This is a genomic window from Ruminiclostridium papyrosolvens DSM 2782 (assembly GCF_029318685.1).
GTDB lineage: Bacteria > Bacillota > Clostridia > Acetivibrionales > DSM-1351 > Ruminiclostridium > Ruminiclostridium papyrosolvens.
The window spans coordinates 519,043-634,385 of sequence record NZ_CP119677.1; the positions used below are offsets into that span (position 1 = coordinate 519,043).

A 115,343-nucleotide genomic window follows, 5' to 3' on the forward strand; every position below is an offset into this window, starting at 1 on the left:
AAGCAAGGAGTACTTAGGGTTAACCTGAAGTACGCCAATAATAAGCAAAACGTTATAACTGGAATAAAGAGAATTAGTAAGCCTGGTTTGAGAGTATATGCAGGAAAAGACGAACTGCCAAAGGTTTTAGGCGGACTCGGTATAGCAATTATCTCAACATCAAAGGGAATAATGACTGACAGGAAGGCCAGAGTAGAAGGTATAGGCGGAGAAGTTCTGGCATTTGTTTGGTAAGTTATAAATCCTCAGGTAAAGTATTTTCAAATTCTTATCTAAGAATTTGAAAATACTCTAAGGTCTGAAAAGGGCATTAAATAGCCCATAATTTTAAGAACTGGAGGTATATGACATGTCAAGAATAGGAAAGTTGCCAATAGCTCTTCCAAAGGGAGTAACAGTTAAACTAGACGGCGACAATTTATTGACTGTAAAAGGTACAAAAGGAACTCTTATAAAGCAGTTCCACAAGGATATGATTATTAAGGTTGAGGCTGATCAGATAGTGGTTGAAAGACCATCTGATTTAAAAATGCACAAATCACTCCATGGTTTAACAAGAACACTTATCAACAATATGGTTGAAGGTGTTACCAATGGATATCAAAAAGCTCTTGATATCAACGGTGTTGGTTACAGAGCACAAAAGCAGGGTAAAAAGTTGGTTTTAACCCTGGGTTATTCACATCCTGTTGAGATGGAAGATCCTGAAGGTATTGCAACTGAAGTTCCTGCACCTAACAAGATAATTGTTAGAGGAATAGACAAGCAGGTAGTTGGTGAAGTTGCTGCTAAGATTCGTGAAAAGAGACCTCCTGAGCCTTATAAGGGTAAGGGTATCAAATACGAAACTGAAGTTATAAGACGTAAAGAAGGTAAGACTGGTGGCAAGGGCAAAAAGTAGAAAGGAGATGAGAGTAAATGATAAATAAAGCAAATAGAAACGATGTAAGACTCAGAAAGCATCTGAGAGTACGCAAAAAGATTACTGGAACTGTTGAGCGTCCAAGAATGAACGTTTTTAGAAGTTTAAACAACATTTATGTTCAGATAATCGATGATACAACCGGTAATACTCTTGTATCCGCTTCAACACTTGATGCCGCGTTAAAAGGAAAAGTTGCTAACGGCGGAAACAAAGAAGCAGCTAAAGAGGTTGGAAAATTAATAGCTTCTAAAGCTATTGACAAGGGTATAAAGAAGGTTGTATTTGATAGAGGCGGATATATCTATCATGGAAGAGTTAAAGAGCTTGCTGACGCTGCTAGAGAAGCAGGCTTGGATTTTTAAGGAGAAGGAGGGGAATACATGCAACGAATTGATGCCAGCACTTTAGGTGAGCTTAAAGAAAAAGTTGTTAATATAGGACGTGTAACAAAGGTTGTTAAAGGTGGTAGAAATTTTCGTTTCAGTGCGTTAGTAGTAGTAGGAGACGAAAACGGATATGTTGGAACTGGAATGGGTAAAGCTGCTGAAATACCAGAAGCTATTCGTAAAGGTATTGAAGATGCTAAGAAGAACCTGATTAAAGTTCCGCTTGTTGAAACAACAATTCCACACGAAGCAATCGGAGTGTTTGGAGCAGGTAAAGTATTACTTAAGCCTGCCGGACAAGGTACCGGAGTTATTGCCGGAGGACCTGTAAGAGCTGTACTTGAACTTGCAGGAATCCGTGATATAAGAACGAAGTCATTGGGCTCAAACAACCCAATTAATATGGTTAATGCAACTATTGAAGGTCTTGCTCAGTTAAAGACAGCTGAAGAAGTTGCTAGACTTCGCGGAAAAACAGCAGAAGAGATTCTGGGCTAGGGGGGACATTAAATGGCTAAGTTAAAGATAACTCTAAAGAAGAGCACAAATAAGGCTGTTAAGAGTCAGACTGCAACTGTAAAAGCTCTTGGTTTAGGTAAAATCGGAACTGCAGTTGAACACAATGACAACCCTCAAATTAGAGGAATGATTAGAAAAGTTTCACATCTTGTTTGTGTAGAAGAAATATAAGGGAGGTGTAGTCAATGAAATTATTTGAATTACAGCCTGCTCCTGGATCAAAAAAGCTACCTAATAGAAAAGGTAGAGGTATAGGCAGTGGTAACGGTAAAACCGGTGGTAGGGGTCACAAAGGACAAAATGCCCGTGCCGGCGGAGGTGTTAGACCAGGTTTTGAAGGTGGTCAGATGCCTTTATATATGAGATTACCAAAAAGGGGATTTAACAACTACGAGTTTTCTAAAAAGTATACTGAAGTTAACGTATCTGATTTGAATATATTTGATGAAGGTACAGTTGTAACTGAAGAACTTCTTAAATCTTCGGGCCTTGCTAAAAAGATTATAGATGGAGTAGCAATTTTAGGTAACGGAGAGTTAACTAAAAAGTTAACAGTACAAGCGGCTAAATTTACAAAAACAGCTACTGAAAAGATAGAAGCTGTGGGAGGAAAGGTCGAGGTGGTATAACGTGAGTGGAATGATGGATACACTTAAGAATTCCTGGAAAATTCCTGATTTAAAGAAAAAGATATTAATAACTATTGGCCTTCTCCTAATTTTTAGATTAGGATCTAGAATCCCTGTTCCTGGATTGAACCCTGATTGGTTTGCACAACTTATTTCAAAGGGTGGACAGTTGTTTAACTTTATTGATATCATTGGTGGTGGATCTTTTAAGAATGCAACTATATTCGCAATGAGTATAACACCATACATCAATGCATCAATTATTATGCAGTTGTTAACGATTGCTATTCCAAAGCTGGAACAGTTATCAAAGGAAGGCGAAGAGGGCAGGAAAAAGATAGGTCAATGGATAAGATATGCAACAGTAATTTTGGCATTCTTGCAGGCTACTGCCATTACTATCGGTCTAAGAGGTGCTCTTATTTCAGGACTTAACGTTATAACCTTCATTACAGTAACACTTACACTTACTGCCGGAACAGCATTTTTGATGTGGCTTGGTGAACAAATCACCGAGTACGGTATTGGAAACGGTATTTCAATGTTGATTTTCGCAGGTATATTGTCAGCTGGTCCTACAGGGGCTAACTATATTATAAAGAACTACACTTTGGGTAACTTAGGAAATGGTGCAGTAGGTATTTTAGCAATACTTGGAATACTTCTTGTATTCGTTGGTGTTATCACTTGTGTTGTTTGGGTTAATCAAGCTGAACGTCGTATACCTGTACAATATGCTAAGAGAGTTGTTGGTAGAAAGGTTTATGGAGGACAAAGTACTCACTTACCTATAAAGGTAAACTGGGCAGGAGTTATTCCTATAATCTTTGCAATGTCTATCATGATGCTTCCTTCAACAATCGTAGGATTTGCAAGACCAAATGCAACTAGCGGTGTTGCCGGATTTATAAAGAATTGGTCAGGCCATTGGTCATATGCAATACTTTATGCTTTATTAATTATCGGATTTACATTCTTCTATACTTATGTTCAGTTTAATCCAATTGAACTTGCTAATAACATGAAGAAGAATGGTGGGTTTATACCTGGTATAAGACCTGGTAAGCCAACTTCCGAGTATATCGCAAAGGTATTGAACAGGATAACATGGTTTGGTGCATTGTTCCTTGCTCTTATAACTATATTCCCATATATTATTGGTTGGATTACAGGAGTACAGGGAGTATGGTTTGCCGGAACAAGCGTTCTGATCTTGGTTGGTGTTGCAATTGATACTGTAAGACAAATCGAATCACAAATGCTTATGAGACACTATAAAGGATTCTTGGAATAAGGTCCTTTCAAATTAGATTAGTTAGCAAATGGTTTGGGGTTTATGATACGTCATAAGCCCTAAACTTAATGTTATAAGTAATTGTAAAGAGGTGAAAATAATGAGGATCATATTATTAGGAGCTCCCGGAGCTGGAAAGGGAACTCAAGCAAAGATTATTTCTGAAAAACTTAGTATTCCGCATATTTCAACCGGTGATATTTTCAGAGCGAACATAAAGGGAAATACTCCTCTTGGACTAAAGGCAAAGGCATTTATGGATAAGGGAGAGTTGGTACCAGACGAACTGACTGTGGAAATAGTAAAGGACAGATTGGGAAATGCTGACTGTGCAAATGGATTTATTTTGGATGGTTTCCCAAGAACAATTCCTCAGGCTGAATACCTTGATAAGGTTTTGCTGCAAATGAACATTAATCTGGATGTTGCTCTTTTAATAAATGTAAAAGACGAAGATATTATTGAAAGAATGTCCGGAAGACGTGTATGTACAAACTGCGGTGCAACATACAATGTTGTATTCAATCCTACAAAAGAAGAAGGAATATGCGACGTTTGCAAATCCGCTGTTATTCAAAGAGCTGACGATGCTGCTGAAACAGTATTGAACAGACTTGAAACATATCATAAGCAAACACAACCACTTATCAATTATTACGAAAAAGCCGGCAAACTCAAAGTAGCTGAAGGCGCCGGAGAAGTTGAAGAAACATCAAGACGTGTAATGAAAGTTTTAGGTATTTAAGATGTTTACTATAAAATCACAATCTGAAATTGAAAAGATGAAAAAATCTGGAGAGATTCTATATGGAGCTCTTCAACTAATAAAGAAAAATACTGTACCGGGTGTTACCACTAAGGAATTGGACAGAATTGCTGAAGAGTATATTAAAAAGAATCACGCAACACCTTCTTTTAAAGGATACGATGTTGGTGTTCCTGGAATGGTTCCTTTCCCCGGTAGTATATGTGCATCTGTCAATGAGGAAGTGGTTCATGGGATACCGAGTTTAAAGCCTTTAAAAGATGGCGATATTATCAGTATAGATGTTGGTGTTCATTTAAACGGATATCATGCAGATGCAGCAAGGACCTTTGCAGTGGGAAATATTAATGCTGAGGCACAAAGACTTATTGATGAAACGCGTCAGAGTTTCTTTGAAGGATTAAAACAAATGGTAATAGGCAATCACATAAGAGATATATCAGAAGCTATTCAAAATCATGTTGAGAGTAAGGGCTTTTCTGTGGTAAGAGATTTTGTAGGGCACGGTATTGGAAGAGATTTACATGAGATGCCGGATATACCGAATTATGTAACAAAGAGAAGAGGCCCGCGGCTTGAAAACGGAATGACAATAGCTGTCGAGCCAATGGTTAATGCAGGTAGCTATAGTGTAAAAGTTTTAGAAAACAGATGGACTGTTGTAACAACTGACAAATCGCTTTCTGCGCACTATGAAAATTCAGTAGCAATTACTAACGACGGACCGGTTATATTAACAAGGTTCTAATAAATATTTTTAGTTTTTTTATAAATTGTATTGTTATAATTATAGTTTTCCTGTATAATTTATATTTGGTTTGACTGTGTAAATTTTATGCTTAGAGGTGAATTACATTGAATGTAGTCCTGGGACAGGTCGTACTTTCTAAAGCAGGGCGGGACGCAGGAAAAATATTTGTAGTGACAGGTTTGAGTGAGGGCAGTTATGTACTCATTAGTGACGGAAGCACCAGAAGGCTGGAGAATCCTAAGAAAAAGAAGTTGAGACACCTGATTGCTACAAACAATGTTATAGAAGCTATTGCACAGAAAATTTCTTCAGGAGAAAGATGCACAAATGCCGAGATAAGGAAGGCACTTGTTGAATATAATGTACCTGTTGACAGTAAAGTTTAGTTAAGAGCAATGAATTTATAAATGAATTATTTATCCTTTGGAGGAGGTGTTAGTTTGGCAAAAGATGATGTTATAGAGGTTGAAGGTACTGTTATTGAGGCATTGCCTAATGCTATGTTTCAGGTAGAGCTTGAGAATGGGCATAAGGTATTGGCACATATATCAGGTAAGCTCAGAATGAATTTTATAAGGATTCTTCCGGGTGATAAGGTAACCCTTGAATTGTCACCATACGACCTTACCAGAGGAAGAATAACTTGGAGAGCAAAATAATATATACCTAAAGGTATTATTTATTAATATAAAAGTATTACCCAATTAACTAATTAAGCAGATTTTTTTCTTATTATAAGGAGGATATAGCGATGAAAGTAAAACCATCAGTTAAGACTATATGCGAAAAGTGCAAGATTATTAAAAGAAAAGGCAGAGTAATGGTTATCTGCGAAAACCCAAAGCATAAGCAAAAACAGGGTTAATATTGGACCCACATCAATGTTTTATTTAATTTCGTAAAATCTCGGCAAGAAGCGGCTGAACAAAAGAATTTCCCGATTCATTGTTTTCTTGTTGATATTTTAAATATTTGACGATATCGTTTGGACATGAGCCTATGGGAATGGCATCGTACAATTTCATGAACCAACCGGTGGAGAATTAGTTCGAGTGTCGTAAGTATGGCGACACGAATTTTAATGGAGGTGTAAGTAAAAATGGCACGTATTGCCGGAGTAGATTTGCCCAGAGAGAAAAGGGTAGAAATTGGTCTCACTTATATTTACGGTATTGGAAGACCTAAGTCTAACGAGATTCTTGTTAAGACTGGTGTTAGCCCTGATACTCGTGTTAGAGATCTGACTGATGATGAAATAAACAAAATCAGAGAAGTAATCGACAAAGAATACAAGGTTGAAGGTGACCTCAGAAGAGAAATCGCTTTAAACATCAAGCGTCTTATTGAAATCGGATGCTATAGAGGAAGAAGACATAGAATGGGTCTTCCTGTAAGAGGACAACGTACAAAGACAAATGCAAGGACTAGAAAAGGCCCTTCAAAGCCCGTTAGCGGCAAAAAGAAATAGTTAAAGGAGGTTTGCGAACAAATGGCAACGAAGACTGCTGGTGCTAAAAGAACTACCAGAAAAAGAAGAGAACGTAAAAACATTGAACGTGGAGCTGCTCATATCCGTTCATCTTTTAATAATACAATTGTTACCTTGACAGACACTGCCGGAAATGCACTATCATGGGCTAGTGCAGGCGGACTTGGTTTCAGAGGGTCAAGAAAGAGCACACCATTTGCTGCTCAAATGGCTGCTGAAACTGCTGCAAAAGCTGCAATGGAGCACGGACTTAAGACAGTTGAAGTATACGTAAAGGGACCTGGAGCAGGTAGAGAAGCAGCTATTAGAGCTTTGCAAGCTGCTGGACTTGAAGTAAGTCTTATAAAAGACGTTACACCAATTCCGCACAACGGCTGCAGACCACCTAAGCGCAGGAGAGTATAATTGATAATTATTATGGAGGTGTAAACTTAGATGGCAAGATATACTGATGCATCTTGCAGACTCTGCAGAAGAGAAGGCGAAAAGCTTTTTCTAAAGGGCGAGAGATGCTATACTGATAAATGTTCTGTAGCAAGAAGACCTTATGCACCTGGACAACACGGACAGGCTAAGAAGAAGATGTCGGAATACGGCATACAGCTTCGTGAAAAGGCAAAGGTTAGAAGATTTTATGGCGTTTTGGAAGGCCAATTCAGTCAATACTTTGAAATGGCATCAAGACGTAAGGGTATAACAGGTGAAAACCTGCTTCAAATCCTTGAAACAAGACTTGACAATGTAGTATACAGACTTGGACTGGGTACTTCAAGACCTGAATCAAGACAGTTAGTTACACATGGTCATTTCACAATAAATGGAAAGCGTGTTAATATACCTTCTTACCTTATAAAGGTTGGGGATGTTATAGCAGTAGCTGACAAGAGCAAGAGTTCACCAAAAGTTAAGTCAATTAGAGAGATTGCCGGTGGAAAAGTTGTTCCTAAATGGTTGGAATTTAATGAAGAAAATCTGGTAGGAAAAGTTGTTGCTCTTCCTGCAAGAGAAGATATTGATTTACCAATCAGAGAACACTTGATCGTAGAGTTGTACTCCAAGTAATATATATTAGATGGATTTATAACTTGGAAGCAACTGAAAGAATTATTTATAATTCTCTATGAAAAGTACGTTTAGAATCAGTTGCCCTCAAAAAATAAAAAGTTGTTAAGGGAGGGTTCTTGGTGATAGAAATAGAAAAGCCTAGAATTGAATGTGTATCAAATAGCGATGATAACACTTATGGCAAGTTTATAGTTGAGCCTTTGGAAAGAGGCTATGGTATTACCCTCGGTAATTCTTTGAGAAGAATATTACTTTCTTCTTTACCCGGTGCTGCTGTCAATTCAATAAAGATTGATGGAGTTTTGCATGAATTCTCCACAGTTCCAGGAGTAGTTGAAGACGTAACTGAGATAATACTGAATATCAAATCTCTTTCATTATTAATTCATGGCGAAGGATCAAAGGTTATTTACATTGATGCAAATGGAGAAGGGCCAATAACAGCCGGTGATATTATCACTGACCAGGACGTAGAAATACTTAATCCTGACCTTCATATTGCAACATTGAATGGCGATCATAGATTCTACATGGAGATGGTAATCAGTAAAGGCAGAGGATATGTTTCTGCTGATAAGAATAAACAGGCTGGTCAACCTATAGGTGTCGTTCCTGTTGATTCAATATATACTCCCGTCAAGAAAGTTAATTACACTGTTGAAAATACACGTGTTGGTCAGATTACTGATTATGATAAGCTGACTCTTGAAGTGTGGACTGACGGAAGTATTAATCCTGATGAGGCTATTAGTCTCGGAGCTAAAATACTTAGTGAGCATTTAAATCTATTTGTAGATTTGTCTGATCAAGCTAAGCATACTGAGATTATGGTTGAAAAAGAAGAAACCAAAAAAGAGAAAGTTCTTGAAATGACTATTGAAGAGCTTGATTTATCAGTTAGATCATATAACTGTTTAAAGAGAGCCGGAATCAATACTGTAGAGGATCTTACCAACAGAACCGAAGAGGATATGATGAAGGTAAGAAACCTTGGAAGAAAGTCTCTTGAAGAGGTTCTTCAAAAACTTCAGGCACTTGGATTGTTCTTAGCACCAAGTGAAGAATAATTGTTATAAAAATTAGACGCTAATTATATAGTAGTGTAAAATACGAGGCAAGGAGGGATAGGTAATGCCAGGTCAAAGAAAGTTGGGGCGTGCAACAGACCAAAGAAAGGCAATTTTAAAGAATCTTACTACAGCTTTATTTGTAAGTGGTAGAATTGAAACTACTGAGGCGAGAGCCAAGGAAGTTAAAAGTATAGCAGAAAAACTTATCACTTTAGCAATCAAGGAAGCAGATAACTTTACTTCAAAGCAAATTAAGGTTAGTGCTGCAAAAGTTGATGCCAAAGGAAAGAAGCTTACCGACACTAAAACATCAAAGAACGGTAAGAAGTATTTTGTAGTAGACAGAGAGCAAAAGACAGATATGGTATCTGTTGATAGTGCTTCAAGACTACATGCTAGAAGACTTATAATGAACTGGGTATATAGACCGTCAACTGCTGATGGAGCGAATATCAACATCACAGATAAACTTTTTGAAGAAATTGCTCCTAAATACAAGGACAAAAAGGGCGGTTATACCAGAATCTACAAGCTCGGACCTAGAAGAGGCGATGCTGCAGAGATGGTAATACTTGAGTTGGTATAACATACTTAAATATTTGTATCAACATATATCTAAGTGATAATTATGTGGGGATTAAACAGCAAAATGTTTAATCCCCATATTTATATACTTTGATAGATTTAAAATAACTGTATAAAATATAAGAGGGTTACTTTTTTGGGAGGCTTTCAATGAGTAATAATATGTTTAAAATTGAAAACGTCAGTTTTTCATATAAATCATATGGAGAAGTAAATATTGATATTCCTGCACTGGAACATGTGAGTACTACAATAGAAAAGGGAGATTTTGTAGTAATTTTGGGAAGAAACGGCTCGGGAAAGTCGACATTTGCAAGGCTTCTTAATGCGCTTTTGATGCCCATTGAAGGTAAGGTTATTGTTTTAGGTAAAAATACTGCTGATGAAAGCAATATGTGGGATATCAGAAGTACTGCAGGAATGGTATTTCAAAACCCTGATAATCAGATAATTGCAACAACTGTTGAAGAGGATGTAGCATTTGGACCGGAAAATCTGGGTATTGAACCCTCTGAAATAAGAAAAAGGGTTGATGAAGCACTACAGACAGTCGGGATTGCTGATTATAAAAAAAATGCACCCCATATGCTGTCAGGAGGACAGAAGCAGAGAGTTGCCATAGCGGGTATTCTTGCTATGAAGCCGGAATGTATTATTCTTGATGAAGCTACCTCAATGCTTGATCCTTTAGGGCGAAAAGAAGTTATAAATGTTTTAAAAAAACTTAATAAAGATGAGGGTATTACTATAATACACATAACCCACCATATGGACGAAGCAGCACTTGCTAACAGACTTATAATTATAGATAAAGGCAATGTGGTTCTGGATGGTACTCCTAAAGAAGTATTTAGTAATGTTGATACAGTAAAAAACCTGGGACTTGACGTTCCTCAGGTTACTGAACTGACTTATCTACTTAAAGAGTACGGTATTAATGTTGATAGCTTACCGTTGACAGTTGAAGAAGCTTTTGAAATTTTGAAGGATATATAACTTATTTCCTGATTGATTTATATACTCTTATTCCACCGCTTTTGTCTACATCAGTTACATTGCCGAAAATTGTTTCCATAATCTTTTTTAATGTGGAACCACCCTTATTATGGAAAGCTACAAGCCAAAGTGCACCATTATTTGAAAGATGGTCATAGGATTCGGTTATCAATCTGGTGTTCAATTCTTTACCGGCGGCTATTGGTGGGTTTGATATAATATCGTCAAAGGTTCTTTCATTAAGAGAACTAAATAGATTACTGTTTAAGGCTTCTATGGAAAGGTTGTTACTTGCTGCATTTTTTTTGGTATATTCCAAGGCTCTGTTATTAACATCTATCATTGTGATGGTTTGCTGTGGGAATATGCTCTTAATAAAAAGTCCGATGGCTCCGTAGCCGCAGCCGATATCAAGTACTGATAATCCGCTGGGAGTAAAATTTTTAATTAAATTTTCTGAGGCTCTGTCTACTTTGGTTTCAAAGGAAAAAACACCGCTTACGGAGGTAAAAGTAAGGGTAGAACCGCATATACTCTCTGTAAAGGCTTTTTCTTTTATTTCGGATTCCGGGTTTTCAGTAAAATAGTGCTGATTCATTTGGTTTAATAACCTCCGTAAATTATAATAATAAATATTATAATATATAATTGGAGATATTTCATTCATCAAGATGAATATTAAATATATAGTTTAAGGGGTAAAGCATTGAAATGCTTTACTCTTCACTAATATAACTCATTTATGGTATTATAGTTTGTAATGTTATAAGATAATTTAACCATAGGAGTAAGACATGCCAATAAAAGTTGAAGATTTATATTATACGTATATGGGCGGGGGACCTTTCGAGAAAAATGCCCTCCATGACGTAAATATTGAAATAGATGATGGAGCATTTATAGGGATTATTGGTCACACAGGTTCAGGAAAGTCTACATTAATACAGCATTTGAACGGGATTTTAAAGCCAACAAAGGGACGTGTTGTAATTAACGGGATTGACACCAAGCAAAAGAACCTTAAGGAATTAAGACAACAGGTGGGCATTGTATTTCAGTACCCTGAGCATCAGCTTTTTGAAGAGACAGTAAAGAAGGATATATCCTTTGGTTTACTGAAACAAGGGCTTTCACAGAAGGAAATTGATGAAAGAGTAATTTCCTCAATCCAATCGGTGGGCCTTGATGAAACTGTTCTCGAGAAATCGCCTTTTGAACTTTCGGGAGGCCAGAAAAGAAGGGTTGCAATTGCAGGGGTTGTAGCAATGGCGCCTCACATTCTGGTATTGGATGAGCCTACGGCAGGTCTTGACCCAAAGGGAAGGGATGAAATATTCGGTTATATAACCAAACTGCATAAAGATTCAAACATGACTATTATTCTTGTCTCACACAGCATGGAGGATATTGCAAGATTGTCAGAGAGGGTAATTGTCATGAATGAAGGTACTGTATTTATGGACAAACCTTCAAAAGAGATATACTCACAGCCTGAAGAATTAGAGAAAATAGGACTTTCAGCACCTCAGATAACATATCTGATGAAAAAGCTTAAAGCTGTGTATCCCGGAATAAATGAGAATATATTTACGGTAGAAGATGCAGCAAAAGAATTGGCAAAGTATTTGAAGCATTAAAAGGCTAGTGGAAGGGGAAGGGCAAATTGATAAGAGACATAACCATAGGGCAGTATGTGCCGGGAGATTCGCTTCTGCATAAGGCTGACCCTCGAACGAAGATAATTTTGACATTTATAATGATGATATTCATTTTTTTAATAAGTACCTACTGGGGATATTTGTTGCTGACGTTGTTTACTGCTATTACGGTAGTATCCTCAAACATACCTGTTAAATTTGTACTTAAAGGCTTGAAACCGGTATTATTTATTGTTATTTTTGCGGGAATTATTAATATTTTCACAATAAAGGGAACCTCAATTTGGAGCTGGGGTTTTCTAAGCATAACATATGAGGGGATTAATGTAGCTATTAAGATGGCTATAAGGCTTTTTCTGCTTATAATTACTGCAAGTCTGTTAACCTATACTACTACGCCAATTGCCCTTACGGATGCAATTGAAAAGCTTTTAGGGCCACTAAAACGCGTAAAAGTGCCTGTTCACGAAATTGCAATGATGATGACCATCGCTTTAAGGTTCATTCCTACACTACTGGATGAGACAGATAAGATTATAAAAGCACAGTCTTCCAGAGGGGCTGATTTTGATTCGGGGAACATGGTTGAGCGTGCAAAAAGTTTTATACCTGTGCTGATTCCCCTATTTATCAGTGCATTCAGAAGAGCTGATGAGTTAGCTACTGCAATGGAGGCAAGATGTTATCGTGGCAGTGAGGGCAGGACAAGGATGAAACAGCTTCGTTTTTCGGGAAGTGATGCGGTTGTAACGGTTATAACTGCAGCATTTATGACCTGGGTATTGCTAATGGAATATGTGCTATTTTAGAAAAGGAATAATCAGATAAATTTATGAGGAAAATTAAGATTATTATTGAATATGACGGTACAAATTATCATGGCTGGCAGGTTCAGAAAAATGCTAAAACAGTACAGGAAACAGTTCAAAAAGCAATTTCTAAACTACTGGGTGAAGGAGTTGGGGTTACTGGGTGCAGTCGAACGGATGTGGGAGTTCATGCATACGGACAGGTTGCACATTTTCTTACAGATTCTCAGATACCCGGAGACAAGTTCTCTTATGCCATAAATAATTTATTGCCTGACGATATAGTTATTAAACATTCTGAAGAGGTTTCGGAAGAGTTTCATGCAAGGTATTCTACAAAAGGTAAAAAATACAGGTACTTGATTTATAATGCTCCACATCCTTCAGCTATTATGAGAAACAGGTCTTGTCATGTAAGACCTGTGCTTGACATTGAGCAAATGAAAAAAGCCGCCCGATATTTCATAGGTGAACACGATTTCGCAGCATTTCAGGCCACAGGAGGACAAGTAAGAAGTACTGTAAGAGAGATTTATAGTATGGAGGTATCTGGTAAAGAAGATAATATGATTTACATAGAGGTTTCCGGAAACGGATTTCTATATAATATGGTAAGAATTATAGCAGGAACACTAATATACGTGGGGATGGGAAAGCTGCAGGAGTCTGAAATCCCCGGCATTATAGCAGGTCTTGACAGGACAAAATCAGGCAAGACCGCCCCTGCACAAGGGCTTTATTTAATGGAGATTTACTATTAGAGCTATAATGAAAAAAGTGAAATGGCGAACGATTATATGAGAGATATGGAGATATATTAAGAAAAATAGAGAGATAATGAGAGGTAAATTAAATTTATCGCATTTTCTACTTGACAGACAAATATCTGTATATTAAAATGTTGTAGTGTCCTAAACGGTTACTTTTGGTGAATAGTCTGAAACTATCTGAAACTAACTGCTAACATAAATAGGTTATAGATTTTTAAGGAGGTTGTATTAAGAAATGAAAACTTTCATGGCAAAGCCACAAGAAGTTGAAAGAAAATGGTACATTGTTGATGCAGAAGGTAAGCCCCTTGGAAGATTGGCAAGCGAAATTGCCAGCATTTTAAGAGGAAAAAATAAGCCAATTTTCACTCCACACGTTGATACTGGCGATCATGTAATAGTACTAAATGCAGATAAAGTACTTTTAACTGGTAAGAAACTGGATCAGAAGCTTTACAGATATCATACTCTTCATCCAGGCGGATTAAAGGAAATCAAGTACAAGCACTTGATGGAAAAACACCCAGAGAAAGCTATTGAATTAGCTGTAAAGGGAATGCTTCCAAAGAACAGTCTTGGAAGACAAATGTACAGAAAACTCAAGGTATACAGAGGATCTGAACATAACCATCAAGCACAAAAACCAGAAGTACTTGATTTGAACATTTAATGGAGGGAGGAAAAAATAATGGCTAAGGTATATTACTATGGTACAGGACGTAGAAAAAAATCAGTTGCAAGAGTAAGACTTGTTCCTGGAGAAGGAAAAATTCTTATAAACGATAGATCATTGGATGATTACTTTGGATTGGAAACTTTGAAGGTTATAGTTAAACAACCATTAACCCTCACTGACACTGTCGCAAAGTTTGATGTTATATGCAAAGTTATCGGCGGAGGATTTACAGGTCAAGCCGGTGCTATCAGACACGGTATTTCAAGAGCTCTTTTAAAGGCTGACGAAGAATTAAGACCAGCATTGAAGAAAGCTGGATTCTTGACAAGAGACCCAAGAATGAAGGAAAGAAAGAAATACGGTCTCAAAAAAGCAAGAAGAGCGCCACAGTTCTCAAAGAGATAATATTTACAACATACAAAAACCCTCAAATGGTTATCGTTTGGGGGTTTTGCTTTTGTATAAAAGCATATGGTGTATAAATGTAGTAAAACCGGAGAAAACAGAGAAATTGAAATTGATTTTGAAAAGATACTAGGAGGAGTACTTATGCATTTTGTAGATGTCAAAGGAATATTATCAGCAAAAAACGGTATGAATGTGTATCGTGGCTGTACTCATGGTTGCATTTATTGTGACAGTAGAAGCAAATGCTATAATTTTACCCATGATTTTGAAGATATAGAGGTAAAGCAAAATGCACTAGAACTTTTAGAGAAAGCCCTTAGTTCTAAGAGAAAGAAATGTATGATTGGAACTGGTGCTATGAGTGATCCTTATATGCACTGCGAAGAAAAGTTAGGTATAACAAGAAGATGCCTAGAACTTATTAATAAATATGAATTTGGACTTGCGATACAGACAAAATCAGATCTGATATTGCGAGATTTAGAATTATTGAAAAGTATAAATGAAAAGACGAAGTGCGTAGTTCAAATGACATTAACTACTTATGATGAAGAACTGTGTAAGGTACTGGAACCCAATGTGTGCACCACTAAGAGGAGATTTGAAGTTCTTAATATATGTAGAGACAATGGAATACCGACTATTGTGTGGCTTGGTCCAATATTACCATTTATTAATGATACAAAGGAGAATATTGAAGGTATTTTAGGATACTGTATAAAAGCTAATGTTAAAGGCATTATCTGCTTTGGAATGGGACTTACACTGAGAGAGGGGAATAGAGAATACTTTTATGAAAGACTTGATGGACATTTTCCAGGACTTCGCATGAAATATCATCAGAAGTATGGATATGCATATGGGATAAATAGTGATAATAATAAGGAACTTATGCAGTTGCTTAGAAGCATTTGTAAGCAACACAATATTTTATGTAATCCAGAGGAAGTGTTTTCTTATCTACATAAATTTCCGGAAACTAAAAAATATAATCAAATGTCATTATTTGAATAATAAGTTGGAGAATGCATACATAGCAAAGTACTCAAGATGTGGTGTTAACGTAGAATGTTGAGAAAGAACGATACCTTTATGGTACGATAATGTACATTCATAGTCATACGGCAGCAGAAGTTATTATGAATATGGCTGATGTAACAGGAACAAATGGGCTCAATACTTGGATTAATACTCCAGATGACAACAAAATAGAATATCTTTCGTTTTATTTATAAAACAATAACCTTTTTGAATAAGCATTTCGGTACTGTGTAGGTGTTAGTCCTACTGTTTTCTTGAACACCTTCATGAAATTATGGTTATCATTAATTCCAAGGCTGTAAGCTATGTCGCTGATATTGTCATTGGTTTCGCACAGCAAATATTTGGCCAAATCGATTTTTTCCTGAATTATATACTGTTTAAGAGAATAGCCTGAAAAGGTTTTAAAAAATTCTGATAGATACCGCCTGTTATATCCAAAATATTCTGCTATTTCAGATACTTTTATATCAGTATTTCGATACCATTTAATATAATCCTGTATATCATTGAACAGCTGCTTTTTCTTCATATTCGAATCCAAAGACGCATTTCTTTTTGTAAACTGGCAGAATAACTCGCACAAAACCGCAGTACTCAGATAATTGTTCTGAAGACTGTTGTGATAGCTTCTAACACTATCCTGAAGATGTTTCATAAGAACTATAATTTTTTCAAGATTTGTTGCCTTACCATATCTGGGAATATATATTTTCTCAGCGGGAAGTTCCGAAGGAATTTCATCAGAAGATACTGTCCGGAATGAATTTTCACATGTAAAGTGCAGCCAATAAAAAGCACAACTGCTGCTTTTATAGCCTGATTGTTTGGAAAGCGGCGGAAATAGTATAAATTCACCCTTACCTATATCGAAAAACTGTTCATCTATCTGTAAGTAAGCAGTACCTTCCGTAACTACTATAAGCTCAAAATTCTGCATATACCTTGAAAAATGCAACCATTCAGAAGAGGGAGCTTGGAATTTGCCTGTTAAATCGTATTTCAATGGGGTTTCAAGTGAAAATTCATAGTACGTCATATGACTTTTTACCACCAATTCTGCAGAAAATACATTTAATTTATAATTATTAATTGATACACTTAAATAGAGATACCAATTAATTCATAAATATGCATCTGCTGGAATAAAACTCATATCATCCTATAGGGTAAATGCATTCTGAAAGAAAATTGAGTATCTTGAGTCTTTGAATTCAACAACTTAGTATCTGCTTTATATATAGAGAGATCTACACCTAAAGCAGAAAACACCCGGGTGATAGGATGCTGGCATCATAGACTTCACAATGAGTAGCTAATTAACATATTTAGTTAAGAGTTACCCGTTTATTAAATTATATCAAAAATTTATATTCTAAATCAAATATTTGAATTAATTCGTTGAATTATACCGTCAATATATTCTCACTTAATCAAGGCAAGTAAAAAAATATGACTAAAACTCCACCATTATTAAAAAAGAAGGAGAGATTTACTATGTTTAAAAATCCTAAAAAGTCCATAGGTTCGTCAGTACTTTGTGTGTTTGCACTACTGTTATTGACTCTTTTGACACCTTCAATTGTGTCGGCGGAAAGTGTTGATAAACTACAGCCCTTTGATATGGAGCAGGTTAATATAACTGATACGTATTTAGCAAATGCATTTAACAAAGAGATTTCATACCTGCAATCTATTGATCCTAACCGTTTATTGGTCGGTTATAGACAAACAGCAGGTTTATCTACAAGCTACAGTAAGTATGGCGGTTGGGAAAACACACCTCTTAAAGGGCATACATTGGGGCATTACATGTCAGCCTTGGCACAGGCCTATAAAAACACCAAATCAAATGCTACAGTAAATGCAGATATGAAAAAGAGGATTGATTTAATTATATCTGAACTACAGCAGTGTCAGAACAAAAGGGGTGACGGCTATATATATGCCGAGACACCGGAACAATTCAATGTTGTCGAGGGAAAGGCAACAGGTACTCTCTGGGCACCTTGGTACACTATGCACAAAATAATGTCGGGGCTTATTTCAATTTACGAATTAGAAGGTAATCCAACGGCGTTAACTGTGGCAAGCAAATTAGGAGATTGGATTTATAACCGTGTAAATGCGTGGGATTCTGCTACGCAGGCTAAGGTATTGGGTGTAGAGTATGGGGGGATGAATGATTGTCTCATTGAATTATACAAGCTGACTGGCAAAAGCAATCATTTAGCTGCAGCCAAGAAATTTGAAGAACCATCTTTGCTTAATACAATTGCTTCTGGAAATAATGTGTTAGCAGGTAAACATGCCAATACAACAATACCGAAATTTATCGGCGCAATTAATCGTTATCGCACATTAGGTACATCGGAAGCTTCATATCTTACAGCTGCACAACAATTTTGGAATATGGTAATTAGAGATCATACATATGTTACAGGCGGTAACAGTCAATGGGAAGCTTTCAGAGCAGCAGGAAAGCTAGATCAATACCGAGATGAAGTAAATAACGAAACCTGTAACTCCTATAATATGCTAAAACTAACCCGTGAGTTATTTCAGGTAACAGGGGATGTCAAATATGCCGATTTTTACGAAAGATCATTTATAAACGAAATTTTGGCATCTCAAAATCCTGAAACAGGCATGACAACATATTTTAAGCCAATGGGAACAGGATATTTTAAAGTATTCAGTAAACCATTTGATAACTTCTGGTGTTGTACGGGAACCGGCATGGAGAATTTTACAAAGCTAAATGACAGCATATATTTTAATAACGGCTCGGACCTATATGTAAATATGTATATCAGTTCTACCTTGAACTGGAGCGAAAAAGGCCTTTCATTAACTCAAAAGGCAGATGTACCTTTATCAGACACTGTAACCTTTACAATTGACAGTGCTCCTTCTTCTGAGGTTAAAATTAAATTCAGATCGCCTTATTGGGTTGCTGCTGATAAAAAGGTAACTGTAAAAGTAAATGGTTCTTCAGTCAATGCTTCCGTAGTCAACGGATATCTGGATGTAAGCAGGGTATGGAAGGTCGGAGATAAGCTTGAGTTGACCATTCCCGCCGAGGTACAGATTTCAAGGTGTACCGACAACCAGAATGTAGCAGCATTCACATATGGCCCTGTAGTTTTATGCGCAGGACTGGGAAATGAAAGTATGACTACATCTTCTGTTGGATGGAATGTAACAACGGCTACCAAAACTGTTACTGTGAAAGATACAATAAACATAAATTCCACTACCTCTGCAAGTTTAGATGACTGGCTGGGTAACATTAGTAAATATTTGGTTCAGACACCCGGAAAGTTGGAATTTACTTTTAAAGAAACTGACAGCGATAATAATTTAGTATTTGCGCCTTATTACAAAAAGTATACCGGACGATATGGAATTTACTTTACATTAAAAGGCTCATTTACAGGTTCAAGAAATCCTTTTGACAGAATTGAAGCAGAAAGCTACAATACTCAGTCAGGTATCCAAGGTGTAACCTGTGATGAGGGAACAAGTGCAATAGGATATATAGAAAACGGAGACTATGCAGTTTATAACAATATGGATTTTGACAGTGGTGCAGTGGGATTTGTGGCAAGAGCGTCCAGTGCAGAAAAGGCCGGTAAAATCGAGATTAGACTTGACAGTATCACAGGGCCTTTGGTAGGAACGTGTCAGATTTCCAGTACAGGCGGATGGCAGACTTTTAGTGACTCAAAATGCAGTGTCAGTGGAATAAGTGGTAAACATAATGTATATTTGAAATTCACAGGGGAAAGCGGATACTTATTCAATCTTAACTGGTTTAAATTTATCAAAGAAGAGGTCCCTTCCGTACTTATAGGGGATTTAAATGGAGATAATGCTGTTGATGCAACTGACCTTGCAATGATGAAAATGTATCTCCTTGGAATAATTAACGATTTTCCTGTACAAAACGATATCGAGGCAGGAGACTTAAACAAGGATGGCGTAATAGATGCACTTGACTTTGTCGTGTTCAAGAAATACTTACTTGGTAGTATAGAAAAATTGCCTTATACAAATTAAGCAGGTAGAGTTCAGTTAAAAGACCGGGGTATTAGTGTAACAACTTAGACCCCGGTTTTTACAATTTATACTCCTCCGCTAAATGTCAGCACCACAAGTACTGCATTTGCTACAAGTATTATAGAAGTAACAATCCAGCCTACCACATTTGTAGCCGGCTTATTTACCAGAGAACCCATAAGATCCTTTCGCTTTGTAATGAGCAGCATGGGGATGATTGCAACAGGAAGAATGAAACTGAGAACTACCTGACTTAGAACAAGAGCCTGCATGGGATTAATTCCTAATATTATTATCAGCATAGCAGGAAGCATTGTCACAATCCTTGTAACATTATCATTTATTTTTAAGCCTACAAAACCCTGCATAATGGTAGTACCTGCCATGGTACCTACCACAGACGAGGAAAGTCCCGAGGCAACGAGAGCCAGCCCGAAGGCACCGCTAGAAGCAGCCCCCAAAAGAGGTGAAAGTGATTGGTGTGCCTGTTCTATAGTATTAACAACCATACCGTTTCTGTAGAACACGGCAGCTGAAACTACCACCATTGCCGCATTTATAACAAAGGCAATATTCATTGCGATGGTAATATCCAATCTTTCCAGTTTGAAGTGCTTTTTCTTCTGGGCTTCGGTTAAATCCTTATTTCTTTGCTGTACCAGCTGCGAGTGCAGAAATATTACATGTGGCATTACAGTTGCACCTAACATACCAACAGCAATCATTACTGCTTCACCATTGGGAAGTGAAGGCATTAAAACGTGAAGTCCTGCTGATGCCCAATCTGGTTTTGCGAGAAACAGTTCCATTGTATATGATATACAAATTACGGCTACCAATATAGAAATAATGCCTTCCAAAAACCTCTGACCGTATCGTCCCATATATACAATAAAAAAAGTAAGTACGGCAGTAATCAAGCCCGCAAAAGCCATGGGAATACGGAACAAGAGATATAAACCAAGAGTACATCCAAGGAATTCTGCCAGATTTGTTGCAATGGCAGCAAGTTCAGCCACAATCCAGAAAAACCAGTTTACCCTTCTTGAAAAAACCTTTCCGCACATTTGAGGAAGATTGTATCCTGTAGCGATGCCAAGCTTTGCTGACAAGGACTGAAGGAAAATGGCCATCAAATTACTCCAAAGAATGACCCACAACAGATTATAATTAAACTTGGAGCCACCGCTGATATTTGTCGCAAAATTACCCGGATCAATATATGCCACACTTACTATAAATGCAGGCCCTAAAAATTTAAGTACGGTTCTTATTCTACCAATTGAATTTCTTTTATGTGGTATAACCCTTCCAACATTTAAGGATTCGGTTTGTGAACCCAATGTCGGTGAAAAGCTCTCATCCAACAAAATTAACACCTCTAGACATTTTTTGTACTTAACTAATAACTTTAGCTGAGTCTAATTTCGTTTACCTAATCTAAAATATGTATCATTATATAAAAGTGTTACAGATGAGTATAAAACTAAAAAGCTGCTTTGCAGTTAAATCGCAAAGCAGCTGAATTAAGAAAACTATTTATCCGGCATCTTGTTTGCAGAAATCCCGAAATTTTTGAACCAAATCCGGATTTAATAAAAGAAATTTGTTAAACATATTTAATGTTGATAAGGTTCCGGCAGAAATACTGTGTTCCACCAATTCTGTTTCAACAAGAACATCGTCATCTGCCCCAAGATTTTTTAGAAAACTTTCTATAATATTATGTCTATCCAGCAAAAACTTACCAAGCTCACGTCCGTTGTCAGTCAGAAAAATAACCCCATATTTTTTATATTGCAGTAATCCAAGCTTGCTTAGCTTTTGAACCATTTTAGTAGCAGAGGGAGCTGCTACATTAAGAAGCTCAGAAATGGTATTGATTCTCATATAGCCCTCTGTCAGGCTGTTTCTGTATATCATTTCAAGATAATCTTCCATTGAGGAGGTGAGGAGATTTTTATTCTGCATTAAAAGCTGATATCCTCTTACAGTATGAAATTTTGATAACTCTTCCATTAAAGTCACTTCCTTCTTTGAAACTGCCTGAAAGTATCTATAGACATTTATATTCATTTAAAAAAAATATATCACATAAAATTCCCTGTATGGTGCATAAACCAACCATTTATTATATTGTTTTTGGTGGCATAATATAATAAAATTAGGATGTTAAAAAAATAAAGAGTATTGATTTGTACAAATATGGAGGTATAAATGCTTTTAATATATAACGGCAATATAGTAACAATGTCAGATACGGATTATGAAAATGGATACGTGCTTATTGATAATGATAAAATAACAGCTGTAGGCAAGGATATCGCAGAGGTCAAGGAACAACTGATGGCGGATACAAAGAGGATAGATGCAAACGGAGGCTATGTACTACCGGGCTTTATAGACCCTCACAGTCATATAGGAATGTGGGAGGATGCAGTTGGCTTTGAAGGCGACGACGGAAACGAGTCTACCGACCCGGTAACACCTCAATTGAGAGCAATAGATGCTATTTACCACGCTGACAGGTCTTTTGCAGAAGCATATGAAAGCGGTGTGACAACTGTTGTCACAGGCCCGGGCAGTGCTAATGTAATAGGAGGACAGTTTGCTGCCATAAAAACCTTCGGACGGTGTGTGGATGAGATGGTTATAAAGCAGCCTGTAGCAATGAAGGTGGCATTCGGAGAGAATCCCAAAACAGTATATAATGAAAAACATCAGGCACCTATGACCAGAATGGCTACTGCTGCAATACTTCGTGAAAGTTTGTTCAAGGCAAAAGAATATCAGGAACTTTGGGAAGAATATAAAAAAGACCCTGAAGAATATGATAAGCCTGAGTTTGACTTTAAGATGGAAGCATTGCTACTGGTATTAAACAGGCAGATACCACTAAAAGCTCATGCGCATAGAGCCGATGATATAATAACTGCTATCAGGATAGCTAAAGAATTTGATGTAGATATAACCCTTGACCACTGTACAGAAGGTTATCTCATAAAAGATATTCTTGCAGAAGCAGGACTTCCTGTAATTATAGGGCCGATGCTTACTGACAGGTCAAAAATAGAATTGAGAAACCAAAACCTTAAAACGCCGGGGATTCTTTCAAAAGCTGGGCTGAAGGTTGCTATAATGACGGATCACCCTTGTGTTCCGGAACATCATTTGTGTCTGTGTGCCGCAATTGCAGCCCGTGAAGGCATGGACGAAAAAGAAGCCTTAAAGGCAATAACAATAAATGCTGCAGAAATAACAGGCATCAGTGACAGAGTAGGTTCTATAGAAAAAGGAAAGGATGCCGACATCGTTATATTTAACGGAAATCCGTTGGAATTGAAAACCACGGTACAGAAGACTATAATAGACGGTGTTGTAATTTATGAAAGGAAACAGGATGAATAAACTTGAAACACATTCCTTTGAAGAGACAGTCGAAGTGGGACTAAAGCTTGGCAAGGTTCTTAAAGCAGGAGATGTTATATGGCTGTCAGGGGACTTGGGAACGGGAAAAACCGCTTTGACCAATGGAATAGCAAAAGCCTTGGGAATAGACGCCTATATAACCAGCCCTACATTCAATCTGGTAAATGAATATGAAGGAAGGCTGCCCTTATATCACTTCGATGTGTACAGGATTGCTGATTCCGAGGAGATGTTTGATATTGGTTTTGACGAATACTTAAATAATGGCGGAGTGACAGTAATTGAGTGGGGAGAACAGATATCAGAAATTCTTCCGGCAGATATAATACGTGTTACTATAGAGAAAAATCTTCAAAAGGGATTGGATGTAAGGGAAATAACAATAGAATTTATCGGCAGTCGGTATTCCGACTACAGGATTTAAGCGGAGGCTAATATGAGAATACTTGCTGTGGACACTTCAACAAATGTTGCGTCAGCTGCAATATTAGAAGACCAGACAATAATAGGAGAATATAACTGTAACAGAGGGAAAACACATTCACAAAGGCTTATGCCTATGGTACAGCACCTTATGGAAACAACGGGGCTTACTGTAAATGATATAGATGCCTTTTCTGCATCAATAGGGCCGGGTTCCTTTACAGGACTTCGTATAGGAGTTACAACAATAAAGGCAATGGCATTTGCAGCAGAAAAGCCTGTAATAAGCGTACACACCCTTGATGCACTGGCGTATAATCTCCCGTTTGCAGAAAATCTTATTTGTCCCATGATAGATGCACGTAACAATCAGGTCTTTACCGCCATATATAGATTTATAGGGGATAAACTTGAAAGGCTTACCGACTACATGGGAATACCCGTTACAGAATTGGCCGATATATTAAGGAAAATGGAAGGGGATACAGTCTTCTTGGGAGATGCCTGCAATATGCACAGGGACTACTTTGTGAGTGAACTGGGTAACAGAGTAAAAATTGCACCTCCGGGTACAGCACTGGCAAAAGCATCATCAGTAGCCATACTGGCGGGAAAGGCCTATAGTGAAGGAAAACTGGAAAGCTGCTACGATATGGTACCTTTTTATTTGAGGAAATCACAAGCTGAAAGAGAAAGAGAGAATCAAAAGGTAAAATCAGATGATTAACAAATTTGAAATAAAGGAAATGACAACTGACTATATTGACGGCGTGATGGTTGTAGAAAATCTCAGCTTTAAAATACCCTGGTCAAGACAGGCTTTTGTGGATGAGATAACTACCAATGATATGGCCATATATTTTGTAGCATTGTGTAATGAACAGGTTATCGGGTATGGAGGTATGTGGAAAATATTCGATGAGGGGCACATAACAAATATTGCCGTGCACCCTGAATTTCGTCGCTGTGGGGCGGCCTCGGGTATAATAGAAAGAATACTTGAAATTTCTGAAACAAAAGGAGTAAAAAGTCTTACCCTTGAAGTTCGTAAAAGCAATGCTGCAGCCCAAAATCTCTACGGCAAATATGGTTTTAAATCTGAGGGTATCCGCAAAGGTTACTATTCCGATACGGGAGAGGATGCATTAATAATGTGGAAACACGGCATCTAGAAATATCAGCTTCAAACATAAAAAATGCAAAGCGGAGGTTAAACATGTCAAAGCTAAAAGAGCTTTCATATCAGGAACTTGACAACAGATGTAAACTTGAAGCATTACCATTTAAGAATACATCACAGTTAGAAACCTATGAAGGCATTATAGGTCAGGAAAGAGCTTCAAAGGCTATGGAATTTGGTCTCAAGATGAAAATGAGAGGCTACAATATATATATGTCGGGGCCTACGGGTACAGGAAAAACAAGTTTTGCCAGACAAATATTGAGTGAAACTGCCGCAAACCAGAAGATACCTGATGATTGGTGCTATATATACAATTTCAGTCAGCCTAATCAGCCCTTGGCCATAAACCTTCCTGCCGGAACCGGAAAGCAGTTTCAACATGATATGGAAGAATTTACAAAAATAATAAAGCAGGAAATAGTCAATGCCTTTGACAATGACCAGTACGAAAAAGAAAAATCGGAAATAATGGATGAGTACGAGGACAAGAAAGACGAGCTCCTTGATAAACTCAGCAAAGATGCCGAAGAGCATGGCTTCAAGGTTAATACAGGCAGCTCAGGAATATACTTTTTGCCCATAATAGAAGGCAGAACCATCAGTGAAGAAGAATTCAGTACTTTGGATGATGAAACAAAAGATGAAATAAACCAAAAAACAAATATACTACAGCAGGAAACTCTGGATATAATAAGAAAACTGAAAAACAATGACAAGGAAACAGAGAAGAAGGTGTCGGAATGGGAAAATAAAATCGCGTTACTGGCACTGGGCGTACATATAGATGATTTAAAGGAAAAATATATAAAATTTGAAGTAATACAAAAGTATCTGGAAGAGGTACAGAAGGATATTCTTGATAATCTGGACGACTTCAAGGAAGAAGAAGTTTCTGAAGAACAGCAGCAGCTGCTTATACCATGGATGCAAAAACCGGAAACAGCCGTTACAAAATATAAGGTAAATGTATTGGTTGATAATAGCGCTCTGAAGGGAGCTCCGGTAATTCTGGATTCCAATCCGACATATTCCAACCTCATAGGAAAAATTGAATATGAAAATGAGTTTGGCTCTGTATCAACTGACTATACTAAAATAAAACCCGGACTATTTCATGTTGCAAACGGAGGGTATCTCATATTACAGGCGAAGGATGTTCTTAGCAATCCCCAGGCATATGAGGCTATAAACAGGGTTCTTAAAACTAAGAAAATAATGATTGAAAATATGAAGGACCAGACAGGCATAGTGGCTGTTACAGCAATAAAGCCCCAACCCATACCTGTAGATCTCAAGGTAATATTGGTGGGCAGTACCACCATTTATGAGCTGTTGTATGAGTACGAGGAGGACTTCAGAAAGCTATTTAAGGTCAAAGTTGATTTTGATGAGGAAATGGATAGAAATGACGAAAACATATTAAAGCTGGCACAATTCATAAGCGGCTTTTGCAAAAAAGAAAAAACACTTCATTTTGATAAATCAGGTGTAGCCAAGGTAGTTGAATATGCTTCAGGTCTGGTAGAGGATAAAAACAAGCTGTCTACAAGGTTTAATGAAATAGTTGAAATACTTTGCGAAGCTTGTATGTGGGCAGAGGATGACGGAGCAAAGCTGGTAAAAGCAAAGCATGTTCAGCAGGCTATTTCAGAGAAAGCTTACAGATGTGACCGTTTGGATAAAAAGCTTTTGGAAATGCTCAATGAGGGAACAATAATGGTAGATACCGAAGGCAGTGAAATTGGTCAGATTAACGGGCTTACAGTAATGGATATGGGGGATTATTCCTTTGGAAAGCCTTCCAGAATAACTGCATCAACCTACATTGGAGAAAGTGGGATAGTCAACGTTGAAAGGGAAGTTGATTTAAGTGGAACTTCACACAGTAAGGGTGTTCTTATATTAAGCGGATATATCGGTCAAAAATATGCTCAGGAATTTCCACTTTCACTTACTGCAAGCCTTTGTTTCGAACAAATGTATGGAGGTGTTGACGGAGACAGTGCATCAAGTGCTGAGCTATACGCAATACTATCCAGTTTGGCGGAAGTTCCCATAAAGCAATCAATAGCAGTAACAGGATCAGTTAATCAGAAAGGGGAAATACAGCCTGTAGGTGGTGTAAGATATAAAATAGAAGGGTTTTTTGAACTTTGTAAACTAAGAGGCTTGACAGGTGAGCAGGGAGTAATTATACCTTGTCAGAATGTAAAGAATCTTGTGCTAAAAGACGAAGTAATAGATGCAGTAAAGAAAAAACTATTTCATATATACCCTGTTGAAACCATTGATCAGGGAATTGAAATATTAACCGGCAAAAAAGCAGGTGAAAAAGGAAAGAATGAAGAATATAAAAGTGATACCATAAATTACCTTGTAAGTGAAAAATTGAGAAGATTCGCTGCTACAGTATCATCAGCAGGGGGAAATAAAAAAATAAAGAGATAAATATAAATCAGACATATTTTGATTTCTTCACGTAACTATTGTATTAACTCTTTTAGGGAAAGATAAATTAAACCTATAAGATGATATTTACTAGGGGGTGAATCAACTCTTGGCACTTACGGATGCAGAGCTGGTGTCTCAGTGCGTGAATGGTGATAGCAGTGCGTTTGAGGAAATAGTTACCCGATATAAGAAGCTGGTTTACAGCGTAGTATATAAAATGATATCAGACAAGGAAGAGGTACATGATGTATGTCAGGAGGTCTTTATCAGACTTTACCGTTCCCTTGATAAATACAATCCGGAGTTTAAGATGTCTACTTGGATTGTAAAAATCACCTCCAATTTATGTCTTGATACCCTCAGAAAGAAAAAACAGGACACTGTTACGCTGGACGATGCAATCGGAGTTTCAAGTGAGATTGATACACCTGAAGAAGCAGTAATAAAGCATCAAAGATCTCAATTGATAAAAAAGGCTATAGATGAACTGCCGGAAAAGTATAAAATATTAATAGTACTATTTCATAACCGAGGAATGTCATACGAAGAAATGACAAAGATATTAAACGAACCCATGTCAATTATAAAGAACCGCCTTTACAGAGCGAGGCTCATGTTGAAGGAAAAGCTTGAAAGTGCAAGAAAGGAGGAGGTATTATGAACTGTAACGAATCACAAAATTATATAATGAGATATTTTGACAAAGATTTAAATGACATTGAGCAGGCAAAGCTAAAACAACATCTGAAAAACTGTGAAAAATGTTCGGAAGAGTTTACTAGCATGCAGCAGATATTTACCGAAATCGAACAGGATACAGAGTTTCTGGAACCTCCCGAAGATTTTGAACTTCAAGTTCTCAGCAGGATTGAAAAAGAAGCATATATGTACCAAAAACAAAAAAACGATAATGCTTTTGTATACAATATATTAGTAATGGCTGTTTCCCTTATATTTGTAATTGTTTTTGGAAGTATAATGTGGGAAGTATTAAACAAGCCTATCGGATTAATACAGCAGACTCATCTGACGATGGAAATGGTCAAGGCCTTTTTATCAGCTGCATTAAGTATGGTCAAAGGCTTAACAATAGCTGTTGTGGGTATTACGGCGTCGATTTACCAAACGTACTATTATGCATATTTGGTATTGGGTGTTTTACTGCTCGTAACACAAGGGCTTTTTATCCGAATGATAAAATCGGGTAATGGAGGAACACAATGAACAAAAAGGTCAAGGCAATTTTAGTTTCACTGTTGTTCATACTATTATTACCGTGTATAGCATCGGCATCGCAGTTTGACTTTTCAAATAAGTTGGTTTTTTTTGAGGATAAGTTAATAACACAGAACAACATGGGAAATATTACCATAGTTATCGGGGATGCGGATATTAAGACCAGTATAAACGGAAGTGTAATAGTTATCTTCGGGAAAGCTGCTATAAACGGTATGGTAGGCGGAGATATTGTTTCGGTTTTCGGTGATGTTTACATCAAGGATAAATCTTTGGTACAGGGAAATGTTGTGTCTCTGGGAAAACTAAGATATGATAATGATGTAATAATAAATGGTACAAAAGTTAATATAGACGTTGATATTATATCGCTGTTTAAATCAAACGGAATAATTATAAACGGACTTATTGTATTGTCTGTAATAACACTTATTGCGGGACTCATATTAATAAGTATCTTTCCCGGAAGATACCGTGTTATGTCCTACAAGATGAGTAAAGGAATACCCAGACGTATGGCGATGGGTGGTTTGGTAGTTGTTGGATTTACGATTGTCGTAATATTTCTTTTATTCTCGATTATTGCGCCAATATTTTACCTACTGTTCCTTATGTTCGCTGATATAGTTGGCAGTATTTTTGTGGGGACACTAATTTTTAAAGAAAATTATGAAAGAACTACGATATATATTCAGTTTTTAGTAGGTCAATTACTTGTAAGTATACTAAAAATAGTTCCCTTAATACTGATACCAAACGGCTCCTACACTGCAATGTTAATATATGGAATATGTTTAATATTACTGCAATACTCAATGGCGTTTTTAGGAATAGGTACAATTATTGATACCGGTTTTGGAAAGAAAACCAGTTCTTACAAATAAAAAATGACTTATTTGATTTTGTGGGTTGTTTTTTGTATAATAGAAGGTATATTGGCGAGTTTAAAAAAAATGGGGGAACACAAGGATGATATCTACTAAAGTTACGATAAACTGCCCTTCAGGATTGGATTCCAAAGCTGCGGCATTGCTTGTTCAGAAAGTATCCGGTTATAGTTCCAGCATATGGTTGGAAAAAGGTGAGAGAAGAGCAAATGCTAAAAGCCTTTTAGGATTGCTTTCACTGGGAGTTGAAAGAAACGCGGCTATTACAATAATTACTGACGGAGAAGATGAAAAAAAAGCAGCAGATGAAATATCAGAATATTTTACTGTTGGTTTTTAGAGACAAACCATAAATTTAATTTATTTGATATTGATTTACAGCTGTGACTTAGGTTATTAAGGTCACAGCTTTTTGTCCTATATGCCGCTTCTGCTCCCGCTTAAAATGCGTGATACAGGCGGCATTGTGTTTAATTAAAGAAAAAGAAGCATAATGAAGAGGTGAGACAATTGTTTGACATTCAGGAAGAACTGAAAAAGTTACCCGATAAATCAGGTGTATATATAATGAAAGACGCCAACGGAGTGGTTATATATGTAGGTAAGGCTGTTGTACTCAAAAACCGGGTAAGACAGTACTTCCAACAATCTGCAAACCACCCTCCCAAGGTTCAGGCAATGGTTTCCAAAATCAGCGAATTTGAGTATATTGTAGTTGACTCAGAAGTTGAAGCACTTATGCTTGAATGTAATCTTATAAAAAAGTACAAGCCAAAATATAATATACTTCTTAAAGATGATAAACATTACCCGTATATAAAGGTAACGTTAAATGAGGAGTATCCCAGAATTCTCAAGACCAGAAGAGTAGACAAGGACGGCGCTAAATATTTTGGCCCTTACTCCAGCGGTTTTGCAGTTAATGATACCATAGATACTTTAAAAAAACTGTTTCCTCTAAAAACCTGTAACAAAAACTTGCCAAGAGATATAGGCAAGACCCGACCATGTCTGAACTACCACATGAAGCAGTGCTTGGCTCCATGTCAGGGCGGAGTAAACAGAGATGAGTACAGGGATATGATGAAAAAAATATGCAGATTTTTAGGCGGGCAGTATGACGAAATAATAAATGATATTCGTATGCAAATGGAAAGTGCCGCAGAACAGTTAGACTTTGAGAAGGCGGCACTCCTGCGGAATAAAATATCTAGTATAAAGCAACTGTCTGAATCACAGAAGGTATTATCCACAGATTTAGAGGACAGGGATATAATAGGTTATTCTGCTGACTCCACAGATTTATGTGTGCAGGTGTTTTTTGTAAGAAATGGCAGGGTCATAGGCAGAGAACATTTTATGTTTGAAGGAGAAGCTAACGAGGACAAGGGCTATTCTCTATCCACGTTTATAAAGCAGTTTTACAATACAGTGCAGTTTGTTCCTTCGGAAATAGTGCTCCAGAGTGAAGTAGATGACAGCGAGACTATAGCAAAATGGCTTACTGAAAAGAGAGGCTTTAAGGTGGCTTTAAGGGTGCCCCAAAGAGGGGACTTGGTAAAGCTTGTCCATATGGTATCGGAGAATGCTGAGATAACTTTAAAGCTTCACAGAGAACGTCAAAGCAGAGAAGGTATAGTGCCTGCGGAAGGGATGTCCCAGTTGGTAAAACTTTTAGGACTTGAAGAGGCTCCCGCAAGGATTGAATCCTATGATATATCCAATACAGGCTCAACGGAAATAGTGGCCTCAATGGTAGTGTTTGAAAATGGAAGGCCTGCCCGTCAGGAATACAGAAAATTTAAAATGAAGTCCATAGAGCAGCAAAACGATTATGGAAGTATGCAGGAGACTTTGTTCAGAAGGCTGAACCGTGCAAAGCGAGAAAAGGAAGAGGCTGCTGAAAATGCCAAGTTTTCAAAATTACCTGACTTAATACTCGTAGACGGAGGATCAAACCATGTTAACGCAGCCAAACAGGTGATTGAGGAACTTGGCTACAGCTTTAAAATAGCCGGTATGGCCAAAGACGACAGACACCGTACCAAGTCTCTGGTTTATATGGGAAATGAGTATGATTTATCAGGCAATATGCCTTTGCTAAGATTGATTACTGAAATACAGGATGAGACTCACAGAGTCGCAGTAGAGTACAACAGAAAACTCAGGGAAAAACGTTACGTTAAATCAGAGCTTGATGAAGTAGAGGGCATAGGCCAAACCCGTAAGAAGGCGCTTATCAGGCATTTTAAATCAGTTGCGGCTATTAAAAAAGCAGATGTTGCACAGTTACAGGAAGTAGACGGTATAAGCGAGAAAATAGCTAAAAAGATTTATGAATATTTTAATTAAACAGGAAAGAGAAAAGTTTATATGTCAATTTTTACGATAGCAGACCTTCATCTTGCCTTGGGGATAGACAAGCCAATGGATGTATTTGGAGGCAGATGGTCAAACTATATGGAAAAACTTAAAGATAACTGGATAAGCAATGTTTCTGAAAAGGACACTGTTATTATTCCCGGCGATGTTTCCTGGGCCACTTATATAGACAGTGCTTATGAGGATTTCAGATTTATAGAGGATTTACCTGGGAAAAAAGTAATTTCCAAGGGAAATCATGATTATTGGTGGACAACTTCGTCAAAGCTTAATAAGTATCTGACAGAGAACAACTTTAGTACAATATCTTTTATGCATAACAATGCCTTTGAACTGGAAGGAGTTGGGGTGTGCGGTACGAGAGGCTGGAAGGGCCCGGGAGAAGATGATTTTAAGAAAGATGATGAGAAAATATATAAGAGAGAAATAGAACGATTGGAGTTGTCAGTCAAGGCAGCGTTAAAGCTGGAACTTTCACGTATGCTGGTATTTATGCATTATCCTCCTGTTACTGTCAAAAGTCCTATGACAGGATTTATTGATATAATGAGGAAATATGAAATAAAAGAGTGCTATTACGGTCACTTACATGGCGAAGGTATAAAAGGGGCAATCGAAGGAGAGTATGAAGGTATCAATTTAAAACTTGTTTCATCGGATTATTTGAACTTTAAACCATTTAAAATCATATAGGTTTTCCCAAACAAAAAAACGGTGAAAAGGCTGATATAAGCGAAAGTTTAAAATTTAACATATAATTAAGGTTACACTTGGAATTGTAATATCGTTTGTGGTATAATTGAGTGGTTAATTTTTAGAGTGTTGGGGTAATTTGAGGTAACATAATTGTGGGGCAGTTATTGAGGCCAACGTAGATGACGGATAAAATTAATAAAAATAAAACAAAATACCGGGAGGAAGTTTGTTAATGAAAGTAAAAGTTGAAAATGTTGAAAAGAATGTTGTACAGCTTGAGATAGAAGTTGATGCAGCTAAATTTGAAGAGGGAATGCAGCAATCATACAAGAAGAATGTAAGCAAGTTCAATGTACCGGGCTTCAGAAAAGGTAAGGCTCCAAGAAATATCATTGAACGTTACTACGGCGAACAGGCACTTTATGATGATGCAATAAATATTGTATGCTCAGAAGCATACGATAATGCCATAGAAGAGAACAATATTCAGCCAGTGGACAGACCTGAAATTGATATAGTACAAATAGGAAACAAGGAGAACCTTATCTTTACAGCAAAGGTTACAGTTAAGCCTGAAGTTGAGCTTGGAGCTTACATGGGTGTAGAGGTTAAAAAGGCTGAAGTTAACGTAACTGATGAAGATGTTGAAAATGAATTCAACAAGGTTGTTGAAAAGAATGCACGTCTTGTATCTGTTACTGACAGACCTATACAATCAGGTGATACAGCAGTAATCGACTTTGAAGGTTTTATTGATTCAGTTCCTTTCGAAGGCGGAAAAGGTGAAGACTACAGTCTTGTTATCGGTTCAGGAACATTTATCCCGGGCTTTGAAGACCAGCTTATCGGAAAGAATGTTGCGGATGATGTTGATGTAAATGTAACTTTCCCTGAAGAATACGGAAAAGAAGACTTGAACGGTAAAGAAGCATTATTCAAAGTGCTGGTTAAGGAAATAAAAGTTAAAGAATTGCCTGCAGTGGATGATGAATTTGCCAAGGATATAAGCGAGTTTGACACTCTCGAAGAATATAAGACGGATTTGAGAAATAAACTTGAAGAAAGTGCAAAAAACAAAGCGGAACGCGATAATGAAGAGAGCGTAATCCAAGCTGTTGTTGGAAATGCAACTGTTGATGTGCCAAACGTTATGGTTGAAAAGCATATTGATGCCATGGCAAGAGATTTTGATATGAGACTTCGTTATCAGGGACTTGACCTTCAGAGATATATGGAAATGATGGGAACTGATTTTGAAGGCTTCAGAGAACAGTTCAGAGAAAGAGCTGCAAATGAAGTTAAGATTCAGCTGGTAGTTGAAAAAATCGGTCAGGTTGAAAATGTTGAAGCAACTGATGCAGATGTAGAAGAAGAAATTACAAAGACAGCAGAAGCATACAAGCAGCCTGCAGAAGAGCTTAAAAAGACATTGAGACCAGAAGACCTTGAATACGTAAAGAATGATATCGCATTCAGAAAGACAATTAAGCTTTTAACAGATAACGCAAAATTTAATTAATTTGTGTTATTTAATTGTTGGTAAAGTGGGTATCATTATATAAATACCAATGTTAAGGTTCCATCAATAATAACTAAACATATATTAATAAGGGAGGTATGCATATGAGTTTAGTACCTATGGTTGTTGAACAAACTAATCGTGGTGAGAGATCATACGATATATTTTCGAGACTATTAAATGACAGGATTATTGTATTAAGTGATGAGGTTAATGACGCTACAGCCAGCTTGGTTGTTGCACAAATGCTTTATCTTGAAGCTCAGGACCCTGATAAGGATATACAGTTTTATATTAACAGCCCCGGGGGGTCAGTAGCATCAGGTTTTGCAATATATGATACTATGCAGTATGTAAAGTGCGATGTATCAACTATATGTATGGGAATGGCAGCAAGTATGGGTGCTTTCCTATTAGCCGCAGGCGAAAAGGGAAAAAGATTTGCACTGCCAAACAGTGAAATCATGATTCACCAACCTCTTGGAGGAGCAAAAGGTCAGGCTACAGACATTAAGATTCATGCTGAGAATATACTCAGAACCAGAGATAAGCTCAATAAGATTCTAAGTGAAAGAACAGGTCAACCTCTTGATAAGATAGAGAGAGACACTGAGAGAGACTTTTTTATGTCTGCCGACGATGCTAAGGCCTACGGTATTATTGATGATATTATGGTTAGAAGAAAATAATTGAGGTGCAATGATGACCAGATATGATGAGAAGAAGCAGTTAAAGTGCTCTTTTTGTGGGAAATCTCAGGAGCAGGTTAAACGGCTGGTTGCAGGACCGGGTGTGTATATTTGTGACGAGTGTATCGAGCTGTGTTCCGAAATTATAGAAGAAGAATTTGAAGACACAAAGGTTGATGCAGAAGTTAGTGAGATACCGAAACCAAAAGAGATAAAAGAGATTCTCGACCAGTATGTAGTTGGTCAGGATACGGCTAAAAGGTCTCTGTCAGTGGCTGTTTACAACCACTATAAGAGAATAAACAGCGATGTGAAGACCTCTGATATAGAACTTCAGAAGAGTAACATAGTTATGCTGGGCCCTACCGGTAGCGGAAAAACTTTTCTTGCTCAAACACTTGCTAAGATACTCAATGTTCCTTTTGCTATAGCCGATGCTACTTCTCTCACTGAAGCAGGCTACGTTGGTGAAGATGTAGAAAACATTCTTTTGAGGCTAATACAGGCTGCGGATTACGACATTGAAAAGGCTGAAAAGGGAATTATCTACATTGATGAAATAGACAAGATTGCAAGAAAATCTGAGAATCCTTCCATAACAAGGGATGTAAGCGGTGAAGGTGTTCAACAGGCTCTCTTGAAGATTTTAGAAGGAACACTGGCTTCAGTACCGCCGCAAGGTGGAAGGAAGCACCCCCATCAGGAGTTTATACAAATAGACACTACTAATATTTTGTTTATATGCGGTGGTGCTTTTGATGGAATAGACAAGATAATACAAAATAGAATAGGTAAGAAATCATTAGGCTTTGGCGCAAAAATTGAAAGCAACAAGGATAAGGATGTAGGACAATTATTGAAAGACATACTTCCTCAGGATTTGCTGAAATTCGGTCTTATACCTGAGTTTGTAGGAAGACTTCCAATAGTTGTAACTCTTCAATCTCTTGATAAAAATGCTCTTGTCCAAATACTTACTGAACCGAAGAATGCTTTGGTAAAGCAGTATCAGAAGCTCTTTGAAATGGACGATGTCCTGCTTGAAATACAAGATGAAGCTTTGGAGCTTATTGCTGAAAAGGCAATAGAGCGAAACACCGGAGCGAGAGGATTACGTGCCATTCTGGAAGAAGCAATGATGGGAGTAATGTATGATATTCCTTCAATGACCAATGTGGAGAAGTGCATTATCGGGAAGGAAGTGATTGCGGAACATTCAGAACCGGAAATGATTCTCAATGAAAACCGCAAATCGCTAAAAAAAGCCGGAGCCAAGAAGACAAGAGTTAAAAAGGAATCAGTTTCCTAGTTCATTCTAATAAAAAACAGACAGGATGTATATGTTTATTAAAACATGTACACCCTGTTTTTTATTTTCACTTTTATCATATTTTTTGGATAAAATAAAACTTGTTGCCAATAATATCTTTATAGGAATTGATCCAAGTTTAAGGAGGATATAATGCTTACGACAACTTTGTTTATTATACAGTTCTTTTTCTCAGTTATTATCGGCATATATTTTTTAACTCTTTTAAAGAATCAGCAAGGTAACAGAAGTGCTATCGAAAAGGAATCCAAGAAAGAGCTGGAAAAGTTAAGAAGGATGAGGGAGATTCATCTGACAGAACCATTGTCGGAAAAGACAAGACCTGCAACCTTATCGGACATAGTGGGGCAGGAACAGGGGCTAAAGGCTCTCAGGGCTGCTCTGTGCGGGGCAAATCCGCAGCACGTAATTATTTACGGCCCTCCCGGAGTAGGTAAAACTGCTGCTGCAAGGGTAATACTTGAAGAGGCTAAGAAGAACAGCATGTCACCTTTTCGCAAAGAGGCAAAGTTCATAGAAATGGATGCTACAACTTTGAGATTTGACGAAAGAGGGATTGCAGACCCACTGATAGGCTCTGTACACGATCCCATATATCAGGGCGCCGGTGCATACGGAGTAGCAGGGATTCCACAACCAAAGCAGGGAGCTGTTACTAAAGCACACGGAGGAGTTCTTTTTATTGATGAAATAGGAGAACTTCATTCCATTCAGATGAACAAGCTGCTTAAAGTTCTGGAGGATAGAAAGGTATACCTTGAGAGTGCTTATTACAGCGCAGAGGACAACAGTATTCCCTCCCATATACACGAAATATTCCAAAAGGGTCTGCCTGCCGATTTCAGACTTGTAGGAGCCACTACAAGAACTCCTGATGAGATACCTGCGGCAATAAGGTCAAGATGTGTTGAAATACATTTCAGGTCCTTGCGTTCAGATGAAATATGCAAAATATGCGAAAATGCAGCAGTCAAAGGTGGCTTTAACCTGAAACCCGGCTGCAGCGAGCTGGTGTCAAGATATGCACAAAATGGAAGAGATGCTGTCAATATTATTCAGATAGCAGGTGGTGTCTCCATGATTGAGAACAGGAGCGTTATTGATATTAAAGACATAGAATGGGTTATAGAGTTCGGTCACTACAGTCCCAGACTTGATAAGAAAATCAGCCCTGCAAACCAGATAGGCTGTATCAACGGCTTGGCTGTCTTCGGAGATAGTACCGGAATGGTTATAGATGTGGAAGTTACCGCAATACCCGCTGCATGCGGTACAGGAAATATAAGAATAACAGGTATTGTTGAAGAGGAAGAAATGGATAACAGGGGCCACAAGCTCAAAAGGACAAGTTCAGCCAAAGCTTCTGTTGAAAATGTTTTAACTGTTTTAAGAAAATATATGGATGTTGACTTTAAGAACTACGAAATACATTTGAACTTTCCTGGAGGTATTCCTATTGACGGTCCTTCTGCGGGAATTGCCATAGCAACAGCGGTATATTCTGCGGTCAAAAATATACCTGTAAGCGGTGAACTTGCCATGACAGGTGAAATATCCATCAAGGGGAAAGTAAAGCCTGTCGGGGGCGTTGTGGCTAAAGTAGATGCTGCTAAAGCGGCAGGTATAAAAAAGGTGTTTATTCCAAAAGATAATTATCAGGAGATATTCGAAGATATGGATATCAACGTTATACCCGTTGAAAATATCGGTGAAGTTATGAAGGCAGTATTTGATATTGATTTGGTAGAAAAGAAGGAAGAAACAGTTCCCAATGCATCTGCACCCATTACGGTGCTTACTGCACAAGGAACATAGATGTTTTTGACAGCCCTATGAAATTTTAATCAGCTTACGTGATATCGGCCAATACAAGTTGAAATGCAGAAAAGCCCTGTTCCCCCTAGAGAGGAACAGGGCTTTTCTGCATGTTTACTAATAAATCATCTTCATAAATTTTCTTGTAGTGAAAAAATAGAATACTCCATAGAACACTACAAAGGTGATAATTGCCTTTAGGGTCGGAAGGGCGAGACTTAGGTCAAAAACCCCTCTAAGAACATCAATTGCAAAGAGACTGTGAATTATACCTATTATCAGTGGCAGCATCAGTGACAAGCCTACCTGCATTGAAACTGATTTACGAATTTCTTTTCTTGTCATCCCTATTTTTTTGAGTATTCCGTATTTTTCCTTGTCGGCAAGACCCTCACTCAATATCTTGAAATACATTATACTACCTGTGGCAAGAATAAATACTATTGACATAAACGAGCCCAGAAAGTAGAACAAACCCATAAAGGAATACACTTCCCCATAACTTAGCACATAGCTTGAAAAAAACGAGTCTTTTGGCATGTATTTACTGATATTATCTGATAGTTTCTGTGATTTCTCAGCATCGGATACTATAATGCCGTGAAAGATTTCCGGTTTATGTCCTGCGGATAACTTTTTATATTGTGTGTCTGAAACTATGAGACAGTCACTAAGACGGATGGAACCATTGCCAAACAGAGGTGTTTTTAAAACATCTGCAATTGTATAACCTTTGTTTCCTGAATTTATTACATCTTCTTTGTTTTCTAATAAGCATTGTACTTTTTCAGAATATGAATTCAGGGTTAATGCTCCCGGAGACATTACCATAATAGCCTCGGTATCCGATACCGGGGAATACAAAGGTATTTTGTCAGGGCAATACTTCTTTAGGTTTTGTGTCACCTTGTCAAAGTCCGAATACTTTATTACAATCATGGTATTCAATCCTTTGCCAAAACCTTCATTGAATTTTGATTTAACTTTAATATATTCAATATTCTCATTGAGAAGGAGCTTATGTCCTGAGGAATTAATCTCCTTGATTACCTTGTCATTGATTCTGGTATCGTTCCCTATATAAGAGAATGAGTAGGGAAAATTAATATATCGAGTCTCTTCCACATAATATTTCAAAGTCAGGGAGGTTCCAAAGGCAGATATGGTCGTGGCAGTCATTATGGCCAGCATCGCAAGACTTCTATAGTTTGCTTTGATTCTGAAGGAGATATTACTTATGCTTATCAAACGCACTCCTTTGTAAAGAATGCCTTTGTTACCCGACAGGTATTTAGTAATGGCAGGCAGAAGCGCTCCAAACAACCAGTAAGTACCTATAACCACCAGTATAACTACAAAAAGCTCCATCAGAAGGTTTTTGCTGAGTCGGTATCCAATTCCAATAAGAACTATTGAAAGGATGGCTCTGACAAGCTTTAATTTTGGTTCAGACTCATCTTTTGACGAGTCCTTTAGTAAATCTATAAGCTTGCTTCTGGAGATAGATATAAAGCTGTTTAAAGATGTTAACAGGAATATTGCTCCAAATACAATAAGCAGCTCCTTTATACCGTTTAGGGGTATTACAAACTCTATTGATACGTTTAGGAGGGCAACTTTGGCAACTGTCATAAGAAACAATCTGGAAAACAAAATTCCCACACCAAGTCCCGTAACTATGGAGGATAATCCTGAAAAAAGGCTTTCAATGGCAAAAATCCGGCCTATTTTCCTTGTACTTATGCCCATCAGAGTATATATGGCTATTTCTTTTTTTCTCTGTTTTAAAAAGAAGGAACTGGAATACCAAATGAAGAAAAAGAGGAATATTACCATAATGAAGGAAGTTACGGAAGAGGCTATTTGTGCCGATTGTATAGCATTACGTGCCTTCAGAAAACCGGGACTGTATTTAAGTACCATAAAGTCATAATATACAGCTACTGAAAATACCATAACAGCCAGATAAAACCCGTAGGATTTGAGATTTGATTTAAACATCTTTATAGCAATACTAAAGGAGTTCATTTGAATTTGCACCTCCCATAGCCCCGAGCATGTCAAGAATCTGATGGAATAATTCCTTTCTGTCTCTTGTTTTATCGATTCTGGCATGAATGGCTCCATCCTTTAAAAACATAATCCTGCTGCAATAGCTGGCTGCAAAAGCATCATGTGTAACCATTATGATTGTTGTACCATACTCTTCGTTGAGTCTTCTGAAACATTCCAGTATTCCCGCTGATGATTTGGAATCCAGAGCACCTGTAGGCTCATCGGCAAAAATTACCGAAGGATTCATAATTAATGCCCTAGCTGCAGCTGCTCTCTGTTTTTGTCCACCCGAAAGCTGATACGGGCGTTTTGGCAATTGCTCTTCAATACCGAAGAAAGCAGCCAATTCATTTACCTTTGAGATTATTTTCTTATGATGTACTTTATTCAGGGCAAGAGGGAGCGCAATATTATCCATTACTGTCATGTTATCCAGCAGGTTGAAGTCCTGAAACACAAAGCCTATTTTATCTCTTCTAAAACGTGCCAGTTCTTCACTTTTTATTTTAAATAAATCTGTTCCATCAAATATAACCTTGCCGGATGTGGGCCTGTCAATTGTTGAGAGCAAATTCAGAAGAGTGGTTTTTCCCGAGCCGGAGGGCCCCATTATTGCTAAAAATTCACCTTTTTCAACCTCGAGATTTATTCCGTTGAGAGCTTGAAACTTCATTCCTTTTGAACCGTAATCCTTTTTAAGATCCTGTGTTTGTATAATAGTCATTTTTAATCCTCCAAACTTTAAACATTCATGGTAAACTAACACTATTGATTTTATAGAATAAAGGGCAGTTTATCCATAATGCGAGGGTTACATTTTGACGCTTAAGGTTATATTTTTGTCACATTGAGATAATCACTGAATTTACTTATACTCAATTGAAATTCTGTGTATTCACCTTCAATTGAGTTAGCTGTTAATCCTATGCCAAGTCTTGCAGAAATTTTTTTCGAGTAATATAATCCCATACCTGTTGATTTGGAGGTTTTTCTTCCGTTTTTTCCTGTAAAACCCTTGTCAAAGATTCTTGAAATATCGGAGGGGGGTATCCCCATGCCGCTGTCCTTAATATGGAGAACTACGGTTTTGTGGGTTTCTTGGGCAAATATCTCCACCTTACCGTCCTGTTGCACATATTTACTTGCATTGTTTAAAATCTGCTCTAGGATGTAAACTAACCATTTTTCATCCGTGGTGACTGCAAAATCCAGGTTCCCTGTAACTATCTCAATGTTTTTTGCCATGAGAAAGTATGCATTGATTTTTATAGCCTCACCTACTGCCTTTTTCAGGCTGAATTGGGTTGCAGTGTGATCTTCCTGATAATGAGAGGCACGTCCGGCATACAAAACCTGATTCACAAGAAATTTAATTCTCTCAAGTTCTGCTTTAAACTTTCTGGAAAACTCTATATCAGAATCATAGGAATTTTCCAACATAAGTTCAGCAACGGAAATGGGAAGCTTTATTTCATGAACCCATCTGGTTATATAATTATTCAGCTCATCCAGCTCGTTTTTATACACATTGACAAGCTCCAGATTTTCAGAAGTTTTTTGTGAAACAATGTCCCTGACAAGCTCCGAATAATAGCTGTCATCCTCAGGAAGATAATAGTCTACAGAGGAATTGGAATCCAGACATTTTCTTAAATTTCCATATTTTCTTTTTTCTCGCAGGAATCCGTAGGTAAAGAAGGCAAGAAAGATTAAAAGCATAAGCAGGTCAAGGTAGAGGATATCTCCGGTACTTTTCTCTAAATTGGTGCTTGCCAGAAGTACACCGTTTATTATTAGAATAAGAGCCCACTGGCACAAAATACTTACAAAGCTGCTTTTAATATATTCCGTAATTTTCATATAACTATATACCCCTGTCCTTTTTTTGTTTCTATATAATCCTCCAGACCCAGGTCGGATAGCCTGCTGCGAAGCCTGTTTATGTTGACGGTCAGTGTATTATCATTAACATATTGATCATCATCCCACAGAAGCTTCATAATACTTTCCCTTGATACAATCCTGCCCTTGTTCGTCATTAATAACCGCAATATCTTCATTTCGTTCTTTGTCAGCTCTGACTTGGAATTTCCGTAAATAACAGAGCTTTCACCCATATTGAGAATAAGTGCCCTGTGTTCAATGTAATCATGGTCTGCAGTGGTGTAATCATATGTCCGACGGAGAATAGCCTGTATTTTAGCAATCAGAATCTGCATTGAGAACGGTTTAGCAATATAATCATCCGCTCCTGTATTCACAGCCATAATTATATCCATGTTGGTATCTCGGGAAGAAAGGAAAATTACAGGTACTTTGGAGATTTCCCTTATTCTATTGCACCAATAAAAGCCGTCGTAGCAAGGAAGATTTATATCCATAATTACCAGTTGGGGCTTGATTTTACTGAAATCATCAATTATGTTTTCGAAATTGACTGCAGAATCCGCATTAAAGCCCCACTTTTTAAGTCCTTCTATTATTTGTGAACATAATGCACTGTCATCCTCTACAAGCATTATTGTATGCATGTTTCATTACCTCCAAGATGTAAATTCCTTTTTATTATAGCATGAAAAAAGAAACTATGTTCTTTTCTAGGCAAAAGTGTTAGAATATCAAGAGCAAATTTTTATTATTGCATAGCGAAAGGATATTCCATGAGAAAAAAAACTGTAGCGTCGGCAGCATCTATAATTACTGCCGTTTTTGTAATTATCGGCGGCTACTTCTATCAAGACGCAAATAAGGCCGACATTAATGGCAAGTCAGGTACATACAGCAGTATTCAGACACTGGAAAAAGTAGAGTTTCCTGATTCACTGATTGACGTTTCGGGAGAGGGAATTGAACCTTTTGGCTACGTAAATGTTACTGTTACAAAGGTTACAGACGGTGACACTTTTCATGCTGAATATAAGGAAAAGGACTACAAGGTCAGAATGCTTGACATAGATACTCCCGAATCAGTTAAATCAGGTGTTGACCCGCAACCTTTTTCCCGTGAAGCATCTGATTTGACCAAAAATACTCTTACTAATAAGACGGTAAAGCTTATTTTTGAAGAGAATACTAAGGATCAATACGGCAGACTTCTTGCCCATGTAGTCCTTGAGGACGGAAGCTTCTTTAATGCCATAATGGTAAACGAAGGCTATGCTATATCTGTTTTTTATAGTCCCAACACCCTTTTAAAGTCCTTTTACGATAAGCTGCAAAATGATGCTATTACAGATGCCAAGGGCTTCTGGAAACTGCCGGAAAGTAAACGTCCTTTTGTTAAAAACAAAAAGGGGAAATATGTAGCATCATACAAAAATAGTAAATAGTAATAGTAATTAATCGAATTTACACAAAATTTGGGACTTTAGTACTATTATATTGGTAAATTTTTTCTATATATTGTATAAGAATTTTTTGGTAATATAATATTGAACATTAGCATTTCTCCTTTTTAGGGGCATGGAGCCCGTAGGCTCCATGTTTTTTTGTATCCTTTTTTTTCAAAATAATCAAACAAGTAAACATAAAGTAGAAACTTTCATATTATGTACTAAGATAATAAAATGGTATATAATAGGAGGTATTTATGATGAGATTGAAAAGCCCCGTTGCATGGGCAGCTTTTGTTGCTCTGGTATTGTTTGTATTGAAGACTTTTAACCTTCTTGCACCTATTGGCTTAAGCGAGGAAAGTTTCAAGGAATTGACAACTCTTATTTTTGCTGCGCTTACTGCTTTTGGTATTTTTAACAACCCAACGGATAAAGATTCATTCTAGCAACTCTTATACTTTAAAGATAAATAAAATATCTGTATGATAAAGTGTTTTCAATTAAATTGGTCAATTCATACAGATATTTTTTTATTGTTCCACCTTTCTTCCGTTGAACAGGTGGCTTTTGGGCTTTTCCCAATCCTTGATTATTGAAGACCATTAAGCTATGATAAAATAAAGCAAAAAAATCGGAGGAAAATTCATGGATACACTTATACTTGGTATAGAAAGCAGCTGTGATGAAACTGCTGCTTCAGTTATAAAAAACGGAAGATATATAATGTCAAATGTTATTTCATCTCAAATAGATTTGCATAAAAAGTATGGTGGAGTTGTTCCTGAAATAGCATCAAGAAAGCACGTTGAACTGATTATGCCGGTTGTACATCAAGCGTTGGAGGAGGCGGGTGTTTCCTTAAAGGAAATTGATGCCATAGGTGTTACCTATGGACCCGGGCTAGTAGGAGCGCTGCTTGTGGGGTTGACTGCTGCAAAGGCAATTGCATTTGCTGCCAACAAGCCTCTTGTGGGAGTACATCATATTGAGGGGCATATTGCAGCTAACTACTTGCAGGAGCCGGAGCTGGAGCCGCCTTTTATATGTCTTGTGGCTTCCGGCGGGCACAGCCACATTGTCCACGTTAAAGGCTACGGTGAATTCGAGATTCTCGGGCAGACCAGAGATGATGCCGCCGGAGAAGCTTTTGATAAGATTTCCAGAGCTATAGGCCTTGGATATCCGGGAGGACCATTGATTGATAAAAATGCACTGATTGGCAACAGCAAAGCTATTCAATTTCCCCGTGTAACCTTTGAGGACGGTTCACTGGATTTTAGTTTCAGTGGACTGAAAACAGCGGTTTTGAATTATCTTAACAGAATGGAGCAAACCGGGGAGCAGATTAGTATTCCGGATGTAGCTGCAAGCTTTCAGCAGGCGGTTGTAGATGTTCTGGTGAGAAATACCATAACAGCAGCAAAAATGAAGAATATTGACAAAATAGCTATAGCAGGTGGGGTCGCTGCAAATACACAACTTCGGAAAGACATGAAGGAAAAGGCGGAAAAACAAGGTATAAAGGTAATGTATCCCGGTTTAATACTTTGTACGGATAATGCGGCTATGATAGGTTGTGCTGCCTACTACGAGTTTATAAATGGAAAAAGAGCAGGTATGGATTTAAATGCCGTTCCGGGCTTGAAGTTATCCACAAGTATCTCCAAAAACAATAATGGCCCCCTTTCACAGTGATATTAGTAAATAGAAGGGTATTACATTTTTTTACACTATTTTTATAATCACCTTTAAACCCTGTAAACATACAGGTTATGGCATTTGAAGAGTTAGGTGTGAATAAAATACTGTGAATAATTTACGGATTCTGTGGAAACTCCATAAAACATTTGGGAAATAAGTGTTTGAGACTTGTGGATAAATTTGTGGATAGTGTGAATAACTTTGTGATTAACTGTTCTTAAATTCAGAAAATGTAATAGCTAGAAATAAAATACAAGCAGGTATTTACCTGCTTGTTGACATTTTATACTGATTAAAATATTCTGTGACATTTTTCACATAATTTCGGGTTTCGGTGTAAGGGGGAATCCCACCATATTTTGCCACACTGTTTGGTCCGGCGTTATATGCTGCCAGAGCAAGGCTGATATCTCCGTTGAATTTTTCCAACTGGTCTTTTAAATAACGGGTTCCACCGTCAATGTTTTGGGCAATATCAAAGGGATCCTTTATGCCAAGTCCGTATGCCGTGCCGGGCATAAGCTGCATTAAGCCTTCTGCTCCTGCGTTAGAAATAGCAGTAGGGTCAAAGGAGGATTCTTGCTTAATGACTGCTCTGATTAATTCTTTGTCTACTCCGTACTTTGCTGAGGCAATGTCAATATTTGAATTGATTAAATTCATAAGTTCAGTTACATTTGTGGGTATATAAGCTTTTGAGTTTGCCAGAGCCGTACGAGCTTTTAAAAGGTTATTAGTACTACTGTTATTAAGTTGACCAAGTAAGTTTGTCAGCGACGTATTCTGCAAAGCATTGGTATCTTGTCCGTTTACGAAATTGGCCAAACCTAACCGAGTGGCGTCATCAAGATATTTTTTAAAAGGAATATCTGAGCTATCGGAATTTCCTGTATTAAATCCGGGAATTCCTGAGAGCCTGCTTTCAATCTCTGACAGTTTTTGCTTGAAAATTGCGTCTATATCAATATTCATATAATCACCTTACTACATTTCATTTGTAAATATAATCTACGATTATTATATCGGTATAAATGAATAAACATTTAACAGACATTTTTAGATTTTAAATATATTGTGTATTACGATATAAGTATTTTTTTACTGAACTTGGAGCATGGGTTTCTGCTTGTACCATCAAAATGTCTTTCTGAGAAGAGCTTGCAACGGCCTACATTTTCATTCGGAGAGTCAATATGTACAATAAAATTCTCACAGTGAATACATTTAAGGCTAACGTCTTTTGAAGCGGTTGAAGCGGCACTCTCCTTATATCTGAAACAAACGTAATCCGGCGTTACAACTCCGTGGTATTTGCATAAGATATCATTGGTCAGATGCAGGGATAAACCTCTCTCACAGCTTTTGCAGCACTTCTTATGTTTCATAACTAAAAACCTCCGTGACCCGAACTGCCATAAAAATAAAATAATTTACTACATTATAGCATTAACTGTTAGGAAAGTGATAAAATGGGAAATACATTTACATATAATTATATATATACTTCAAAAATAATTATTTGTAATGTATAATAACCATAAGAATTTTTGATGATTTTAGGAGATAAAATGAATAAGCCAAGCATATTTCGAACCAGATATATCCCATTTGAGACTGTTGATATTTCCAGCGATGAACTTTTGTTTAGGGATGAGGAGTTGTTAATCACAAGGTGGAAGGCAATTAAGCCAAGAAATGATATTTCGGGAGGAATTTCATATACTTTTTTGAAAGAGGGTATTAAGATAAGCCGATTCTACGACGCAGACAAAAGGTTTGCGTATTGGTACTGTGATATAATTAATGTTGAGTATGATAATGCAACCGACAAGTTTACATTGATTGACTTACTTCTGGATGTTAAGCTGATGCCGGACGGTACTATGAAAGTACTTGATGCAGACGAGCTTGCTGAAGCACTGGAAAAAGGTTTGATAACTCAGGAACAGGCCTGCAGTTCTCTTAAAAAAATGGATAGCATTCTACAGCAGATTTATAAAGGTGTTTTTCCTCCTGCAATATGTATGGACGAAAAATACTGGAAGGTTTAGTTAATATTTTACGATTCGAGAAAAGACTAAGCGGGATATCCCGATTACTTTAAAACACGGAGATGATTGGATGGAGAATTTTATTGATTTGCATACGCATAGTACAGCATCAGATGGAAGCATGAGCCCGGCAGAACTTGTCCGCCATGCTAAAGAAAGAGGGCTTGCAGCAGTAGCGTTAACCGATCATGATACTGTGGACGGCACTCAGGAGGCTATCAAGGAAGGAAAGCGGTCTGGTGTCGAAGTTATTCCCGGGATAGAAATAAGTGTCAGATACAAACCTGAAATGCATATTTTGGGCCTGTTTCCGGAGGGTGATAGTTATCTGAATATACGTTCAGAGTTATCAACTGTAAAAAAGGGCAGAGAAGACAGAAACAAAAAAATCATAAACAGGCTTAATGAGTTGGGTATTGAAATTACAGAGGATGAGGTAAAGGATGTGGCAATGGGTGATATTACGGGAAGACCCCATATCGCCCGGGTTTTGGTGGCTAAAGGATATGTCAAAACCATAGACGAAGCCTTTGACATTTATTTATGTAAGGAAGGACTTGCTTATTTTCAGAGATTTGAGCTTGAGCCTGCGGATGGAATTAAGGCTATAAGAAAGTCCGGAGGTGTACCCGTTATTGCTCATCCTGTTTTTTTGAGAAAGAGTTATGATGAGATGGATAAACTGCTCAAGGAACTCAAAGAGTACGGTCTTGGAGGTATAGAAGCTCATTATAGTGAAAATACTAAAGAGGATACGGGTAAATTTTTGAGGCTTGCTATTAAGCATGAACTGGTTGTAACCGGGGGAAGTGATTTTCATGGAAATTTTAAATCCGGAATCGAGTTGGGGTGCGGAAGAGGCGGTCTCAAGGTTCCATATGAATTGTTGGATAAACTAAGGGAATACCAGAATAACATGAACAGATAGGTAAACTTGACCTATGTGTTATTGTAGTGATATAATTAATTTTAGCCCTTTCCCAAAAGGGTTATTTTTTATCTTGATGAATTGTAGCATTAATTAAAATTAGCAGTGGGCGGTAAAAAAATGGTTAAGGAAGCAGTTAAGATTGTTGCTCAAAATAAAAAAGCTCGTCATGATTATTTTATCGAAGAAACGATAGAAGCTGGTATTGTGCTGTCCGGTACAGAGGTAAAGTCTGTCAGACAGGGTAAGCTCAATCTAAAGGAAAGCTATGCAGCTATTGTCGACGGTGAAGTTATTGTCAGCGGAATGCATATAAGCCCTTATGAACAAGGTAATATTTTTAACAAAGATCCCTTGCGTGACAGGAAGCTTCTTTTACACAAGTCTGAAATAAACAGGCTTATAGGATTGACCCAGCAAAAGGGTTTTACATTGGTACCTGTTCAGGCATACCTAAAACGTGGCATGGTCAAAATAGAGCTGGGTGTTGCGCGCGGTAAGAAGTTGTATGACAAAAGAGATGATATTGCAGCCCGTGATGCTAAGAGGGAAATTGACAGAAAAATGAAAGAGCAGCTTAGGTAGTATATGTAAATATTCCATAAATCAGCTGTTGTAGTTATGCATATGAGATGATATTATAGTAGTCTGATTATTGATAATTTAATATTGTTTGAAAGCTTATTTATTCGCCTTTAATTTGTTAAATTAATCTGTTACAATTTATTTATAGGTCAGATATTTTTGATTCTATAATATTTTATACATGGGGGCGTAATGGTTTCGACGGGATTGTTGAGACTTGATAAGCGGGTAGAGGATTCTCGTGGGCCTCTTAAAAAACGAGAACATAAAATTAAACGCTAAAAACGATAATTTCGCTTTAGCTGCTGCCTAATGGCAGCCCGTCAGTCCCAGGTTGCTGCACCTGGGGGCACTGGCGTCGATAAGTCAGCCCTTTTGCATAGGAAGGTTAAATGCTAGCACTGATTCAGTAGTAGCCTTGAGCTGAGTCGGATTTTAAAGGCTACCGAAAGTGGCACCCTGCCTGTAGGGGTCCACCGTAGGGAAACGCAGGGTTCAAGTCCCGCAAGGGATACTGAGCAATGCAGAAATTACAGGCTACACCCGTAGAAGTTCTTGAGGATATGGTTTCGGACAGGGGTTCGACTCCCCTCGCCTCCACCATCAAAGTCCACAATTGTATAGGTGTCAATCCTATCATTGTAGACAATAACTTTAACGACATAAGTCTGGATGATCCGTTTCTGATCTTCCGGGCTTTTGTTTTTTATATCTGAATCCTGTTCCAGATAGGAACGGATGAAATCCCTTGAGGGAGAATTTATTTCCGCCTGTCGCTTTGCTTCCTCAATCCTGATTGTCAGAGCTGATTTTCTTGCCTCCAATTCATCCATTTTCTGCTTCATGGAAGGGTGGAACATTCCATTAGCAATTGCATTTACAGTATTGTTTATCTGTGTCTGAATTCCTGCTAGTTCATTTTCATAGTCCCTAATATTTTTTGAAATCTCAGATGTTCTGGTTTTAGCATATTCGGCAAGCCTGTCTGCAATTCTCTCTATGGCATCGGGAGCGAAAATATCAGATAACAGCTGGTCGATAACCAGATTTTCGATGAAATTCTTTTCAATGGATTTCATGCAGCAGGTGCGTTTACGTTTTCTGGTAGTACACTCATATGTTACATACAGGTTTTTATTACGGCCTGAAAATTTACGGTTTCCTGCAAAGGATCCACCGCATACCCCACAAAAAACCAGACCACTCAAAAGGTAAGTTTCCTTTGCAGAGTTGGCGGCTCTGGCACGTTTGTTTCCAATCATCTTTTTACTCACCTCATTCCATAATTCCTTGGATATAATAGCAGGCATTCCGTTTTCCACCCGGATTATATCTTTATCCGACTTTGAACTGTGGTTGTTACGCTTGCCTCCGGCTTTGCTAACAGTACGGTTAAAAATATATGTACCGGTATATTTCTCATTTCTTAGTATATCGTGGAGGCTGTTCTTGCCGAAGGAACGACCGGACTTACTCCTGTAGCCCTCACGGTTCATGGTGTCAATTATCTCATTGTAGCTGTGGCCGGATGCGTACATTTCAAATATAGTTCTTATAATCCGTGCTTCAGATTCATTTATAGCATAGCTTTTGTCAGGAAGCACATCGTAACCAAGGGGAGGAGTACCTCCGTTGTGCCTGCACTGTAGGGCTGTTTCCTTCATGCCCTTCATAACTTCACGGGCAAGGTTTGCACTATAGTACTCGGCCATGCCTTCCAGTACCGATTCAAGAATGATACTCTCCGGGCTGTCGTCCAGATTTTCCAGAACAGATATAAGCTTTACACCGTTCTTTTTAAGCTGCCTTTTGTAGAAGGCAGAATCATATCTGTCACGGCTGAACCTGTCCAGTTTGTGGACTATAACAGCATTGAACAGACCTGTTGCACTGTCTTTCATCATCTGAAGGAACTGTGGCCTATTGTCGGTTGTGGCGGATCGTGCCTCGTCCGAATATATTTTGACTATGCTATAACCGTTCCTTTGGGCATATTCATTAATGGCCCTTACCTGTGCATCTATAGATTCCTCTCTCTGGTTGTCGCTTGAATATCTTGCATATATAGCAGCTATCATGATATACACCTCCATGTTATATTCTTTCATAAATATGTACTGACGGAAAGTTGGCAAGGTACAAACTTCTTTTACCGTCTATGTCCCAGAGACAATTCTGCTTTGACATAAATCTCAGCTTGTGCAGCATGAATTCCTTAGTTACCTGAAAGTATTCCACCAGACCATCAAGTGTCGGCTGTAGCCATTCTCTAAGCGTATCAATAAGCATACCTGTAGGTACCATGAAATCTGTGGCCCATCGTAAGGCCAAATGTTCTTTTTTGTCCACTGTGAGCCTGTCCCTGTAGCACATGTATTTACGTGGGGTTATATCGCCAATGGTGGTCCTGTAGTGGCCTATTTCTTCCGCAAGGACACAGCGGTAAAGCTTCTCATCATCCCTAATACTTTCGTTAATCAAAATAACATAATAGTTTCCATCACAATAATAGTAGCCTAGTATTGATTCGGGCAAGGGGGCAAACTCCTTGATAATGTGACATTTTCTACATATAAATTCTAGTTTGTCTGTTGGTATCATATGGTTACCTCGAATAATTTGTCGAACATATGTTCTAAATTTTAGCATAGTATTAATGATTTTTAAAGGTTTTAAATTAATAAATTTATTATAATTTGCAAATAACTGGATAAAACGTTATAATTAAACTAAAATTTTACATTAAATACAAACCATGGAGCTGAGAATGGAGTTTAAAATAGATGAAAGCAGTATGGAATATGCAGAAAAGCTAGAAAAAGAAAAGGATTGGACAAATGCATTAGTAGCATATAAGAATATACTTCTAATAAAGCCAGAGGATATAAAAATTATAGAAAAGATCGGATGGTGCTATTCACGATTAGAGCAATATCATAAAGCTATTGAAGCTTTTAAGGAATTAATAACAAGAGAACCTAAGAAAGCTAAATGGGATTATATGGTTGGATATCAGTATTATTCAATGAAAGAGTGGAATATAGCGATAGAATTCTTTAGAACATCTCTGACGAAATATCCGAATTATTTTATTGTAAAATACAGATTAGGATATGCATTAACTCAGACAAGTGGCAAGATACAAAGGCTTAAATCTCCTAATTATTTAGAAGCATTTAAACTTTTCAGTGAGTGTGAATTGTTATGGAATAAGATGTCTGACGTAGAAAAAAACAGAGAAAAACAGCATTATGCTGATATCTGCTTTCAGAAGAGCAAAATACTACTAGAACGATCTGATTGGGATGGTTCTATAAATTCAATCAGAAAATCAATTGATATAGATAAAAATAATCCAGATTATAGTTATATTTTATCAAAAGCCCTTTGTAGTAAAGGTGAATACGAAGAAGCTCTTAAGGTTATTCCAAATGGCAATAAATACTACATAAATGAGTTGAGGGCTGAGATTTATTCAAAATTAAATGACGTTGATCGTGCCATTGATTTATATACTCGACTGTTAAAAACGAGGGATAGAGATTATTTGCATAGACTGTTGGGAGAAGAGTATATAAAGAAAAATGATTTACCAAATGCATTTATTAATATACAAAAATCCATAAAACTAAATCCTAAAAATCATAAAAACTATTTTGCTATGGGCAAGCTTTATTATGTTGCAGGATTACTAATTTTAGCTAAATCAGAGTTGGAAAAAGCTATTATGATAAAGCAAAATGAGTATAATTGCGACTATATTGAAGCTAATGATTTATTAAATGAAATAAATAATGAAATTCAGTTAAAAAATGTTGAAAATGATGATATCAATATTTTAAAGAAGCTTAAGAAGAATATAGTAAGTGATATTATAAAAGGCAAAGTAAAAAAATATGTAAGTGAAAGAGGATTTGGTTTTATTAAAGATAGGGAAAAAGAATTTTATTTTCACATATCAGATGTATATCAGACACACCAAAAAAATGTGTGTGAAGGGGCTGACGTTACCTTTTCTATACAGGAGTCTACTAAGGGGCCTGTTGCAAAACAGATTAAAGTAGTAGCAAACTTATAAAAAGTTTAAGAACTGGTAGTAAAAGTTATAATAAATTTTCTTATATATAGGAGAGAGAGAATGGAAGTATTTGAAAATATTAAGTTAACAAAAGAGGAAATTATAACGAAATTAACTGATGCATGTAAAGGTCTGGGAATAAGTGTAAGTGGTGTAGAGAAAAAGAATGAAAAACTTTATCATTTCAAATTTTCTGATGTAGGAATTATTGCAATATACATAACAAAGGATGGATTCATGAATCCAAAATATAAATTTGGAAAGATGCATGAGCAAGGCCGAGAACTGCTTGAAATAGCAGTTGGAGATAAAAGTAATATTGAAAGAGTTAAAACAACCTATGCAAAATATGAGAACTTATTAACTAAATTCTCTTCTAATGAACAATTTACTGAAGAATTCAAGCAATACATAGAAAATGAATTAGGTGGAACTATACAGCTAAAACATGCGACGTTATACGAAGTATTTTATTGGGATATTATTAAGGACAATGAAAAAGTTACAGTTCATTGTTATAGAACAAATCTATTACTTCAAGGTAAAAATAACTACCTGTGGGATGATATTTGTATTTGGATTGAACAAAAGTTAGATTCACCAGTAAGCGAAATGCTCGTCAGAATTACTGGTGACGAAAATATAAACGGAAAAATAGCAACAACAGCAATTAACGAAGCGGAGAATATATTAAAAGATCGGCTTAAAACAGCTTATGATATTTTATTTCCACATGATAGAAAATTTCTTAATTCGGCTATTTGCTTAATACTATATAATAATCCTTTACAAGAGTATTCTGCAATCATTAATCCTGCATTCAAGGGTTTGGAGGGATATTTACGTAAAATGATTGCAGAAAAGATTGGATCTAGAATACCGGAAGTTATGAAAAAAGTATATGATCCAAAACTATCGTTAAGCTGGCTTGTTGAAAAAGATAAATATATGGATACATATTTTATAAATAGGAATTATGGTGACTCAAGAAATCCATCTAATGATAGGGCCTTTGAAGGTTTATACAAAATTTATAAAGAAGATCGAAATCCATATTCACATTCTACTGGATTAGCAACTCGTACATGTGACAGTATTGAAGATGCAAAGGATATTGTAGATCAAATATTATCTGCTATTTCGAGTACTTACTCAATTTTTTCGAGGTAGAAATATGAATGAAGTCATAGTGCTAAAAAATGAAAGTGATAAAGAAAAGCTTAAAAAGTATTTGTTAGAATGTTTGTTTGATTTAAAAACTGGGGATAACTATACATATAAGCTTGGAGATGTAGTAATAACGATTTACAAAAGTGGTAAAGTTTTATTTCAAGGGAAAAGTAGTTACAAGTGGTACGTTGAGGTAAAGAATTTATTAGAATATTCAGAAGCAATTACTGAAAATGATTTAGATCCATTAATAAAAACAGTATTTCCTAGAATTGGTTCTGACGAATCAGGAAAAGGTGATTTTTTTGGGCCATTAGTTACTGTTGCTTTTTTGATAGAAAATGACAAACAAGTAATTGAATTAGAGAAAATAGGTGTTAGAGATTCTAAAAAGGTATCAGATAATCGAATAAAGATTATATCTCAACAGATACAAGAGATAGGAAATTTTGATAAAATCTTGATTACACCCATAAAATATAATGAATTATATGATAAAATTAAAAACTTAAATTCACTACTTGCTTGGTCTCATTCAAAAGCTATTGAAAACATAGTAAAAAGTAATGAAGTAAAAATGATAGTAATAGATAAGTTTGCTGGAATGGACTTTATATCTAATTTTGTTTTAAAGAAAAGTTCAAATAATAAAGCTGAGTTGGTTTTAATTCAAAATGCTGAGAGAGAAATAGCTGTTGCTGCAGCATCAATTTTAGCACGAAGTTTTTATTTACAGTGGTTAGAGCTATTTCAAAATAAATTAGGGATTGAGTTACCTAAAGGTGCAAATGAGAACGTAATCAACACTGCATTAAAAATTGCTGAGTTAAAAGGTTTAGATTTCTTGAAAGAAATATCTAAAATGCATTTTAGTACATATAATACAATAAAGACCAAGTTAAAAAACTTGTGAAATAATATTACATGTGGTAATGTATTTAAGATACTATTTGTATGATGAAAGGGGTGTTAGCAAGTGAAGATACTAAATGGGAAATTTCTTAAATCTCTTTCTTTTGAATTATTATATAATCCCGACGATGAACAACAGGGAAGTTTCAAAGTTTACTTACAAAAGGTGAAAAGCTACAAAAAACACGCCATCATACTTGTGTATGGAAAAGGTAATGTAAGCCCAGCACAGTATCCCGAACAAACTTATAAATCCTTAAAGCAAATGTTAAATGAAATAAGTATAAATATGGATGAAACTGAAGTTTATGTTGACTTACTTGAGTATGTTGGAATTAAAGATAATCGAATTTATAAATGGGAGAGTTCTAATTGTTCATACTTCGACAAAGTTGAACAGATAAACTTTGATAATAATAAAGTTCTTAGTGATTTCTTTTATGGTTATTATAAAGACAAGTGGAGCACATTAATAAGTTCTACATTAAATCAGAGAGAAAAAATTGACATTTTTGCCAGAATTTTTTCAGAATCATTTTTGGATGAATATCTTATACAAGAGTTAACCAACAAATTTCATAATAAGTTAATTGAAGTATCAGATAAAAATGAGAATTTAGTCGAATATTTTACAAGTCGTACCACTAATTAAAATAAAAAACTAGTGTTATGAGCCAGAACATGTAAGTTGGTCATACACTAGTTTTTTCTAATTTAAAATCCATTGGCGAATCTGTTTAGTACACTCGTATTCATCAAACATTTCCTCTGTGATTGAACAACGCATAATTTCTTCTATGTCTCTATCACCTTTAGTATTACTATTACTATATTTATTGTATAGGCATGTAATATATGAAATCAAATCATGTCCATTTGTAAGAATTAAACTTTCATCAATCTCGAACAGATTGTATTCTTCCTTAACTTTTTCAAAATCTAGGCAACTACATTTTTCAGTGTATTCTTTTGATGTTCTAATATTTGTTAGCAATAAGTTAACATCCAAAATAAATAATTTAGGGTCAAAAATATTTTTAAATTTTTTATATCTATTGTTTGAATCTACAAATTTTCTTTGTTTATCCTTATATGTTGAAAAAATATTATTAATTGGGATATGGTATCCATTCTTGAAACATAAAACTCTCAACTTTGTTAGGGCTTTTAATGATGTATGTAAAAAAGATTTAAATCTATCTAAATCTAAAGAAGGCTGAAAACCCAAAAACTTATTAATACCTTCTTTGCTTAAGATTTCTCGTGCAAATGAATAAAAACCACTATAATAAATATAGTAATATTCTATACTAGTAAAATCAGTTTGCAGTATATTATCCCATTCGTATTTCTTTTCAAAAATATCTCCAAAATCTTTGTCTACAACACCTAAAATGTACTGGTTATTTTGTAATTCAGTGATATCAATAAAAAGCTGCTCTATATTAGGTTTTCCGTTAGCATCAATGAATAGAATGTCTTTCTCTGATTTATCGGTTAAAATTTTTAAGAAATCAATATCTGTAGAACCTTCTAATAATATTATTTTTCTTTTAGATGGAATTAACATATCTAATAGTGCTTTTAAATAATTTATATCAATTTTATCAGGTCTTTTATTGGACATCGTCTTCATACCCCGTAGCAATAACAGAATTTTTGTGATTCAATATGATTGATGGAGAATGCGTTGCAAGTAAGAACGAGGTATTATTAAGTTCGGAGATTTTCTTTAAATTATCTACCATATTCAATTGCCATGCAATGTGGAGTGAAATTTCTGGTTCATCAATCAATACTAAATATTCTTTGGGAGTTAAAAAAACTAACTCAAAAAATAGAACTAAAAAGTGTTGCTCACCGGAAGAGAGAACAGCAGGAAGAACCTCCTGTCCTACTAAATCACCTTTTTTAAAATAGATTTTGAATCCATTTTCGTTATCAACAGCAATTTCTTTATCTAGAAAAAATTTATTTACTAATGTTTCGAATAGTATGATTTTATTCAACAGTTCCTCAAGAACTTTTAATTTTTCAAAATTATCATCAATATATAATGAAAGTACAAGTTTTAATACCTCGTTAGTTGCAAAATCTTTTGTCTCAAATTGATCTAATATCGGACTAGATTTTTCAAACAATATTCCCTTATCTTTTAATTGATTTCTTTTAAATGATAATTCAGTTAATTTTTTTCGGAGTTCATCATCGTTAATGGTGTTTGACGATGGTTTATTACATGATGTTATTACTCTGCTTGGAAAAGTTGCATCAAGTTCTTGGGATATTACGCCACTTTTAGACAAATATTTAGAGATTTGTTCTTTTAACTCATTTGGGTAACTTGTTACTTTCCTTATATTTTGTGAATCCTTCTTTGTTGACAAAAGCCTTTCAGCATCAATTAATTCTATATTTAACTCATCTAATACTCTTTTCATATTTGAAGGAATATTGCTTAAGAGCATATGAGTTTGATACTTAAGAATACGCTTTTTAGTAGCGATTGATCTATCTACATAATTATGATCAAGAAGAAGGTACTGCTCATTAAAAGTTGGCATCATACAATCATCTACATTGAATTTAGTACTTGTCGAATGGGGAGTTATAGGGAATTCAAATTCCTCTGTTGAGGTCGAATAAATTGCTTTTAGCTTAACTTTACCGGACTTTAACTTATGGATTTGTAATTTACAAGTTTCAAGTTCTATATAAAACGATTTAAATGGTATTATCGTAAAAATATTTAAGTCCTTTTCATTTAAAGCTTTTAGCATTCTAAAAATAGTCGTTTTACCAGAACCATTAGGACTATGCAAAATTGTAACATTACCAAAGTTGTTTAATGTTATATCATGGTTATAAATCCCAAATAATTTCTTTACTTTTATTGCTTTAATCAATATTGTCACTCTCCTTAAGAAATGAAATTTTAGGTATCGGTTATTTATAAAGCATCTTCGATGAAGTTACTAGTTATATTCTTATAATTTTTTCAAACTCCCATCCGGGTTATACTTCTGTTTAACAAATTCAATATAATCCTCGACCTGTTTAACGGCTTCGTCTGGCAGGCCAGCTATATCAAGATTGTGGTATGCTTTTGTTTCATGAGAGGATTTTGCGATATTCCGCATATCCGTACGCCCGAGAAGATAATCTGTTGTTACTTCAAAAAAGTCACCTAGTTTAACAAGTATTTCATAATCAGGTTCCCTTTTTCCTAATTCATATTTTCCATATGTTGACTGATCAATTTTTAAATATTCAGCAACTTCTTTTTTTGTTAATTTCTTTTCTTCCCGTAATTGAATTAACCGTTTAGTAAGCATAATAATCCTCCTAAATATAGGATAATAGACAAAATGTCCTAAAACAATAAAATAGACTAAAAGTCTATTAAATTAATAAAGACTATTGACAACTAGACGAAATGTCTATATATTATAGATAGACATTTCGTCTAGTTAGTTTTGGAGGTGATAAATTGAGAAATTGGCTTAAAGATTTAAGGATTGCTAAAAATCTTACACAACAGAAAGTAGCCAAATTGGCCGGGGTTGATGTTACAACGATAAATAAGATTGAACTTGGTGGTAGAAGACCTTCACCTGATACAGCAAAAGCAATTGCCGAAGTCTTAGGTTTTGAATGGACAAAGTTCTATGATGAAGAGCAAGAATCCGCATAGGAGGCAAGGGAAATATGAACATTCCTATCAAAAACAATATTCAAAAATTACGGGAGTCCAGAGGACTTAATCAGGAGGACCTTGCAGAAGTCTTGGGAGTGACCCGCACATATTTGTCGAAGCTTGAAAACCAGAAGTTCTCTCCCGGGCCGGGTCTTATGCAGAAAGTTTGCTCATTCTTTGGTAAGGAGCTGGGGGGAAGTATTCTATATTGCCGGAGGTGATAAAAGTGGCAGTTGAAGTAGATGTGAAGGTTAAGCAGTACATCCACAAGGTGTCGGTTGACAGGAAAACAGGGGAAAAGCTTTCCGAGACTTATGAGCCATATGGAGAAGTGCCGGAAATAACACTTGAGGAACATACCAACAAGTTATTAAGAGCAACTGTTGGAGATGTTGACCGCTATGTTGGCAAGATGCTCGACGATTTGAAGATGCAGGAGGGGGAGAGAACTCCCCAGGGACTGGAACACCGGGCGGAAGGGGCTTGAGAAGTGAAGGCATGGTATGAAGTGGTTTGACATTGCCATTATATTACCAGCTACATTGCAAGTCTATTTCAGTTGGTACATTTCAACTTTACGAATAGGAGGTGAAAGTAAAATGAAGTTTGGAGAAATTGCACGGCAGGCTCGGATCACTTGTGGGCTTGGTACAAAGGAAGCGGCTGGAAAGCTTCACGTCACACGGCAGACTCTTTCAAATATGGAGAACGGCGAAACAGCGCCAGATCCTCAGAATGTTTTTAATATGGCCCGGCTTTATAATGAACCTGCTCTGTTGAATTCACACTGTAAATGTAATTGTCCTATAGGAAGGAAACTTAATTTCATACTTCCAAACAAGATGCCCAAAAATCTGACTGCTATTACTGTCAGGAATATGAAGGAAGCCGAGGAGCATGTGAACAGTCTAAAGGAGTTTGCATACCAGAGTGTCACAAACACTGATATGTCCCGTATGCGGAAGATGGTCAAGGAAATACTGGAGGCTGAATACTGGATTGAAACTCTTAAAGAACAGCTTATCAGGGAGTATGGTGTCGGTGAGCTTGAAAGTCTCATAAGGGAAGTAAACTGCGGATATATTGACGAAGGTCTTGTGTGTTTGTAGGGAGGGGCAGAGTTTATGACAGTCAAACTTGCATTACTGCTCAGAAAGCTGGGCTTGAGTGTTTCCTATGATGGAGACAGAAAGATTGTTTTAGTAGAAAAAGACATAAAAAAAGCAGCTATATAAGCCGCTAAAATAAAAACGTTAATTTGATTCTAGCATGGGCGGTCGGCCTGTGTCAATGAGTATAAAGACACAATGCTGCCTATTTAGAAGGTCGAATAGGAATATTGAGTTATTTAAATATTACAAATTCTAAGGAGGATTTAATTATATGAAAGCTACAGGTATAGTAAGAAAAGTTGATGAGTTGGGTAGAGTTGTTTTACCCGTTGAGCTGAGAAGAACACTTGATATTGAGGAGAAGGATGCTTTAGAGATTTTTGTGGATGAAGAAACTATTATCTTGAAAAAGTATGAGCCGGCTTGTACATTCTGCGGTAATGCTAAGAAGATAACTAATTTTAAGGGGAAAAATATATGTCCTGATTGTATATCTGATATTAGTAAGGCATAGCAGTTTGATAAGGTTTTGTCATAAAAAAATATTTCTTCAGCCGAGGCAACTTTCATTATTTGATTTAGCGGAGGTTGCAGTTCCAATATACAGGAGGCGGTAATATACAAGGGTTTATAAAAGAATATAGAAATATTGTTGATCATTGGGTTTTTCAAGATGCATATGCTTTTAAAGTCTGGAACTATATTCTTCTTAGTGCTGCATACAAAGACTACAAAAAGCCCTGTAAGGGAACAATGGTGACTATTCACTCAGGACAGCTGATTTATGGCCGTCCTGAGTGGAGCAGGCTACTTAATATTCCAGAGGGCAAGCTTAGAAGCATTATTGACCTCTTGAAGCAGGATTCAATGATTACACTTGACACTGTAGGCAGAAGGTATTCTGTTATTACGGTTGTAAACTGGGAGAAGTACCAGTCAAATGACATTTTAGACACTGATAGGGTAAATATACTCCAAAACATAACCAACGAAACAACCAACTACAACGCTAGTAATGATAATGCTTTAAAGGATATTGACAACCAACAAAATAATCAACAGAAAACCAACCGAGAACCAAATAAAAAGAATATTAAGAATATTAAGAATATAAAAGAATTAAAAGATATATATGTGTCAAATCCTAAAACACAAAAATTTGTTCCACCTACACTTGAGGAAGTACAAGATTATTGCCAGGAACGAAATAATAGTGTGGATGCTGAAAAGTTTGTTGACCATTACATAGCTAACGGATGGATGAGAGGTAAATCAAAAGTGAAGGATTGGAAAGCTTGTGTAAGAACATGGGAAAAGAACAGCACCATGTTTTCCTCCCAGAAAAATGAGAAGCCATCTAACAGGAGCAACTTCGAACAGAGGGAATACGGAGACGAATACTTTGACGGGTTCTTTAATAACACGGGCTGAAAATGTAAAAAGATAGAAAGTTGCTCTTTGAAAACTGAATAGTGCGGTATTGAAATATTGACTTTACTTGATTCCAGATATAGTATTATTTATATTTAACTTAAATAGGAGCTTTAATTTATGAAAAATAAATTAATTAGCGTAAGAGAACATCAAAGACCTTATAGACCATTTATTGTATCCCTAATTTATTACATTTTCGGAGTTGCCTTATTTATTGAGCCACTGTTTTTCAAAGGCTTATTTACAAGTGAAGTTACCAATGCTTCAGATATTGTGGCACGGATATTTATTATATTAATATTTTGGGCATTTGGATTATTAAGTATAAGGGTAGGATATAAGAGAAGAAGATGGTAGTACTGAATATCAGGAAAAAGAGGTAACCATGGAATTTTTATTTGTGATTGGTTTTGTAATAGTATTTATTTTTATATCATGGTTTCTATTCACTTTAGCAAATGGTGATATCCTAATAATCCTTAAATGGGCAAAATGGATATGTATCCTAGTGACTTCCATAAGCTTTATTGTTTGGGCTATTGAAAGTATGAAAACTTCTAAATGGTTCGATATAAGAAATATAACAACTATACCTTTGTTAATTAATTTATTCTATGGGATTTTATTGATTATATGTCGTGTAGTCATAATTAAAATGAAGAATAGAAAATCGAGGGGTACCATGATGTATGGTATTACATATAATAATCCTAGCATAGAGTCCTCAAATAATTACGTACATCAACGGGCCATGATGATGTTGGTCATTCTCATAGTGGTTAACCCTATTCTGAATATTTACTTTTGGGTTGATTTTATTAAGTTATATTTTTAAATTATTATAGAAAATAAATAAAATTTCAAATTTACCGCACATTCATTTTTCAAGAAGTGCGGTTTTTTAGTTGCACAAAAATATATAAATAAGCAAAAAAAAAGGGCTCTCTCGCCCAAACAAATGTCACTTTTATTATAACACAGATGCAGTAGAAAACAAGATTAGAGAGAGAAAGGCGGGAGATGCAGTGGAAATTTCAATTGACAAGATGATTCAGATTGGAGTCCAAGCCGGAGTAAGGGAAGCTCTGGACAGGATCAGCAAGGAGAAGGAGGAAAAAAGGAAATCACGGTTTGACAGGAGGTTAAGGAATACTGATTTACTGCTGAAGAATTACAACAAATTTGTTGCACACTGCAACACGGCACTGTATACCAGCAAACAGCTAAAGCAGGCCAATGCAATTGATATTCTGGATGAGGTGGAGGATGATGAGGACGAAGTTTATGTCCGTTCAATTATGAGGACAAGGGAAAGAACCTATCTTATTGTCAACCACATTAAAAGGATTCTCGGTTACTACAAGTACATAACAAAGTCCGAGCCGGAAAAGGAGAGAAAATATAGGGTGCTTGTGGGTCTGTATATTGACAAAAAGACTTATAGTCAGATGGCTGAGGAGCTGTATTGCAGTACAAAGACTATTGAAAGGGACAGGAAAGATGCTATTGAAGAATTATCGGTTTTGATATTCGGTGTGGATGGTTTGAAGCTGGATGCCTAAGTAACAGAGAAAGAAAATACCATTTTGAGCAGAAACAAAATGGTATTTCTTTTTAATTAAATGCCGTTTTACATCAATGGGGTTTTATGGTATATTATTGTAAAATTTTACTTTGGAGGTGGGCATAGATGTTTGATGAAAAATTTATAAAAGAGATTAAGCATATTTTGTATTTGATTTTTCAATATGGTATCGATAGAGTACGGAATGCTGACAAATTATTAAAATTTTATGATATTGACTTATATAATGAGTTTGTTGAGAAAGTACATACAGGTTTTATGATCGCTCAAAAAGATATATTGTTAGGTCTTGAGAAGGAAAGTATATATAAAAAGAAACTTAAAAATAGATTAAGCGAAGCCAATAATAGCAAGAACAAGGATTTGTCTAAAGAATTAAGGAAAAAAATAAGCGAAACTGAAGATAAAGAGTTTATTTATAGAAAGCTTGCAGACTCTATTGCTTGGCAACTTGTACAACTTGATGGAACCTCTATTAGGCGTCTTTACCGAAATGTAAATCAAATTGATATTAAAAGTGCTAATATAACTCATGATATAAAAACTGTAGATGAAATATTTGACGCAAATAAATTGCACTTTCCATTGATATCTGATATTACATCATTTATGCAAGTCGGCGATCTATTAATATGTGATAGAGAGAAAAACAGAATAGGTATTATTGAACTAAAAGAAGGGCTGGTAAATCAAAAAATTGAAAAAATAATTGATGATTTCTCGAAAACTCAATGTGAATATATGCTATATTTAGCTACCAAAGATGAAAATGAAAAATTTCATAAACAATTTGATAGATACATAAAACAACAAAGAATTATTTATGAAACAATAAATACAATAAATACTGGTAAAGGCGTTGATAACGCCACTGGAATGAATATATCAATACCCAATGACGTTTTCGAAGTAGAAAGTTTTGATCAAGAGATAAACAAAATGCTTATGGAGACAAACAAGAAAAACTACTCAATACGGGTAATAGATGATTGTCTCTTAGTTGGAGTATATAATAATATTCGTCTCTTAGGGATGGTAAAGGCTTTTATAGAATGGGTTAGGGGGTTAAAAATAGAGTTTCCAATTATTAATTTTGCTAATTCATTAAGAGTTCCAGCTGTTTTCCCAATATTCCTTCATCCATTTTCTTTGGAAGATAAAATAAAAATTGTTAATAGTGAGAAGACAATTTTAATGTGTTTGGATATAGAGAAATGGCTTAAACAGATGAGTGAATATGGAATAACACATAAAATTTTATCAAAGAAAGAAACCGCACATATTAACAGTAATTCTGATATTAAGGCCTTCGAATACAAAGGACAGGCAATAGAAATTACATATGAAGGGACTAGTGGGCTATTATATGATAGTATTTTCTCAAGGATGTTCTATGAGTTGACCAAACCTAAAAGTTTGATAAAATTTTTAATCCATATGCGAAAAGAACACCAACAACTTGTAAGTGAGCTCACAGTAAATAATGAATACTCTTCAAATGATAAAAATTTGTGATTAATTGAAGTAGACAGCGTGTTTCAAGAAGATATTAATATTAATAATGTCATATAACCACATGTCCAAAACATGTCGATGCAATGTCTCAATGAATGATGTTATTATGTAATCTGAAAAGTACCGTTTCGGGGTGAAGGCCGGGACGGTATTTTTGCTTTCCTAAAGATTTAAGCAAAGAAGGTGGTTTGAGATGAACACTGTTGACCCTATAAGGGAACCTGAAAAAATTAAACAAATTTGTTCGTACCTAAAGATGAATAATAAAAGGGATTTTATTATGTTCTACACTGGTGCTTATTCAGGACTTAGAATTTCAGACATTCTTAAACTACAGATATGTGATGTTAAAAACAAAGATGTAATCAGGATTCGTGAAAAGAAAACTAAGAAAGAGAAAAAGTTTGAAATAAATCCTGAGTTAAAAAAAGAATTAAAAAAATATTGTGAAGGGAAGAATCCTAACGAATATTTAATACCAAGTAGACAAGGGAAAAATACTCCTTTAAGTCGCGTAAGAGCATATCAGATAATGAAAGAGGTTGGCAATTTATTTGACATACCTGACCTCGGTACTCACACATTAAGAAAAACATTTGGTTATCAACACTATAAACAATTCAAAGATGCAGCATTGTTAATGACAATATTCAATCATTCAAGCCAAAAAATTACTTTAAGGTACATTGGGATTGAGCAGGAAGACATCAATAAAAGCATGAAGAAATTTCGTTTATTTTGATTTGACATTAACATAACGAGAACGTGTTAAACTCATTTCCAATGTTAGCCTAAGATGCATTGATACAAGGCTTTGCAAGGAATATGCCAGTTTAACAGAATAATAGATATGTTAAAGTGAGAAAATTTTTCCTTCTATAATGTATGTAAATTTTAATTTGTTGAGGTGTTAATATGATTGATTATAATTCCAAGCGGTGGGAACGGAAACGGGAACACATTTTAAAGCGTGATGGTTACATGTGTCAGGAAAGTAAACGGTATGGAAAAAGAATCGATGCTGATATGGTTCATCACATCTGGCCTGCTGATGAATATCCTGAGTACGTATGGGAAGATTGGAACCTCATATCCCTTGCAAATAGCGTACACAACAAGATGCATGACAGGCTTACCAAGAAATTGACACCACTGGGAGAAGCATTGAGGAAAAGAACCCCCCCACCCAAGGACAAAAATAATTAACTTTGGGACACCGGGGATAGGGAGGCTTTTCCAATAGACCGGAATTTTTAAAAAAAAGGGGGTTGTTAAAAATGTCAATGTCACCGGAACAAAAAGAAGTTAACAAAATCATTAAAAACACAATTAAAGAAATGCAGGAAGTCAACACCTACAAGCCACAATTTGATGCCACTGTTAAAATTTATGCCGAGACTCAGCAAATTTACAATCGGGCATACAAGGATTTCATTATCAGCGGCGGCAAGATGATGGAGGAGTACACCAATAATTCGGGATTCACAAACATCAGAAAAACTGCAACGTACTTGGCTATTGAAAATTTACGGAGTGACCTTGTTAACTACAGGAGCATTTTGGGACTGACTCCATTAGGCTTGAAAAAAATAAATGACGAAATGAAAGCGAAGAAAAAAACAAGCAAGCTCACACAGGTGATGAGTAAGAATGGCTGATTCTAAAGTTAGTAATTTTGATATTGTAATGGAGTATGCCAGAAGTATCACAAGCTATAAAAAAATTGCTTGTAAAGAACAGATCCAAGGCTGTCAAAGATTTTTAAAGGACTTAGGGAATCCACTATACGACTTTAGGACTGATGATGCCGAATTCGTTATTGAGTTGATTGAAAATACTTTCGTACATATGCAAGGGGAAAAGTTAGACGGCACTCCACTTCGGGGTACGCCTTTTTTATTGGAACCGTTTCATAAATTTATTGTATATAACATTTTGGGGTTTTACCACAAAGGGACTAAAAGAAGACGCTTCAAAGAGGCGTTTATTTTTATTCCCAGAAAAAACATCAAGACAAGTTTTGCCGCTGCTCTTGCGTGGGCCCTTGGTATTTTGGAAAGGCGAAGTGGCAGCAAGGTATATATTGTTGCCGCTGCTTTGAAACAATCCCTTGAAAGCTTCAACTTCATCAATTTCAATCTGGAACAGATGGGAGAGAAGGAAAACTTCCGGGTTATCGACAATAATCAGGAACACAGCATTAGCGGGGATTTGGATGACGGTTCTTTATTTATTCAGGCACTGGCGGCGAACCCGGACAGTCAGGATTCTCTTAACTGTAATATCGGTATAGCTGATGAAATACACGCATACAAGACACCGAAGCAGTACAACATTATCAAGGAAGCTATGAAGGCATACACAAATAAATTGATGATAGGTATTACTACTGCCGGAGACAGTATGACGAGCTTCTGTTATCAAAAGCTTCAGTACTGTAAAAAGATTCTTGATAAGACAGTAACCGATGAGCAGTACTTTGTCTTTATTTGCAAGGCAGATGAAAAAGAGAACGGAGATGTTGACTATACAAACCCGGTAATACATGAGATGGCAAACCCTGCATATGGAGTGTCAATCCGGCCCGACGATATTTTGAATGATTCGTTGCAGGCCATGAACGATCCTCAGTTGAGAAAAGACTTTTTTGCCAAGTCATTAAATGTATTTACTGCCGCACTAAGGGCATACTTCAACATTGATGAATTCAGAAAGTCTGACACAGCTTGCGAAGCAAAGCTGAACATCAAGTCGGAGTGGAAACTGGATAAAAAAATTGAGTTCCTGAAAAACCTGCCCATTGAATGGTATGGCGGTGCGGACTTGTCAAAGCTCCATGACTTGACGGCAGCTGCTCTATATGGAAGCTACATGACCGGGCGGATGATTAAAATAACAAATGAAAAGGGAGAGGTAATAGAAGTACCTGAAGAAATAGATATTATAATCTCCCATTCATGGTTCCCTATAGTTGCGGCAGCTCAGAAGGCAGATGAAGACAGCATTCCGCTATTTGGCTGGAAGGATGACGGCTGGCTTGACATGAGTAATTCGGCAACAGTTAATCATGCTGAGATTGTCAACTGGTTTAAAAAAATGAGAAACATGGGCTTTAAAATAAAGCAGGTTGGGCATGATAGAAAATTCTGTAGAGAATATTTTATTGGAATGAAGAAAGCAAACTTCAATATTATTGACCAACCTCAATATTTCTATAAAAAGTCCGAGGGGTTCAGACGAATAGAACAAAAGGCAAAGGACGGCAATTTATATTATCTCAGCTCTCAGGCATATGAATACTGTGTTCAGAATGTAAGGGCAATAGAGAAAACGGATGACATGGTACAGTATGAAAAGGTTGAGGATTCACAGAGGATTGATATATTCGATGCCTCTGTTTTTGCATGTGTAAGGAAATTGGAAGCATTGGAAAAAGGTAAATTAAGCGGATGGTTTTAGAAGGGTGGTGAGAAAATTGAAAAACCCATTTAGAAGGCATAAGACACGGGCAGACCCGGTAACGTTGTGGCTTAATGGTACGGATGCCAGAGATATACTTTGCCCGGAAGGCTATACGCCATTATCCAAAAATGAAGAAATAAGAAGGTGTGTGTTTAAGATTGCCGATCTGGTGTCCAACATGACAATCATGTTAATGGAGAACGGAAAAAACGGTGATATACGGCTTAAGAATGAACTATCCAAGAAGATTGACATTTACCCAAACAATAACATGACCCGAAAAAACTTCATTCACAAGCTTGTTACTGATATGATACTGACCGGTAATGCAGTTGCATACCCGCAGGTAAAAAACGGCTTGATTGATAACCTGAAAATACTGAATGCCGACAGTCTGCATTTTGATGAAGTGGGGGACAGTTATCAAATAAGGTATAGAGGAACACCATATTACCCTGACGAAGTACTGCATTTTGTTTTGAATCCCGATGATGATTACCCCTTTAAAGGACAAGGCTACACACAGTTGATTAAAGAAACGGTGATGAACCTCCTGCAAGCGAATGTAACTAAAAAAGGTTTTCTGAAAAGTAAATGGAAACCGAGCATGATAATAGCAATCAATTCTGATGCAGAGGAATTGCAGGATCCTGAAAAGCGGTCAAAAATTCTTGGCAGTTACACTAAGACAACTGAAATAGGTGAGCCGTGGTTGATTCCGGCGGGGGAGATTGATGTTAAAACAATACAGCCCCTTACTCTTAATGACCTTGCAATACAGGACAGTATAACCCTAGACTTGAAAGTCATAGCGGCGGCAATAGGAGTTCCCGGCTTTATGGTTGGAGTAGGTGCTTTTAATAAGGAAGAGTACAACAATTTTATTTCGACAACGATAATGTCCATAGCCATGATCCTGCAACAGGAGCTGTCCAAGAAACTTTTATTTTCACCGACAACGTACTTTAAATTCAACCCTAAATCACTTATGCAGTACAACCTTACAGAACAGGTTCAGTTTGTGAAGGAACTTGTGGGCGGAGGTATGCTGAACAGAAATGAAGGAAGGGCAGAGTTTGATTATCCTCCTGTAGATAAACCCGGAATGAACGATTATATTGTACTTGAAAATTACGTTCCTGTTGAGAAGGTTGGAGATCAGAAAAAATTGAAAGGTGGTGATACGGGTGCTGAATAAAAGACACTCCTATTTCAAAAGTGAACTTAAGACTAGGGCAGAGGGCGAAGATGACAAATACATAGAAGGATATTTCTCAGTATTTGAGCAAGAAACAGAACTCTGGCCCCGGTGCTTTGAGAAGATAGCAAGAGGGGCATTCGACAATTCAATAAAAAATAACGATATCCGCTGTTTGTTCAACCATGACAGCGGATTTGTTTTGGGCAGAACAGCAAGTAAAACACTTGAACTGAGAGTGGATTCATATGGCTTGTGGGGTAGGGTAAAGATTAACCCCAATGATTCACAGGCAATGGATGTCTATGCACGGGTTGAAAGAGGGGACATATCAGGATGCTCCTTCGGGTTTGAGCCTAAAGGAGAGGACTATGAGGAAAACGATGACGGATTGCACTGGACAGTAAATGAAGCAGATACCATGGAGGTTTCAATATGTACATTTCCGGCATACCCACAGACAGAAATACAGGCAAGGAAGAAAGACTTCAAGGTGTCTCAAAAAAGAAGCCGGGAGCAAAGGAAGATTGATTTAAAAAAGAAACTGGAGGGGATTAGATGCTAAAACAGCTGAAATTACAGGCAGAGTTAAAGCAAAGAAATGCTGAAATGCAGATTCTACAGGAGAAGAGAACCGATTTTAAGAAAAGGCAGGACGAACTTAAAATGGCTCTAGAGGAAGCAAAGACTGACGAAGATATCGCTCTTGTACAACAGGGTATTGATAGCCTTGAAAATGAAATTGCTGAAGCTGGGACAGATGAAAAAATTACAAGTGCCTCAGCCGAAATCACACGTATTGAGGGAGAACTTGCTGAGATTGAGGCGAGAGGAAACAATCCAAAACCATCTAAAAAAGATATTGAAGAAAGAGGAGGAAACAGTATGAACAGGTATCAGATAAGGGAACTTTTAAAGACAGGGGAGTACTACGAGAGGGCAGAGGTTAAAGAGTTCTATGACAAATTCAAAAACCTCAGAGCAATTGGTGGCGAAGGATTAACAATACCAGAAGTAGTTATTAACCGCATAATGGATATATTGGGAGATTACTCAACGTTATATCCATTGGTCGATAGAATAACCGTAAAAGGAACAGCCAGAATATTAATTGATACTGATACTACCGCAGCAACATGGATTGAACAGACTGGCACATTACCAACCTCGGAAGTCGGGACAATCACAGATATCAGCTTTGACGGTTACAAGATTGGAAAAGTTACTTTTGTTGATAACTCAATGTTACAGGATAGCATAATCAACCTTGATGATTACGTAGTCAAAAAAATTGCACGTGCAATATCACTTGGTCTTGACTTAGCAATATTAAAAGGGACAGGAGCTACTGGTAAACAGCCCGAGGGGATTATCCCTCAGTTGCCAACGACAAACAAAGTTATAGTTACAGATCCAACTGGGTATGCCGATATTGTTAAACCGATTGCTGTAATAGACACAGGTAAAGACAGCATAGGTGAAATTGTTGCAGTCATGAAACGTTCTACATATTATAACAGACTGCTTGGATATAGCGTTCAGCCTACTTCTACAGGGGAAGTTGTTGCAAAATTGCCAAACCTTAAGAACCCTGATTTGTTAGGTTTAAGGGTTGTGTTCAATAATAACATGGACGACGATACAATCCTTTATGGAGATTTTAGCAAGTATACGCTTGTTGAAAGAGAAAATGTATCAATCGACAAGTCAGAGCATGTTAAGTTTACCGAAGACCAGATGGCTTTCAGAGGTAAGGGCAGGTTTGATGGTAAACCAACCAAGAAGGAAGCTTTTGTGCTTGTTACGCTGGAATATACATCCGAGGCATAGGGTATGGATATTATATTAAATCTTCTGAAAATAGACCTTGGTATAACCCATAACTTAAGGGATGATTATTTCACTTCAACGATTATGGCAGCACAAAAGGAAATTGAGGATAGGGGAATAACTCTGGATTTTAGTAATGTGGAAGACCAAATGCTATTATCCGACTATGCTGCATGGAAGTACCGGAAACGTCAGGAAGATGTAGGACTACCTCAAAACTTGACATATAGGTTGAGAAACCGGGTAGTGAAAGCGAGGTCCCAATATGCTGAAACTTAAAAGTATATCTAATAAGGAAAGCATATCTCTGGACCTTGTCTGCTATCTGCTATCAACTACCGTTAGTGATGACAACATAGGGAATCAGGTAGAAACCCCAGTGGAGAGGCTTGTCTACTGTGCTGAGTTACCTGTCAATTCATCCGAATTCTATAATGCAGGACAGTCTGGAATAAAACCTGAACATTTGCTTGTTATAGATTTGGAGGAATACGATGGTGAAACAGCCCTTAAATATGAGGACAAGACATATAGCATATACCGTACATATCCACGGGGCGGAGGGTTGTTGGAATTGTACTGCAACAAGAAAGTGGGTGTTTCATGAGCGACTTGGAAGCACAATTGGCAGCAGTATTGTCTGAGTATTCTACAGAGGTAACTCAGGAGGTAAAAAAGACCTGCAAGGATGTAAGCAAGGAAATGACCGAAGCTATCAGACAGGATAGTAAAACCCTGTTTGACGGTACGGGGAAATATGCTAAAGGTTGGCGGTCAAAGGTGGAATATGAAGACAGAGACAATATCCGGCTGTCCACTTACAATGCAACAGACTATCAGCTGACACACCTACTGGAATTCGGTCACGCTAAAACAGGCGGTGGAAGGGTAGAAGGCAGGCCTCATATTTCTACTAATGAAGAAAAAGCGAAGAAAGACCTTATTGAACGGACTGAAAGGGCGGCACAAAAATGACACAAATTGAGCTGTGCAATCAACTGAAAACAATTGGATATCCCGTGGCATACCACCATTTTACAACATCGCCGGAACCACCTTACATCGTTTATATCAGAACTAATGATGATAATATTTCATCTGACTACAAAATGCATGGAAAGTTTAAAAATTATCAGGTCGAACTTTACACTGTAAAAAAAGACTTGGAAGCAGAGCGGAAAATTGAAGAAATATTAAACACAATAGACCCTGAATACAAAACCTTTGAGGAGTACATACAATCAGAACAAATGTATCAAGTGGTTTATCAAATCAAAGTTATAGAAAGAAGGTAGAAAAATGGTTACAGATGGTGAAAAAATAGTGTTGGGTAGTGGGGATTTGTATTGTAGCGAGTTTACGGGAACGGTGCCTGAAAACAATGTAATTGAAAAAGAGGAGAATTTGCTTGGGGCAATACAGGGTGGTGCAAGCTTAGAGTATAAGCCTAAATTTTATGAAGCTAAGGACGACATGGGGAAAGTAACAAAAGTAATAATTACGGAAGAAGAAGCCACTCTAAAATCTGGAATAATGACATGGAATGGTAAAACACTTGGAAAACTCTGTAGTACAGCACGAGTAACCGAAGTTGCCGGAGTAAGGACAGTGAAAATCGGTGGTATAGGAAATGACAACGGCAAAAAATATGTCTTACATTTTGTACATAAAGATCCAATGGACGGTGATATTAGGGTTACTATAGTTGGTCAAAATCAGGCGGGATTTTCCTTGGCTTTCAAGAAAGATAAGGAAACAGTCATTGATGCAGAATTTAAGGCACAGCCACAGGACAACGAAGGTACACTTATAAAATATGAAGAGGAAATTCCAACGGAAGGTTAATTGACAGGGGCCTTCTGGCCCCTTAATTTAAAGAGGTGAAAATAATATGTTTAACATTAATTCCGCAGTAAAGAGATATTTTACAATAAAAATTGGAGATGTTGTACTTGAGGTAGAGCCTCCAACAAAGAAAGTTCTCAATAAAGTTATCGAATTAACTCAAAGTAAAGGGCCGGAAGTAGTTGACGGTTTGTTTAAAGCATTGGAAATGATTCTGAATAAAAATAAATCAGGGTATACAGTTCCAGACAGTGTTATTGATGATCTTGACATGGATCAGGTAAGTCTTATTCTTACAGAGTACTTCAAATGGATTAGCGAAACTAAAAACAGCCCAAACTAAAAATCCCTCGCTGTCCTGATGATACAGACGAGGGACATTATAAACTAAATTATATTGAAGAAAAGCTGGTATCTGAATATACCGGCTTTAATTTTGCTCAAATCTATGAACTTAATGTTTTTGAGTATCAAGCTATACTTCGGGATGCAGTTATATACAAATATATGCAATCAGAAGAGGGGCAAAAGTATTTAGAAAGGTGCTGGATCCTTGAGCAGACCAAACCAGATAGAGCCAAATTGCGGGAGAACTTTGGAAAGGAGGGATGACATTGGCTGGAAGAACAATAAAGGGAATAACCGTTGAAATCGGAGGCAACACGGGGCCATTGAATAAAGCCCTTGGTGACGTAAATAAGACAGGCAGGGATTTACAAAATGAGTTAAAACAGGTTGAAAAGCTTTTAAAACTTGACCCTACAAATACTGAACTCTTGGCTCAAAAGCAAAAACTACTTGCAGAATCTGTTGATAATACTTCAAACAAATTGAATGCTTTAAAAGAGGCTGAAAAACAGGTGCAGGAACAAGTTAAGCAGGGGAAGGTATCTGAAGAGCAATATAGAGCTTTTCAACGTGAGATTATTAAAACCGAAACTGAATTAAATGAGTTAAAAAGTCAAGCCAGCAATACAAGTACTGAAGTCAAAACACTAGGTACGAATATTGAAAAAACAGGCGAAAGTACGAATGACTTAAGTAATAAAGTAGCTGTCGGCACAGAAGCAGTAGCAAAATTAGGTTTAGCAGCAGGTGCAGCTGCTGTTGGATTAGGAGTTAAAGCTCTTAACAGTGCAAATGATTTTACAGGTGCAGTAAACAATATTATTACACAGACTGGATTAGCTGATGATGAAACAACAAAATTCAGTGATACTTTAAAAAATATATATGCTAATAATTTCGGTGAAAGCTATGAAGATATAGCATCTGCTATGTCTTCAATTAATCAACAGACTGGATTAACAGGTGAATCCCTTGAAACAACAACTACAAATGCAATAATGTTACGTGATACTTTTAAGTTTGAAGTAAATGAAAGTATACGATCTGCACAAATGCTAGTTAAGCAATTTGGACTGGACAGTGAAACTGCTTATAACCTGATAGCCCAAGGTGCCCAGAATGGATTAGATAAAAATGGTGACTTGCTTGACACGGTAAACGAGTATTCGGTTCAGTTTAAACAGCTTGGGTTTAATGCAGAAGAAATGTTTAACATGCTGGCAAACGGAGCAGCTGCAGGAACATGGAGTGTTGATAAGCTTGGTGATGCTGTCAAGGAATTCGGTGTCCGTGCAAAAGATGGTTCAGAGACAACAACGAAAGCTTTTTCTGATTTAGGGTTAGATGTTGAAAAGGTTAGTTCAGATTTTGCGAATGGTGGTGAAAAAGGGAAAGCTGCCTTTGAACTTGTTACATCAAAATTGTTAGAAATGAAAGACCCTTTAGTACAAAATCAAATTGGAGTATCTCTGTTTGGAACAATGTGGGAGGATTTAGGGGCTAAAGGTATTGAGGCCCTTACATCAACAGAGGGTAAAATACATAGTACCACTGATGCATTAGCTAAAATTAATGAGATACAATATGATACACCACTTGAAGCATTAAAAGGATTAGGCAGAACAATTGAAACTGATGTGATAGTACCCATCGGTGAAAAATTAATGCCTAAGATGAAAGAAGTAATTGTAAAACTTCAATCGCCAGAAGCCAAAGAAGCCATAAGTAACATATCAGAAATGGTATCTAAACTAATAAGTTTTATATTAGACAATAGCGCTTCAATAATTAGTGCTATTGCAGGTATAGGTGCAGGGTTTATCGCATGGAATGTGGCTAGTATGGTAATGGGAGTTGTGGAAGCAATCAAAGCATTTAAGGCGGCAAACGAGGGGGCAACAATAGCACAATGGGCAATTAATGCTGCACAAAGTGCCAATCCTATAGGAATTATTGTAATGCTTATTGCAGGCTTAGTCACGGCAATAATAACCCTCTGGCACACAAATGAAGGCTTTAGGGATGCAATCATAGGAATATGGGACAAGATAAAAAGTGCCGTGTCTACAGCCGTTGAAAAAGTGAAAAGTATTTTTAATACGGTAATTGAATTTATAAAAAATAACTGGCAAGGGCTGCTATTAATGATAGTGAATCCTTTTGCAGGAGCTTTTAAACTACTCTATGACAATTGTGACGGTTTCAAAAACTTTGTGGACGGTTTTATCAATAATGTTGTTAAATTTTTCAAAGGACTACCGGGCAAGGTGTGGAATGCAATAATCGGAATTAAGGATAAATTTAATAATCTCAAATCAGAACTTATCAATTGGGCTAATAATAACCTGCCTTCTTTTATAGCAAAATTTGTTGGGTTCATGTTGGAGCTGCCAAACAAAATGGTCAATATAGGAAAGAACATTGTTGAAGGAATATGGAACGGCATGACGGGTGCAGTAGGGTGGTTAAAAGATAAAATATCCGGTTTTGTAGGTGGAATTGTTGACACTATAAAGGACAAGCTAAGTATACATTCCCCTTCACGTGTATTGGCTGACGAGGTAGGTAAATACATGGCTCAGGGAATTGGTGTGGGCTTCGAAGCAGAAATGGGAAGTGTATCGTCAAACATGGCAAAGGCAATACCTGTTAACAAACATGATTATATAATGGGCAACAACAGTTCATCCAGTGGGACTGGTCATTCAGGAGATTACAACCAAACTGTTAATATTTACAGTCCTACACCGTTAACACCGTCCGAGGTTGCAAGGCAAACCAGAAATGCTTCAAGGCGTTTAGTTTTGGGGGTGTAAAATGCCAAAGATATTAACATATATATTGTTACCTGTAGGAACCGAGCATGGAACAAAGCCATTGATGTTCGCATAACTGAAATCGAAGAAGTATATGAAAAAGGTATTATAACACTAACGCCTACTTTCGGGAGTCCACTTCCGGAATTGAAGGATATTTTGAAGGGGGAATAAACAGTGCAGAAAAGTAGTTTTTTTAACAGTATAAACGGGGACAGAAAATACAATGCCTCCGATTATGCTGCATATTTCGGGAGCTTTATCGGAAACGGAGTATATCCAAATCCGGGTAACAATCTAGCCGTGACAGCTTCAGGTGGAATGAATATATCAGTCGCTGCAGGAAAAGCATGGATAAATGGATATTACTATGAAAATACCGGTACATTCAATATGTCAATAGATCCAGCTGACGGAGTATTAAAGAGAATTGACAGAATTGTATTAAGGCTGGATCATCTGAATAGGCAAATTGCTTTATCAGTTTTGAAAGGCACTCCTGCCAGTACCCCGACAGCATCGTTATTAACAAGAACCTCAGACATATACGAACTTGGTATAGCTGACATATTAATTAATAATGGAGACACAGGAGTTAATCAGGCACATATAACAGATTTACGTTTCAATGCAACCTTGTGTGGCACAGTGTCAGGAGTTGTAGAGCAAATAGATACTACAGGCCTTTTCGCTCAATACGATTCAGCCTTTAATGATTGGTTTAAACAGGCACAAAATACGTTAAGTGGTGATGTGGCTGGTAATATATTAAATCAAATAAATACTCATAAGTCGGAAAGTATCTACCAATTAGCAGGAGGTACAGCAACAGCTATAACACTCACAATTAGAGAAACATTAGAAAATGGGGTACCTATTAATTTTATTGCAAGTGCAAATAATAGTGGCGCTGATACAACTATAAATGGTAAGCCATTGTACAAACCAAACGCTACCATTGCTCCAACACTAACAGCAGGAAGGGCTTATACAGTTTGGTATAACTTAACTAGTAGCTGTTTTTTTATCAAGGCTAGTGCCACAGGTACAACAACCTCTGGTAAGGTACTAGCAGGAGAAACATATAGTACAGAGGTAGACACAGACCAAGTTGGTACAATTACAAATAATGGAGCAGTTACTATTACTCCAAGTCTAGTAGAACAAGTAATTGCAGAAGGATACCATAATGGAGGTGGAAAGGTTGAAGCTATAAAATTAATTGCAGGTGATATTTTAATAGGAGACAATAGTAATACAGGAAGTACAACTAGTACAGCATATACAAAAGTGAGAGAAATTACTACATCATTATTAGGGGGTACTATTAGAGTTAAATTCAATTTATCGTCAGGTTCATCATCAGGTTCAATTACAGCATACGGTCGTATATATGTTAATGGCGTCGCTGTTGGCATAGAACGTACTGTGAATGGACTTACACCAATAACATTTACTGAAGACATATCAATATATGTAGGGGATAAAATTCAGATATATACAAAATCATCAAATTCATCTTATGGTTCAAATGTTTCTGGTTTTAAATTATATATAGCTACTGTAAGTTGTTCAAATACTTTATAAGTTAATGGGGGTATTATATGATTATTATAAAATATACAACAGAGGAAGAAAGACAGCAAATTATTTCTGACAGAACAAGTCAAGGATGCACATTAATTGAAGTCCAGAATATAACAGAAGGTAATTTTCTTGGATTTTTAGAACCTAATGAAACTTTACCTGAAAATGCTAAAACTGAGACTCAAAAATTACAGGATATGATTGACACGCTGATAATGGACAATTTAAATATGCAGGCACAAATAGACACTTTGATTACATCAAATTTACAGGAGGTATAAGCATGTTTGAAAGGTTGAATTATTTATACAGTATAGAAAAGGTAACAGCAGAACAACTGGATATTGCGGTATCAAAGGGATGGATAACCGCCGAGGGAAAAATGAAGATAATAGGATAATATCACGACCTAAAAGGGAGTCATTTATTTGGCTCTCTTTTTGTTTTACAAAAATACATCGGGGAGGACAAATATATGTGTAAATTCAGCATAAATACTTTAGTAGCATTGGTTGCAACAATTTTTACATGGCTTTTTGGTACTTGGGACTTAGCTATATCGGTACTAGTTACTTTCATAGTACTTGATTATTGTACAGGGCTTATTAAAGGATATGTACTAAAGAAACTCAGCAGCGATATTGGGCTAAAAGGACTGGCCCGTAAAGCAGTAATATTTATCGTCTTGATTGTAGCTGTTTCACTAGACAGGCTTTCAGGAAGCGGACAATGGGTATTCAGAACTTTAGTCTGTTATTTTTATATTGCCAATGAAGGGTTAAGCATTATTGAAAACTGTGCTCAACTGGGATTGCCAATACCACAAAAAATAAAAGAAGCCCTAATTCAATTGAAGGAAGGAGGAAAGAAAAGTGAATAGTGTTAACTTTAAATACCAGGATGAAACAGCAGTGTATCCAAAGCTGATTAATGCAGTAAATATTTTGTGTGCTACAAAGGGTAAAAGTTGCATCTGCACCTCTGGTTACAGGAGTATGGAAAAACAAAAAATTGTAAATGCACAATCTTTACAATGTCATAAAGGAGCATACCAAAAACCAGACGGGTCAGTTTGGACAAGTGATGGCAAGTGTTGGGCTGCTGCTTACGGTAAATCAAATCATTGCTATTGCATAGCCATGGATATAACAGATAGTTGGTTTCAGGCCATTAATAATGCCGAATTAAAAAAGTATGACCTTGTTAAACCAATGAGCTATGAGCCATGGCATATACAGCTGCTTGAACATAACGGATTGAGCCAGAAACAAAAGGAAGCAATCAGGGACAGTGTACTTAAGGGGGTAAATGAAGAAATGGAAGTAAAAGAATTTCAGTCAATGACCGGATTGACCGCAGACGGAGTGATAGGTCCTAAAACAAAAGACAAGGCCAAAGAGATTTTAAGGGTTTGCCAGAATATCCTTGGGAATGATTATAGCACTGCCAAGGAGGTTATCATGGCTACTCAATCCAGCCCGGTCATGTGGCTAGGACTGCTTAAAACAGTAAAATACTTTGACAGTTTCATTATGAATATTGTGAAAAAAATGGGGGGAGCTAGATTATGAAGGAAAAAATTGCAAAACTTATCGACGTAAAGACGATTGTAACTATTGCTTTGGTAGGAGCGGTGATAGTGTTTACAGCTAATAGCAAAATTGCCCTCAGAGATTTCCCTCTGAGGGCAAAATAATATCAAAAGCGTAAGCTTCTCGCTTTATTTATTATACTAACTAGGTCCTACGATAAGTAAGCGAATAATTGTATGTAGAAGAATAGGATGAGTCATGGGAGTGTACTCTTATATATGCCTTTTCACCTGGATTAAGTATGAAATATGTTGAATCCCTTTGACTTATCCCGTTGTCTTCAATGTTTTTATTAAGATACGAGATTTGTTTAGTCTCGTTATAAATTACAACCTGCATATCAACATTTGCACTAACGGGGGATTGCAAAGAAAAAGTATAAATGTAAGGTTCGATAGAGCTTGAGGGATTGTATACCATATAAAAATCAGAATCATTTGGACCATCTAGCGGGGTGGAATTTGTAAAAAAATTATTATTAACATCTGTTAGGTTGCAAGCAGTAGCTTCTGTATTAAACTGAAGGGCATCTGCATTTACTAGATTTACACCTGACAATAAAATTGAGACAACTGTCGCTAAAAGTAAAAGTTTTTTTGGCTTTTTCATTAGAATTCTCCTTTTTGAAATTACATTTTGGTTCTTCATAAACTACCTCCATTTTTGTATTTTATGCTACCATTTATTTGAAATTATAGTACAAACATACAAATACTGTCAACATAAAATGCAAATTTAAAGTTATTGCAACATAAAAAAACGAGCCGAGCTTTCTTTTATCTGGATTCGCCATATTACGGAACAGAAAAGTATTATCAGGCTGAATTCAAACCGGAGGATCATGAAAGACTTGCCAAAACCTTGAAAAGTATAAAAGGTAAATTCCTGTTATCATACAATGATTGTGAGTATGTAAGGGAACTGTACAAGGACTTTACTATTGAGGAAATTCAGAGGAATCTTAATTTATTGAATAGGTATGAGGGAAAGGAGAAGACGTATTGTGAGGTGTTGGTGAGGAATTATTGAGTTAATTATTAATAAAATTATATGTAATTGGTTAAATTATACCAAAAATACAGAAAATACTGAAAAAAATTAAATTTTGTGTTACAAAATTTTACAAATTTTACACATAATATAATGTAAACTTGGAAAAGTACGCGTACACTATTCAAATTATAGGAGATGATTTATTGAAATTTAAAAATTTAAAAAGAATTTTAGCATTAACATTAATGGTTACGATGATTAGCAGTAGCATGGTGTTTGCTGAGGAAGGCAATATTGAATCTACCAAAACCGATGTAAGTTCAAGTTCTAGTCTAAGCGATAAGGAGATAGCAATTAATAATTTGCTTAATGGTGGTTGGACGATGTCTGAAATTAAAGATTTGATTTCAGATTCTGAATTAACTAAATTCATAAACTTAAAACCGGTTAGAAGTGTTACAAAGTATTTAAAATTGGTTCATAAAAACAAAGATGTTAAGGAATCTAAAATAAAAAGTAAACAAAGTATACAAAACACTGATACTGATGAAGATGTACAATTTGTTGCGATAAGCGAGGAACAATGTAAATTCGAACTTGAACAAATCAAGGCTAATAAGAATAATTGTGATGGCTGTGTTAAACTATCTGACACAATGAGTAACACAGGTATGTTAAACTTAACGCCATTAGATGGCAGTAGAGACTCTAATTCATCAGATGGATACCTTACGTACACTATTTCAGCATGGTCTCAAGGTGGTGGTAAATATTTAATAAATTATCGATGGGAATGGCTAAAAGATCCTTTTTACACAAGTATTGATGTATTTGGTTTAGCACATGACCCGGGGCTTATACGTTCTGTAAAAGATCCAACTACATACGTATATAAATATGACTATTTTTTTAATGGATTTGCAACAGAGCATCAAGAGAATAGTCCGGAATCCATGAATCCTGATTCAGGAGGGGTTGTATATTCAACTAACCTTAAGGATAGCCAGACCGCAATGGTCGGAACGACTGTTTCCTGGTATGGGCATCATAGGGGATATATGAGTTACTATGTTAATAAGCAAAATCCAGCTATAAACCATGCATATATTTATGGATGTTACAAGCATCTCCAGAAAACATTAGAACCATCAGTAAGTATTTCATGGCCGATAAGTGCAAGCCTTTCGGTAACACCTAGTAGTGATTATGTTACTGAAACGCCAAATGCAGAACTTGATTTTGCTTGCTAATAACTAAATTGTATTGGATATATTTTATGGATAGTAGAGCTATAACATTTAGCTCTACTATTCATTTTACAGTATTATAATGCAAAGCGATATAGTTTGGCTATTATGATTTTTCTTTAATTAAACTTATGAACATAATTTCGGGGGCAAATATGAATTCTAAAAAGATATTTAATATTGTATTACTTTCAATTAATGTACTACTTCTCATTCTTTGTACGGTTTGTATATGTTATTTCACGAAAAGTATACAAACATTATCAGTTACTAATACGAGAGATGTTAATTTTCAAATAAATAAAATAAAGCAATCTGTTGTTAGTATTGTAGCTGGACTTAATAAGGATACAGGATTTAGGTCAGGAGATGTTGAAGTTGGTACAGGTTTTGTTTATAAAAGAGGTGGCTATGTAATTACTAATTATCACAATATTAAAGATAAGAGTTTTTTTATTATTACCTATGATAATAAAAAATATAGTGCTAATTTGATTTCCGGTGACGATAAGACCGATATAGCAATAGTCAAAGTGGAAGGTAAACAAGAATTAACACCAGTAAAATTTGGAAATTCTAAAAAATGTAATGTAGGGGACAATGTAGTTGCAATTGGGACTCCACTATCTGTATATTTGAAAGATACAGTTGTTACAGGGATTATAAGTGCAACTGATAGAATAGGATTTGGAAATTATAAGTTAATTCAAAGTAATATTGCTTCAAGTCCTGGCTTTAGTGGGGGGCCGCTTATTAATTCTAACGGAGAGGTAATAGGTGTTAACTCTTTTAAATCAACTGAATTTGGTAGTGAAGGACTTTCATTTTCTATCCCTTCTGAAAATGTACTTTTTGCAATTTCCAAATTGGAGGGAGATGGTAAAGTAAAGGTGCCATATATTGGAGTAAATTTTGCCGAAGATAATTTCACAAAGTATGGTATACCAAATGATTCTGGAATTGATATTAAAAGTATAGACCCAAATTCTCCTGCTAAGGAAGCAGGTCTGAAGGAAAAAGATAAAATTTTATCTATTAATAACATAAAAATATCAAACAAAGTTGAGTATAATGAAATACTTAAAGACATAGCAATCGGAAATGTAATTAGTATAAAACTTCTTAGAGATCAAAAAGATTTTGAAATTAAAATAAAAATTAAAGAATATCGATAAAAGAAAAAACCTTTTTATCCGCTAGATTGTCTAATTATAATGAGAGGTTAATTCTCTATAAATAAATGGGAGATATATATGACAGCTGTTGAATTAGAAAAGGTAAGAAATGCTATTAAGGGTAATAAAAATGCTTTTGCTGAATTAATGGATGAAAGAAAAAAGGACATATACAGAATAGCTTTCATTTATGTTAAGAATAATTTAGATGCGATGGACTTATTCCACGATACTGTATACAATGCTTTTGCTACGATAAAAAAGCTTAAAAACCCGGAATTTTTTAATACGTGGATAACAAGAATAACAATAAATTGCTGTATCAATTTTCTGAAGAAAAAAAAGAGAATAAATAAAAATGAGATTCAATGTATTGATTCAGATGATATATACCAATATTCAGATGGTACACCTGATTTGTCTGAAGTTCTTTCTTCAAATATTGACCTGATAGAAGCAATAGAAAAATTGGATATAAAGTTGAAGACAGTAATACTTCTTAAGTATTATCAGGATTTTACCATTAATCAAGTAGCTGAAATTGTAGAATGTCCCATTGGTACTGTTAAAACCAGACTTAATAGAGCGTTAAGCCTTTTAAGACTTGAACTGAAGGATGTTAAAGGGGGTAATTTTAATGAATAACTTCAAAAAACAATGCGAAGAAATACAGGTACCAGATGATATTGATTTTGTTTTAAAGAAAGCAATAAGAAAAGGAAGAAATGGTTTGATAACTAAAAGATTGATAACCTTTTCTATTGTGTTGTGTGTACTATTTACAAGTTTGATAGGTACAGGTTATGCATATCCTCCGGCGGCGGAAGCGTTTAAAAGTATACCATTTATTGGTTCTATATTTCAAAAATTTACTGATAATAATCTGAAAATTGCCAGCCTAAATGGATTGACCCACTTCCCTGAACAGCAACAAACTAGGGATGGTGTGACAGTAACTCTTAAGGAATATTATTTTGATAGAAGCAATTTTAATTTCGGCATAGTAGTAAAAGGAAGAAATCCATATAACTTTGAAACCCATTTTACATTGTATTATAATAACAAACCCTTAAATAAAGGTAGCGGTGGAGGAAGTACTGAAATCACAAAAGACAGTTTTTACAGATTAACTGAAATGTCTTTAACAGAGACGCCTCCAGACAAATCCACTTTAAAACTAGTTGGGACTGATAACACCGGAAAAATTAAAAAGTTTGAGTACGATATACCCATTGACTACAGTAAAGTGGACCCTTTAACCACAGAAATTAAATTAATGAAAAATATTAAACAGGGAAATAGAACGATTATAGTTAAAAATATAATTTTTACTCCGGTTGCAACAACTATAAGCTACGAGTATACCTGTCCAAAAGACGAGCACTATAGTATGCAGTTATTTAATGAAAATGGAAGATTAGTTCAATCAAAAGGTAACGTTGGGTCGAATGTAGTTAATGGAGATTTCACAACGTACTCATCTATTGCAACTTTTGATTCTTTAAATACTGTGCCAGAACACTTGACTCTAAATATAATAGATTCTAGTGAAAGTAAAATATTAGATAATGTAAAAGATATTTTGTTGAGTACGAAATTAGATTTGAAGACGATTGAAAAGTAATTATTGATACTTATTAACCACGCCTATACCCACTTATATCCGTTGTTATCTTTGACTGGTACGGTTCGCCTCCACCACAATTTGTATGAAAAGCCTGATTTATCAGGCTTTTCAGCGTTTTACAAGTGACAAAATGGACACTATTTTGAAGAAAAATTTCAAAATTAATGTCCTTTTTGTTTTTTAGAGAAAAGCTATGGAATACCCCCCTACATTGCTGCAATTAACTTCTTAACTGTAAGTGGTAAACCATGAGTACCTCGACTGAAGGCATCTGCCATGTGATAATTACTCCTGAATAGTTTTAGTTACAACTTTAAATACTTTTAGGAGTTTTTAAAGCAAACTTGTTGAAGTTTCAAGGAGAATTCATTATGGATGCACAAAAATCAACTCATAAGTACCGACTTTCTCAGTGGGCTCCCATTATCCATGCATGCCGCACTAGCGGAATGTCTGTAAAGGCATGGTGTCAGGAAAACAGCATTAACGAAAAACAGTTTTTTTACTGGCAACGTAGAGTTCGTGAAGAAATCAGTTCATTTTCTTCTGAATTACCGGTAGCCAAACAGAATACAGCTTTTATTCCACTTAAAGTGTTGGACAGCAAAACGTGTACCGATAAATATTTTAGTCCTGATATGGTTCTATGTATTGGCAGCTCTCGCCTTGAACTTTCAAATCAAACATCACCGGAGTTGCTTGCCAATATATTAAAGGTGCTGGGACATGTTTAATGATGCAACCGGTTTTGATCAAATATACATTGCTTGCGGATATACCGACCTTCGCTGCGGAATTGATGGTCTTGCAGCCATTGTCCAAAATGAATTTAAGCTTAATCCATTTCAAAACACTCTATTTCTCTTTTGCGGGAGAAAAACAAATCGCATAAAGGCTATTTTGTGGGAGGGAGATGGATTTGTTCTTCTGTATAAACGTCTGGAAAGCGGACGGTTTCAATGGCCTCGTAGTGAAAAGGAAGCAAGATGTATCACATCCAAGCAATTCAGATGGCTTACTGAAGGATTATCTATTGATCAGCCAAAAGCAGTGAAGAAATCGTTTCCCAAGCATATTTTGTAGTGGATAAAAGCAGGAATTTGTGAGGATTGTCCACAGATTTCAGCAATTCCCTTTTTGCGCTGTTCATGGTGTTTTTTGTATGTATGATAGTTCTATGGATAAAAAATACTGTGTAAATGAATTAACTAAATACAGCAAAGCAGACATAATCAATATGTTCATCTCCTTACAGAGTGATAAGGAAAAACAGGATACAAAGATGCAGGAACTGAATCAGAAGATGGATCTGCTTTTTGAACAGTTAAGTGTATCAAAACAACACCGGTTTGGACGTTCCTCCGAAAAAATGAAGTTTGAAGATCAAATGGAGCTCTATTTTAACGAAGCTGAAGTTTTAGCTGCTGAAAAAGTTCCTGAACCAGAGCTGGAGGAAGTATGCCCCAAAGCCTATAAACGGAAGAAACACAAAGGAAAGCGTGAAGAAGATCTAAAGAACATTCCTGTTACAATCATAGAGCATACACTATCTGAAGAGCAGCTTAGATCAACATTTGGTGAAAAATGGCGCCGTCTTCCTGATGAGGTATACAAAAGGCTGGCTCTTCACCCTGTCCAATTCGAAGTAGAAGAACATCATGTGGCGGTTTATTGCGGAAATGACAACCAAACCATCGTTAAGGCAAGTCGGCCAACCGACTTGCTTCGAAACAGTATTGTCACTCCTTCACTGGAGGCAGCCATCCTAAACTCGAAGTACATCAATGCACTTCCATTAAACAGGATTGAACAGGAATTTGCCAGAAACGATGTAATGATTTCAAGACAAGTAATGGCAAACTGGACTATCCTTTGTGGAGAGAGGTATTTATCACTTTTATATGACCGTTTGCATCAGGAACTATATAAATGCAAGGTATCACAAGCGGATGAAACCCCTGTGATTGTATCCAAAGATGGTAGAGCGACAGGATCAAAAAGTTACATGTGGGTATACCGTACAGGAAAGATGTATAATGCTCCGCCAATTATACTTTATGATTACCAGCGAACCAGAAACAGCAGCCATCCAAAGGATTTTTTAAAGAAATACCAGGGTGTATTGGTAACGGATGGCTACCAGGTATATCATCAATTAGAAAAAGAAGAATCCGGGATAACGATAGCGGGCTGTTGGAGCCATGCCAGACGACGATATGCTGATGTGGTTAAAACCATGGACAAAGAAGCTGCAAAAAGTACACTTGCATATGCTGCATTGAGGCAAATTGCCATGATCTACAAAATCGACAATGATCTGATAGAACTTACACCGGAAGATCGGGTCGTACAACGGCAGCTACTTGTAAAGCCACAAGTGGAGGCTTTCTTCGCATGGATAAAAAACCATAAACAAGAAGTGGCATCACAGTCAGAAACGGCAAAGGCCAATAATCTTAAGCCATATGAGTATTTTAAATACCTACTGAAGGAAATACCCCAGCATATGGATGACAAAGACTTAACTTTTTTAGATAAACTGCTTCCATGGTCAGATCAACTGCCGGAACAATGCAGAAAGCAAACTAAGCAGTAAATTCAGCCGCCTATATGGCGGTTTTTTTGATAACTGTACTCATGGTTTACCGCTTACTCTTAACTCCTACCATATTTATCGCTCTTCTTATGTTATAGGCAAGGAAACTAAGCCCCAGTTCCGCTGATGCTTTCTCTTTACCCTTACATAACAGATAATAGGCTCCATGATACCACTTAACAGTTCCAAAAGGGTGTTCTGACAGACACATTCGTTCTTTTATCTTTGCGATATCTTCTTTTATTCTAAGAACTACCTTCCTTGGGATATAATCTTTACGATCAAGGGTGTGATTAAATGGACTGAGAGGTATGTCGGCTGGCACAGGGTTAAGCTTAATACTAGGACTTCCATACATACGCACCGGAACATATTTTGTTTTAGGCCCAAAACTGACCGTTTTAGGGCTTTTCCCTCCGGTACATCTGTTCGGGCATTGTCTGCAGGCCTCCTTACTCCCGTAAATGGTATTCTTACCTCTCATTTTAAGCTTCGCTAGAATTTTTCCAATTGGACAGGTTCCTTAAGTTCACGACATTGCCCGTTTTACGGGTGGTTTTGACTAAAAGATCATTTGTTATTGCAGTAAACTTTTGTTGACTAAGGATTTGTAAAGAAATAAAATAATTGGTAAATATAAATTATATAAACTTAAGGTGAATCGTATGAGCTCAAATACAAATGATTTAGATAAAAAAACATATATTAGTGAATTGAAAGATGAAGTTAAAAAATTTTGTGAAAATAGAGACTGGGATCAGTATCATAGTCCCAAGGATCTTGCGGTTGCAGTAATTACAGAGTCTTCAGAATTATTGGAGATTTTTAGATTTAAATCTGATTCAGAATGTGAAGAAATGCTTAGGGATGATTTGAAGAGACAAAATATCGCTGATGAACTATCAGATGTTTTATATTTTCTATTGAGGTTTGCCCAAAGGTATAATTTTGATCTAACATCTGAATTTTTAAGGAAAATGAGATCAAATGAGGAAAAATATCCTGTTAACAAGTTCAAGGGTTCAAATAAGAAGTATTCGGAGGGCTAATAAGTGAGACTATATTCAGGAACGACTGTACAATTTGTTAATGATAATATTCAAAATCAAATTGCAGAAAAGCTTAGAAGAAGTTTTTATGATTATTATGGTTTTAATCCGAGCATAGGAGAGGTTCATTCATGGCAGAATTCGTTAAAGGCATTTTCACAGACGGTTCAGTATTCCGGACTTGATGATCATGGTATTATTTTAGAATATCAGCTCCCTCTGACTTCCAAAAGATTGGATTGTCTTATATCAGGAAGAAATGTAAATGATGAAGATAATGCTGTAATAGTGGAGCTTAAGCAATGGGAAAAGTGTGAGTCCTCTGATGCTCAGAATGAAGTTTGTACATGGATAAATGGAGCCCATAGAGACATTTTGCACCCATCCGTGCAGGTTGGGCAGTACAGGCTATATTTAGAGGATACTCATACAGCATTTTATGATGGAGCAAATCCAGTACAGCTTCATTCCTGTGCGTATCTCCACAATTACCACTTCCAGGCTGATGATGCTATTTTTGATTCCAAGTTTCAACAAGTTATAAGTGAGAATCCAGTTTTTACTGCAAATGATGTTGACAAACTAAAAGATTATTTACAGAAAAATTTAGGCAGAGGAAATGGACTGGAAGTTCTTAAAAAGATTGAGCAAAGTAAATATAGAGCAAGTAAAAAGCTTATGGACCATGTTGGAAATGTAATAAAAGGTAATTCGGGTTATATATTGCTGGATGAACAAAAGGTTGTTTTTGATAGGGTTTTTGCAGAAGCGACACGAGGCTTTCATGACAAACAAAAATCAGTAGTAATTGTTAAAGGTGGTCCTGGAACCGGGAAATCAGTTATTGCAATAAATCTAATGGCAGACTTACTCCTAAAGGGATATAATTCTCAATACGCTACTGGGTCACGTGCATTTACTGAAACTCTGAGAGATGTTATCGGAAGGCGAGGATCAGTTCAATTCAAGTATTTCAATAGCTATATGCAGGCTGAAAACAACGAAGTGGATGTGCTTATTTGTGATGAGGCCCATCGAATTAGAAAAACAAGTAACAACAGGTTTACTCCAGCATCAAAGAAATCAGATTTGGCTCAAATTGATGAGATTATCAGAGCGGCAAAGGTTAGCGTATTTTTTATAGATGATCGACAAGTAGTTCGCCCAGATGAGATCGGCTCAGTTGATTATATAAAAGAAAGTGCTTCTGCTCATAAATGTAAAATAATAGAGTTTGAAGAGCTAGAAACCCAATTTAGATGTAATGGCTCTGATGGTTTTATAAATTGGATAAATAATACGTTGGGTATTAAAAGAACGGCCAATGCAATCTGGAATCAGAATGAAGAAACCTTTGATTTTAGGATATTTGATTCGCCGGAAAGCTTGGAACAAACCATTGTTGAGAAAAATAACCAAGGTTACAAAGCACGTTTAACCGCAGGATTTTGTTGGAATTGGTCTGAAGCAAAAAACGATGGGACTCTTGTAAATGATGTAGTAATTGGCGACTTTTCTCGGCCGTGGAACGCAAAGCCAGAAGCTAAAAAGCTTGCAGCTGATATTCCGAAAGCGACTTTGTGGGCACATCATCCTAATGGCCTAAATCAAGTAGGCTGTATCTATACAGCACAGGGGTTTGAGTTTGACTATGTAGGAGTAATCTTTGGGGAAGATCTGATCTATGATCTGGAAAAACAGGGATGGTTCGGCAATAAGAGTAAATCTGCTGATAATACAGTAAAAAGATCAAAAGAGAATTTTATTGATCTTGTAAAAAATACATATAGAGTACTTATGACTAGGGGAATGAAGGGGTGCTATGTATATTTTATGGATAAGAGCACTGAGTTGTACTTCAAGTCTAGAATTGAAAAAAGTACTTTGAAAGGTGAATTTATTCATATAGTGCCAGATCAAGAAACAAATGGTATTTTGGAGGAAATCAATGACAATAGAAAATTTAAGGATTTTTTACCTGTTTATTCATTAAAAGCAGTAGCAACAAACTTTATTCGAGAAGAATATGTAGAACAGCTCGGCTGGATGAAAGTAAACGAACAACTGAAATTAGGAAATGATATGTTTATAGCACAGGTGGTTGGTAGGTCTATGGAGCCTACTATAAAAGACGGTGCTTTCTGCGTATTCAGATTTGAAAGGGGAGGCTCTAGAAATGGCAAGGTAGTGCTTGTTGAATCACGTCATGTATCTGATCCTGAGTCATTACAAAGCTATACAATAAAGAGGTATCGAAGTAAAAAGGTTTATCAAACAGATGGTACGTGGATACATGAAAAAATAATATTGTCCCCTGACAATATTGATTTTGAGGATATAATTCTAGAAAATGTAAATGAAGATGAGTTTAAAGTTGTTGCAGAATTTATAACTGTTCTGGATTAAGATTTGAGCTTTAAATTTCAAAAAAGAGTTACTTCGACAGAATATTGAATAAAATAGATAAGCAGGATAGGTCTTAAGTGAAGAAATCGTCCTTATTGTTAACGTACTGCTAGAATATTTTGAGTGGTTAGAAATATTATGGAATAAAATTAATCTTCTATCCAAAAAACTGGAGAATTTGAAACGGGGTATATGTTTAAATTTAGATAGAACTAAACTTGGTATAATTTAATATAAAATTCCACATATGCAGCAACTGGGGCGTGGAATGAGGAAATGTGAAGGTAAGGAATATCTTATGGTATTTGATTTCATTGATAATGCGAATATGTTCAACACGCCATACTCAATTAATAGATTGCTGAATATCAAGGAATACAGACCAGGACAAATGGTACTGGCTCCACAAAAAAAGATGGAGCTTGACAGAGATTTGCTGGCTAAAGGAGAAAAACCGGAGATTGAATTTGTTGAGTTTAACAAACATGTGTTAAAGAAGCTTACAAAAGAAGATATTAGCTGGATAAAAAAGCATTGTGACGAAAAGTTGGAGGCATATTATGGGCGATACATTTAAGCTGTCTTTTGGTATATATGAGCAGGTACTCAATCAAATAATTTCTGAAAAACTACTAGTGGATTCTGAGGATGAGCCGGTTCTGGAAAATATTGATGAGGAAGAGGCTTCAAAAGTACTCTCTAAGTACATATCGGAAGTAATAGAAAAAGGTCTTGCAAATATTAAAGACAGTGGCGGAGGAATTCAAAAGCAAATACAGTTATGTAATGGCCTCATTCAACACATAGTTGAAATAACCGATAGTGATCATTACACTGACCTTACCATAGATAATCAAGCGAAACTGCTTGTAGCTCTACTGAAAAAGAAAGATTCTATTCATGCGGTAAATGAAAAGGTCGATATTATAAGACCTAAGACATCTATAGCTCAGAGTTCCTTGTTTACAGGAGCTCTACATGAGCCAAGCATATTCTCTGAGTTTAAAAAGGAAATATTGTCCTGTGACAGAATAGATATGTTGGTTTCTTTTATCAAATGGAGCGGACTCAGGCTTATTATAGATGAATTAAAGGAGTTTACGGCAAAAGGACACTTAAGAGTTATTACTACTTCTTATATGGGCGCAACAGATGTGAAAGCAATAGAGGCATTGGCACAACTTCAAAATACCGAAATAAAAATTAGCTATGATACCAAACGGACAAGACTGCATGCAAAGACCTATGTTTTTTACAGGGACTCTGGCTATAGCACTGCTTATGTGGGCTCATCAAACTTATCTAACGCAGCAATATCAAGTGGTCTTGAGTGGAATGTTAAAATAACTGCAAAGGATTTACCTGATGCAGTCAATAAAATAAATGCTACTTTTGAAAGCTATTGGAATTCTGAGGAATTCGTTTCATATTCAGAGGGTGAAAAGATCAGGCTTGAAAAAGCAATCAAAGCCGAAAGAGGCAACAACGCCGAGACATCAATATTTGGGTTTGATATTCACCCTTATCCATATCAGTCTGAAATACTGGAAAAGCTTGAGGCAGAAAGGGAAGTAAAAAGGCATTACCGCAACCTGGTTGTTGCAGCCACAGGAACTGGAAAAACGGTAATATCGGCATTTGATTACAAACACTTTTTTTCTAAAAATAAGGGTAAGCCTTGTAGGTTGCTTTTTATAGCACATAGAGAAGAAATTCTAAAGCAGAGCATGTTATGCTTTAGAGCCATATTAAAGGACGCAAACTTTGGTGAATTGTATGTGGGCAGTTATATTCCGGAAAGTATTGATCATTTATTTATCTCTATCCAAACCTTTAACTCTAAAGAGTTTTATAAATATACTACCAGAGAGTTCTATGATTATATAGTAGTCGATGAGTTTCACCATGTAGCAGCGCCAACATATCAAATACTACTTGACTATTATCAACCTAAAATATTGCTTGGTTTGACAGCGACCCCGGAAAGAATGGATGGAAAGAGTATTATTGAATATTTTGATAATCGGATAGCTGCTGAAATAAGACTTCCTGAAGCAATAGATAGGAAGCTGCTTTGTCCATTTCACTATTTCGGAGTAACAGATAATGTGGATCTACAGTCTATCCGCTGGAGTAGAAATGGATATGACAAAAGCGAACTGGATAAAATATTAACCGGAAATGACATGAGAGCAAAGCTCACAATAGATGCTATTAACAAGTATTGCACAGATGTAAATGAAATTAAAGGACTGGGCTTTTGTGTATCGATTGACCATGCGCAATATATGGCTGAGATATTTAGCCAGTTCAATATCCCATCTTTATGTTTAACTGGACTCTCAGACGAAAAAGCTAGAGAATCGGCAAAAAGAAACCTAATTGATGGTGACATCAGGTTTATCTTTGTTGTTGATTTGTATAATGAAGGTGTGGATATTCCAGAGGTAAATACAATCCTGTTTCTTAGACCAACCGAGAGCTTGACAGTGTTTTTGCAGCAGTTAGGAAGAGGAATAAGGCTTTCTGAGAATAAGGAGTGTCTTACTGTACTTGATTTTATTGGACAGGCAAATGTGAAGTATAACTTTGAAGAGAAGTTCAAAGCTTTGTTAGCTAATACCACAAGAGGCATTCAAAGAGAGGTAAAAGATGGGTTTGTATCTCTCCCCAAAGGTTGTTTTATTCAATTAGAGAGAGTAGCAAGGCAATATATATTAGAGAATATCAGGAACGCAATTGGTTATAGAGCAAATCTTATTTCTAGAATTGCCACATTTGAGGAAGATTCGGGACAGAAGCTGACATTGGCAAACTTTATCGAGTTCTATAACCTTGATATTAAGATAATATATGAAAGAGACAGCTTTTCAAGATTATGTGAAATGGCTAATGTAGCGGCAGACTTTCAAGAACCGAATGAGGAATTGTTGAAGAAAGCCTTTGTTAGGGTTTGCGCTATTGACTCAAGGCGGTGGATAGATTTCTTACTCAATACTCTCCCCAAAATTGAGTTTGTCCAGTGGAATTCCTTATCAGTTGAAGAAAAGAAGTACATAGTGATGTTCTTTTATACTATATACCAGAAAGGCTTAGATGCTTGCGGGTTTAATAATTATCTTGAAGGGATTTCGAAATTAAGGAATAATCCAACACTTTACAACGAGCTTATCGAAATTCTCTATATATGTAAGGAAAGAATTGACTTCATTGATGAGCCTGTTCTGCTAGGTTTTGATAATGTGCTAGATTTGCATTGTTCCTATACAAGAGATCAGATCCTGGTTGCAATGGATTTTATGAAACCTAACACAGTGCGAGAAGGCGTGAAGTACTTATCGGATAAGGGGATAGATATATTTTTTATTACGCTTAATAAGTCCGATAAAGATTATTCTCCTACAACAATGTATAACGACTATTCAGAAAGTGAATATCTGTTTCATTGGCAGAGCCAAAGCACCACCGGTGAATCATCAAAAACCGGGCAAAGGTATATTAACCACAAAAAGCTTGGGAGCAAGGTATTGCTTTTTGTAAGGGAGTTTAAAACTGATACATCAGGAGCATTGCCATATACGTTTCTGGGACTTGCAGATTATGTGAAGCACCATGGAAGTTATCCCATGAACATCCTATGGAAGCTACACAAGCCAATACCTGCAAAATACATGAAGAAGACGAATAAGATGATAGTGGGGTAGTATATGATGGAAGTTACAGCTGCAATAATCCATGATGGAAACAAAATCCTTATATGCCAGCGTGCCGCAGATGATGAATGCGCCATGCTATGGGAGTTCCCAGGCGGTAAAAGAGAAAAGTGTGAGACCCTAGAAAAATGTATAATGAGGGAGATTCGTGAGGAACTCGAACTAGATATTAAGGTTCTAGGGGTTTTCACTACGAGCATTTATCACTTAAGAGGGAATCAAATCCATTTTACTATATATAATGCAGAGGTTATTGGCGGGATCTTAAAGCTAAACGTACATAATGCTGCAGAATGGGTAAGTGTAGAAGAAATAGGTGAGTACGAATTTATGCCGGCGGATATAGAATTTGTTGAAAAGCTATTGAAGGAATGGAAGTAGGGGGAGCTACATGATTGATAATTACTATGTCTACAAGAAAGAAGTGGATTGGTCTTTACTAAATCAGGGATTGAGCATTCCTTTGGATATACAAGTTATCTTTCAGAATAATATCAAAAAATTTATAGGCCGTGGTGAATCAAAGGATATCTTTCTTATACTTGATGGAGTTTCGTATAAAGTAAAACTTGTGAACCAAAAGTTTGATGAATCAAAGTATCCCAATCGTAAGAATATTCTTCAGATTAGGTATAATCCAAATAGCCAAATAGCTGATAAGCTCAGGCATAACTTTTCCTATACATACAGATATCTTTATGAACTAAGAAGTATTCTCGAAGAAAAACAAAAAAAGTATTTCAAAATTCCTGAGGATAATAAGGAATTCTTAGCGATATACACAACAGAGTACGCTGATACGTATCTTGTAGAGTGTATTACGCAGACAGAAACAGCAGAAGCAAGAACTCTTCTAGTACATGAAGATGAGCAGACTTATGAGGTTTCAGTTAATTATTCTGAGGTTAACCCAACAGCATCGATAGAAAGAATTCAACAACTCACAAAGATAAGAAAATTGAATTACTTACATAAGGCAATGATAGACTCTACATGCTTCTCTAAAGCCTATCTTTCCTGTGATATATTTTTCAACTATCATTAACTTGTCTTCATATGAAAACTTATGTTTAAATGACATAAAGAACTCCCCTCCAAGTATTCAAGTGTTTTATTATTTTACTTGTCTACCTAGAGGGGAGCATACCACTTTGCGATATCTTCTTTTATTCTAAGAACTACCTTCCTTGGGATATAATCTTTACGATCAAGGGTGTGATTAAATGGATTGAGAGGTATGTCGGCTGGCACAGGGTTAAGCTTAATACTAGGACTTCCATACATACGCACCGGAACATATTTTGTTTTAGGCCCAAAACTGACCGTTTTAGGGCTTTTCCCTCCGGTACATCTGTTCGGGCATTGACACGATTTTTTTGAGTTCTTTATTTCTTCCGTTATTTCTGTATCTTCATAGTCAATTGCATAAAGTCTTTCATGCTTATCATATTTTAAAGCAACGTTTGGAACTATTCCGTTCATTACACAGTTTAAAATATCCTGACGGCTTTCATAGCCTTTATCTGCTACTACCTCAACAGTTTCTATTTCAAGAATTTCCTTTGCATTTTGGGCTACTTGCTTAAGTAATCCCTGGTCGGTATTACGGTTGGTAACTTCATAGTCCGCAATTAGATGGCTACCCTTATCAACTGCTGTCTGAATATTGTAGCAACAATGGAATCCATCTTTACTGTGCATCCGGCGGGCTTCCGGCTCGGATTTATCTTCTTGATCCATGCGGTAGAGATAATCTAAAATATGTTCGTCAATTCTTTTCAGCTTCTTTTCAAGGATTTCGGCATTGTATGTATTATCTTTACTATTAACCGCCCTGAATTTTGAACCATCGATAGCCAAAAGCTCTTTTTGGTATAAGTCCAGTTTCATACACAGTTTGACAAAGGCACGGAAGGTGTTCTTTAAAGCCTTTGTGTTATCTTTGCGAAAGTCGGAGATAGTTCTGAAATCAGGGGTCAGCTTTTTTAGAAGGTAAAACAGTTCAACATTCCTTGTGCATTTCGGCATGAGCTTACGGCTTGAACGTATCCTGTTAAAATACCCATATACATAAAGATTGAGCAAATCCTTGGGATCATATGTGGGACGGCCTGTTCCTTTGGCGTAGCCCTTAAAAAACCTAATTGTAGAAGGTCGAGGCTTTCAACAAAAGCATCGATGACTCGACAGGGCTATTTTCTTCTATGTAATCTTCTACGCATTCGGGAAAAATTGAGATTTGGTGGCGGTCCTGGCCTTGTATGTACTTCATGGCTAACCTTCGGACGTATTCGTTTATTTACTTATATTATACCTCAAAAATCTATTGAAGAATTACACAAAATGGCTATTTCGCTGGGTTTGCAGATGGTTTGACCAAATAAGTACCAAAGTTTTGCGACACTCCTTTATTTATGTTCCAAAAACGTATAAAGTGCTTATTACAAGGCGTTCTGAGGTTTTGAGCATTCGTTACCATCAATTAATGAGAAAAATCTGTATAAAAAGTATTTATTTTTCAATAGTATATACAGAAATTTACAAAAATGCTCAACCTTTAGCTTTCCTGCCTCAGTTAAAATCCTAAGACGTGAGACAACCTCAAGTACAGGAGTACTTATGGATCGGAGCACCTGCGCAACATTGAGATTCAGATAAGAAACTACACGAAGAGGATACGAATCATGATTTGCTATAAAAAGGAGTCACAGGAGAAAATATTATTCCATAAGGGTTAAGCACATGATATACTAACAAATTGTAAAAAGGAATGAAGTTAAAAGATGGATAAAACTGGAACGTAAAGGCTTATCGAATTACCCGGAATATGTAGTAAACAAAATTTAGTTAACAGAAAAAATGAATTGAAAGTTATCTCGAATAGGGATGGCTTTTATGTTTGCTTTAAAAGCTCATAAGGCTAGGGTGTGACAATTCAAATTGGGTCGAAGTAAATGCGTATGGAAGCAGTTACAAAAAGTCGGATTTTTACAGTATAAATTACATGGTTTTTTCTAGTATTATTACAAAAATATGCATGTTAAAATATATAAGTATTTATATCGCGTTATTTCTGGAGGAATTACTACATACAGATAACAGACCCTGCCACAGCGAAAGTTCGAAAAGTCTATTTGGGTTCAAGTAAATGGGTAAAAGTAATTATTAAGCAAAGATATCTGATGTTATGTCATTTCCATTTAACATGTCTGTCTGTGCCATTAGATATGTGATAATTATGGAATATAATGGTATAACATAATAATATTTTAATGGAGGTTTTTATATGCCCAATCCCTATCTCCCGTTGTGGGAGTATATTCCCGATGGCGAACCTAGAGTTTTCGGCGACCGTGTATATGTTTACGGATCCCATGATAATGCAGGCTCAGACAAATTCTGTGACTACAAACTGAAGGTGTGGTCAGCGGCAATTGATGATCTAAGTAGTTGGACCTGCCATGGTCATATCTTCCATACGAGAAATGATCGCGATCATACATCGGATACCTTTTGGACAGATTGTGATCTTTATGCACCGGATGTAGTCGAAAAGGACGGAAAATACTATCTTTACGCATACATAATGAATGCAAAGGGATGTGTTGCGGTAAGTGATACACCTGAAGGCCCATTTAAGCTGATTTCACAATACAGGTACAATATCCCCAAGGGCAAGGAGAAGGACTGCTTCGGTAGAGGTTGGTTTATTGACCCTGGCGTACTTGTTGACGAGGATGGGAAAGTGTACATTTACTGTGGGTATGAGCGTTCGTTCGTTGTAGAAATCAATCCTGATAACATGTGTGAAATTATGGATGGAACATATCAGGATGATATTATTCCTATAGAAGAACCGTTTATGTTTTTTGAGGCCTGCTCTCCAAGAAAGATCAAAGATACATACTATCTCATCTATTCTCCGAGAACAGGCAGTAGGCTTGTTTACGCTACATCAAAATATCCAAAAGGTCCATTTGAATATCGAGGTGTTATTGTTGACAACGGCATTGATTATCCAGGTGGAAACAATCATGGTTCAATCTGTAATATTAATGATCAATGGTATATTTTCTACCATCGCATGACAAACGGTACAGTTATGTCGAGGCGTGCGTGTGTTGAGAAGATTGAAATAATGGCTGATGGAACAATCCTGGAAGTCGGAATGACGTCTCTCGGCTTTGAGGAATCGCTTTCACCTTATAAAATTACTCCGGCGGAAATTGCTTGTGTATTAAAAGGCGGCTGCTTTATAACAGAAAAGAATGTAACATTAAGGCCTATTACATCAATTACAAATGGTTGTATTATTGGCTATAAATTTTTTGATTTTGGTAAAGATTGTTCAAGCAAAACGATGAAATTTAGTGCCTTAATAAAAGGTACAGGGTGTAAGTCAAATATAAAGGTTCTAGTTGACCGTTATGAAAACGGAGAGGAAATAGGCATGTGTGAAATATGCCCTGATGATGGCATTTATAGTGCGGTTGTGAAGAATGTAACGGGTAGACATGCCTTATATTTTGTAGTTGAGGACAGCTTCGGAGGTTGTTTTACCGATATGTTCAAGGGCAGGCATCTGTTTGAGTTTGAATCCTTTGTTTTTATGAAGTAGGGATACAGCCTTTCCAGCTCATCTTCATTTTAGAGGCGTTTGAATATATACAAATTACAAATCCCCAAATTAGGAGGTAAAAAATGAAGAAAAAGTATCAAATCATCAGTACAATAATAAGTATAATGGCTATTTTAACGTTTCCTTTTTCAGTGTCACCGGTGAATGCTGCGAATACATCTGCTACAATCAACGTTAACGCTGGAACCGTTAGCTATACGATTCCGGATACTTTCTACGGATCTAATCTTGCTGCATGGACAGGGAATGAGGATGGAAAAGATTTACTCAAAAATGAATTTACGAAATCCACAAACCGCAAATTGTTTCGGTGGCCAGGAGGTTCATGGGGAGATGCCTACATCTGGGATGATATGGAGGTGGGTGGAAATAGCTGGGTTATAAGTTATGATGAATGCCTCGATTATCTGAATAAAATTGGAGGAACCATGCAACCGATTGTGAATTGCGGCGGTGTGTGGAATGGTGTGCAGCATACCAATGCAGAAGCAGTTGCAAAAGCAGCCGCATGGGTAAAAGACATGAATATTACCCGAAAGATGGGGATTAAATATTGGGAAATCGGTAATGAGATGTACGGCTCTTGGGAAGCAGGATATGCAGCAAACGGTAAGGAATACGCTCAGCGGTATTGTAATTTTTACAGAGCTATGAAGGCGGTTGACCCCACCATAAAATGCGGAGCAGTTGCTGTCGAGACTGAAGGTGGCTGGAATAATTGGACCCCGACTATGCTTTCTGAATTTAAAGCACAAGGAATTATCCCAGATTTTCTTACCATCCATTTTTATCCCACCATTAATCAGGCAGTTACTCCAGCGAATGACGCTACATGTTTAAAATCAGTCGACAGCGTCAAGGCATTTACTGACAACCTTAATTCAATGATTACTAAATATTTGGGTGCCGCATATGTTGGGAAAATAGAATATGCAATGACAGAATTCAGTTCTACCCCTGCAGACCATTTATATGTGGACGCGATGTTTAACTCGCAGATGTTTATGGAATGTGCCAAGAACAAATGGACCATAGCAAATCCTTGGATGGATGACGTCTGGTACAGAAATGGGTATGTCACGCCTACTTACTACATTTACCCCTTCCTTCAAAATAAATTTGGCCGCCAAATGGTAAGTGCAACTTCAAATAATTCAATGATTCGCTCCTATGCTGCCAAGGATAGTGACGGGAACTTAACAATGTTCATCGTGAATAATTCACCTACGGATACCACAACAGCTAGTATTGCAGTTTCTGGCTTTACGCCTGCCACCTCGGGTGAAAAGTGGGTGATAGAACCTGTTTATACCGGATTGGATAGTCAGATTCCCAATTCCACGGTTAACCAGGAATGGGATGACGTGAAAATTAATGGTGTAGTTCACCCTGATGCACGAAAAATAGATGAACAAGTTAGTTCGACAATCTTATCAACCGGCGGTTCATTTACAGTGAACCTTCCTGCAAGCTCCATGGTTTTCCTTAAACTATTACCCGAAGGGAAAACCCCTGTTCCTCATGCTGTAGTATCTCCTGAACCATTGGTGGTTTCAAATCCGCCATCAGCTACAGGGTCTATCAAAGTACAATATAAGTGCAGTGAAACAGGTGCTTCAGCAGGGGCGTCTCGTTTCAGTTTTAATGTTGTCAATACAACGGACAAGGAGGTTCCATTAACCGACTTGGTTCTCCGCTATTGGTATACCAGAGAAGGGCCGCTTGGTTGGGAATCATTTGCTTGCGACTGGGCAGAAAAACTCCCAATTACATCAGTGACCTCAAGATTCTTCAATATATACCGCTATATGGATATTAATTTCGCCTCCGGTATTATTCCTGCAGGAGGAAACTCTGGAGAAGTCCAGGTGAGATGGTATTATGGTGATACATCTAAGATGGATCAGACCAATGACTATTCCTTTTCTCCATCCATAACCAATTTAACGGATTATAAAAAAATGGCTCTTTACCGTAACGGGGAATTAATATGGGGTACTGAACCCGCAGGATTACGGCCGCCAAATTTATTAGAATCAACAATGGGTGAATTTAAGTACGGTGATGTAAATGGTGATGATGAAATAAACTCAATAGACTTTGCGCTATTGAAGAGTTACCTTCTTGGAAACATAATTGTGTTCCCTTCTCAAAACGGTTTAAAGGCTGCAGATGTGGATGGAAATGGGGAAATTAATTCAATAGACTATGCCTTATTAAAACAATACCTTCTGGGTGCTATCACCAAATTACCATATTCATTTTAAAGATCGTATGCTAATTAGATGGGAGGGAGTTGTATGTGTACATAGAAAAAAGAATTGCAGGAAGTTGCTTGAATTTCGTAATTGTAATTACTGAGAGGATTTCCATATATATTTCAGAAGCTTGTATGAGCCAATATCTAGTACAATTAGCAATTTAGCACTTTGTTTTAACAATAGAAAACTAGGTGAAAATAATGTAATAAGACTATCAGATAATGAGTGTAAACAAATTATTTCATTAACAGACGGCTTGATTAAGTCTGAAAATGAAGAAAGCTTCGGTAATGACATTTTAATTAAAGCATATTGTGAGCAATTATTGGTATTAGTAAATCGAAAATATATGTCTTCAAACCATATTTCGAGTAACATCATGCCTAAGCTAATAAAAGAAGTAATGAATTATATTGAACAAAATATACAAAATGAAATTACGTTAGATGCTATTAGTGAAAGATTTTTCTTGAATGGAACACATATAAGCAGACAATTTAAGAAGCATACTGGCTTGACGATACGGTCATATATCGTTGACCGCAAGGTAGCTTATGCAAAAGAATTGCTTAACGCAGGAAAAAGTGTAACTGATGTCGCTTATCTATCAGGCTTTAATAATTATTCAAACTTTATTAGGACATTTCATATAATAGAAGGGATTTCACCGGGGAAGTATGCAAAAGAACATGATAAATTAAATATATGTGGAAACATTTTGAATCAGGAATAATAATGCTGTGTGCTCGTTGGTATTTAAAATTACCCTTTATATCAAGACAGATAACACATAGAAAGACTAAATATATTAACAATTTTATAGAATAAAAGTAAAACCTATGCTAGGTTTAAGAGTTTAGTAACCGAGGAGTACACAATTTGTGGAATTAAAAATTATGCATATCGTTAAGAAAGGACAGGTTGAGAAAATTCAATCTGTCCTTTATAATGTTGGGTTTATTAATAGGATTATGAGGATTAGAGTTTGAAATATGCGATAGCTTAGTGAAAGAGCGAATGAATAAGGAATAAATTTGCTTTACCTTAACATTTGATTTATGTTATATTGTTTGTATTAAGGTATTCCAATTTGTGCTATTTGTGGGATTTATATTTTCTCCGGAAGGGTTACACCATATCACAATTATGTAGATATTTATCAGGTTAAAAAAATGAAGAAAATTCATATTTTGAAACGGTTGAATAATGTAAATATCAGAAATAAGCTTCTGTTTTCCTATATCTTAGTAGTATTGTTGCCTGTTCTTCTTATCGGACTTGTATTAACCCTTAGCATGATGGAAATGGCTACTGAGAGGGCAATGTATGAGGCCAGCAACAGTGTGGATAGGGTATATGGAAGACTTAACGAAACTTTTAAGCTGGCGAATGATCTATTTGGGCAGTTTAACATGGATACCAACCTTGAGCGTACAGTAATGACAAGATATCAAACAGTAAATGAGGTGTTGGATGCTTATTCCGGTTACTCAGCGATTATGAATTGTACACGTTATTATTCCAGGGAAATAGAGGATATAAAGCTATATACATATAATGAAACCATGTTAGGCAGTGGGCAATTTATTATTGCTGACGGTGATATTTACGGACAAACTTGGTTTGAACAAGCTAGAATACTAAATGGAGGGGTTTATTGGCAGATGTTTAACAATCCCATTAGGAACTCCAAGCATCTATCACTGACAACTCAACTCAAAGGTGCTATTCAGTTAAAGCCTCTTGGGGTTTTGGTAATTAGTATAAAACAAAGTTGCTTGACGTCTATTGTAATAGATGAACCCTATGAGACTATTCTTTTGGATGATAAAGGAATTGTACTGGCTGCAAAAAAAGTTGAATTAGTAAATAAAAAGTTGGATATGGAGGACCTTAAAATCCTTTCAGACATGCCTTCAGGTATTCACGAAATCATTTATGGCGATAAAAAAGTAAAAGCCATTGTTAGAACATTTCTTCCTAGTACTAACAATAAGGAGTTCAGGATAGTTTCGTTAGTACCATTAGATGCTATTACTGATAAAGTCACGAAGTCTTTTATGCTTGGATTCTTAATAATGATGATCAGCTTTGTAATGGCTGCAGTTTTGTTCATATTTTTTGCCAATTCCATCAGCAAGCGGGTAAAGCGTATAAGTGAGGATATGCATACTGTAACTTTGGGCAACTTTGATTTTTTACCATCCATTGAAGGAAATGATGAAATTGGTCAACTTTCCAGGGATTTGGGGGTAATGGTAAAAAGTATAAATGACTTGATAAAAGAAGTGTATGTGGTGAATATGCAAAAAAACCAACTGGCTATAAGGCAAAGAGAAATCAAGTTGAAAATACTTGCAAGCCAAATTAATCCTCATTTTCTTTTCAATGCACTAGAAGCAATTCGAATGAGAGCTTATTGTAATGGGGACGAAGAGGTTGCAGAGGTCATCATGCTTTTAGGAAAAATAATGAGACGAAATCTGGAAATAGGGAATGAACTGGTCTTTTTCCATGAAGAAGTTAATTTGATAAAGGCTTACCTTGACATACAGAAGTTTAGATATAGAAATAGGTTTAACTATACACTGAACTATAGCCGTGCACTTGATAATTATAAGATGCTTCCGTTTATTATACAGCCTATTATTGAAAATGCTGTTGTTCACGGGTTGAAATCAGTGGAAGAAGGTGGTGATATTTCTCTTAAAGCTGAAAAAGAGAGCGGGATATTGAGAATTATAATTGAAGACAATGGCTGTGGAATGGATGAGGAGCAGATGCGGTATATTGCTGATAGTCTGAATGAGGTAGAGGATTCTGTTGGTCAGCATATTGGACTTAAAAATGTACATCAGAGGATAAAACTCTATTATGGAGAGGATCATGGAATGACTATCACCAGTACTTTGGGAAAGGGTACCAAAGTGGAGATTACTTTACCAGCGGAAGGGTGAATGTATGCTCAAAGTAATGATTATTGATGATGAGGATTATATCCGGGAGGGCTTAAAAAAAATCTTAGATTGGAATCGATATGGGTTCTACATTTGTGGTGAAGCCAGTAATGGTTTAAGAGGGTTGACACACGTTCGAGAATTAAACCCGGATCTTGTTATTGTGGATGTTAGAATGCCAATAATGGATGGCTTAGAAATGATCAGGGACTTGCGGGTAGATGATGTACCCTGTGAGTTTATTGTTTTGTCCGCATATTCCGACTTCAAATATGCGCAGATGGCTATCGAACTGGGTATTGATTCGTATATTCTCAAACCGATAGAGCAACCTGTGCTTATAGAGAAGGTTAGCAAGGCATATGACAGGATAATGAACAAAAAACATATCAAACAGAATATGGATTTGAGCATATCTTTCTCAAGGGATAAAATACTCCAAAGTATTATATTTGACACAATAGATGTTCAAACACTTGAAATGTATTCCTCCTTTTATGGCTTTGATTTTCCGTGGAGCAATTATCGAATTGCTCTTGTAGAAATAGAAGGTGAACATTTGAAAGAAATGACTATGAAAATGAGTGTTAAAAAGAATATTGAAAGTATTATTTCTGAAAATAAACTGGGTTATGTTTTTGATATTGAAAATTACGTCGGAATTCTTTTTAATGATATGAAGCTTATGACCAATTTAGAGATTCTTCACGATCTGCCGTTACAGATTAACGGGTTATGTGGAGCAGATATCATAATTGTATTAGGTAGCTTAGTGGAAAATTTATCAGATATTTTGTATTCTTTTCATCATGCAAGTAAATTGTTAAATCGTAAATTCATTCTGGGCTCAAAAAGGATTATCAGTGATACGATAGAAGATACAAATATTGCTGGTGAAGATGGAAATGTCCGGTTGGGTTATAGCTTGGAGCATATAGTAGACAGTCTGTACAAAGGGATTGATGCTGGTAATATAGATCAAATAGAGGATGTAATGGATGGCGTATTTCAGGAATTTTTATACGATGGATATTGTGAAGATGTGATAAAAGTTAATTATTCAAATATCTATTCGGCTACTGTAAATAAGCTGGTTTCAGTTAATCCAGAAATGCAGGAAAAACTTAGTGTCAGTCAGGAAGTTCTTAAGGAAATATGCAAAAAAGTTAGTTTGCAGGAGTTGCATGTATACATGAAGTATATATTTATAAAAATTTTAGAGGAACTTGACAAAAAACGACCCGATGATCCAGTTAAAAAAATCCTTGACTACATTGGGCGGAATTATAATCATGATTTGAAGTTGGAGACAATTGCTGCTTTATTTAATTATAACAGTGATTATCTCGGCAAGAAGATAAGACTAAATACTGGAAAACACTTCAACACATATCTTGATACCATTCGAGTTGAAAAAGCCATACAATTCCTGAGGGAGGGGTACAAGGTATATCAAGTTGCACAAAAAACAGGATTTAAAGATATAAATTACTTTTACAAAAAATTCAAATTTTATGTAGGAGTATCCCCATCTGATTTCAAAGGTAGATCTTAGTGAATGTCAACCTGTTATCACTTCTTTTTTTATCGGAAAATGATGTAAAATTATAAACAATTCTGTTAATTTTTAATGTCGGATTTTTACATATAAAGTGCTTGGATTTTTACGGTATTACTTAATAAGTACTTATGTTATTTTATTACTATATAGTATAATTTTACAATTATTTTCACGAAATTAAATATATATTTGGTAAATTTAAACAATAAATACTCAAATAGGGTCTAAATAAAGGTTAAATTCCATAATAATGCTATCTTATTAGTTCAATTAACCATTTCCCTGTAGAGAATGATATTACAGTAGGGATTTGAATGCAGATGGTAGTTTATAAACAGTAAGGACGTGAGTCTTGTTCGGATGCTACGTTTTTACATATAAAAAATATGAAAGGATGATAAGCTAATGTTTAAGAATATGAAAAAAACAATCAGTAAAGTATTGGTTTCTTCAATAATTATGTCTGCATTGTTCATGGTGTCTGCACCAGCAGGAGTTTCGGCGGCAAGTGATGTAACAGTGAATTTAGGAAGCACAAAACAAGAAATAAGAGGGTTTGGTGCATCTAGTGCATGGTGTGGAACAATTAGCGATTATGTTATGAATTCTCTCTATGGAGATCTGGGGTACAGTATTTTAAGATTGCGTATTGAAGAGGGAATAGGTGATGCATGGAAGACTGGTAACTTTAGTAAATGGTCACCAGAGCTTGCTAATGCTAAAAAGGCAAGTGCAAAGGGAGCTATTGTTTTTGCTTCACCATGGAATCCCCCGGCTTCAATGCAAGAAAACTTTTCTAAAAGTGGTGATTCAAGTGCGCAACGATTGAGATACGATAAGTACACCGAATATGCGCAGTATCTTAACGCTTATGTTAAATACATGAAGGATAATGGTGTTGATTTGTATGCTATTTCTGTCCAAAATGAGCCTGATTATGCACAAGATTGGACTTGGTGGACTCCACAAGAAATGCTTAACTTTATGAAAAATAATGCTGGATCAATTAATTGCAGGGTAATGGCACCGGAGTCATTTCAATTTCTGAAAAATATGTCAGATCCAATTTTAAACGATGCTACGGCTCTTGATAATATGGATGTTCTTGGATGCCACTTTTATGGTACAAGTGTTAATAATATGGCGTATCCTCTATACCAACAAAAATCAGCAGGAAAAGAGCTCTGGATGACAGAGAAATATTTTGATGATGATACTACAGGAAATATTATGAATATGTCTAAGGAAATTCATGACAGCATGGTAACTGGAAACATGAATGCCTATATATATTGGTGGATAACTTGGCCAAATGGTTTAGCTACTTCTTCAGGTACAATCTACAAAAGAGCATATGTACTCGGTCAATTCGCAAAATTCATCCGTCCCGGCTATAAAAGAGTTGATGCAACAGCTACTCCAAATACAAATGTTTATGTTTCGGCATATACAGGCGACAATAAAGCGGTTATTGTTGCAATAAATACAGGTACCGCTGCGGTAAGTCAAAAGTTTAACTTTCAGAATGGCTCAGCATCAAGTGTAGTTTCATATGTAACTGACAGCAGCAGAAATATGGCAGCTGGAGCCAATATCGCAGTAACAAATGGTTCCTTTACAGCTCAACTTCCTGCTCAAAGTATTACAACCTTTGTAGGAAACACAGCTCCAGTTGTAGTAGAACCGATAGATGCTTTCAATAAAATAGAAGCGGAGAATTACTATGACCAATCAGGAACTCAGACTGAAGCAAATAGTGACGGTAATGGAAAGAATGTAGGCTATATAGAAAACGAAGATTATCTTGTTTTCAAAAATGTAGATTTCGGAAGCGGTGCTGCAAGTTTTGAGGCTAGTGCAGGCAGTGCAACCAATGGCGGAAATATAGAGCTTCGTCTAGATAGTCTGACAGGAACATTAATAGGGAATTGCGCCGTTCCAGGTACCGGGGGATGGCAGACTTGGACTAATGCAACCTGCAATGTCAGCCAAGTGACCGGAAAACATGACGTATATCTCAAATTTACCGGAGAAAGCGGATACTTAATGAATTTAGATTGGTTTAAGTTTAATACAAAAGTAATTCCTGTAGGTAAGTTGGGAGATATAAATGGTGATGCGTCAATAGATTCGTTAGACTTAATGTTGATAAAGAAGCATCTGCTTGGTGAAGCAATTGAAAATACGGCATTGGCTGATTTAGACGGAAGCGGTGCGGTGGATGCAATTGATTTAGCACAAATGAAACAGTATTTACTAGGTATAATATCTGCTTTCCCCGGAAAAGCATAGGAATAGAACATATTCACTAAATTCCACAATAATGCGGAAAAAACATTACATTAGTGGGAATAGGAGGATTACTTGTGAAAAGAGTTTTAGGCTTTATATTGGTAGTAGTGATGGTACTGGTTTCGTATTCAGGCTGTGGGTCAGTGCGTACAAAAACACTTGATTCCGTCAGTATAGATTCATCTAAGTCAGCATCAAAGGATATGCCTACAACTCCTATTAGCTTCTCTGTATATATTGGAGAAACAAGCACTTACACCGATAATTGGGATACTCCGGTGGCAAAAAAAATTACTGAGCGTACGGGAGTTTCTCTAAAAATCGAAAATGCTGTAGGTGATGCTAAACAGAGAATTTCTCTTATGGCGGCCAGTGGTGATTTGCCGGATATGATATTTGCAAAGACATACTTGAATCTTTTGCTGGATGTCAATGCGGTAGAAAAGTTAGATGACCTCATTAATCAATATGGGCCTAATATTAAAAAGCTATACGGAAATGAATTAAAGAGACTTAAATGGAGCCAGCAAGACCCCAATATTTTTTGTTTGGGGGATTTTGGAGTCGGAGATGAAGATGGTGATCCTGTCAGTGGCTTCTGTTTACAGCATGCAGTTGTAAAAGAAGAGGGTTATCCAAAAATCAAGACCCTTAAAGATTTTGAAAATGCTATAAAGAGTTATTATGCAAAGCATCCTACATTCAAGGGAAAATATGGAAAAGAACGACCCACAATCCCCCTTCTTTTAAATGGAAATGACTGGGGTTATTTTATATCAATTAGCAATCCGGCTAACCTTGCCACAGGTTATACCGACGACGAATGGGCTATTAAGCTAAATCCAATTGAAGCAAAGCGCCATATCATAACAGATTCCAATAAGGAATATTTTAAATGGTTGAATGGAATGTGGAATCAAAACCTAATTGATAAGGAAAGCTTTACGCAGCAGGTTGAGCAGTATAAGGCAAAGCTTTCATCCGGTAGAGTATTAGGAATCATAGATGCCTCCTGGAATTATGAAGGAGAAGTTCATAAAGCATTACGAAGTGCCGGTCTAGAAGATAGGATGTATGGTAGATATCCATGTACATTAAACGAAAATATCAAGTACCCTGAGTATCAGAATAAAGGATATATAGGTTTTGGTTCTGGAATGGCAATTACTTCAAAATGTAAGGACAAGATTAGAGCAATGCAGTTCCTAAATTGGATGGCAGGGGAAGAAGCTCAGATATTGACAAATTGGGGTATTAAAGGTGTTCACTGGACATATGACAATAAGGGTAAGCGTGTATTCCTTCCACAAATATTGAAGCAAAGGAATGAGGATGAAGGGTTTGGAAGGAAAACCGGTATTGGTTTGTATGTATATCCATGGCCAAGGTATGGTACTGCTTATAGGGACTCGACAGGGAATCCGTTATCTGTAAGCACAATTGAGGAGCTTTCAAAAAACTATACTCAAACGGAAAAAGACATACTTACTGCATACGGAGTAAAATTCTGGAAGGACCTATACCCCCAAAAAGGTGAGTTCCCCGTTAAACCATATGGTGCTGCTTGGAAGATTGAAAGTAGTATGAGTAATGAATGGACGGCTACAGCTAATAAAGTTACTGAAATTAGCAAGAAATACTGTCCAAAGCTTATTATAGCTAAATTTGGAGAGTTTGATGGAATATGGATGAAATTCGTTAAAGAAATGGAAGAGGCTGGTGTGAGGGAACTTGAGACACAATTTACAAAGACTGTAAAAGATAGGATGGATCTCTGGAAATAAATTCTTCAGAGTATCTATAAAAAAATATAAATGAGAAAGAATATGGCGAAAAGTATTAGAAAGAAAAGTTTATTAGCACTAATTGTATGTAAGTCTTAAAATGATATTTTCAAAAATAAAGTGCAGAAATATATTTAGATAATTATGAACTTTAAAAACTCCATGACGAATAGAGCATCTGCTATAGGTGATTAAAAAAATTAGTATTTAGAAAAAGTGTTAAGCAGCCTTTATGTATACCTGCTTTGTTTCTTCAAGATGGTATATAACTCTTACAAGCTTTTTTGCAGCATGTGAAATAGCGACATTGTAATGTTTGACTTCACTACGTTTCTTTTTGAGATATGCTGCGAAAGTTGGGTCCCAGTGACAAACGAATTTGACTGCATTGAATAATGCGTAACGTAGATATCTGGAACCACGCTTTTCCATGTGAGAGTAAGCTGATTCCAATTGTCCTGACTGGTAGGTTGATGGAGATAATCCAGCATATGCAAGTAGGGTCTAGCCCGCCCGGCGATGAGGGCAAAAGAAAGATATCAGACCAGGCGCCGGTTTGACATAGAAAGGCACCTCCATATTGGAAGTGCTGAATAAACAAAACTTAATATTTCCCAGAGGAGTGTCAACCCAAGTACCGTTCAGGACACATTAGCAATAGCATTTACTGTATTATTTATCTTTGTTTGAATTCCTAACTATTTGTAAGAGGAGCAGAATGAATATTCTCAAATCATTGATATGACTTGCCACCGCAATGTAGTCACTCACAATCATTAGTTATGCAATCAAAATAAGGTCACAGCTTCCTTATCTTTAAATAGTGTAACTTTTCCAAGCATTAAATCGGATAGTGAAAGACTGTCTTTATAATATAGGAATTGAATAGTTAGAAAGTTAGCATTTCCTGATACATATTTGCCTTGCCGCTCACGAATATTTCTACTTGGCTTATCAAAAACAGTTAATACATCTTCGGGCTTTATTTCACTTAATTTCATCCAAATACCTCCTATTTTATAGTTTTTGCACACATTAAATCAAAAAAGCTACCTCATAAAGAGATAGCCTTATTCAACGGAAATTTAAGCAAGATAAACATTAGTTGCTTGAAGACCACGTTGACCTTTTTCGATATCAAAGTTCACTCTTTGACCTTCATCCAAGCTTTTGTATCCACTTGACTGGATTGAAGAAAAATGAACGAATACATCTTCTCCACCATCCACGGTAATAAACCCAAATCCTTTTTCTGCGTTAAACCATTTTACTATACCAGTATTCATGTTGGTACCTCCATAAATTATATTATATTTCGTTGCAAAAACAAAAGCACATACTTTTGTAAACGATTTTAATGTTAAAATCATTTACAAAAATATGTGCAAATAATCATCGCTTTTAAATACTTTTCCATTTTAGCACATATATAATAATGTGTCAAATAATCTAACAAGTTATAGGTAATTCAATAATTATTTCTGAGAAGGTCGATTATGAAGAGATTACAGGATTAGCCTGACGTTTATATGTATAGTCAACGATTGGGATCTGGAAACAGAGCAAAAATGACTTGAATAATCCATCGTGCTTATGCTGAATAATATTTTGAATTTGAACAAGTTAATAAAATAATGTAGTATTATTATAAAAGCTGGATTGTCTAGGGTAATATACAAATAAGGAACTCTTATAGCAGTAAAAATATAGCTTTAAAAGGGAGCAAAATGAAAAATTATAAAATAATAGTCCAATACGATGGAAGCAAATATAAGGGTTGGCAAAAGCTCAAAGATAGTGACCTTTCAATTCAGGGAAAGATTGAAACAGTGCTTTCGAAGATGTCTGGAGAAGAAATCCAAGTAATTGGGTGTGGAAGGACAGATGCTGGCACTCATGCTGAGAACTACGTGGCAAATTTTCATACAAATTCAAGGATGTCGCCCAAACTAATATTAAATCATCTATACGAATTCTTGCCTCAGGACATTGTTGTAAGGTCAGTTGAGGAGGTAGATGAAAGATTCCATGCGCAGCACAATGCGAAAGCAAAAACTTATGTATATAGTATTACTAAGGGAAAATTCAGAAATGTATTCAATAGAAAATATTCATTTCACTCAGAAGAGAAGCTTGATCTTGTTCAAATGAAAAATGCGGCTGAATATTTAATTGGAACTCATGATTTTCAGAGCTTTACCAGTTTAAAAGAGGGCTCGAAATCCACTATAAGAACTATAAATTCCTTAGATATTATTGAAAATGGCATGGTAATTGAGATTATAATAAATGGTAATGATTTCTTGCTGCACATGGCAAGGTTGGTTGTTGGGGCTCTTCTGGAGGTAGGGAAAAATAAGATAAAAGCCATAGACGTTCAAAAAATATTAAATGAAAAAAAACGCACAGAAGCTGTACCAATGGCTCAGCCAAAGGGTCTTTGCTTAAGAGACGTTAAATACAGCTTTTAATTGAAGTAAATCCTATGCAGGTTATGGCTTAAATTACTATATAAACTATTTGGGGATAAGGAAAATGTGATATATGTTAATACCATCATATCTTGTGAACGAGCAGTTTGATGATCGATATTTTGATGTAGTTAATGCGCTGGACGAAGCACAGCAGATTTATTTCAGGAATAATAATCTTATTGAACGGATTATTATGGGGATAGAATCGAAAACCCCTTTTATAATTGGTGAAACAGGTTTTGGCGCTGGACGCGTGGTACTTTCACTTATGGAATTTATGGAGAAGAGCGGTTTGAAAAATGTTTCTATAGAATATAATTCAGTTGAATTGTATCCCTTGAGTCCTGAGAGAATGCTAGATATCCTAAACGGATTTAAAGATCGGGTCGGTGAGGGGATTCATACACTTGTGGAAGCATATCGGAGTATTGATATCTCGGTATCCGGCTGGCACTCAATGAAAATACAGCAATCATTTGGAACGCTTGAGATTAATCTTTGGATAGGTGAAGCCCTTGAAATGGTGAATGCCTTGGAAAAGCTCTGCGACGTCTGGTTTCTTGATGGGCACAGTCCCAAAAAAAATCCTTCAATATGGCGCCCGGAGTTGCTTATGGAGATTGGGGAAAAAACAAAAACTGGAGGCACCTGTGCCACCTTTACTGTAGCAGGTGCTGTGAAAAGTGCCCTCATATCCGCAGGTTTTACACTTAAGAAACTTCCCGGGTGCGGTGGCAAAAATGAAGTTCTGCACGGAGTAAAAGGTTGAGTTGGAAGTTGTTCATTATTAAGGTAAAAACTTAATAACATTGTGAAATATATGTTATAGCAGCACAAAAACAAGAAAAGGCAACTAATGATATGAATGTAAATTCTGGTACAAGGGTAATCATAAAAGGAGAAAAAATGTTATTTGATGAATTAAATCTCATTTCGCCAATTCAGAAGGCACTAATGGCGGAAGGATATACTGCACCTACCGATATACAGAAACAGACTATTCCGCTCCTGCTTGAAGGAAAAGATCTGGTCGGGTGTGCTCAGACCGGAACAGGAAAGACAGCGGCATTTGCTATTCCCATACTGCAAATGCTTTCTGTAGAACAAAGGGATTCAAAAGAACTTAGAAGGATTAAGGCCTTAATATTAACTCCGACACGCGAGTTGGCAGTCCAAATTGGAGAAAGTTTCACAGTTTACGGACAATATTTAGGTCTTAAAAATAGCGTGATTTTTGGGGGAGTGTCACAGAAGCCTCAGACAGATGCTTTAGAAGAAGGAGTAGATATTCTGATTGCAACTCCCGGCAGATTACTTGATTTAATTAATCAGAAATATATAAACCTTCATCATATAAAGTTCTTTGTGCTTGATGAGGCAGACCGCATGCTTGATATGGGGCTTGTGGCTGACGTAAAAAGAATCATATCACACTTGCCTAAAATAAGGCAAACGATGTTATTTTCTGCAACCATGCCGCCGGATGTTTCAAAGCTGATAGACTCTATATTAACGGATCCTGTAAAAGTGGCAGTTACTCCTATTTCATCGACAGTTGACATTATTGAGCAAGCAGTATATTTTGTAGGGAAAAAAGACAAGAAACTACTACTTACTCAACTTTTAAAAAACAAATCCATAACTTCTGCACTGGTGTTTTCACGAACAAAACATGGAGCTGATAAAATTGTAAAAGAACTTGCTAAAGTAAGGATACATGCGGAGGCTATTCACGGGAATAAGTCACAGGGAGCACGACAAAGGGCACTAAATAATTTTAAAGACAAAAAGACAAGGGTCTTAGTAGCGACGGACATAGCTGCCAGGGGAATTGATGTGGAAGGATTGTCATATGTAATTAATTATGACTTGCCTAATATACCTGAAACGTATGTTCATCGGATTGGACGTACCGGAAGAGCTGGATTAGGTGGAGTAGCACTTTCTTTTTGTGATGCGGATGAAAAGCCATATCTGAAAGATATTGAAAAACTCATATCCAAGTCAATACCTGTAATTGAAGACCACCCTTATACCTTAACTATAACGGAACCGGCAGAACATAAGGATAAAACAAGGAAAGCTGTTGGCGGAAAACCAGACCCAAATGGCTATTTCAGGAGTAACAGAAGAAAGTCACCAAAAAAATAAATATTAATAATGAATCCTTTTCGTATGTCCACTAACAAGGTGTTATAGAGTAAAATGTAAAAGCATGAAAGACAAGGTATTCTTTCATGCTTAGTTTATTACATTTAAATAAAAGCTTTCACAATTTGTATTTTGCTTTTGTGAAACCGAATCTTTCACGAAAATTTGCAGGAGTCATATTAACATGTTTTTTAAAAAGCTTATGGAAGTATGTTATGTTGTTTATGCCACACATAATACTTATATCAGATATTTTCATATTCGTTGTAGTCAATAATCTTTTTGCGGTATTCATCCTGCTTTGAATAATATAATCAAATGGTGATAGTCCGATTATGCTTTTGAATATCTTACAATAGAAATTTTTACTAACTCCACATCTTTCGGCAAGATCTAACAAGGTTAAATCCTTATGTAGGTTGTTATCTATGTACTTTTTTGAAGACTTTATTATTTCATAATTATTTTCAAAAGACCGTGTATTGATTCTTTTAATAGTGTTTTCGGGGGATACAAGTAAGAGATTTAATATGTTCATAAGGTGCGCTTTCAAAATCAACTGGCAATTCTGCTGATTTTTGATAAACTCATTGAATACGGATTTGAATAAGTACTCAATCTCATAATTAAAAGTTGTAAGTTTATAAGGCACGTCTTTGAAAAATCCAATATTGGAAAGCATTTCTTTTTCATTTGTAATCCAGTAAGGGGAAGAGCTTGCGTAAATACCTTTTCTGGATATATCATAAAAAGCGTCAAACATAATGACAATAAAATAATAGCCAGAATATCCTTCAACTATTGTGCCGGGCTCTCTTAAAAACACATCTCCTTTTGAGGCTTTAGCAGTTTCACCGTTGGTAATAATAGTTCCATTTCCTCCTGTAATTAGTTCAAGCTCATAGAACTTGACAACTCTCTCTTCAAAATGGGTTTCTACAGGATAGGGGACATTTTTTTCGTTGATGCAATAAACCTCAATAATATAGGGATTAAATATTGATTGATTGTCATTAATCATACTATCTTCCTTATCAGGTTTTAAATAGTACTAATTTTTATTCTTTGATAATGTTAAAAAGCACTTTCTTTGTTCTACGTCTCCATGCTTCTTAAAATTAAATAATGTATGAGACAATTTCTGATATTAATATAATCATAACACATATAGGTACTTCTGTGGTATAAGAATTTTTAATAATTGAGTAATATATTACAATTGAGTGCTATGTTAGAATTGCATTCAAAGTTGTCAGTTTATATAATTAAATTAGATAATTTGTAAAATTAATACAGGGGGGATTATTAATGAAAAAGATATTAGCACTGATTATATCGTGCAGTATTATTATGAGCTTGTTACCTATGTCTGTCTATAGCGCTACCAGTTCTCAGGATATGGTAAAAAAGATGGGAATAGGAATGAACCTTGGAAATACGTTCGACGCACCAACGGAAGGTTCTTGGTCAAAGGCAGCTCAGGAGTACTATTTTGATGATTTTAAACAGGCTGGTTTCAAGCATGTTAGAATTCCAATTCGTTGGGATCAGCATACACAAGCAAACAGTCCTTATACTATTGACAGCAACTTCTTAGACAGAATTGAAAAAGTAGTAGATTGGTCACTTTCCCGTGGATTTGT

General features: G+C 36.4%; 126 protein-coding genes, 1 other RNA gene and 2 pseudogenes (2 of these 129 only partly in view). 107 read left to right on the plus strand and 22 right to left on the minus strand.

Annotation, left to right across the window (positions count from 1 at the left end; all coding sequences use genetic code 11):
• From rpsH to P0092_RS02465, 18 genes are all read left to right on the plus strand, one after another.
• On the plus strand, positions 1-234 hold the 3' portion of the coding sequence (gene rpsH / locus P0092_RS02380) for a 30S ribosomal protein S8 (protein WP_004620845.1). The gene continues 165 nt to the left of window position 1, outside the view; the window shows 234 of its 399 coding nt (coding positions 166-399); its start codon lies beyond the left edge, outside the window; the stop codon is at positions 232-234.
• 115 nt (positions 235-349) lie between these two features.
• Positions 350-901 (plus strand): 50S ribosomal protein L6, encoded by a 552-nt coding sequence (gene rplF, locus P0092_RS02385; RefSeq protein WP_004620844.1) that lies wholly within the window; start codon positions 350-352, stop codon positions 899-901.
• 17 nt (positions 902-918) lie between these two features.
• On the plus strand, positions 919-1,287 hold the full coding sequence (rplR, locus tag P0092_RS02390; protein WP_004620841.1) for a 50S ribosomal protein L18: 369 nt from the start codon (positions 919-921) through the stop codon (positions 1,285-1,287).
• Positions 1,288-1,305: 18 nt separating this feature from the next.
• Positions 1,306-1,809 carry a 30S ribosomal protein S5 gene (gene rpsE, locus P0092_RS02395; protein WP_004620838.1) on the plus strand — a complete coding sequence of 168 codons (504 nt, stop codon included), beginning with the start codon at positions 1,306-1,308 and terminating at the stop codon, positions 1,807-1,809.
• Positions 1,810-1,821: 12 nt separating this feature from the next.
• The gene (gene rpmD / locus P0092_RS02400; protein WP_004620835.1) at positions 1,822-2,001 is read left to right on the plus strand and encodes a 50S ribosomal protein L30; all 180 of its coding nucleotides are present in this window, start codon (positions 1,822-1,824) and stop codon (positions 1,999-2,001) included.
• Between the two features lie 14 nt (positions 2,002-2,015).
• Positions 2,016-2,459, plus strand: a complete 444-nt coding sequence (rplO, locus tag P0092_RS02405) for a 50S ribosomal protein L15 (RefSeq protein WP_004620832.1) — start codon at positions 2,016-2,018, stop codon at positions 2,457-2,459.
• A gap of 1 nt (position 2,460) precedes the next feature.
• Positions 2,461-3,753 carry a preprotein translocase subunit SecY gene (secY, locus tag P0092_RS02410; protein WP_004620829.1) on the plus strand — a complete coding sequence of 431 codons (1,293 nt, stop codon included), beginning with the start codon at positions 2,461-2,463 and terminating at the stop codon, positions 3,751-3,753.
• 100 nt (positions 3,754-3,853) lie between these two features.
• Complete coding sequence (locus P0092_RS02415; protein WP_004620827.1) at positions 3,854-4,498, plus strand: adenylate kinase; 645 nt, start codon at positions 3,854-3,856, stop codon at positions 4,496-4,498.
• Position 4,499: 1 nt separating this feature from the next.
• The gene (gene map, locus P0092_RS02420; RefSeq protein WP_004620825.1) at positions 4,500-5,267 is read left to right on the plus strand and encodes a type I methionyl aminopeptidase; all 768 of its coding nucleotides are present in this window, start codon (positions 4,500-4,502) and stop codon (positions 5,265-5,267) included.
• A 107-nt stretch (positions 5,268-5,374) separates the two neighbouring features.
• Positions 5,375-5,656 (plus strand): KOW domain-containing RNA-binding protein, encoded by a 282-nt coding sequence (locus P0092_RS02425; protein ID WP_004620822.1) that lies wholly within the window; start codon positions 5,375-5,377, stop codon positions 5,654-5,656.
• A gap of 54 nt (positions 5,657-5,710) precedes the next feature.
• Entirely contained in the window at positions 5,711-5,929 is a 219-nt protein-coding gene (gene infA / locus P0092_RS02430; protein ID WP_004620820.1) for a translation initiation factor IF-1, read from the plus strand.
• A 92-nt stretch (positions 5,930-6,021) separates the two neighbouring features.
• Positions 6,022-6,135, plus strand: coding sequence for a 50S ribosomal protein L36 (rpmJ, locus tag P0092_RS02435; protein ID WP_004620818.1), 114 nt, complete (start codon positions 6,022-6,024; stop codon positions 6,133-6,135).
• Between the two features lie 234 nt (positions 6,136-6,369).
• On the plus strand, positions 6,370-6,738 hold the full coding sequence (rpsM, locus tag P0092_RS02440; RefSeq protein WP_004620816.1) for a 30S ribosomal protein S13: 369 nt from the start codon (positions 6,370-6,372) through the stop codon (positions 6,736-6,738).
• A 21-nt stretch (positions 6,739-6,759) separates the two neighbouring features.
• On the plus strand, positions 6,760-7,164 hold the full coding sequence (gene rpsK, locus P0092_RS02445) for a 30S ribosomal protein S11 (protein WP_004620814.1): 405 nt from the start codon (positions 6,760-6,762) through the stop codon (positions 7,162-7,164).
• A 30-nt stretch (positions 7,165-7,194) separates the two neighbouring features.
• Entirely contained in the window at positions 7,195-7,821 is a 627-nt protein-coding gene (gene rpsD / locus P0092_RS02450) for a 30S ribosomal protein S4 (protein ID WP_004620812.1), read from the plus strand.
• 122 nt (positions 7,822-7,943) lie between these two features.
• Positions 7,944-8,891 carry a DNA-directed RNA polymerase subunit alpha gene (locus P0092_RS02455; RefSeq protein WP_004620810.1) on the plus strand — a complete coding sequence of 316 codons (948 nt, stop codon included), beginning with the start codon at positions 7,944-7,946 and terminating at the stop codon, positions 8,889-8,891.
• 64 nt (positions 8,892-8,955) lie between these two features.
• Positions 8,956-9,480, plus strand: coding sequence for a bL17 family ribosomal protein (locus P0092_RS02460; RefSeq protein ID WP_004620809.1), 525 nt, complete (start codon positions 8,956-8,958; stop codon positions 9,478-9,480).
• Positions 9,481-9,629: 149 nt separating this feature from the next.
• Positions 9,630-10,475 (plus strand): energy-coupling factor transporter ATPase, encoded by an 846-nt coding sequence (locus P0092_RS02465; RefSeq protein WP_004620807.1) that lies wholly within the window; start codon positions 9,630-9,632, stop codon positions 10,473-10,475.
• A 1-nt stretch (position 10,476) separates the two neighbouring features.
• Here P0092_RS02465 and P0092_RS02470 read toward each other — a convergent pair whose 3' ends face one another.
• Positions 10,477-11,073 carry a class I SAM-dependent methyltransferase gene (locus P0092_RS02470; RefSeq protein WP_004620804.1) on the minus strand — a complete coding sequence of 199 codons (597 nt, stop codon included), beginning with the start codon at positions 11,071-11,073 and terminating at the stop codon, positions 10,477-10,479.
• Positions 11,074-11,269: 196 nt separating this feature from the next.
• Here P0092_RS02470 and P0092_RS02475 point away from each other — a divergent pair, with 196 nt between their 5' ends.
• From P0092_RS02475 to P0092_RS02505, 7 genes are all read left to right on the plus strand, one after another.
• Entirely contained in the window at positions 11,270-12,112 is an 843-nt protein-coding gene (locus tag P0092_RS02475) for an energy-coupling factor transporter ATPase (RefSeq protein ID WP_004620802.1), read from the plus strand.
• A gap of 26 nt (positions 12,113-12,138) precedes the next feature.
• On the plus strand, positions 12,139-12,942 hold the full coding sequence (locus tag P0092_RS02480) for an energy-coupling factor transporter transmembrane component T family protein (protein ID WP_004620799.1): 804 nt from the start codon (positions 12,139-12,141) through the stop codon (positions 12,940-12,942).
• 23 nt (positions 12,943-12,965) lie between these two features.
• Complete coding sequence (gene truA / locus P0092_RS02485; RefSeq protein WP_004620797.1) at positions 12,966-13,703, plus strand: tRNA pseudouridine(38-40) synthase TruA; 738 nt, start codon at positions 12,966-12,968, stop codon at positions 13,701-13,703.
• Positions 13,704-13,947: 244 nt separating this feature from the next.
• Positions 13,948-14,382, plus strand: coding sequence for a 50S ribosomal protein L13 (gene rplM, locus P0092_RS02490; RefSeq protein ID WP_004620795.1), 435 nt, complete (start codon positions 13,948-13,950; stop codon positions 14,380-14,382).
• Between the two features lie 18 nt (positions 14,383-14,400).
• Positions 14,401-14,793, plus strand: a complete 393-nt coding sequence (rpsI, locus tag P0092_RS02495; RefSeq protein WP_004620793.1) for a 30S ribosomal protein S9 — start codon at positions 14,401-14,403, stop codon at positions 14,791-14,793.
• Between the two features lie 144 nt (positions 14,794-14,937).
• Positions 14,938-15,810: an SPL family radical SAM protein gene (locus P0092_RS02500; protein WP_004620791.1), complete on the plus strand. Its 873-nt coding sequence runs from the start codon at positions 14,938-14,940 to the stop codon at positions 15,808-15,810.
• 89 nt (positions 15,811-15,899) lie between these two features.
• On the plus strand, positions 15,900-16,031 hold the full coding sequence (locus tag P0092_RS02505) for a hypothetical protein (protein ID WP_276187056.1): 132 nt from the start codon (positions 15,900-15,902) through the stop codon (positions 16,029-16,031).
• On the opposite strand, the gene P0092_RS02510 is transcribed toward P0092_RS02505, so the two are convergent.
• Positions 16,022-16,876 (minus strand): AraC family transcriptional regulator, encoded by an 855-nt coding sequence (locus P0092_RS02510; protein ID WP_004620790.1) that lies wholly within the window; start codon positions 16,874-16,876, stop codon positions 16,022-16,024. The genes P0092_RS02505 and P0092_RS02510 overlap by 10 nt on opposite strands.
• Before the next feature lie 458 nt (positions 16,877-17,334).
• On the opposite strand from P0092_RS02510, the gene P0092_RS02515 reads away from it, so the two are divergent.
• Positions 17,335-19,899, plus strand: coding sequence for a beta-L-arabinofuranosidase domain-containing protein (locus P0092_RS02515; RefSeq protein ID WP_004620788.1), 2,565 nt, complete (start codon positions 17,335-17,337; stop codon positions 19,897-19,899).
• 65 nt (positions 19,900-19,964) lie between these two features.
• Here P0092_RS02515 and P0092_RS02520 read toward each other — a convergent pair whose 3' ends face one another.
• Entirely contained in the window at positions 19,965-21,269 is a 1,305-nt protein-coding gene (locus P0092_RS02520) for an Nramp family divalent metal transporter (RefSeq protein ID WP_004620785.1), read from the minus strand.
• Between the two features lie 169 nt (positions 21,270-21,438).
• Positions 21,439-21,918: a metal-dependent transcriptional regulator gene (locus P0092_RS02525; protein WP_004620783.1), complete on the minus strand. Its 480-nt coding sequence runs from the start codon at positions 21,916-21,918 to the stop codon at positions 21,439-21,441.
• A 198-nt stretch (positions 21,919-22,116) separates the two neighbouring features.
• On the opposite strand from P0092_RS02525, the gene P0092_RS02530 reads away from it, so the two are divergent.
• The 15 genes from P0092_RS02530 to lonB all read left to right on the plus strand — a co-directional run bounded on the left by P0092_RS02530 (position 22,117) and on the right by lonB (position 37,939).
• Positions 22,117-23,307 (plus strand): amidohydrolase, encoded by a 1,191-nt coding sequence (locus P0092_RS02530; protein WP_004620781.1) that lies wholly within the window; start codon positions 22,117-22,119, stop codon positions 23,305-23,307.
• Positions 23,300-23,752: a tRNA (adenosine(37)-N6)-threonylcarbamoyltransferase complex ATPase subunit type 1 TsaE gene (tsaE, locus tag P0092_RS02535; RefSeq protein WP_004620780.1), complete on the plus strand. Its 453-nt coding sequence runs from the start codon at positions 23,300-23,302 to the stop codon at positions 23,750-23,752. Before P0092_RS02530 ends, tsaE begins: the two co-directional genes overlap by 8 nt.
• 12 nt (positions 23,753-23,764) lie before the next feature.
• On the plus strand, positions 23,765-24,478 hold the full coding sequence (tsaB, locus tag P0092_RS02540) for a tRNA (adenosine(37)-N6)-threonylcarbamoyltransferase complex dimerization subunit type 1 TsaB (RefSeq protein WP_004620777.1): 714 nt from the start codon (positions 23,765-23,767) through the stop codon (positions 24,476-24,478).
• On the plus strand, positions 24,471-24,923 hold the full coding sequence (gene rimI / locus P0092_RS02545; protein WP_004620775.1) for a ribosomal protein S18-alanine N-acetyltransferase: 453 nt from the start codon (positions 24,471-24,473) through the stop codon (positions 24,921-24,923). Before tsaB ends, rimI begins: the two co-directional genes overlap by 8 nt.
• A 44-nt stretch (positions 24,924-24,967) precedes the next feature.
• Entirely contained in the window at positions 24,968-27,382 is a 2,415-nt protein-coding gene (locus P0092_RS02550) for a Lon protease family protein (protein WP_004620773.1), read from the plus strand.
• Positions 27,383-27,491: 109 nt separating this feature from the next.
• Positions 27,492-28,046 carry an RNA polymerase sigma factor gene (locus P0092_RS02555; RefSeq protein ID WP_004620772.1) on the plus strand — a complete coding sequence of 185 codons (555 nt, stop codon included), beginning with the start codon at positions 27,492-27,494 and terminating at the stop codon, positions 28,044-28,046.
• Positions 28,043-28,609 carry an anti-sigma factor family protein gene (locus P0092_RS02560; protein WP_004620770.1) on the plus strand — a complete coding sequence of 189 codons (567 nt, stop codon included), beginning with the start codon at positions 28,043-28,045 and terminating at the stop codon, positions 28,607-28,609. Before P0092_RS02555 ends, P0092_RS02560 begins: the two co-directional genes overlap by 4 nt.
• Positions 28,606-29,505 carry a hypothetical protein gene (locus P0092_RS02565; protein WP_004620769.1) on the plus strand — a complete coding sequence of 300 codons (900 nt, stop codon included), beginning with the start codon at positions 28,606-28,608 and terminating at the stop codon, positions 29,503-29,505. The genes P0092_RS02560 and P0092_RS02565 overlap by 4 nt, the downstream gene beginning before the upstream one ends.
• A gap of 85 nt (positions 29,506-29,590) precedes the next feature.
• Positions 29,591-29,848, plus strand: a complete 258-nt coding sequence (locus tag P0092_RS02570) for an HPr family phosphocarrier protein (RefSeq protein ID WP_004620766.1) — start codon at positions 29,591-29,593, stop codon at positions 29,846-29,848.
• 170 nt (positions 29,849-30,018) lie between these two features.
• On the plus strand, positions 30,019-31,860 hold the full coding sequence (gene uvrC / locus P0092_RS02575) for an excinuclease ABC subunit UvrC (RefSeq protein WP_004620765.1): 1,842 nt from the start codon (positions 30,019-30,021) through the stop codon (positions 31,858-31,860).
• A gap of 21 nt (positions 31,861-31,881) precedes the next feature.
• Entirely contained in the window at positions 31,882-32,583 is a 702-nt protein-coding gene (locus tag P0092_RS02580; RefSeq protein ID WP_004620764.1) for a metallophosphoesterase, read from the plus strand.
• Positions 32,584-32,818: 235 nt separating this feature from the next.
• Positions 32,819-34,105 (plus strand): trigger factor, encoded by a 1,287-nt coding sequence (tig, locus tag P0092_RS02585; RefSeq protein WP_004620763.1) that lies wholly within the window; start codon positions 32,819-32,821, stop codon positions 34,103-34,105.
• A 104-nt stretch (positions 34,106-34,209) separates the two neighbouring features.
• Positions 34,210-34,794 (plus strand): ATP-dependent Clp endopeptidase proteolytic subunit ClpP, encoded by a 585-nt coding sequence (gene clpP / locus P0092_RS02590; RefSeq protein ID WP_004620762.1) that lies wholly within the window; start codon positions 34,210-34,212, stop codon positions 34,792-34,794.
• A 13-nt stretch (positions 34,795-34,807) separates the two neighbouring features.
• Positions 34,808-36,103 carry an ATP-dependent Clp protease ATP-binding subunit ClpX gene (gene clpX, locus P0092_RS02595; RefSeq protein WP_004620761.1) on the plus strand — a complete coding sequence of 432 codons (1,296 nt, stop codon included), beginning with the start codon at positions 34,808-34,810 and terminating at the stop codon, positions 36,101-36,103.
• A gap of 153 nt (positions 36,104-36,256) precedes the next feature.
• The gene (gene lonB / locus P0092_RS02600; protein WP_004620760.1) at positions 36,257-37,939 is read left to right on the plus strand and encodes an ATP-dependent protease LonB; all 1,683 of its coding nucleotides are present in this window, start codon (positions 36,257-36,259) and stop codon (positions 37,937-37,939) included.
• Between the two features lie 117 nt (positions 37,940-38,056).
• Here the strand turns inward: lonB and P0092_RS02605 are convergent, their stop codons facing one another.
• The 4 genes from P0092_RS02605 to P0092_RS02620 form a co-directional block, all read right to left on the minus strand.
• The gene (locus tag P0092_RS02605) at positions 38,057-39,967 is read right to left on the minus strand and encodes an ABC transporter permease (RefSeq protein ID WP_004620759.1); all 1,911 of its coding nucleotides are present in this window, start codon (positions 39,965-39,967) and stop codon (positions 38,057-38,059) included.
• Complete coding sequence (locus tag P0092_RS02610) at positions 39,954-40,718, minus strand: ABC transporter ATP-binding protein (protein ID WP_004620758.1); 765 nt, start codon at positions 40,716-40,718, stop codon at positions 39,954-39,956. The genes P0092_RS02605 and P0092_RS02610 overlap by 14 nt, the downstream gene beginning before the upstream one ends.
• Positions 40,719-40,825: 107 nt before the next feature.
• On the minus strand, positions 40,826-41,854 hold the full coding sequence (locus P0092_RS02615) for a sensor histidine kinase (RefSeq protein WP_004620757.1): 1,029 nt from the start codon (positions 41,852-41,854) through the stop codon (positions 40,826-40,828).
• Positions 41,851-42,525, minus strand: coding sequence for a response regulator transcription factor (locus tag P0092_RS02620; RefSeq protein ID WP_004620756.1), 675 nt, complete (start codon positions 42,523-42,525; stop codon positions 41,851-41,853). The genes P0092_RS02615 and P0092_RS02620 overlap by 4 nt, the downstream gene beginning before the upstream one ends.
• Before the next feature lie 129 nt (positions 42,526-42,654).
• On the opposite strand from P0092_RS02620, the gene P0092_RS02625 reads away from it, so the two are divergent.
• From P0092_RS02625 to tsaD, 3 genes are all read left to right on the plus strand, one after another.
• Positions 42,655-43,323, plus strand: a complete 669-nt coding sequence (locus tag P0092_RS02625; RefSeq protein ID WP_004620755.1) for a thermonuclease family protein — start codon at positions 42,655-42,657, stop codon at positions 43,321-43,323.
• Between the two features lie 260 nt (positions 43,324-43,583).
• The gene (locus tag P0092_RS02630) at positions 43,584-43,775 is read left to right on the plus strand and encodes a phage holin family protein (protein ID WP_004620754.1); all 192 of its coding nucleotides are present in this window, start codon (positions 43,584-43,586) and stop codon (positions 43,773-43,775) included.
• A gap of 199 nt (positions 43,776-43,974) precedes the next feature.
• Positions 43,975-45,024, plus strand: coding sequence for a tRNA (adenosine(37)-N6)-threonylcarbamoyltransferase complex transferase subunit TsaD (gene tsaD / locus P0092_RS02635; RefSeq protein WP_004620753.1), 1,050 nt, complete (start codon positions 43,975-43,977; stop codon positions 45,022-45,024).
• A 270-nt stretch (positions 45,025-45,294) separates the two neighbouring features.
• Here the strand turns inward: tsaD and P0092_RS02640 are convergent, their stop codons facing one another.
• Both P0092_RS02640 and P0092_RS02645 read right to left on the minus strand, forming a co-directional pair.
• Positions 45,295-46,002 carry a lytic transglycosylase domain-containing protein gene (locus P0092_RS02640; RefSeq protein ID WP_004620752.1) on the minus strand — a complete coding sequence of 236 codons (708 nt, stop codon included), beginning with the start codon at positions 46,000-46,002 and terminating at the stop codon, positions 45,295-45,297.
• A gap of 107 nt (positions 46,003-46,109) precedes the next feature.
• Positions 46,110-46,415: a hypothetical protein gene (locus tag P0092_RS02645; RefSeq protein WP_004620751.1), complete on the minus strand. Its 306-nt coding sequence runs from the start codon at positions 46,413-46,415 to the stop codon at positions 46,110-46,112.
• 183 nt (positions 46,416-46,598) lie between these two features.
• Between P0092_RS02645 and P0092_RS02650 the strand changes: the two genes are divergently transcribed.
• From P0092_RS02650 to ssrA, 4 genes are all read left to right on the plus strand, one after another.
• A complete protein-coding gene (locus tag P0092_RS02650; protein WP_004620750.1) occupies positions 46,599-47,081 on the plus strand; it encodes a DUF402 domain-containing protein in 483 nt (160 codons plus the stop codon).
• Between the two features lie 70 nt (positions 47,082-47,151).
• Positions 47,152-48,009 (plus strand): PHP domain-containing protein, encoded by an 858-nt coding sequence (locus P0092_RS02655; RefSeq protein ID WP_004620749.1) that lies wholly within the window; start codon positions 47,152-47,154, stop codon positions 48,007-48,009.
• A gap of 120 nt (positions 48,010-48,129) precedes the next feature.
• Complete coding sequence (gene smpB, locus P0092_RS02660) at positions 48,130-48,594, plus strand: SsrA-binding protein SmpB (protein WP_004620748.1); 465 nt, start codon at positions 48,130-48,132, stop codon at positions 48,592-48,594.
• Between the two features lie 183 nt (positions 48,595-48,777).
• Positions 48,778-49,197, plus strand: a transfer-messenger RNA (tmRNA) gene (gene ssrA / locus P0092_RS02665).
• A gap of 437 nt (positions 49,198-49,634) precedes the next feature.
• Here ssrA and P0092_RS02670 read toward each other — a convergent pair.
• Both P0092_RS02670 and P0092_RS02675 read right to left on the minus strand, forming a co-directional pair.
• Positions 49,635-50,702, minus strand: a pseudogene (locus P0092_RS02670) (recombinase family protein); the annotation flags it as partial.
• Positions 50,689-51,129, minus strand: coding sequence for an ImmA/IrrE family metallo-endopeptidase (locus P0092_RS02675; RefSeq protein ID WP_242831785.1), 441 nt, complete (start codon positions 51,127-51,129; stop codon positions 50,689-50,691). The gene P0092_RS02675 and the pseudogene P0092_RS02670, both read right to left, overlap by 14 nt.
• Positions 51,130-51,361: 232 nt before the next feature.
• Here P0092_RS02675 and P0092_RS02680 point away from each other — a divergent pair, with 232 nt between their 5' ends.
• From P0092_RS02680 to P0092_RS02695, 4 genes are all read left to right on the plus strand, one after another.
• Positions 51,362-52,672 carry a cold shock domain-containing protein gene (locus tag P0092_RS02680; protein ID WP_004620746.1) on the plus strand — a complete coding sequence of 437 codons (1,311 nt, stop codon included), beginning with the start codon at positions 51,362-51,364 and terminating at the stop codon, positions 52,670-52,672.
• Positions 52,673-52,732: 60 nt separating this feature from the next.
• Positions 52,733-53,842, plus strand: a complete 1,110-nt coding sequence (locus P0092_RS02685; protein WP_004620745.1) for a type II toxin-antitoxin system RnlA family toxin — start codon at positions 52,733-52,735, stop codon at positions 53,840-53,842.
• Between the two features lie 4 nt (positions 53,843-53,846).
• On the plus strand, positions 53,847-54,755 hold the full coding sequence (gene rnhC, locus P0092_RS02690; protein WP_004620744.1) for a ribonuclease HIII: 909 nt from the start codon (positions 53,847-53,849) through the stop codon (positions 54,753-54,755).
• Positions 54,756-54,818: 63 nt separating this feature from the next.
• On the plus strand, positions 54,819-55,406 hold the full coding sequence (locus tag P0092_RS02695) for a hypothetical protein (protein WP_004620743.1): 588 nt from the start codon (positions 54,819-54,821) through the stop codon (positions 55,404-55,406).
• A 57-nt stretch (positions 55,407-55,463) separates the two neighbouring features.
• On the opposite strand, the gene P0092_RS02700 is transcribed toward P0092_RS02695, so the two are convergent.
• The 3 genes from P0092_RS02700 to P0092_RS02710 all read right to left on the minus strand — a co-directional run bounded on the left by P0092_RS02700 (position 55,464) and on the right by P0092_RS02710 (position 58,089).
• Positions 55,464-56,381, minus strand: coding sequence for a DUF4435 domain-containing protein (locus tag P0092_RS02700; protein ID WP_040759168.1), 918 nt, complete (start codon positions 56,379-56,381; stop codon positions 55,464-55,466).
• Positions 56,371-57,660, minus strand: coding sequence for an AAA family ATPase (locus P0092_RS02705; protein WP_004620741.1), 1,290 nt, complete (start codon positions 57,658-57,660; stop codon positions 56,371-56,373). Before P0092_RS02705 ends, P0092_RS02700 begins: the two co-directional genes overlap by 11 nt.
• Positions 57,661-57,741: 81 nt before the next feature.
• A complete protein-coding gene (locus tag P0092_RS02710; RefSeq protein WP_004620740.1) occupies positions 57,742-58,089 on the minus strand; it encodes a helix-turn-helix domain-containing protein in 348 nt (115 codons plus the stop codon).
• A 155-nt stretch (positions 58,090-58,244) separates the two neighbouring features.
• On the opposite strand from P0092_RS02710, the gene P0092_RS02715 reads away from it, so the two are divergent.
• The 30 genes from P0092_RS02715 to P0092_RS02860 all read left to right on the plus strand — a co-directional run bounded on the left by P0092_RS02715 (position 58,245) and on the right by P0092_RS02860 (position 78,879).
• Entirely contained in the window at positions 58,245-58,448 is a 204-nt protein-coding gene (locus P0092_RS02715; protein ID WP_004620739.1) for a helix-turn-helix transcriptional regulator, read from the plus strand.
• 14 nt (positions 58,449-58,462) lie between these two features.
• On the plus strand, positions 58,463-58,672 hold the full coding sequence (locus tag P0092_RS02720) for a helix-turn-helix transcriptional regulator (RefSeq protein WP_004620738.1): 210 nt from the start codon (positions 58,463-58,465) through the stop codon (positions 58,670-58,672).
• Positions 58,673-58,677: 5 nt separating this feature from the next.
• On the plus strand, positions 58,678-58,938 hold the full coding sequence (locus tag P0092_RS02725) for a hypothetical protein (RefSeq protein WP_004620737.1): 261 nt from the start codon (positions 58,678-58,680) through the stop codon (positions 58,936-58,938).
• Between the two features lie 112 nt (positions 58,939-59,050).
• The gene (locus P0092_RS02730; RefSeq protein WP_004620736.1) at positions 59,051-59,560 is read left to right on the plus strand and encodes a helix-turn-helix transcriptional regulator; all 510 of its coding nucleotides are present in this window, start codon (positions 59,051-59,053) and stop codon (positions 59,558-59,560) included.
• A gap of 274 nt (positions 59,561-59,834) precedes the next feature.
• Positions 59,835-60,077, plus strand: coding sequence for an AbrB/MazE/SpoVT family DNA-binding domain-containing protein (locus tag P0092_RS02735; RefSeq protein ID WP_004620734.1), 243 nt, complete (start codon positions 59,835-59,837; stop codon positions 60,075-60,077).
• Between the two features lie 74 nt (positions 60,078-60,151).
• Complete coding sequence (locus P0092_RS02740) at positions 60,152-60,994, plus strand: hypothetical protein (protein WP_004620733.1); 843 nt, start codon at positions 60,152-60,154, stop codon at positions 60,992-60,994.
• Positions 60,995-61,114: 120 nt separating this feature from the next.
• Positions 61,115-61,354 (plus strand): hypothetical protein, encoded by a 240-nt coding sequence (locus P0092_RS02745; RefSeq protein WP_004620732.1) that lies wholly within the window; start codon positions 61,115-61,117, stop codon positions 61,352-61,354.
• 668 nt (positions 61,355-62,022) lie between these two features.
• Positions 62,023-62,559, plus strand: a complete 537-nt coding sequence (locus tag P0092_RS02750; RefSeq protein WP_004620730.1) for a hypothetical protein — start codon at positions 62,023-62,025, stop codon at positions 62,557-62,559.
• Positions 62,560-62,687: 128 nt separating this feature from the next.
• Positions 62,688-64,097, plus strand: a complete 1,410-nt coding sequence (locus P0092_RS02755; RefSeq protein WP_004620728.1) for a hypothetical protein — start codon at positions 62,688-62,690, stop codon at positions 64,095-64,097.
• A gap of 193 nt (positions 64,098-64,290) precedes the next feature.
• Positions 64,291-64,839: a tyrosine-type recombinase/integrase gene (locus tag P0092_RS02760; protein ID WP_276187058.1), complete on the plus strand. Its 549-nt coding sequence runs from the start codon at positions 64,291-64,293 to the stop codon at positions 64,837-64,839.
• Between the two features lie 173 nt (positions 64,840-65,012).
• Positions 65,013-65,303, plus strand: a complete 291-nt coding sequence (locus P0092_RS02765; RefSeq protein ID WP_004620725.1) for an HNH endonuclease — start codon at positions 65,013-65,015, stop codon at positions 65,301-65,303.
• A gap of 71 nt (positions 65,304-65,374) precedes the next feature.
• Positions 65,375-65,755 carry a P27 family phage terminase small subunit gene (locus tag P0092_RS02770; RefSeq protein WP_004620724.1) on the plus strand — a complete coding sequence of 127 codons (381 nt, stop codon included), beginning with the start codon at positions 65,375-65,377 and terminating at the stop codon, positions 65,753-65,755.
• Positions 65,748-67,556, plus strand: coding sequence for a terminase large subunit (locus P0092_RS02775; RefSeq protein WP_004620721.1), 1,809 nt, complete (start codon positions 65,748-65,750; stop codon positions 67,554-67,556). Before P0092_RS02770 ends, P0092_RS02775 begins: the two co-directional genes overlap by 8 nt.
• 7 nt (positions 67,557-67,563) lie before the next feature.
• Complete coding sequence (locus P0092_RS02780) at positions 67,564-68,757, plus strand: phage portal protein (RefSeq protein WP_242831784.1); 1,194 nt, start codon at positions 67,564-67,566, stop codon at positions 68,755-68,757.
• The gene (locus tag P0092_RS02785; RefSeq protein ID WP_004620717.1) at positions 68,747-69,322 is read left to right on the plus strand and encodes an HK97 family phage prohead protease; all 576 of its coding nucleotides are present in this window, start codon (positions 68,747-68,749) and stop codon (positions 69,320-69,322) included. Before P0092_RS02780 ends, P0092_RS02785 begins: the two co-directional genes overlap by 11 nt.
• Positions 69,316-70,587, plus strand: coding sequence for a phage major capsid protein (locus tag P0092_RS02790; RefSeq protein WP_004620714.1), 1,272 nt, complete (start codon positions 69,316-69,318; stop codon positions 70,585-70,587). Before P0092_RS02785 ends, P0092_RS02790 begins: the two co-directional genes overlap by 7 nt.
• 3 nt (positions 70,588-70,590) lie before the next feature.
• Positions 70,591-70,866, plus strand: a complete 276-nt coding sequence (locus P0092_RS02795; RefSeq protein WP_004620712.1) for a hypothetical protein — start codon at positions 70,591-70,593, stop codon at positions 70,864-70,866.
• Positions 70,853-71,194 (plus strand): phage head closure protein, encoded by a 342-nt coding sequence (locus P0092_RS02800; RefSeq protein ID WP_004620710.1) that lies wholly within the window; start codon positions 70,853-70,855, stop codon positions 71,192-71,194. Before P0092_RS02795 ends, P0092_RS02800 begins: the two co-directional genes overlap by 14 nt.
• Positions 71,191-71,562 (plus strand): HK97 gp10 family phage protein, encoded by a 372-nt coding sequence (locus P0092_RS02805; protein ID WP_004620709.1) that lies wholly within the window; start codon positions 71,191-71,193, stop codon positions 71,560-71,562. Before P0092_RS02800 ends, P0092_RS02805 begins: the two co-directional genes overlap by 4 nt.
• Positions 71,559-71,882 carry a hypothetical protein gene (locus P0092_RS02810; RefSeq protein WP_004620707.1) on the plus strand — a complete coding sequence of 108 codons (324 nt, stop codon included), beginning with the start codon at positions 71,559-71,561 and terminating at the stop codon, positions 71,880-71,882. Before P0092_RS02805 ends, P0092_RS02810 begins: the two co-directional genes overlap by 4 nt.
• A 4-nt stretch (positions 71,883-71,886) precedes the next feature.
• Complete coding sequence (locus P0092_RS02815; protein ID WP_004620704.1) at positions 71,887-72,432, plus strand: hypothetical protein; 546 nt, start codon at positions 71,887-71,889, stop codon at positions 72,430-72,432.
• 46 nt (positions 72,433-72,478) lie between these two features.
• The gene (locus P0092_RS02820; protein WP_004620702.1) at positions 72,479-72,775 is read left to right on the plus strand and encodes a hypothetical protein; all 297 of its coding nucleotides are present in this window, start codon (positions 72,479-72,481) and stop codon (positions 72,773-72,775) included.
• Between the two features lie 271 nt (positions 72,776-73,046).
• Complete coding sequence (locus tag P0092_RS02825; RefSeq protein ID WP_004620699.1) at positions 73,047-75,596, plus strand: phage tail tape measure protein; 2,550 nt, start codon at positions 73,047-73,049, stop codon at positions 75,594-75,596.
• A gap of 24 nt (positions 75,597-75,620) precedes the next feature.
• The gene (locus tag P0092_RS02830; RefSeq protein ID WP_276187209.1) at positions 75,621-75,770 is read left to right on the plus strand and encodes a Gp37-like protein; all 150 of its coding nucleotides are present in this window, start codon (positions 75,621-75,623) and stop codon (positions 75,768-75,770) included.
• Between the two features lie 3 nt (positions 75,771-75,773).
• A complete protein-coding gene (locus tag P0092_RS02835) occupies positions 75,774-77,183 on the plus strand; it encodes a hypothetical protein (protein ID WP_004620696.1) in 1,410 nt (469 codons plus the stop codon).
• A gap of 17 nt (positions 77,184-77,200) precedes the next feature.
• Complete coding sequence (locus P0092_RS02840; protein WP_004620694.1) at positions 77,201-77,464, plus strand: hypothetical protein; 264 nt, start codon at positions 77,201-77,203, stop codon at positions 77,462-77,464.
• A gap of 2 nt (positions 77,465-77,466) precedes the next feature.
• Positions 77,467-77,583 carry an XkdX family protein gene (locus P0092_RS02845; RefSeq protein WP_004620693.1) on the plus strand — a complete coding sequence of 39 codons (117 nt, stop codon included), beginning with the start codon at positions 77,467-77,469 and terminating at the stop codon, positions 77,581-77,583.
• 75 nt (positions 77,584-77,658) lie between these two features.
• Positions 77,659-78,063, plus strand: coding sequence for a phage holin family protein (locus P0092_RS02850; protein WP_004620691.1), 405 nt, complete (start codon positions 77,659-77,661; stop codon positions 78,061-78,063).
• Complete coding sequence (locus tag P0092_RS02855; protein ID WP_004620689.1) at positions 78,056-78,754, plus strand: D-alanyl-D-alanine carboxypeptidase family protein; 699 nt, start codon at positions 78,056-78,058, stop codon at positions 78,752-78,754. The genes P0092_RS02850 and P0092_RS02855 overlap by 8 nt, the downstream gene beginning before the upstream one ends.
• Positions 78,751-78,879 (plus strand): hypothetical protein, encoded by a 129-nt coding sequence (locus P0092_RS02860; RefSeq protein WP_004620687.1) that lies wholly within the window; start codon positions 78,751-78,753, stop codon positions 78,877-78,879. The genes P0092_RS02855 and P0092_RS02860 overlap by 4 nt, the downstream gene beginning before the upstream one ends.
• Before the next feature lie 40 nt (positions 78,880-78,919).
• Here the strand turns inward: P0092_RS02860 and P0092_RS02865 are convergent, their stop codons facing one another.
• The gene (locus P0092_RS02865) at positions 78,920-79,423 is read right to left on the minus strand and encodes a hypothetical protein (protein ID WP_004620686.1); all 504 of its coding nucleotides are present in this window, start codon (positions 79,421-79,423) and stop codon (positions 78,920-78,922) included.
• A gap of 96 nt (positions 79,424-79,519) precedes the next feature.
• Between P0092_RS02865 and P0092_RS02870 the strand changes: the two genes are divergently transcribed.
• The 8 genes from P0092_RS02870 (at position 79,520) to tnpC (ending at position 86,413) form a co-directional block, all read left to right on the plus strand.
• Positions 79,520-79,804, plus strand: coding sequence for a DNA adenine methylase (locus tag P0092_RS02870; RefSeq protein WP_051132024.1), 285 nt, complete (start codon positions 79,520-79,522; stop codon positions 79,802-79,804).
• A gap of 167 nt (positions 79,805-79,971) precedes the next feature.
• Complete coding sequence (locus tag P0092_RS02875; protein WP_004620682.1) at positions 79,972-81,018, plus strand: hypothetical protein; 1,047 nt, start codon at positions 79,972-79,974, stop codon at positions 81,016-81,018.
• 152 nt (positions 81,019-81,170) lie between these two features.
• A complete protein-coding gene (locus P0092_RS02880; RefSeq protein ID WP_004620679.1) occupies positions 81,171-82,190 on the plus strand; it encodes a S1C family serine protease in 1,020 nt (339 codons plus the stop codon).
• A 78-nt stretch (positions 82,191-82,268) separates the two neighbouring features.
• Positions 82,269-82,835, plus strand: coding sequence for a sigma-70 family RNA polymerase sigma factor (locus tag P0092_RS02885; RefSeq protein ID WP_004620677.1), 567 nt, complete (start codon positions 82,269-82,271; stop codon positions 82,833-82,835).
• Positions 82,828-83,814 carry a DUF4179 domain-containing protein gene (locus P0092_RS02890; RefSeq protein WP_004620675.1) on the plus strand — a complete coding sequence of 329 codons (987 nt, stop codon included), beginning with the start codon at positions 82,828-82,830 and terminating at the stop codon, positions 83,812-83,814. Before P0092_RS02885 ends, P0092_RS02890 begins: the two co-directional genes overlap by 8 nt.
• A gap of 374 nt (positions 83,815-84,188) precedes the next feature.
• The gene (tnpA, locus tag P0092_RS02895) at positions 84,189-84,551 is read left to right on the plus strand and encodes an IS66 family insertion sequence element accessory protein TnpA (protein ID WP_004619598.1); all 363 of its coding nucleotides are present in this window, start codon (positions 84,189-84,191) and stop codon (positions 84,549-84,551) included.
• On the plus strand, positions 84,544-84,900 hold the full coding sequence (gene tnpB, locus P0092_RS02900; RefSeq protein ID WP_276187059.1) for an IS66 family insertion sequence element accessory protein TnpB: 357 nt from the start codon (positions 84,544-84,546) through the stop codon (positions 84,898-84,900). The genes tnpA and tnpB overlap by 8 nt, the downstream gene beginning before the upstream one ends.
• Positions 84,901-84,994: 94 nt before the next feature.
• Complete coding sequence (gene tnpC / locus P0092_RS02905) at positions 84,995-86,413, plus strand: IS66 family transposase (RefSeq protein ID WP_276187060.1); 1,419 nt, start codon at positions 84,995-84,997, stop codon at positions 86,411-86,413.
• Positions 86,414-86,459: 46 nt separating this feature from the next.
• On the opposite strand, the gene P0092_RS02910 is transcribed toward tnpC, so the two are convergent.
• On the minus strand, positions 86,460-86,897 hold the full coding sequence (locus tag P0092_RS02910) for a hypothetical protein (protein WP_004619002.1): 438 nt from the start codon (positions 86,895-86,897) through the stop codon (positions 86,460-86,462).
• A 181-nt stretch (positions 86,898-87,078) separates the two neighbouring features.
• On the opposite strand from P0092_RS02910, the gene P0092_RS02915 reads away from it, so the two are divergent.
• From P0092_RS02915 to P0092_RS02940, 6 genes are all read left to right on the plus strand, one after another.
• Entirely contained in the window at positions 87,079-87,462 is a 384-nt protein-coding gene (locus P0092_RS02915; RefSeq protein ID WP_004619001.1) for a nucleotide pyrophosphohydrolase, read from the plus strand.
• Positions 87,463-87,465: 3 nt separating this feature from the next.
• On the plus strand, positions 87,466-89,868 hold the full coding sequence (locus P0092_RS02920; protein ID WP_004619000.1) for a DNA/RNA helicase domain-containing protein: 2,403 nt from the start codon (positions 87,466-87,468) through the stop codon (positions 89,866-89,868).
• A 268-nt stretch (positions 89,869-90,136) separates the two neighbouring features.
• Complete coding sequence (locus P0092_RS02925) at positions 90,137-90,445, plus strand: hypothetical protein (protein ID WP_040758658.1); 309 nt, start codon at positions 90,137-90,139, stop codon at positions 90,443-90,445.
• Positions 90,429-93,572 (plus strand): DEAD/DEAH box helicase, encoded by a 3,144-nt coding sequence (locus P0092_RS02930; RefSeq protein ID WP_004618998.1) that lies wholly within the window; start codon positions 90,429-90,431, stop codon positions 93,570-93,572. Before P0092_RS02925 ends, P0092_RS02930 begins: the two co-directional genes overlap by 17 nt.
• Positions 93,573-93,575: 3 nt before the next feature.
• Entirely contained in the window at positions 93,576-93,962 is a 387-nt protein-coding gene (locus P0092_RS02935; protein WP_004618997.1) for a (deoxy)nucleoside triphosphate pyrophosphohydrolase, read from the plus strand.
• Between the two features lie 10 nt (positions 93,963-93,972).
• Positions 93,973-94,626, plus strand: coding sequence for a hypothetical protein (locus P0092_RS02940; protein ID WP_004618996.1), 654 nt, complete (start codon positions 93,973-93,975; stop codon positions 94,624-94,626).
• A gap of 86 nt (positions 94,627-94,712) precedes the next feature.
• On the opposite strand, the gene P0092_RS02945 is transcribed toward P0092_RS02940, so the two are convergent.
• The gene (locus P0092_RS02945) at positions 94,713-95,666 is read right to left on the minus strand and encodes a transposase (RefSeq protein ID WP_081580244.1); all 954 of its coding nucleotides are present in this window, start codon (positions 95,664-95,666) and stop codon (positions 94,713-94,715) included.
• A gap of 1,201 nt (positions 95,667-96,867) precedes the next feature.
• On the opposite strand from P0092_RS02945, the gene P0092_RS02950 reads away from it, so the two are divergent.
• The 7 genes from P0092_RS02950 (at position 96,868) to P0092_RS02980 (ending at position 109,075) form a co-directional block, all read left to right on the plus strand.
• Positions 96,868-98,199: a family 43 glycosylhydrolase gene (locus P0092_RS02950; RefSeq protein WP_004618995.1), complete on the plus strand. Its 1,332-nt coding sequence runs from the start codon at positions 96,868-96,870 to the stop codon at positions 98,197-98,199.
• 83 nt (positions 98,200-98,282) lie between these two features.
• A complete protein-coding gene (locus tag P0092_RS02955) occupies positions 98,283-100,487 on the plus strand; it encodes a dockerin type I domain-containing protein (RefSeq protein WP_004618994.1) in 2,205 nt (734 codons plus the stop codon).
• 121 nt (positions 100,488-100,608) lie between these two features.
• Positions 100,609-101,214: a helix-turn-helix domain-containing protein gene (locus tag P0092_RS02960; protein WP_004618993.1), complete on the plus strand. Its 606-nt coding sequence runs from the start codon at positions 100,609-100,611 to the stop codon at positions 101,212-101,214.
• 466 nt (positions 101,215-101,680) lie between these two features.
• Positions 101,681-103,438: a sensor histidine kinase gene (locus tag P0092_RS02965; RefSeq protein ID WP_276187061.1), complete on the plus strand. Its 1,758-nt coding sequence runs from the start codon at positions 101,681-101,683 to the stop codon at positions 103,436-103,438.
• A gap of 4 nt (positions 103,439-103,442) precedes the next feature.
• Entirely contained in the window at positions 103,443-104,993 is a 1,551-nt protein-coding gene (locus P0092_RS02970; protein ID WP_004618991.1) for a response regulator transcription factor, read from the plus strand.
• 411 nt (positions 104,994-105,404) lie between these two features.
• Positions 105,405-107,291 carry a carbohydrate-binding protein gene (locus P0092_RS02975; RefSeq protein ID WP_004618990.1) on the plus strand — a complete coding sequence of 629 codons (1,887 nt, stop codon included), beginning with the start codon at positions 105,405-105,407 and terminating at the stop codon, positions 107,289-107,291.
• 74 nt (positions 107,292-107,365) lie between these two features.
• Entirely contained in the window at positions 107,366-109,075 is a 1,710-nt protein-coding gene (locus P0092_RS02980; RefSeq protein ID WP_004618989.1) for an ABC transporter substrate-binding protein, read from the plus strand.
• A 219-nt stretch (positions 109,076-109,294) separates the two neighbouring features.
• Here P0092_RS02980 and P0092_RS02985 read toward each other — a convergent pair.
• The 3 genes and pseudogenes from P0092_RS02985 to P0092_RS02995 all read right to left on the minus strand — a co-directional run.
• Positions 109,295-109,576, minus strand: a pseudogene (locus tag P0092_RS02985) (transposase); the annotation flags it as partial.
• Between the two features lie 287 nt (positions 109,577-109,863).
• Entirely contained in the window at positions 109,864-110,076 is a 213-nt protein-coding gene (locus P0092_RS02990; RefSeq protein WP_004618988.1) for a hypothetical protein, read from the minus strand.
• Positions 110,077-110,160: 84 nt separating this feature from the next.
• Positions 110,161-110,361 carry a cold-shock protein gene (locus P0092_RS02995; RefSeq protein WP_004618987.1) on the minus strand — a complete coding sequence of 67 codons (201 nt, stop codon included), beginning with the start codon at positions 110,359-110,361 and terminating at the stop codon, positions 110,161-110,163.
• A 441-nt stretch (positions 110,362-110,802) separates the two neighbouring features.
• Between P0092_RS02995 and truA (P0092_RS03000) the strand changes: the two genes are divergently transcribed.
• The 3 genes from truA (P0092_RS03000) to P0092_RS03010 all read left to right on the plus strand — a co-directional run bounded on the left by truA (P0092_RS03000) (position 110,803) and on the right by P0092_RS03010 (position 113,700).
• On the plus strand, positions 110,803-111,546 hold the full coding sequence (gene truA, locus P0092_RS03000; RefSeq protein ID WP_004618986.1) for a tRNA pseudouridine(38-40) synthase TruA: 744 nt from the start codon (positions 110,803-110,805) through the stop codon (positions 111,544-111,546).
• Positions 111,547-111,619: 73 nt separating this feature from the next.
• A complete protein-coding gene (gene mnmC2 / locus P0092_RS03005; RefSeq protein WP_004618985.1) occupies positions 111,620-112,318 on the plus strand; it encodes a tRNA (5-methylaminomethyl-2-thiouridine)(34)-methyltransferase MnmC2 in 699 nt (232 codons plus the stop codon).
• A gap of 137 nt (positions 112,319-112,455) precedes the next feature.
• On the plus strand, positions 112,456-113,700 hold the full coding sequence (locus tag P0092_RS03010) for a DEAD/DEAH box helicase (RefSeq protein WP_004618984.1): 1,245 nt from the start codon (positions 112,456-112,458) through the stop codon (positions 113,698-113,700).
• 118 nt (positions 113,701-113,818) lie between these two features.
• Here P0092_RS03010 and P0092_RS03015 read toward each other — a convergent pair whose 3' ends face one another.
• Positions 113,819-114,721: an AraC family transcriptional regulator gene (locus P0092_RS03015; protein WP_004618983.1), complete on the minus strand. Its 903-nt coding sequence runs from the start codon at positions 114,719-114,721 to the stop codon at positions 113,819-113,821.
• Positions 114,722-115,008: 287 nt separating this feature from the next.
• Here P0092_RS03015 and P0092_RS03020 point away from each other — a divergent pair, with 287 nt between their 5' ends.
• Positions 115,009-115,343, plus strand: the start of a protein-coding gene (locus P0092_RS03020) for a CIA30 family protein (RefSeq protein ID WP_004618982.1). 1,408 nt of this gene lie beyond the right edge of the window; the window shows 335 of its 1,743 coding nt (coding positions 1-335); it begins with the start codon at positions 115,009-115,011; its stop codon lies beyond the right edge, outside the window.

Bases quoted from the DNA above. Each gene is read 5' to 3' on its own strand.
- rplF (WP_004620844.1), top strand. From the start codon at position 350: ATGTCAAGAATAGGAAAGTTGCCAATAGCTCTTCCAAAGGGAGTAACA.
- rplR (WP_004620841.1), top strand. From the start codon at position 919: ATGATAAATAAAGCAAATAGAAACGATGTAAGACTCAGAAAGCATCTG.
- rpsE (WP_004620838.1), top strand. From the start codon at position 1,306: ATGCAACGAATTGATGCCAGCACTTTAGGTGAGCTTAAAGAAAAAGTT.
- rpmD (WP_004620835.1), top strand. From the start codon at position 1,822: ATGGCTAAGTTAAAGATAACTCTAAAGAAGAGCACAAATAAGGCTGTT.
- rplO (WP_004620832.1), top strand. From the start codon at position 2,016: ATGAAATTATTTGAATTACAGCCTGCTCCTGGATCAAAAAAGCTACCT.
- P0092_RS02415 (WP_004620827.1), top strand. From the start codon at position 3,854: ATGAGGATCATATTATTAGGAGCTCCCGGAGCTGGAAAGGGAACTCAA.
- map (WP_004620825.1), top strand. From the start codon at position 4,500: ATGTTTACTATAAAATCACAATCTGAAATTGAAAAGATGAAAAAATCT.
- rpmJ (WP_004620818.1), top strand. From the start codon at position 6,022: ATGAAAGTAAAACCATCAGTTAAGACTATATGCGAAAAGTGCAAGATT.
- rpsM (WP_004620816.1), top strand. From the start codon at position 6,370: ATGGCACGTATTGCCGGAGTAGATTTGCCCAGAGAGAAAAGGGTAGAA.
- rpsK (WP_004620814.1), top strand. From the start codon at position 6,760: ATGGCAACGAAGACTGCTGGTGCTAAAAGAACTACCAGAAAAAGAAGA.
- rpsD (WP_004620812.1), top strand. From the start codon at position 7,195: ATGGCAAGATATACTGATGCATCTTGCAGACTCTGCAGAAGAGAAGGC.
- P0092_RS02460 (WP_004620809.1), top strand. From the start codon at position 8,956: ATGCCAGGTCAAAGAAAGTTGGGGCGTGCAACAGACCAAAGAAAGGCA.
- P0092_RS02465 (WP_004620807.1), top strand. From the start codon at position 9,630: ATGAGTAATAATATGTTTAAAATTGAAAACGTCAGTTTTTCATATAAA.
- P0092_RS02470 (WP_004620804.1), bottom strand. From the start codon at position 11,073: ATGAATCAGCACTATTTTACTGAAAACCCGGAATCCGAAATAAAAGAA.
- P0092_RS02475 (WP_004620802.1), top strand. From the start codon at position 11,270: ATGCCAATAAAAGTTGAAGATTTATATTATACGTATATGGGCGGGGGA.
- truA (WP_004620797.1), top strand. From the start codon at position 12,966: ATGAGGAAAATTAAGATTATTATTGAATATGACGGTACAAATTATCAT.
- rplM (WP_004620795.1), top strand. From the start codon at position 13,948: ATGAAAACTTTCATGGCAAAGCCACAAGAAGTTGAAAGAAAATGGTAC.
- rpsI (WP_004620793.1), top strand. From the start codon at position 14,401: ATGGCTAAGGTATATTACTATGGTACAGGACGTAGAAAAAAATCAGTT.
- P0092_RS02500 (WP_004620791.1), top strand. From the start codon at position 14,938: ATGCATTTTGTAGATGTCAAAGGAATATTATCAGCAAAAAACGGTATG.
- P0092_RS02505 (WP_276187056.1), top strand. From the start codon at position 15,900: ATGTACATTCATAGTCATACGGCAGCAGAAGTTATTATGAATATGGCT.
- P0092_RS02510 (WP_004620790.1), bottom strand. From the start codon at position 16,876: ATGACGTACTATGAATTTTCACTTGAAACCCCATTGAAATACGATTTA.
- P0092_RS02515 (WP_004620788.1), top strand. From the start codon at position 17,335: ATGTTTAAAAATCCTAAAAAGTCCATAGGTTCGTCAGTACTTTGTGTG.
- P0092_RS02525 (WP_004620783.1), bottom strand. From the start codon at position 21,918: ATGGAAGAGTTATCAAAATTTCATACTGTAAGAGGATATCAGCTTTTA.
- P0092_RS02530 (WP_004620781.1), top strand. From the start codon at position 22,117: ATGCTTTTAATATATAACGGCAATATAGTAACAATGTCAGATACGGAT.
- tsaE (WP_004620780.1), top strand. From the start codon at position 23,300: ATGAATAAACTTGAAACACATTCCTTTGAAGAGACAGTCGAAGTGGGA.
- tsaB (WP_004620777.1), top strand. From the start codon at position 23,765: ATGAGAATACTTGCTGTGGACACTTCAACAAATGTTGCGTCAGCTGCA.
- rimI (WP_004620775.1), top strand. From the start codon at position 24,471: ATGATTAACAAATTTGAAATAAAGGAAATGACAACTGACTATATTGAC.
- P0092_RS02550 (WP_004620773.1), top strand. From the start codon at position 24,968: ATGTCAAAGCTAAAAGAGCTTTCATATCAGGAACTTGACAACAGATGT.
- P0092_RS02560 (WP_004620770.1), top strand. From the start codon at position 28,043: ATGAACTGTAACGAATCACAAAATTATATAATGAGATATTTTGACAAA.
- P0092_RS02565 (WP_004620769.1), top strand. From the start codon at position 28,606: ATGAACAAAAAGGTCAAGGCAATTTTAGTTTCACTGTTGTTCATACTA.
- P0092_RS02570 (WP_004620766.1), top strand. From the start codon at position 29,591: ATGATATCTACTAAAGTTACGATAAACTGCCCTTCAGGATTGGATTCC.
- P0092_RS02580 (WP_004620764.1), top strand. From the start codon at position 31,882: ATGTCAATTTTTACGATAGCAGACCTTCATCTTGCCTTGGGGATAGAC.
- tig (WP_004620763.1), top strand. From the start codon at position 32,819: ATGAAAGTAAAAGTTGAAAATGTTGAAAAGAATGTTGTACAGCTTGAG.
- clpP (WP_004620762.1), top strand. From the start codon at position 34,210: ATGAGTTTAGTACCTATGGTTGTTGAACAAACTAATCGTGGTGAGAGA.
- clpX (WP_004620761.1), top strand. From the start codon at position 34,808: ATGACCAGATATGATGAGAAGAAGCAGTTAAAGTGCTCTTTTTGTGGG.
- lonB (WP_004620760.1), top strand. From the start codon at position 36,257: ATGCTTACGACAACTTTGTTTATTATACAGTTCTTTTTCTCAGTTATT.
- P0092_RS02605 (WP_004620759.1), bottom strand. From the start codon at position 39,967: ATGAACTCCTTTAGTATTGCTATAAAGATGTTTAAATCAAATCTCAAA.
- P0092_RS02610 (WP_004620758.1), bottom strand. From the start codon at position 40,718: ATGACTATTATACAAACACAGGATCTTAAAAAGGATTACGGTTCAAAA.
- P0092_RS02615 (WP_004620757.1), bottom strand. From the start codon at position 41,854: ATGAAAATTACGGAATATATTAAAAGCAGCTTTGTAAGTATTTTGTGC.
- P0092_RS02620 (WP_004620756.1), bottom strand. From the start codon at position 42,525: ATGCATACAATAATGCTTGTAGAGGATGACAGTGCATTATGTTCACAA.
- P0092_RS02625 (WP_004620755.1), top strand. From the start codon at position 42,655: ATGAGAAAAAAAACTGTAGCGTCGGCAGCATCTATAATTACTGCCGTT.
- P0092_RS02630 (WP_004620754.1), top strand. From the start codon at position 43,584: ATGATGAGATTGAAAAGCCCCGTTGCATGGGCAGCTTTTGTTGCTCTG.
- tsaD (WP_004620753.1), top strand. From the start codon at position 43,975: ATGGATACACTTATACTTGGTATAGAAAGCAGCTGTGATGAAACTGCT.
- P0092_RS02640 (WP_004620752.1), bottom strand. From the start codon at position 46,002: ATGAATATTGATATAGACGCAATTTTCAAGCAAAAACTGTCAGAGATT.
- P0092_RS02645 (WP_004620751.1), bottom strand. From the start codon at position 46,415: ATGAAACATAAGAAGTGCTGCAAAAGCTGTGAGAGAGGTTTATCCCTG.
- P0092_RS02650 (WP_004620750.1), top strand. From the start codon at position 46,599: ATGAATAAGCCAAGCATATTTCGAACCAGATATATCCCATTTGAGACT.
- P0092_RS02655 (WP_004620749.1), top strand. From the start codon at position 47,152: ATGGAGAATTTTATTGATTTGCATACGCATAGTACAGCATCAGATGGA.
- smpB (WP_004620748.1), top strand. From the start codon at position 48,130: ATGGTTAAGGAAGCAGTTAAGATTGTTGCTCAAAATAAAAAAGCTCGT.
- P0092_RS02680 (WP_004620746.1), top strand. From the start codon at position 51,362: ATGGAGTTTAAAATAGATGAAAGCAGTATGGAATATGCAGAAAAGCTA.
- P0092_RS02685 (WP_004620745.1), top strand. From the start codon at position 52,733: ATGGAAGTATTTGAAAATATTAAGTTAACAAAAGAGGAAATTATAACG.
- rnhC (WP_004620744.1), top strand. From the start codon at position 53,847: ATGAATGAAGTCATAGTGCTAAAAAATGAAAGTGATAAAGAAAAGCTT.
- P0092_RS02700 (WP_040759168.1), bottom strand. From the start codon at position 56,381: ATGTCCAATAAAAGACCTGATAAAATTGATATAAATTATTTAAAAGCA.
- P0092_RS02710 (WP_004620740.1), bottom strand. From the start codon at position 58,089: ATGCTTACTAAACGGTTAATTCAATTACGGGAAGAAAAGAAATTAACA.
- P0092_RS02720 (WP_004620738.1), top strand. From the start codon at position 58,463: ATGAACATTCCTATCAAAAACAATATTCAAAAATTACGGGAGTCCAGA.
- P0092_RS02730 (WP_004620736.1), top strand. From the start codon at position 59,051: ATGAAGTTTGGAGAAATTGCACGGCAGGCTCGGATCACTTGTGGGCTT.
- P0092_RS02735 (WP_004620734.1), top strand. From the start codon at position 59,835: ATGAAAGCTACAGGTATAGTAAGAAAAGTTGATGAGTTGGGTAGAGTT.
- P0092_RS02745 (WP_004620732.1), top strand. From the start codon at position 61,115: ATGAAAAATAAATTAATTAGCGTAAGAGAACATCAAAGACCTTATAGA.
- P0092_RS02755 (WP_004620728.1), top strand. From the start codon at position 62,688: ATGTTTGATGAAAAATTTATAAAAGAGATTAAGCATATTTTGTATTTG.
- P0092_RS02760 (WP_276187058.1), top strand. From the start codon at position 64,291: ATGAACACTGTTGACCCTATAAGGGAACCTGAAAAAATTAAACAAATT.
- P0092_RS02765 (WP_004620725.1), top strand. From the start codon at position 65,013: ATGATTGATTATAATTCCAAGCGGTGGGAACGGAAACGGGAACACATT.
- P0092_RS02770 (WP_004620724.1), top strand. From the start codon at position 65,375: ATGTCAATGTCACCGGAACAAAAAGAAGTTAACAAAATCATTAAAAAC.
- P0092_RS02775 (WP_004620721.1), top strand. From the start codon at position 65,748: ATGGCTGATTCTAAAGTTAGTAATTTTGATATTGTAATGGAGTATGCC.
- P0092_RS02790 (WP_004620714.1), top strand. From the start codon at position 69,316: ATGCTAAAACAGCTGAAATTACAGGCAGAGTTAAAGCAAAGAAATGCT.
- P0092_RS02795 (WP_004620712.1), top strand. From the start codon at position 70,591: ATGGATATTATATTAAATCTTCTGAAAATAGACCTTGGTATAACCCAT.
- P0092_RS02800 (WP_004620710.1), top strand. From the start codon at position 70,853: ATGCTGAAACTTAAAAGTATATCTAATAAGGAAAGCATATCTCTGGAC.
- P0092_RS02805 (WP_004620709.1), top strand. From the start codon at position 71,191: ATGAGCGACTTGGAAGCACAATTGGCAGCAGTATTGTCTGAGTATTCT.
- P0092_RS02810 (WP_004620707.1), top strand. From the start codon at position 71,559: ATGACACAAATTGAGCTGTGCAATCAACTGAAAACAATTGGATATCCC.
- P0092_RS02815 (WP_004620704.1), top strand. From the start codon at position 71,887: ATGGTTACAGATGGTGAAAAAATAGTGTTGGGTAGTGGGGATTTGTAT.
- P0092_RS02820 (WP_004620702.1), top strand. From the start codon at position 72,479: ATGTTTAACATTAATTCCGCAGTAAAGAGATATTTTACAATAAAAATT.
- P0092_RS02840 (WP_004620694.1), top strand. From the start codon at position 77,201: ATGATTATTATAAAATATACAACAGAGGAAGAAAGACAGCAAATTATT.
- P0092_RS02845 (WP_004620693.1), top strand. From the start codon at position 77,467: ATGTTTGAAAGGTTGAATTATTTATACAGTATAGAAAAGGTAACAGCA.
- P0092_RS02850 (WP_004620691.1), top strand. From the start codon at position 77,659: ATGTGTAAATTCAGCATAAATACTTTAGTAGCATTGGTTGCAACAATT.
- P0092_RS02860 (WP_004620687.1), top strand. From the start codon at position 78,751: ATGAAGGAAAAAATTGCAAAACTTATCGACGTAAAGACGATTGTAACT.
- P0092_RS02865 (WP_004620686.1), bottom strand. From the start codon at position 79,423: ATGAAGAACCAAAATGTAATTTCAAAAAGGAGAATTCTAATGAAAAAG.
- P0092_RS02880 (WP_004620679.1), top strand. From the start codon at position 81,171: ATGAATTCTAAAAAGATATTTAATATTGTATTACTTTCAATTAATGTA.
- P0092_RS02885 (WP_004620677.1), top strand. From the start codon at position 82,269: ATGACAGCTGTTGAATTAGAAAAGGTAAGAAATGCTATTAAGGGTAAT.
- P0092_RS02890 (WP_004620675.1), top strand. From the start codon at position 82,828: ATGAATAACTTCAAAAAACAATGCGAAGAAATACAGGTACCAGATGAT.
- tnpA (WP_004619598.1), top strand. From the start codon at position 84,189: ATGGATGCACAAAAATCAACTCATAAGTACCGACTTTCTCAGTGGGCT.
- tnpB (WP_276187059.1), top strand. From the start codon at position 84,544: ATGTTTAATGATGCAACCGGTTTTGATCAAATATACATTGCTTGCGGA.
- tnpC (WP_276187060.1), top strand. From the start codon at position 84,995: ATGGATAAAAAATACTGTGTAAATGAATTAACTAAATACAGCAAAGCA.
- P0092_RS02910 (WP_004619002.1), bottom strand. From the start codon at position 86,897: ATGAGAGGTAAGAATACCATTTACGGGAGTAAGGAGGCCTGCAGACAA.
- P0092_RS02915 (WP_004619001.1), top strand. From the start codon at position 87,079: ATGAGCTCAAATACAAATGATTTAGATAAAAAAACATATATTAGTGAA.
- P0092_RS02925 (WP_040758658.1), top strand. From the start codon at position 90,137: ATGAGGAAATGTGAAGGTAAGGAATATCTTATGGTATTTGATTTCATT.
- P0092_RS02930 (WP_004618998.1), top strand. From the start codon at position 90,429: ATGGGCGATACATTTAAGCTGTCTTTTGGTATATATGAGCAGGTACTC.
- P0092_RS02935 (WP_004618997.1), top strand. From the start codon at position 93,576: ATGATGGAAGTTACAGCTGCAATAATCCATGATGGAAACAAAATCCTT.
- P0092_RS02940 (WP_004618996.1), top strand. From the start codon at position 93,973: ATGATTGATAATTACTATGTCTACAAGAAAGAAGTGGATTGGTCTTTA.
- P0092_RS02950 (WP_004618995.1), top strand. From the start codon at position 96,868: ATGCCCAATCCCTATCTCCCGTTGTGGGAGTATATTCCCGATGGCGAA.
- P0092_RS02955 (WP_004618994.1), top strand. From the start codon at position 98,283: ATGAAGAAAAAGTATCAAATCATCAGTACAATAATAAGTATAATGGCT.
- P0092_RS02970 (WP_004618991.1), top strand. From the start codon at position 103,443: ATGCTCAAAGTAATGATTATTGATGATGAGGATTATATCCGGGAGGGC.
- P0092_RS02975 (WP_004618990.1), top strand. From the start codon at position 105,405: ATGTTTAAGAATATGAAAAAAACAATCAGTAAAGTATTGGTTTCTTCA.
- P0092_RS02990 (WP_004618988.1), bottom strand. From the start codon at position 110,076: ATGAAATTAAGTGAAATAAAGCCCGAAGATGTATTAACTGTTTTTGAT.
- P0092_RS02995 (WP_004618987.1), bottom strand. From the start codon at position 110,361: ATGAATACTGGTATAGTAAAATGGTTTAACGCAGAAAAAGGATTTGGG.
- truA (WP_004618986.1), top strand. From the start codon at position 110,803: ATGAAAAATTATAAAATAATAGTCCAATACGATGGAAGCAAATATAAG.
- mnmC2 (WP_004618985.1), top strand. From the start codon at position 111,620: ATGTTAATACCATCATATCTTGTGAACGAGCAGTTTGATGATCGATAT.
- P0092_RS03010 (WP_004618984.1), top strand. From the start codon at position 112,456: ATGTTATTTGATGAATTAAATCTCATTTCGCCAATTCAGAAGGCACTA.
- P0092_RS03015 (WP_004618983.1), bottom strand. From the start codon at position 114,721: ATGATTAATGACAATCAATCAATATTTAATCCCTATATTATTGAGGTT.